General features: G+C 74.4%; 93 protein-coding genes, 1 tRNA gene and 2 pseudogenes (2 of these 96 running past the window's edge). 35 read left to right on the forward strand and 61 right to left on the reverse strand.

Annotated features, from left to right (window positions below):
* Positions 1-385, forward strand: the final stretch of a protein-coding gene (locus LQ327_RS03040) for a putative endonuclease domain-containing protein (RefSeq protein ID WP_230730048.1). Its footprint begins 596 nt before the window's first position; 385 of the gene's 981 nt are visible here — the last part of the coding sequence; its start codon lies beyond the left edge, outside the window; the stop codon is at positions 383-385.
* An 84-nt stretch (positions 386-469) separates the two neighbouring features.
* Here LQ327_RS03040 and LQ327_RS03045 read toward each other — a convergent pair whose 3' ends face one another.
* Genes LQ327_RS03045 through LQ327_RS03055 form a run of 3 tightly spaced genes read right to left on the reverse strand, consistent with a single transcriptional unit; the run spans position 470 to position 2,721 of the window.
* Positions 470-1,414, reverse strand: a complete 945-nt coding sequence (locus LQ327_RS03045; RefSeq protein WP_230730049.1) for a polysaccharide deacetylase family protein — start codon at positions 1,412-1,414, stop codon at positions 470-472.
* 24 nt (positions 1,415-1,438) lie between these two features.
* Positions 1,439-2,314 carry a hypothetical protein gene (locus tag LQ327_RS03050; RefSeq protein ID WP_230730050.1) on the reverse strand — a complete coding sequence of 292 codons (876 nt, stop codon included), beginning with the start codon at positions 2,312-2,314 and terminating at the stop codon, positions 1,439-1,441.
* A gap of 41 nt (positions 2,315-2,355) precedes the next feature.
* The gene (locus tag LQ327_RS03055; RefSeq protein ID WP_230730051.1) at positions 2,356-2,721 is read right to left on the reverse strand and encodes a hypothetical protein; all 366 of its coding nucleotides are present in this window, start codon (positions 2,719-2,721) and stop codon (positions 2,356-2,358) included.
* Between the two features lie 485 nt (positions 2,722-3,206).
* On the opposite strand from LQ327_RS03055, the gene LQ327_RS03060 reads away from it, so the two are divergent.
* Positions 3,207-4,547, forward strand: coding sequence for a glutamate-1-semialdehyde 2,1-aminomutase (locus tag LQ327_RS03060; protein ID WP_230730052.1), 1,341 nt, complete (start codon positions 3,207-3,209; stop codon positions 4,545-4,547).
* Between the two features lie 77 nt (positions 4,548-4,624).
* Here LQ327_RS03060 and LQ327_RS03065 read toward each other — a convergent pair whose 3' ends face one another.
* Positions 4,625-5,683 carry a glycosyltransferase family 4 protein gene (locus LQ327_RS03065; protein WP_230730055.1) on the reverse strand — a complete coding sequence of 353 codons (1,059 nt, stop codon included), beginning with the start codon at positions 5,681-5,683 and terminating at the stop codon, positions 4,625-4,627.
* A gap of 384 nt (positions 5,684-6,067) precedes the next feature.
* Between LQ327_RS03065 and LQ327_RS03070 the strand changes: the two genes are divergently transcribed.
* Genes LQ327_RS03070 through LQ327_RS03080 form a run of 3 tightly spaced genes read left to right on the forward strand, consistent with a single transcriptional unit; the run spans position 6,068 to position 9,146 of the window.
* Complete coding sequence (locus LQ327_RS03070; RefSeq protein ID WP_230730056.1) at positions 6,068-7,309, forward strand: glycosyltransferase family 4 protein; 1,242 nt, start codon at positions 6,068-6,070, stop codon at positions 7,307-7,309.
* A complete protein-coding gene (locus tag LQ327_RS03075; RefSeq protein ID WP_372460594.1) occupies positions 7,306-8,427 on the forward strand; it encodes a glycosyltransferase family 4 protein in 1,122 nt (373 codons plus the stop codon). The genes LQ327_RS03070 and LQ327_RS03075 overlap by 4 nt, the downstream gene beginning before the upstream one ends.
* 56 nt (positions 8,428-8,483) lie before the next feature.
* Complete coding sequence (locus LQ327_RS03080; RefSeq protein WP_230730058.1) at positions 8,484-9,146, forward strand: hypothetical protein; 663 nt, start codon at positions 8,484-8,486, stop codon at positions 9,144-9,146.
* A gap of 43 nt (positions 9,147-9,189) precedes the next feature.
* On the opposite strand, the gene galE is transcribed toward LQ327_RS03080, so the two are convergent.
* On the reverse strand, positions 9,190-10,140 hold the full coding sequence (gene galE / locus LQ327_RS03085; RefSeq protein WP_230730059.1) for a UDP-glucose 4-epimerase GalE: 951 nt from the start codon (positions 10,138-10,140) through the stop codon (positions 9,190-9,192).
* Positions 10,141-10,229: 89 nt separating this feature from the next.
* On the opposite strand from galE, the gene LQ327_RS03090 reads away from it, so the two are divergent.
* The 3 genes from LQ327_RS03090 to LQ327_RS03100 all read left to right on the forward strand — a co-directional run bounded on the left by LQ327_RS03090 (position 10,230) and on the right by LQ327_RS03100 (position 15,203).
* Complete coding sequence (locus LQ327_RS03090) at positions 10,230-12,011, forward strand: flippase (protein WP_230730060.1); 1,782 nt, start codon at positions 10,230-10,232, stop codon at positions 12,009-12,011.
* 121 nt (positions 12,012-12,132) lie between these two features.
* Positions 12,133-14,151, forward strand: coding sequence for a glycosyltransferase (locus LQ327_RS03095; protein WP_230730061.1), 2,019 nt, complete (start codon positions 12,133-12,135; stop codon positions 14,149-14,151).
* Entirely contained in the window at positions 14,148-15,203 is a 1,056-nt protein-coding gene (locus tag LQ327_RS03100; RefSeq protein WP_230730062.1) for a glycosyltransferase family 4 protein, read from the forward strand. The genes LQ327_RS03095 and LQ327_RS03100 overlap by 4 nt, the downstream gene beginning before the upstream one ends.
* 334 nt (positions 15,204-15,537) lie before the next feature.
* Here LQ327_RS03100 and LQ327_RS03105 read toward each other — a convergent pair whose 3' ends face one another.
* The 3 genes from LQ327_RS03105 to LQ327_RS03115 form a co-directional block, all read right to left on the reverse strand.
* A complete protein-coding gene (locus tag LQ327_RS03105; RefSeq protein WP_230730063.1) occupies positions 15,538-17,682 on the reverse strand; it encodes a YveK family protein in 2,145 nt (714 codons plus the stop codon).
* An 8-nt stretch (positions 17,683-17,690) separates the two neighbouring features.
* Positions 17,691-19,991, reverse strand: a complete 2,301-nt coding sequence (locus LQ327_RS03110; protein WP_230730064.1) for an O-antigen ligase family protein — start codon at positions 19,989-19,991, stop codon at positions 17,691-17,693.
* Positions 19,992-20,233: 242 nt separating this feature from the next.
* The gene (locus LQ327_RS03115) at positions 20,234-21,397 is read right to left on the reverse strand and encodes a class I SAM-dependent methyltransferase (protein WP_230730065.1); all 1,164 of its coding nucleotides are present in this window, start codon (positions 21,395-21,397) and stop codon (positions 20,234-20,236) included.
* A 77-nt stretch (positions 21,398-21,474) separates the two neighbouring features.
* Here LQ327_RS03115 and LQ327_RS03120 point away from each other — a divergent pair, with 77 nt between their 5' ends.
* Positions 21,475-22,020, forward strand: a complete 546-nt coding sequence (locus LQ327_RS03120) for a dTDP-4-dehydrorhamnose 3,5-epimerase family protein (RefSeq protein WP_230730066.1) — start codon at positions 21,475-21,477, stop codon at positions 22,018-22,020.
* A gap of 117 nt (positions 22,021-22,137) precedes the next feature.
* Here the strand turns inward: LQ327_RS03120 and LQ327_RS03125 are convergent, their stop codons facing one another.
* The 5 genes from LQ327_RS03125 to LQ327_RS03145 are packed head-to-tail and all read right to left on the reverse strand — an operon-like array spanning position 22,138 to position 27,702.
* Positions 22,138-23,163: an NAD-dependent epimerase/dehydratase family protein gene (locus tag LQ327_RS03125; protein ID WP_230730067.1), complete on the reverse strand. Its 1,026-nt coding sequence runs from the start codon at positions 23,161-23,163 to the stop codon at positions 22,138-22,140.
* A gap of 41 nt (positions 23,164-23,204) precedes the next feature.
* On the reverse strand, positions 23,205-23,852 hold the full coding sequence (locus LQ327_RS03130) for a PIG-L deacetylase family protein (RefSeq protein WP_230730068.1): 648 nt from the start codon (positions 23,850-23,852) through the stop codon (positions 23,205-23,207).
* On the reverse strand, positions 23,852-24,676 hold the full coding sequence (locus tag LQ327_RS03135) for a sugar phosphate nucleotidyltransferase (RefSeq protein ID WP_230730069.1): 825 nt from the start codon (positions 24,674-24,676) through the stop codon (positions 23,852-23,854). Before LQ327_RS03135 ends, LQ327_RS03130 begins: the two co-directional genes overlap by 1 nt.
* A 51-nt stretch (positions 24,677-24,727) precedes the next feature.
* Positions 24,728-26,020, reverse strand: coding sequence for a class I SAM-dependent methyltransferase (locus tag LQ327_RS03140; RefSeq protein WP_230730070.1), 1,293 nt, complete (start codon positions 26,018-26,020; stop codon positions 24,728-24,730).
* An 11-nt stretch (positions 26,021-26,031) separates the two neighbouring features.
* Positions 26,032-27,702 (reverse strand): sugar transferase, encoded by a 1,671-nt coding sequence (locus tag LQ327_RS03145; RefSeq protein WP_230730071.1) that lies wholly within the window; start codon positions 27,700-27,702, stop codon positions 26,032-26,034.
* Between the two features lie 447 nt (positions 27,703-28,149).
* Here LQ327_RS03145 and LQ327_RS03150 point away from each other — a divergent pair.
* The 6 genes from LQ327_RS03150 (at position 28,150) to LQ327_RS03175 (ending at position 33,070) form a co-directional block, all read left to right on the forward strand.
* Positions 28,150-28,220, forward strand: a tRNA-Gln gene (locus LQ327_RS03150).
* Between the two features lie 271 nt (positions 28,221-28,491).
* A complete protein-coding gene (locus LQ327_RS03155; RefSeq protein ID WP_230730072.1) occupies positions 28,492-31,056 on the forward strand; it encodes a hypothetical protein in 2,565 nt (854 codons plus the stop codon).
* 4 nt (positions 31,057-31,060) lie between these two features.
* A complete protein-coding gene (locus tag LQ327_RS03160; protein WP_230730073.1) occupies positions 31,061-31,627 on the forward strand; it encodes an NUDIX domain-containing protein in 567 nt (188 codons plus the stop codon).
* 27 nt (positions 31,628-31,654) lie between these two features.
* Positions 31,655-32,134, forward strand: a complete 480-nt coding sequence (locus LQ327_RS03165) for a MarR family winged helix-turn-helix transcriptional regulator (protein ID WP_230730074.1) — start codon at positions 31,655-31,657, stop codon at positions 32,132-32,134.
* A gap of 135 nt (positions 32,135-32,269) precedes the next feature.
* On the forward strand, positions 32,270-32,521 hold the full coding sequence (locus LQ327_RS03170) for a hypothetical protein (RefSeq protein WP_230730075.1): 252 nt from the start codon (positions 32,270-32,272) through the stop codon (positions 32,519-32,521).
* An 81-nt stretch (positions 32,522-32,602) separates the two neighbouring features.
* Positions 32,603-33,070, forward strand: coding sequence for an ATP-binding protein (locus LQ327_RS03175; protein ID WP_230730076.1), 468 nt, complete (start codon positions 32,603-32,605; stop codon positions 33,068-33,070).
* Positions 33,071-33,094: 24 nt separating this feature from the next.
* Here the strand turns inward: LQ327_RS03175 and LQ327_RS34520 are convergent, their stop codons facing one another.
* Positions 33,095-33,817 (reverse strand): phosphatase PAP2 family protein, encoded by a 723-nt coding sequence (locus tag LQ327_RS34520; RefSeq protein WP_230730077.1) that lies wholly within the window; start codon positions 33,815-33,817, stop codon positions 33,095-33,097.
* A 164-nt stretch (positions 33,818-33,981) separates the two neighbouring features.
* On the opposite strand from LQ327_RS34520, the gene LQ327_RS34525 reads away from it, so the two are divergent.
* The 5 genes from LQ327_RS34525 (at position 33,982) to pth (ending at position 39,908) form a co-directional block, all read left to right on the forward strand.
* The gene (locus tag LQ327_RS34525; protein ID WP_230730078.1) at positions 33,982-35,814 is read left to right on the forward strand and encodes a GGDEF domain-containing protein; all 1,833 of its coding nucleotides are present in this window, start codon (positions 33,982-33,984) and stop codon (positions 35,812-35,814) included.
* 115 nt (positions 35,815-35,929) lie between these two features.
* A complete protein-coding gene (gene glmU / locus LQ327_RS03190; RefSeq protein ID WP_230730079.1) occupies positions 35,930-37,429 on the forward strand; it encodes a bifunctional UDP-N-acetylglucosamine diphosphorylase/glucosamine-1-phosphate N-acetyltransferase GlmU in 1,500 nt (499 codons plus the stop codon).
* A gap of 2 nt (positions 37,430-37,431) precedes the next feature.
* Complete coding sequence (locus tag LQ327_RS03195; protein ID WP_308286236.1) at positions 37,432-38,412, forward strand: ribose-phosphate diphosphokinase; 981 nt, start codon at positions 37,432-37,434, stop codon at positions 38,410-38,412.
* Between the two features lie 206 nt (positions 38,413-38,618).
* Complete coding sequence (locus LQ327_RS03200) at positions 38,619-39,311, forward strand: 50S ribosomal protein L25/general stress protein Ctc (RefSeq protein WP_230730080.1); 693 nt, start codon at positions 38,619-38,621, stop codon at positions 39,309-39,311.
* Between the two features lie 3 nt (positions 39,312-39,314).
* A complete protein-coding gene (gene pth / locus LQ327_RS03205) occupies positions 39,315-39,908 on the forward strand; it encodes an aminoacyl-tRNA hydrolase (protein ID WP_230730081.1) in 594 nt (197 codons plus the stop codon).
* Between the two features lie 40 nt (positions 39,909-39,948).
* Here the strand turns inward: pth and LQ327_RS03210 are convergent, their stop codons facing one another.
* From LQ327_RS03210 to LQ327_RS03220, 3 genes are read right to left on the reverse strand one after another with little or no spacing between them, the layout of a single operon-like run.
* Positions 39,949-40,761: a nucleotidyltransferase domain-containing protein gene (locus tag LQ327_RS03210; RefSeq protein WP_230730082.1), complete on the reverse strand. Its 813-nt coding sequence runs from the start codon at positions 40,759-40,761 to the stop codon at positions 39,949-39,951.
* Positions 40,751-42,541: an ABC-F family ATP-binding cassette domain-containing protein gene (locus tag LQ327_RS03215; protein ID WP_230730083.1), complete on the reverse strand. Its 1,791-nt coding sequence runs from the start codon at positions 42,539-42,541 to the stop codon at positions 40,751-40,753. The genes LQ327_RS03210 and LQ327_RS03215 overlap by 11 nt, the downstream gene beginning before the upstream one ends.
* Positions 42,542-42,562: 21 nt before the next feature.
* Positions 42,563-43,618, reverse strand: a complete 1,056-nt coding sequence (locus tag LQ327_RS03220; RefSeq protein ID WP_230730084.1) for a 4-(cytidine 5'-diphospho)-2-C-methyl-D-erythritol kinase — start codon at positions 43,616-43,618, stop codon at positions 42,563-42,565.
* 122 nt (positions 43,619-43,740) lie between these two features.
* Between LQ327_RS03220 and LQ327_RS03225 the strand changes: the two genes are divergently transcribed.
* Together LQ327_RS03225 and LQ327_RS03230 are read left to right on the forward strand one after the other, a co-directional pair.
* The gene (locus LQ327_RS03225) at positions 43,741-45,174 is read left to right on the forward strand and encodes a hemolysin family protein (protein ID WP_230730085.1); all 1,434 of its coding nucleotides are present in this window, start codon (positions 43,741-43,743) and stop codon (positions 45,172-45,174) included.
* Positions 45,171-46,154, forward strand: a complete 984-nt coding sequence (locus LQ327_RS03230; RefSeq protein ID WP_230730086.1) for a CNNM domain-containing protein — start codon at positions 45,171-45,173, stop codon at positions 46,152-46,154. Before LQ327_RS03225 ends, LQ327_RS03230 begins: the two co-directional genes overlap by 4 nt.
* A gap of 7 nt (positions 46,155-46,161) precedes the next feature.
* Here the strand turns inward: LQ327_RS03230 and rsmA are convergent, their stop codons facing one another.
* The 5 genes from rsmA to upp all read right to left on the reverse strand — a co-directional run bounded on the left by rsmA (position 46,162) and on the right by upp (position 52,426).
* Positions 46,162-47,079 (reverse strand): 16S rRNA (adenine(1518)-N(6)/adenine(1519)-N(6))-dimethyltransferase RsmA, encoded by a 918-nt coding sequence (gene rsmA, locus LQ327_RS03235; RefSeq protein ID WP_230730087.1) that lies wholly within the window; start codon positions 47,077-47,079, stop codon positions 46,162-46,164.
* Positions 47,080-47,114: 35 nt separating this feature from the next.
* Positions 47,115-48,680 carry a resuscitation-promoting factor gene (locus LQ327_RS34530; RefSeq protein ID WP_308286237.1) on the reverse strand — a complete coding sequence of 522 codons (1,566 nt, stop codon included), beginning with the start codon at positions 48,678-48,680 and terminating at the stop codon, positions 47,115-47,117.
* Between the two features lie 320 nt (positions 48,681-49,000).
* A complete protein-coding gene (locus tag LQ327_RS03250) occupies positions 49,001-49,861 on the reverse strand; it encodes a TatD family hydrolase (RefSeq protein ID WP_230730088.1) in 861 nt (286 codons plus the stop codon).
* Between the two features lie 13 nt (positions 49,862-49,874).
* Positions 49,875-51,671 carry a methionine--tRNA ligase gene (gene metG, locus LQ327_RS03255; RefSeq protein ID WP_230730089.1) on the reverse strand — a complete coding sequence of 599 codons (1,797 nt, stop codon included), beginning with the start codon at positions 51,669-51,671 and terminating at the stop codon, positions 49,875-49,877.
* Between the two features lie 134 nt (positions 51,672-51,805).
* Positions 51,806-52,426, reverse strand: a complete 621-nt coding sequence (gene upp / locus LQ327_RS03260; RefSeq protein ID WP_230730090.1) for a uracil phosphoribosyltransferase — start codon at positions 52,424-52,426, stop codon at positions 51,806-51,808.
* A gap of 74 nt (positions 52,427-52,500) precedes the next feature.
* Between upp and LQ327_RS03265 the strand changes: the two genes are divergently transcribed.
* Complete coding sequence (locus tag LQ327_RS03265; protein WP_230730091.1) at positions 52,501-53,208, forward strand: maleylpyruvate isomerase family mycothiol-dependent enzyme; 708 nt, start codon at positions 52,501-52,503, stop codon at positions 53,206-53,208.
* Between the two features lie 37 nt (positions 53,209-53,245).
* On the opposite strand, the gene LQ327_RS03270 is transcribed toward LQ327_RS03265, so the two are convergent.
* From LQ327_RS03270 to LQ327_RS03295, 6 genes are all read right to left on the reverse strand, one after another.
* Entirely contained in the window at positions 53,246-53,692 is a 447-nt protein-coding gene (locus LQ327_RS03270; RefSeq protein WP_230730092.1) for a hypothetical protein, read from the reverse strand.
* A 351-nt stretch (positions 53,693-54,043) separates the two neighbouring features.
* Positions 54,044-54,385, reverse strand: a complete 342-nt coding sequence (locus LQ327_RS03275) for a hypothetical protein (RefSeq protein ID WP_230730093.1) — start codon at positions 54,383-54,385, stop codon at positions 54,044-54,046.
* Between the two features lie 229 nt (positions 54,386-54,614).
* On the reverse strand, positions 54,615-54,944 hold the full coding sequence (locus tag LQ327_RS03280; RefSeq protein ID WP_230732952.1) for a hypothetical protein: 330 nt from the start codon (positions 54,942-54,944) through the stop codon (positions 54,615-54,617).
* 222 nt (positions 54,945-55,166) lie between these two features.
* Positions 55,167-55,520, reverse strand: coding sequence for a hypothetical protein (locus tag LQ327_RS03285; RefSeq protein WP_230730094.1), 354 nt, complete (start codon positions 55,518-55,520; stop codon positions 55,167-55,169).
* A 269-nt stretch (positions 55,521-55,789) separates the two neighbouring features.
* Positions 55,790-56,155: a hypothetical protein gene (locus LQ327_RS03290; protein WP_230730095.1), complete on the reverse strand. Its 366-nt coding sequence runs from the start codon at positions 56,153-56,155 to the stop codon at positions 55,790-55,792.
* A 170-nt stretch (positions 56,156-56,325) separates the two neighbouring features.
* Entirely contained in the window at positions 56,326-57,264 is a 939-nt protein-coding gene (locus tag LQ327_RS03295; RefSeq protein ID WP_230730096.1) for a haloalkane dehalogenase, read from the reverse strand.
* Between the two features lie 116 nt (positions 57,265-57,380).
* On the opposite strand from LQ327_RS03295, the gene LQ327_RS03300 reads away from it, so the two are divergent.
* The 3 genes from LQ327_RS03300 to LQ327_RS03310 all read left to right on the forward strand — a co-directional run bounded on the left by LQ327_RS03300 (position 57,381) and on the right by LQ327_RS03310 (position 61,543).
* Positions 57,381-58,778 (forward strand): SatS C-terminal domain-containing protein, encoded by a 1,398-nt coding sequence (locus LQ327_RS03300; protein WP_230730097.1) that lies wholly within the window; start codon positions 57,381-57,383, stop codon positions 58,776-58,778.
* A gap of 181 nt (positions 58,779-58,959) precedes the next feature.
* Entirely contained in the window at positions 58,960-60,162 is a 1,203-nt protein-coding gene (locus tag LQ327_RS03305) for a gp58-like family protein (protein ID WP_230730098.1), read from the forward strand.
* A 94-nt stretch (positions 60,163-60,256) separates the two neighbouring features.
* The gene (locus LQ327_RS03310) at positions 60,257-61,543 is read left to right on the forward strand and encodes a D-alanyl-D-alanine carboxypeptidase family protein (protein ID WP_230730099.1); all 1,287 of its coding nucleotides are present in this window, start codon (positions 60,257-60,259) and stop codon (positions 61,541-61,543) included.
* Between the two features lie 12 nt (positions 61,544-61,555).
* On the opposite strand, the gene yhjD is transcribed toward LQ327_RS03310, so the two are convergent.
* The 5 genes and pseudogenes from yhjD to LQ327_RS03340 all read right to left on the reverse strand — a co-directional run bounded on the left by yhjD (position 61,556) and on the right by LQ327_RS03340 (position 69,051).
* Complete coding sequence (yhjD, locus tag LQ327_RS03315) at positions 61,556-62,614, reverse strand: inner membrane protein YhjD (protein ID WP_230730100.1); 1,059 nt, start codon at positions 62,612-62,614, stop codon at positions 61,556-61,558.
* A 193-nt stretch (positions 62,615-62,807) separates the two neighbouring features.
* A complete protein-coding gene (locus LQ327_RS03320) occupies positions 62,808-64,283 on the reverse strand; it encodes a flavin-containing monooxygenase (protein WP_230730101.1) in 1,476 nt (491 codons plus the stop codon).
* Positions 64,284-65,146: 863 nt separating this feature from the next.
* A pseudogene (cofG, locus tag LQ327_RS03330) lies at positions 65,147-66,573 on the reverse strand (7,8-didemethyl-8-hydroxy-5-deazariboflavin synthase CofG); the annotation flags it as partial.
* A gap of 46 nt (positions 66,574-66,619) precedes the next feature.
* Positions 66,620-68,359: a GAF domain-containing sensor histidine kinase gene (locus LQ327_RS03335; protein ID WP_230730104.1), complete on the reverse strand. Its 1,740-nt coding sequence runs from the start codon at positions 68,357-68,359 to the stop codon at positions 66,620-66,622.
* Entirely contained in the window at positions 68,356-69,051 is a 696-nt protein-coding gene (locus LQ327_RS03340) for a response regulator (RefSeq protein WP_230730105.1), read from the reverse strand. Before LQ327_RS03340 ends, LQ327_RS03335 begins: the two co-directional genes overlap by 4 nt.
* Before the next feature lie 286 nt (positions 69,052-69,337).
* Between LQ327_RS03340 and LQ327_RS03345 the strand changes: the two genes are divergently transcribed.
* The 3 genes from LQ327_RS03345 (at position 69,338) to LQ327_RS03355 (ending at position 72,590) form a co-directional block, all read left to right on the forward strand.
* On the forward strand, positions 69,338-70,330 hold the full coding sequence (locus tag LQ327_RS03345; protein WP_230730106.1) for an LLM class flavin-dependent oxidoreductase: 993 nt from the start codon (positions 69,338-69,340) through the stop codon (positions 70,328-70,330).
* An 83-nt stretch (positions 70,331-70,413) separates the two neighbouring features.
* Positions 70,414-71,592 (forward strand): MFS transporter, encoded by a 1,179-nt coding sequence (locus LQ327_RS03350; RefSeq protein ID WP_230730107.1) that lies wholly within the window; start codon positions 70,414-70,416, stop codon positions 71,590-71,592.
* A 218-nt stretch (positions 71,593-71,810) separates the two neighbouring features.
* Entirely contained in the window at positions 71,811-72,590 is a 780-nt protein-coding gene (locus tag LQ327_RS03355; RefSeq protein WP_230730108.1) for an endonuclease domain-containing protein, read from the forward strand.
* 74 nt (positions 72,591-72,664) lie between these two features.
* Here the strand turns inward: LQ327_RS03355 and LQ327_RS03360 are convergent, their stop codons facing one another.
* From LQ327_RS03360 to LQ327_RS03380, 5 genes are all read right to left on the reverse strand, one after another.
* The gene (locus LQ327_RS03360; RefSeq protein ID WP_230730109.1) at positions 72,665-75,361 is read right to left on the reverse strand and encodes a molybdopterin-dependent oxidoreductase; all 2,697 of its coding nucleotides are present in this window, start codon (positions 75,359-75,361) and stop codon (positions 72,665-72,667) included.
* A complete protein-coding gene (locus tag LQ327_RS03365; protein ID WP_230730110.1) occupies positions 75,358-76,197 on the reverse strand; it encodes an FAD binding domain-containing protein in 840 nt (279 codons plus the stop codon). The genes LQ327_RS03360 and LQ327_RS03365 overlap by 4 nt, the downstream gene beginning before the upstream one ends.
* 10 nt (positions 76,198-76,207) lie before the next feature.
* Complete coding sequence (locus tag LQ327_RS03370; RefSeq protein WP_230730111.1) at positions 76,208-76,687, reverse strand: nucleoside deaminase; 480 nt, start codon at positions 76,685-76,687, stop codon at positions 76,208-76,210.
* Entirely contained in the window at positions 76,684-77,700 is a 1,017-nt protein-coding gene (locus tag LQ327_RS03375) for an isopenicillin N synthase family dioxygenase (protein ID WP_230730112.1), read from the reverse strand. The genes LQ327_RS03370 and LQ327_RS03375 overlap by 4 nt, the downstream gene beginning before the upstream one ends.
* Positions 77,701-77,807: 107 nt before the next feature.
* Positions 77,808-78,380 (reverse strand): TetR/AcrR family transcriptional regulator, encoded by a 573-nt coding sequence (locus tag LQ327_RS03380; RefSeq protein ID WP_230730113.1) that lies wholly within the window; start codon positions 78,378-78,380, stop codon positions 77,808-77,810.
* Between the two features lie 85 nt (positions 78,381-78,465).
* Between LQ327_RS03380 and LQ327_RS03385 the strand changes: the two genes are divergently transcribed.
* Positions 78,466-79,350: an SDR family oxidoreductase gene (locus LQ327_RS03385; RefSeq protein WP_230730114.1), complete on the forward strand. Its 885-nt coding sequence runs from the start codon at positions 78,466-78,468 to the stop codon at positions 79,348-79,350.
* Between the two features lie 51 nt (positions 79,351-79,401).
* On the opposite strand, the gene LQ327_RS34535 is transcribed toward LQ327_RS03385, so the two are convergent.
* The 8 genes from LQ327_RS34535 to LQ327_RS03430 all read right to left on the reverse strand — a co-directional run bounded on the left by LQ327_RS34535 (position 79,402) and on the right by LQ327_RS03430 (position 88,991).
* Positions 79,402-80,643, reverse strand: a complete 1,242-nt coding sequence (locus LQ327_RS34535) for a DUF6986 family protein (RefSeq protein ID WP_230730115.1) — start codon at positions 80,641-80,643, stop codon at positions 79,402-79,404.
* The gene (locus LQ327_RS03395; RefSeq protein WP_230730116.1) at positions 80,640-82,070 is read right to left on the reverse strand and encodes an 8-oxoguanine deaminase; all 1,431 of its coding nucleotides are present in this window, start codon (positions 82,068-82,070) and stop codon (positions 80,640-80,642) included. Before LQ327_RS03395 ends, LQ327_RS34535 begins: the two co-directional genes overlap by 4 nt.
* The gene (gene alc, locus LQ327_RS34540; RefSeq protein ID WP_308286238.1) at positions 82,058-83,527 is read right to left on the reverse strand and encodes an allantoicase; all 1,470 of its coding nucleotides are present in this window, start codon (positions 83,525-83,527) and stop codon (positions 82,058-82,060) included. The genes LQ327_RS03395 and alc overlap by 13 nt, the downstream gene beginning before the upstream one ends.
* A 35-nt stretch (positions 83,528-83,562) precedes the next feature.
* Positions 83,563-84,942, reverse strand: a complete 1,380-nt coding sequence (allB, locus tag LQ327_RS03410; protein ID WP_230730117.1) for an allantoinase AllB — start codon at positions 84,940-84,942, stop codon at positions 83,563-83,565.
* 40 nt (positions 84,943-84,982) lie between these two features.
* The gene (gene pucL, locus LQ327_RS03415) at positions 84,983-85,894 is read right to left on the reverse strand and encodes a factor-independent urate hydroxylase (protein WP_230730118.1); all 912 of its coding nucleotides are present in this window, start codon (positions 85,892-85,894) and stop codon (positions 84,983-84,985) included.
* Positions 85,895-85,900: 6 nt separating this feature from the next.
* Positions 85,901-86,248, reverse strand: a complete 348-nt coding sequence (gene uraH / locus LQ327_RS03420; RefSeq protein WP_230730119.1) for a hydroxyisourate hydrolase — start codon at positions 86,246-86,248, stop codon at positions 85,901-85,903.
* Positions 86,249-86,347: 99 nt separating this feature from the next.
* Positions 86,348-87,640 carry an AI-2E family transporter gene (locus LQ327_RS03425; protein WP_230730120.1) on the reverse strand — a complete coding sequence of 431 codons (1,293 nt, stop codon included), beginning with the start codon at positions 87,638-87,640 and terminating at the stop codon, positions 86,348-86,350.
* A gap of 133 nt (positions 87,641-87,773) precedes the next feature.
* Positions 87,774-88,991, reverse strand: coding sequence for an NADP-dependent isocitrate dehydrogenase (locus LQ327_RS03430; protein WP_230730121.1), 1,218 nt, complete (start codon positions 88,989-88,991; stop codon positions 87,774-87,776).
* Positions 88,992-89,249: 258 nt separating this feature from the next.
* On the opposite strand from LQ327_RS03430, the gene LQ327_RS03435 reads away from it, so the two are divergent.
* Positions 89,250-90,617, forward strand: a complete 1,368-nt coding sequence (locus LQ327_RS03435; RefSeq protein ID WP_230730122.1) for an ABC1 kinase family protein — start codon at positions 89,250-89,252, stop codon at positions 90,615-90,617.
* On the opposite strand, the gene LQ327_RS34545 is transcribed toward LQ327_RS03435, so the two are convergent.
* From LQ327_RS34545 to LQ327_RS03455, 4 genes are read right to left on the reverse strand one after another with little or no spacing between them, the layout of a single operon-like run.
* Positions 90,589-91,161 (reverse strand): DUF3017 domain-containing protein, encoded by a 573-nt coding sequence (locus tag LQ327_RS34545; protein ID WP_230730123.1) that lies wholly within the window; start codon positions 91,159-91,161, stop codon positions 90,589-90,591. The two genes, LQ327_RS03435 and LQ327_RS34545, sit on opposite strands and share 29 nt — an antisense overlap.
* Positions 91,162-91,165: 4 nt before the next feature.
* On the reverse strand, positions 91,166-92,026 hold the full coding sequence (locus tag LQ327_RS03445; RefSeq protein ID WP_230730124.1) for a bifunctional methylenetetrahydrofolate dehydrogenase/methenyltetrahydrofolate cyclohydrolase: 861 nt from the start codon (positions 92,024-92,026) through the stop codon (positions 91,166-91,168).
* 8 nt (positions 92,027-92,034) lie between these two features.
* Positions 92,035-93,960, reverse strand: coding sequence for an NAD-binding protein (locus tag LQ327_RS03450; RefSeq protein WP_230730125.1), 1,926 nt, complete (start codon positions 93,958-93,960; stop codon positions 92,035-92,037).
* Positions 93,950-94,345: a hypothetical protein gene (locus tag LQ327_RS03455; RefSeq protein WP_230730126.1), complete on the reverse strand. Its 396-nt coding sequence runs from the start codon at positions 94,343-94,345 to the stop codon at positions 93,950-93,952. The genes LQ327_RS03450 and LQ327_RS03455 overlap by 11 nt, the downstream gene beginning before the upstream one ends.
* A 354-nt stretch (positions 94,346-94,699) precedes the next feature.
* On the opposite strand from LQ327_RS03455, the gene LQ327_RS03460 reads away from it, so the two are divergent.
* Complete coding sequence (locus LQ327_RS03460; protein WP_230730127.1) at positions 94,700-95,368, forward strand: GPR1/FUN34/YaaH family transporter; 669 nt, start codon at positions 94,700-94,702, stop codon at positions 95,366-95,368.
* Positions 95,369-95,417: 49 nt separating this feature from the next.
* Here the strand turns inward: LQ327_RS03460 and LQ327_RS03465 are convergent, their stop codons facing one another.
* Complete coding sequence (locus LQ327_RS03465) at positions 95,418-98,867, reverse strand: error-prone DNA polymerase (RefSeq protein WP_230730128.1); 3,450 nt, start codon at positions 98,865-98,867, stop codon at positions 95,418-95,420.
* A gap of 125 nt (positions 98,868-98,992) precedes the next feature.
* Here LQ327_RS03465 and LQ327_RS03470 point away from each other — a divergent pair, with 125 nt between their 5' ends.
* Positions 98,993-99,430 (forward strand): VOC family protein, encoded by a 438-nt coding sequence (locus LQ327_RS03470; protein WP_230730131.1) that lies wholly within the window; start codon positions 98,993-98,995, stop codon positions 99,428-99,430.
* A gap of 116 nt (positions 99,431-99,546) precedes the next feature.
* On the opposite strand, the gene LQ327_RS03475 is transcribed toward LQ327_RS03470, so the two are convergent.
* The 3 genes from LQ327_RS03475 to LQ327_RS33625 all read right to left on the reverse strand — a co-directional run bounded on the left by LQ327_RS03475 (position 99,547) and on the right by LQ327_RS33625 (position 102,799).
* The gene (locus LQ327_RS03475; RefSeq protein ID WP_230730132.1) at positions 99,547-101,280 is read right to left on the reverse strand and encodes a DNA polymerase Y family protein; all 1,734 of its coding nucleotides are present in this window, start codon (positions 101,278-101,280) and stop codon (positions 99,547-99,549) included.
* Complete coding sequence (gene imuA' / locus LQ327_RS03480) at positions 101,277-102,086, reverse strand: DnaE2-dependent mutagenesis accessory factor ImuA' (RefSeq protein ID WP_230730133.1); 810 nt, start codon at positions 102,084-102,086, stop codon at positions 101,277-101,279. Before imuA' ends, LQ327_RS03475 begins: the two co-directional genes overlap by 4 nt.
* Before the next feature lie 101 nt (positions 102,087-102,187).
* Positions 102,188-102,799, reverse strand: coding sequence for a hypothetical protein (locus LQ327_RS33625; protein ID WP_269069126.1), 612 nt, complete (start codon positions 102,797-102,799; stop codon positions 102,188-102,190).
* A 92-nt stretch (positions 102,800-102,891) separates the two neighbouring features.
* Between LQ327_RS33625 and LQ327_RS03490 the strand changes: the two genes are divergently transcribed.
* Complete coding sequence (locus LQ327_RS03490) at positions 102,892-104,400, forward strand: sulfatase family protein (protein WP_230730135.1); 1,509 nt, start codon at positions 102,892-102,894, stop codon at positions 104,398-104,400.
* A 50-nt stretch (positions 104,401-104,450) separates the two neighbouring features.
* Here the strand turns inward: LQ327_RS03490 and purH are convergent, their stop codons facing one another.
* The 7 genes and pseudogenes from purH to LQ327_RS03525 all read right to left on the reverse strand — a co-directional run bounded on the left by purH (position 104,451) and on the right by LQ327_RS03525 (position 114,856).
* The gene (purH, locus tag LQ327_RS03495; RefSeq protein ID WP_230732956.1) at positions 104,451-106,049 is read right to left on the reverse strand and encodes a bifunctional phosphoribosylaminoimidazolecarboxamide formyltransferase/IMP cyclohydrolase; all 1,599 of its coding nucleotides are present in this window, start codon (positions 106,047-106,049) and stop codon (positions 104,451-104,453) included.
* 6 nt (positions 106,050-106,055) lie between these two features.
* Positions 106,056-106,676: pseudogene (gene purN / locus LQ327_RS03500) on the reverse strand (phosphoribosylglycinamide formyltransferase); the annotation flags it as partial.
* A 272-nt stretch (positions 106,677-106,948) separates the two neighbouring features.
* Positions 106,949-108,358: a cell division protein PerM gene (locus LQ327_RS03505; protein ID WP_308286239.1), complete on the reverse strand. Its 1,410-nt coding sequence runs from the start codon at positions 108,356-108,358 to the stop codon at positions 106,949-106,951.
* Between the two features lie 323 nt (positions 108,359-108,681).
* Entirely contained in the window at positions 108,682-110,499 is a 1,818-nt protein-coding gene (locus LQ327_RS03510) for a DUF5336 domain-containing protein (RefSeq protein ID WP_230730137.1), read from the reverse strand.
* 98 nt (positions 110,500-110,597) lie between these two features.
* Positions 110,598-111,479: a succinate--CoA ligase subunit alpha gene (sucD, locus tag LQ327_RS03515; protein WP_230730138.1), complete on the reverse strand. Its 882-nt coding sequence runs from the start codon at positions 111,477-111,479 to the stop codon at positions 110,598-110,600.
* 1 nt (position 111,480) lies between these two features.
* Entirely contained in the window at positions 111,481-112,656 is a 1,176-nt protein-coding gene (sucC, locus tag LQ327_RS03520) for an ADP-forming succinate--CoA ligase subunit beta (protein ID WP_230730140.1), read from the reverse strand.
* Between the two features lie 214 nt (positions 112,657-112,870).
* Positions 112,871-114,856 (reverse strand): hypothetical protein, encoded by a 1,986-nt coding sequence (locus LQ327_RS03525; protein ID WP_230730142.1) that lies wholly within the window; start codon positions 114,854-114,856, stop codon positions 112,871-112,873.
* A 151-nt stretch (positions 114,857-115,007) separates the two neighbouring features.
* Between LQ327_RS03525 and LQ327_RS03530 the strand changes: the two genes are divergently transcribed.
* On the forward strand, positions 115,008-115,343 hold the 5' end (the start) of the coding sequence (locus tag LQ327_RS03530) for an esterase/lipase family protein (protein ID WP_230730143.1). Its footprint extends 639 nt past the window's final position; only the first 336 of its 975 coding nucleotides appear in the window; its start codon is at positions 115,008-115,010; its stop codon lies beyond the right edge, outside the window.

The following is a 115,343-nucleotide window of genomic DNA, read 5'->3' on the forward strand; positions in this document are numbered from 1 at the left end:
CGGCGTCCGGTCGGCCGCCGAGTTCGACGTCCATCGGTGGTGGTCGGCCCAGCCGGAGCTGCCGCGCGCGGTGCTGTTCAACTACCGGATCACCGCCGGCCGGCGCCTGCTCGGTATCGCCGACATCCTCGTCCCCGAGGTCGGCCTGGTGGTCCCGATCGACTCCGTGGAGCAGCACTTCGCCACCCCCGAGCAGGTCGCGGAGACCGAGCGTCAGCACCGTTCGTACCGCTCGGCGGGCCTGCACGTGATGGGGCTGCGCCCGAGTCGTGTCCGGCACGACCCCGCCGGACTCCTCCAAGACATCGTCGACGCGATCGAGGTGGCGCGCAGGCTTCCAACGCCCGCCGTCGAATGGGCACCCGACCTGCCGCTCAGTGGCTGAACTCGGGCGCGGGCTCATGTCAGGAAAGGTTCATCGTGACGTCTGACGTCAGCAACGGACCATCGCTGACAAGACGACGACCGATCAGCCCCGCGCCAACGACGACAACCGACCCCCGACGACCTTCTTCGCCTTCCGCCATCCCTTCGACGCCACGCTCGACAGGTCGGTCGTCGGCGTCAGGATCACCCGCCGCATCTCGTACGGCGAGTCCGACCGGCCGGCCAGCCCCGCCCGCGTCGTCACGGCGCACTTGTAGCCCAGCTCGGACACCAGCCGGGTCGTCGTCGCCGAGTAGTCCGACGCCGCGCCGTTCGGGAACGCGAGGGTGTCGACCGAGATTCCCAGCCCCGACTCCAGCTCGGAGCGCGACTCCTTGAGCTCCCCGAGCTGGCCCGCCTCGGTCTCCCGTTCCAGGATCGCGTGCGACACCGTGTGCGATCCGATCTCGTGGCCCGCCGCGAGCAGCGACTTCGCGCCCGACCAGTCCATGAACAGTCCCTCGCCCACCGAGGTCGGCGCCGGGTTGAGCTCCTCCGACACCCGCGCGACCTCCGCCACCCGGGTCGCGTGGTCGAGCGTCTTCACCGAGGCGCGCACCGCGTCGTGGGCGGCCTGGCGCGCCGGGGCGTTGGTCAGGTCGTGCGTCACGCCGCCGAAGGTCAGGCGCGGGGCCCGGGCGCGCTCGAACGCCGCGGAGAGGTCCTCCCACCACGCGCCGACGGTCCCGGACAGGAACCCCGGCACGAGGAAGAACGTGGCCGGGAAGCCGTGCTCGGACAGCATCGGCACGCCGAGGTCGAGGTTGTCGCGGTACCCGTCGTCGAAGGTCAGCACGACCGCGCGGGGCGGCAGCGGTTCCCCGGCCGCCATCAGGGCCAGCGCCCGCTGCAGCGACAGCACCGTCGCGAAGCGCTCGAGCGTCCGCAACTGCTTCGCGAAGCCCAGCCGGCCGACGCCGGGCGGGTCGGGGAACCCCGGCGTCGGGTCGATGTTGTGCCAGCCGAGCACGAGGAGCCGGTTGCTCATGTCGCCGATGGTAGGGACCCGCCGTCAGGTCCCCGTGGTCACGTCCCCGTCCCGCGTCCGGGACGCGACGACGGCGTCGGCGACCACCCGCGCGACGGCCTCCCGGCGGGCCGGATCGCGGCGCAGCGAGCGCGAGAGCTCCAGGTGCACGAACGGTGTGCCCAGGCGTGCGGCCAGGCGCCCCTGGACGTTGCGGATGCCCGAGAGCCGCTCGCAGCCGGGGTCCCCGCCCCCGCGCACCCGCTCCCCGGCGGCGCGCAGACCGCTCGTCACGTCGTCGAGCAGCGCCGAGGGTGCCGCGGCCCCGGACGACGCGACGACGTCGAAGCCCTCCCGGTCGGCGCACCCGTGCACCTGCACCTGGGGCGTCCCGCGGGCCGCCACGATCCCCGCCGCGAGCCGGGCGAACACCGAGTCGGGACGGTGGGACACGTCGGCGGGGAAGTCCACCCGACGCCGGGCCCACGCGGGCGCGGCCGCGTGCCGGTGCGCGCCGGCCTGCAGCAGGAGCGCCCCGTCGATCCGGTCGAGGATGCCGACCCCGACCGCCTCGGTCCGCAGGTCGAAGTGCGGGTGCGGGATCTCGACGACGACGTCGGGGTTCCGGGTCCCGACGACGGCGGGCAGCACGACCAGGCCCCACGCGCGCGGCTCACGCGGGTCGGTCGTGAGCAGCATGCGCGCGCCGTGACGGGACGTGGCGAACCCGACGGCGGCGCCCGCCGCGGCGAGTGCCGGGGTCGGCCCCGTCGTGCACGCGGTCACGACGGCGGCGACGAACTCCTCGACGACGGCGTCCTCGTCGGCGCCCGGCGGACGGTAGGGGCCGTCGAGGAGGAGGGCCGTGGTGAGCCGGTGGACGACGGCGGCGAGCGTCTCGTCCCCGCCGCGGCCCGCCACGGGAGCGAGCCTGTCACGCGGGGCGGGGTGTCACCCGCTAGTCAGGCGCCCGCGGAGTAGGCCGGACCCCAGTCCGGACGCCCGGCGTGACCCGCGCCGTCGCCGGGCTCGGGACCGAGCGGGCCGCCGTAGACCGAGCGGGCCCCGCCGGAGGGCGGGTTGCCGAACGGCGGGGTCCCGAACGGCGCGACGTAGAACCCGAGCGGGCGTCGCGGCGCGTTCAGGAAGGCCGCTGCCTCGGCGTCGGGCTCGAAGGGCAGGTCGGCGTCGGGCGGGAACACGGACTCCGCGAGCGCCGATGCCGAGGCGCCACGTTGGGACTCCGGGTGCCACCCGGTCCCCTCGCCGTGACCTCCGGCCCACGCGGGCGCGGCCGGTTGCGGCCGGGACGTGGTCCGCAGAGCCACGACCCGACGGGGACCGCTGCTGTCACTAGCCGTGTCGCAGGAACGACGCTCCGCCATGCGCACCATTCTGAAAGGGGACGTTTGCGCGCCCCGGTCGGGGGACGACCTCTCGGCCGACCGGGTCCGCCCGACGACGGCGCGACCCGACGACGGTGGCCACACCCCCTGCTCCAGCGCGGCCGATCGAGGCAACGACCGCCCGGGAGACCCTCCGACGGCGGCCGTGGGCGCTCGCGCCCGGTCACGGATCGTGCCCGGCCTGCCACGCCATCGTGATCCGCGCCTCGGACATCGCGGCACGGACAACCACGAGGTCCCCCGTACGTCCTCCGGTCGGATTTCGTCCCCGCTCGGACGATCCGGTCGCGCCCCCGCCCGCCGGTCCCCGTCGGCGATCGAGGACGATGGACCACGAGGGAAGTGCCAGCGTCGGCCACTCCGCGTCATCGCCCGGACCCGCACCGTCCCCACGGAGGTACCGCCAGATGGATCACGAGGCTCCCAGCTTCGCGCGCTCCACCGAACTCCAGAACCGGCTCCACGCGATGGTGCCGAGCGGGGCCCACACCTACGCCCGCGGGGACGACCAGTACCCCGAGGGCATGGCCCCGGTCATCGAGCGCGGACTCGGCGCCCGGGTCTGGGACGCGGACGGCAACGAGTTCGTCGAGTACGGCATGGGCCTGCGCGCCGTGACGCTCGGCCACGCCTACGCCCCGGTCGTCGACGCGGTGCGCGACGTCCTCTCCCGGGGCGTGAGCTTCACCCGGCCCTCCACGCTCGAGGTCGCCGCCGCCGAGGACTTCCTCTCCGTGGTCCCCGGCGCCGACATGGTCAAGTTCGCCAAGAACGGCTCCGACGCGACGACCGCCGCGCTCAAGCTCGCGCGTGCCGCCACCGGCCGGGACATGGTCGCCGTCGCCGGCCAGCCGTTCTTCTCCACCGACGACTGGTTCATCGGCTCGACGACGATGAACGCCGGCATCCCCGCCGACGTCCGCGCGGGCACCGTCCGGTTCGGCTACAACGACCTCGACTCGCTGCGGGCGGTGTTCGCGCAGTACCCCGGCCGGATCGCCGCGGTGTTCACCGAGGCCGCGACCGGGATGGTCGCCCCCGAGCCCGGTTTCCTCGAGGGACTGCGCGAGCTGTGCACGGCCGAGGGCGCGGTGCTCGTGTTCGACGAGATGATCACCGGGTTCCGCTGGGCGACCGGCGGCGCGCAGGAGGTCTACGGGGTCGTCCCGGACCTGTCGACCTGGGGCAAGGCCATGGGCAACGGCTTCGCCCTGGCCGCGCTCGCGGGCAAGCGGGAGATCATGGAGCTCGGCGGGCTCAACACCGACGCCGACCGCGTCTTCCTGCTGTCGACCACGAACGGCCCGGAGACCGTCGGGCTCACCGCGTTCCGCGCCGTCGTCGAGGCCTACCGCACGACGGACCCGGTCGGCGCCATGCGCCGCGCCGGCGAGCGACTCGCGGCCGGCGCCAACCAGGTGATCGACGACGCCGGGATGCGCGACTACGTCGAGGTCGCCGGGCACCCGAACTGTCTGGTCTTCCTCACCCGCGACGCCACCGGCGCGCCCTCGCAGGAGTACCGGACGCTGTTCCTCGGCGAGCTGCTCAAGAGCGGCGTGCTCGGGCAGTCGTTCGTGATCTCGGCGGCACACACCGACGCGGACGTCGACCAGACGATCCAGGCGGTGGCCGACGCGCTCCCGGTCTACGGCAAGGCGATCGAGCTCGGGAGCACGTCCGGTCTGCTCGAAGGTCGGCCGGTCGCGCCGGCGCTGCGCCCGCACGCCGCCCCGCGCCGCCGCTGACGCCCCGCCCCTGACGCCTCGTGCTGAGGCGTCACTCCGGGGCCGAGGGACGCACGTTCCTCCGGGCCCGGAGGGAACTACGCGACGACGCCGCGGAGGATGTCGCGCAGGTCGGCGGCCATGTGCGCCGAGGTGAACCGGGCCTCGACCTCCTTGCGGCCCGCGCGGCCCATCTCGGCGGCGCGTTCCGGGTCGGCCAGCAGGTCGCCGATCGCGGAGGCCATCGCCTCGGGGTCGCCGGGCGGCACGAGCAGGCCGGTCCGGCCGTGGTCGACGTACTCGTCCATCCCCGGATTGTCGGTCGCCACCACCGGGCGCCCGCTCGCGAGCGCCTCGAGCGCCACCGTGAGCCCCGAGCCCTGCGGGTTGGGCCGCAGCGCGATCGCGACGACCGAGGAGCGCTCGTAGAGCCCCCGCATCGCGGCGTTCATCCGGCGCGCATGCAGCACGCCCGCGTCGGGCGGCAGGTCGACGTGCAGCGTGGTCGCGAGCTCGAGCCAGGCGGGCAGGCCCTGGTCGCGCACCCGCCGCACCGCGGCGACGAGGGTCGCGTGGTCGCGGCCGCGGTCGTCGCCGACGCTGGTGACGGTCATCCCGTTCGGGTCGCGGCCCTCCCAGGGCTGCTCGGGGTAGAACTCGGGATCGATGCCCAGGCGCACGCCGTGGACGCGCTCGGGGTCGACGTCCCAGTGCTCCCGCAGGATGGGCACCATCGCGGGGCTCTGCGTGAAGATGCCGGCCGCGCGGCTCAGGCCGCCCTCGGCGCTGCGGCGGTGCGTCCGGGCCAGCAGCTCGGGCCGTTCGAGCCAGGCGACGCCGGTGACGACCGGCCGGTGGGTCGTGTACGCGGCAGGCAGCCCGGTGCGCTCGTCCATGCAGAAGATCGCGTCGGCGCCGCGCCGCTGCCGGGCGCTCGACAGCGCCGTCACGGCCTCGTAGCCGTCCAGCTGGTTGCGGACCTTGCGCGCCGCCCAGTCGGTGACCCCGCGGGCCGGCCTGCGGAAGGTGACGACGTCGCCTTCGTCGCCGAGGTGGTGGAGCCCGTACGGTGTGTGGTCGGGGATCTCCCCACGCGCGTTGCGCAGGCGGTACTCCTCCACGTCGAGCTCCTCGGGTAGCTCCACGTGCACGTGCATGCTGGCGGTACCCCCCTCGGTGGCCCGTTCGGGCGATTCCGACGCTACCCGTGCCCGGTCCCGGCCACGATGTCGCGTTCGTCCCTCGCCTCACCGGAAAACGTGTCGTCGACGCGTCCCCGACTCACACCATGGTCGCATTCCCCTCCGATCGACCCGCCCGCCCCGCCACGCCGGGTCGCTCCCGGGGCCCTCGGCGGGTCGCCCGGCCGGCCGAGGCAACCCGGGGCGCCGCCGGACGTCTGACGGAGGACGCCCGATCGCCTGCGCGCCCCCCTGCGCCGGGCACCCCGACGCACCCCGGACCGGCATCGCTACCGTGGTCCGAACCCGACCGGTCACCGATCGGATCGTCCCTGGCCCCGACAGGACGGACTCAGGATCTTGCCCGGCAGAGCGCTCATCCTCGTCGAGAACCTCTCGGTGCCGTTCGACCGCCGTGTCTGGCAGGAGGCCACGACGCTGCGCGATCACGGGTGGGACGTCGAGGTGATCTGCCCGCAGGGCACCGACCGGGACACCGAGCGCGAGGCCGTCGTCGACGGGGTGGCGATCCACCGCTACCCGCTGGAGGCCGCCTCCGGCGGGCCGCAGGGCTATCTCAAGGAGTACGCGACCGCGCTGTTCCACTCGATCCGGCTGGCGCGCGCGATCACGCGCCGCGCCCCGGTCGACGTCGTGCACCTGTGCAACCCGCCGGACCTGCTCTTCCTCGTGGCGCTCGTGCTGCGGGTCATCGGGCGGCGCCACGGGGTGCGCACGCGCGTGGTGTTCGACCAGCACGACCTGGTGCCCGAGCTCTACCTCTCCCGCTTCCGGCCCAAGCGCGACGCCCTCTACTGGGGTCTGCGCCTGGTCGAGTTCCTGACCTACCGCACCGCCGACGTCGTCATCTCGACCAACGAGAGCTACCGGGCGAAGGCGGTCGGCCGCGGCCGGGTGCCCGGCCACCGGGCGTTCACGGTGCGCAGTGCGCCCGCCCTGGACCGCTTCAAGCAGGTGCCGCCGGAGCCGGAGCTGGCGCGGGGCCGCGAGCACCTGCTCGTCTACCTCGGTGTGATGGGCCCACAGGACGGCGTCGACTACGCGGTCCGCGCGCTCTCGCAGCTCGCGGAGCGCCGGGACGACTGGCACGCGGCCTTCCTCGGGGGCGGCGACGCGTTCGACGACGTCGTCGACCTGGCCCACCGGCTCGGTCTCGACGACCGCGTGACCTTCACCGGCATGGCCGACACCCCGGACGTGCGCCGCTACCTCTCGACGGCGAGCCTGGGCATCGCCCCCGACCCGCTGAACCCGCTCAACGACGTGTCCACCATGAACAAGATCATGGAGTACATGGCGATGGGCCTGCCGATGGTCTCGTTCGACCTCACCGAGAGCCGGGTGTCGGCGGGTGACGCCGCGCTGTTCGCGCGCCCCAACGACGTCGACGAGTACGCGTCGCTGATCTCGGAGCTGCTCGACGACCCGGTGCGCCGCAAGCAGATGGGCGAGGTCGGGCGGGAGCGCGTCGCCGGGGCCCTCTCCTGGACGCATTCGCAGTCGTCGCTGCTCGCCGCCTACGGGAGCGTCGACCCGGCACCGCCCCGACGGTCGAGTCCCGTCGAGGTCACCGACCGGTGAGTGACGCGGCGCCGAGGGGCACGGCGCGACAGGGGGCCAGGAGCACCGTGCTGCGGGTGCTCGTCGTCGGGCAGGCATCGACCACGCCCGGCGGTATGTCGTCGGTGCAGCGGCTGCACGAGCGGTTCCTCGCGGGACGGGACGACGTCGAGCTGCACGTCGCCACCACCTACGACGAGGCCGGGGCGCTGCGACGGCTCCGGCTCATGGTCGGCGGCATCGCCCGGGCGCTCGCACTGGTCCTGACGGGGCGGGTCGACGTCGTCCACCTGCACGTGGCGAAGGGCCTCTCCGCCGTACGGAAGGGCATCGTCGTCGCCGCCGCCCGGGCGCGCGGCGTCCCGACGGTGCTGCACACCCACGCCGGCGCGTTCGCGGACTGGTTCGACGGGCTGCCCGCGCCGCTGCGCCCCGTGGTGGCGTGGCTGCTGCGGGCCGACCGCGTCGTCGTGCTCGCCCCCGGGGCCCGCGAGGTCTACACCGGGCGCCTCGGCCTGGGTGACGACCGCGTCGTCGTGCTCGCCAACCCCGTCGAGTGGCCCGAGACGGCGCCCGAGCGCGACCCGCACGCCGAGAAGGTCGGCGCGGTCTTCCTCGGCCGGCTGATCGACCGCAAGGGCGTGTTCGACATCGTCGACGCCCTCGGCGCCCTCCACGCCGCCCACCGCGCCCGGCTGCACGTGACGGTCGCCGGCCACGGGGACGCGGACGCCGTCCGCCGGGCGGTCGGCGCGGCCGGGCTCGACGGCACCGTCGACGTCCGCTCCTGGATCGGCCCCGACGAGCGCGACGAACTGCTCGGCTCCGCCCAGATCCTCCTGCTGCCGAGCTGGTGGGAGGGCCTCCCGATGTCCGTGCTCGAGGGCATGGCCTGGGGGCTGTGCCCCGTGGTCACCCCGGTCGGCGGGCTGGCCACCCTCGTACGCGACGGTGACAACGGCGTCGTCGTCCCCGTCGGTGATCCCCCGGCGCTCACCGCGGCGCTGGACAAGCTGCTCTCGGACGACGAGGTCCGAGTGCACACCGGGGCTCGTGCTCGCGAGAGCGTGCGGGCCTTCGGTGCCGAGGCATGGGCCGACCGGCTCGTGACGCTCTACCGGGAGCTCCTCGGCTCCTGATCCGCAAGCCCTTCAACCGGAGCACGACTCCCCGCCGGACGAGAAGGAAAGAATCCATGGCTGAGCGCAGTGAGCACGGCACCGTGCTGACCTACGACCCGATCGAGTTCCCGTTCTCGAACGTGGTCGCGAAGATTCTCGACACCCCGGATCTCGAGAAGATCCACGAGCTCGGCCGCCGGTCCGACGTCGACAACCACGACCAGGACTCCGACGACCACACGATCTTCTACCGCGAGTACGACCAGGTGCGGGACCTCTACGACCGCTTCCTCGTCGAGTGGATCCTGCCGCAGTACGGCGAGGACCTCGCCGTGCAGCGGGTCCCCACCTTCCGCGTGCACCGTCCGGGCAGCGTGGCCGTGTCCGAGTTCCACAAGGACTCCGACTACAACCACCAGCCGGCCACGCTGAACTACTGGCTGCCGCTGACCCGCGCCTACGGCAACAACTCGATGTGGATCGAGGACACGCCGGGGGCCGACACGTACTCGCCCGTCGTCGTGGACCCGGGCGAGGTGTGGCGTTTCGACGCGGTGAACAACCGCCACGGCAACTACCCGAACGACACCTCGACGTCGCGGGTGAGCTTCGACTTCCGCGCGATCCCGCTGCGGCTGTTCGTCGACGAGGGCAAGTCGACGGTGAACGCCAACCGCCGCATGGACCTCGAGGGCTACTACCGCCGGCTCGACACGGACGGGCAGTTCAAGAGCTGACGCTCATGTGAGTGGATTTGGTCGCCCGGGCGACCAAATCCACTCACATGACCATCCGGTCGACCCCGCGGCTCGCGCGCCAGCCGAGGACCTTCGCGATCCGTGAGGCGTCGGCCACCACGCGCGCCGGGTCGCCCGGGCGTCGCGGCGCGATCCGGTAGGGCACCGGGCGACCCTGCACCCGCTGGACCGCCTCGATCACCTCGAGCACGCTGGTCGGCTCGTTGCGGCCCACGTTGAGCGCGCCGGGCGAGGAGACGGTGTCGTCGAGCAGCGCCTCGACCGCGGCCACGTGGGCCTCGGCGAGGTCCTCGACGTGCACGTAGTCGCGCAGGCAGGTCCCGTCCGGGGTCGGCCAGTCGTCGCCGAACACTCCCACCGGGTCCCCGTCGCCGGACGCCGCGCGCATCACCAGCGGCAGCAGGTTCGTCGCGCCCCGGTCCGCCAGCTGCGCCGACGCGGTCCCGGCGACGTTGAAGTACCGCAGCGCGGCCCAGCGCAGCCCGTCCGCCTCCGCGTGGCGGCGCACCGCCCACTCCCCCGCGAGCTTGGTCTCGCCGTACGGGCTCGTCGGCAGCGTCGGGAACTCCTCGGCCACCGGCTCCGAGCCGGTCTCGCCGTAGACCGCCGCGCTCGACGAGTACAGGACCCGCCCGATCCCCGCGGCCGAGGCCGCCCGCAGCACGGCGACGGTGCCGCCGACGTTGTGCTCGTAGTAGTACAGCGGCTTCGCGACCGACTCGGGCACCGACTTCTTCGCCGCCAGGTGCACGACGCCGTCCAGCGGGCGCCGCGCGGTGAGCCCGGTCAGGACCGCGGGCAGGTCCGGGTCGAGCAGGCCGGTGCGCACCAGCTCGACGTCGTCGGGGAGCCGCTCGGTCAGCCCGGTGGAGAGATCGTCGAGCACGACGGCGTCGTGGCCGGCCTCCCGCAGGGCGCGCAGCACGTGCGCGCCGATGTAGCCGGCGCCGCCGGTCAGCAGCCAGGTGCTCACCCGACCGACCCTAGCCAGGCGCTGTGACCCGTCCGCGTGGCGCCCGCCGCCGCAGGTCGGGCCTTTCCGCACGAGTAGCATCTGATGCGATGAGCACCCGGTCCACGGCGATCGCGCGCGGCGTCGTCATCCAGGTGCTGGCGAAGTTCTCGGCCCTCCCCCTCTCGATGGTGACGATCGCCATCGCGACCCGCTACCTCGGTTCGAACGGCTACGGGATCATGGCCACCGCGGTCGTGTTCGCGCAGACGTTCGAGGCGTTCACCGAGCTCGGCGTGGGGACGATCGTGGTCCGGCGGGTCACCGGGCACGGCGGGAACCTCGAGCGCCTCGTCGGGATGAACGTCTCGTTCTCGACGCTCTACGCCCTGCCGCTGGCGCTCGTCGCCGGCGTCGCCGGGATCGGGGTCTACTGGGGCGACTGGACGCAGCAGGCCGCGGTGCTCGTGCTCGCGATCGGCCTGATCTTCACGACGATCTCGAGCTGCTACGAGCCGGTCTTCGACATCAAGGTCCGGTACTCGTCGGCGGCGTCCGCGGAGTTCTTCTCGCGGGTGCTGACGCTCTCGTCGGCGGCAGCCGTGGCGTACTTCGACCTCGGCCTGCTCCCGATGTGCGCGGTGCAGATCCTCCCGCAGGCGCTGCGGCTGGTCATCCAGTGGTGGGGCGCCCGACGGCTCGCCGAGATCCGCTGGGTGGTCGACTGGAAGCGGATGTGGGGGCTGCTCAAGGAGGCCTTCCCGCTCACCGTCATCGCCATCATCGCGGTGCTCTACTGGCGCGCGGACGGCCTGATCCTGTCCGTGCTCGCCGCGCCCGACCAGGTCTCCGGGTACTACACCGCGCTGCAGATCGCCTTCACGCTGACGCTGATATCGCAGGTCTTCGAGAGATCCGTGCTCTCGACGATCAACGAGACCTTCAACGCCGACCGACCACGCTTCGCCCGCGCCGTCGACCAGGGCTACCGGTTCCTGCTGCTGGTCGGCTTCCCGATCGCCGTGATCGGCTGGCCGCTCGCACACCGGATGGCGGACATCGTCGGCGGCAAGGGCGGGGTCGGCGAGTTCGCCGGGCCGCCGCTGCAGTTCTTCTTCATCGCGGTCGCCATGACGTTCCTGTCGGCGATCGTCTCGGACGGCCTCATCGCGGCGCACGAGCAGCGCTATCTGACGACGATGTCGACGATCAACCTCGTCGTGAACTGCGTCGGCAACGTCATCCTGATCCCGCACCTCGGCGCGGTGGCCTGCGGCGTCATGCTGCTCGTGACCGAGACGATCGGCGTGACGATGTCGCAGTGGCGCCTGCGCCGCTACGGGGTCCATCCGCTGCCGTTCGGCTACATCCTGCGCCTGGTGCCCGCGGGCCTGCTCGCGCTGGGCGCCATCTGGCTCACCTACGACCTGCCGCTGATCGTGCCCATGGCCGCGGGCGGCATCGCGTACTTCGGCGGCGCCCTCGCCGTCGGCGCGATCCCGGCCAGCATGCGCTCGGCTCTGCTCGGGGCACTGCGCCCCCGCAGCCTGGACCGCATGGAGGCCGAGGCGGCCGCCGTCGGGGAGCAGGAGGGCCTCGGGGTGGCGCCCTCGGGCCCGACCGTCGGGCCGTTCCCCGACCCGGCGTCGAACGCGCTCGACGCCGAGACGACGGTGCTGGACGCACGGGTCCCCGGCACCCGGGTGCCCGCGGACGCCCTCGACGCCGAGACCACCCAGATGCGCCCGGTGGCCGCCGGTCGCGGCCGACGCGATCCGTCCTCCGACATCACCGACGTCCCGACGATGGAGCTCGACCTCGCCGCGCTGCAGACCATCCGCATGCGCCAGCAGGGGAAGTACGTCGACCTCCGGGTCATCCGCCGGGGTTGAGGTCCTCGAGGGGACGCAACCCCCTCGAAGGGTATGAATCCGGTCACTCCGACCGCCGTGCCACGATGCGCCCGCGCCCGGGTCGTTCGCCGGGAGCGTGATCGGGAGGGAGTCGCACGACGTGTCGGGTCGTGAACTGGCGGTACTGATCGTTTCCTACCGGCGGGCCGACCTGCTCGATCGCGCGCTGCGCAGCGTCGAGAAGCACCTCCCGGACGCGCGCGTGCACGTCTGGGACAACGCCTCGTCCGGCTCGGCCGAGGTCCGTGAGCTCGCCACCGGGTGGCCGGAGATCACCTGGACCTTCTCCGGCACGAACGTCGGCTACATCGCCGCGATGAACCGGCTCGCGGCGCAGGTCCCGGACGCCGACATGCTCCACCTCAACCCCGACGCCGAGCTGATCGGCCCGCTGACGGCCGCCCGGGACGCGCTCGCCGGTCCGCGGGTCGCCGCCGTGTCCCCGACGGTGCTCGACCCGGACGGGCGTGAGGAGCCCTGGGACGTCGCGCACCGCGAGCAGTCCGTCGTCCGGTCCCTGCTCAACGCCGCGGGCTACGCCCGGCGGTTGCGCGACCACCCGCGCCTCGGCGGCCTGTCCGACCTCTATCCCGCCGCGCCGCGCGAGGTCGACGGCTACATGGCGGGCTGCTGTCTGCTGGTCTCCCGCGACGCGTGGAACGCGATGGGCCCGTTCGACGAGCGCTTCTTCGTCTACGGCGAGGACGCCACGTGGCAGCCCGCGGCCCGCCGCGCCGGCTGGCGGCTGCTGCTGGTCGACGACGACGGGCCGCAGGTCACCCACACCGCCGCGGGCACGCAGACCGACGACCCGATGGCCTCGCTGCGCGGCGCCGACCTGCTCCGCGCCTCCCAGGTGATGTCGCTGGGCAACGCGGGCAACCGCGGCGCCGGCACGATGTTCTCGCTGGGCACGGCGACCCTGGAGCGGGTGCAGCGCTCGAAGCGCACCGTCCGCCGTCGTCGGCTCGAGGCGGTGCGCGACCGCGCCGCGGGGCGCCCCGGCGTGCTGGTCACCACCAACGACCTCGACCTCGGGGGCGCCGAGCGCCAGCGGGTGCTGCTGGCCAACGCCCTCGTCGCCCGCGGCCACCCGGTGACGATGGTGTGCCTGCAGGGGCTGGGCCTGTACACCGCCGAGCTCGACCCCCGGGTGCGCCTCGCGCTGCAGCCGTGGTGGCAGCCGGTGGTCGACGTCGCCGGCGACGAGGCCGTCGTCGTCGGCGGGGTGACGAACACCGAGGTCGGGTTCGCCCGCACCTGGCGGGCGCTGGGCCGGGCCGGACGGGTCCTGCGTGGCGGCGAGCAGCGGCGCTGGTGGATGCCCGCGACGCACGACCCCGCCGAGCTCGACCGGCCGACCTACTCCGAGGCGCTCGCGTCGAGCTTGCGCAGCGCCGACGGGCTGCTCGTGCTCTCCGCACAGCACCACACCGACCTGACCGCCCACCAGCGCCTCACCGACCTGGTCATGGCCGCGCCGAACGGCATCCCCGCCGCGGAACCGCTCCCGTTCCGGGCGGCGGACCCGACGACGCCGGTGCGGTTCGCGATGCTGACCCGCCTCGTCGAGTACAAGAACCCGCTGCTGCTCATCGAGGCCCTGGACACGCTGGGCCGCGACGACTGGACGCTCGACATCTTCGGCGACGGTCCCGACCGCGAGCGGCTCGAGGCCGCCACCCCGGTCCGGCTCCGCGACCAGGTGCGCTGGCGCGGGCAGGTGGCCGGCCCGGACGCCGCGTTCGCCGAGACCGACGTGCTGTGCGTGCCGAGCGGCTTCGAGGCGTTCCCGCTCGTCATGGTCGAGGCGATGACGCGGGCCGTGCCCGTGATGGCGTCCGCGAGCGGGACGGTCCCGGAAATGCTCGACGACGGGTCCGCGGGCGTCGTGGTCAGCCCCACCTCGCGCGAGGCCTGGAGCGAGGCGCTGCGCGGCGTGCTCGACGACCGCGCAGGGCTCGCGGCGCTCGGCGAGGCCGGCCGGGTCCGCGCCCTGGGTCACTACACCGACGCCGCGATGGCCGACGCCTACCAGCAGGCGTTCACCCGGCTGGTGGGCCACACCTTCCCCGGCGCCCCCGACGAGCCCGTCCGCGAGATCGGCGGTGTGCGATGAGGGTCCTCTGGCTCTCGCCCTGGCTGCGCACGCTGACCCGGGTGCAGGTCGACGCGCTGCGCGACGCCGGGCACTCCGCGCTCGTCGTCACCACCGACCAGCACTACGAGAAGGTCACCGCGCGCCCGGACGAGCGCGTCCTGGACCCCGCGATCAAGGACCCGCGCACGCTGCCCGCCCTCGCACGGGTGATCGCCGAGGCCCGCCGTTTCGCGCCCGACGTCGTCGTCTCCGAGATGATGCACGACCCACGCTGGCTGCCGATGACGCGTCTCGCCCCGCTCGTGCAGGTCGTGCACGACGACCGCCCGCACGACCACCACGAGGAGCGTCCCTGGCACCAGCGCGCGGTGCTCGACCACCAGACGCGCTCCGCCGCCGGGGTCGTCGCCCCGAGCGCGCACGTCGCGGCGGTGCTGTCGGCGCGGTTCGGGCGCCGGGTCGACGTCGTGCCGCTCACCTCGGACGTGCCCGAGGCGGACCTGCCCCCGGTGCCCGTGGCGGCGGACGAGCGCCGCGACATGGTGCTGCTGGGGCGGATGTCGCCGTACAAGAACGTCGAGGTGGCGCTGCAGGCGTGGGCCGCGCACACCGCCTCGTCGTCGTATGCCGGTGATCGTCTCCTGCTGCTCGGCAACGGGCCGCTCGAGTCCTTGACGCTCCCGGAGCACGTCGAGTGGCGGCGCGAGCACTTCTCCTACGCCGACGTGCTGCCGCGGTTGGCGCGCGCGAAGGCCTCGCTGGCGCACTACCGGCTGGCCACGCAGAGCGGTGTGCAGGTGCTCTCGATGCAACTCGGGGTGCCGACGATCGTGTCCGACTCCGGCGGGCTGCCCGAGTTCGCGGCGCCGGAGGTGCCGCCGCTCGGGGTGGACGACGTCAGCGGGCTGGCCGAGACGTTCGGACGGCTCGCGGACCCGGCGACGGCCGCTCGGCTCGGGGCCGGGGCGCGGGAGCACTACGAGCGGCGGTTCTCGGCCGATCGTGCTGCCGCGGCGTGGGTCGAGGTGTTCGCGCGGGTGACGGGTCGCCCGGCGCTGCGCGGGGTCTGAGCGCCGCGGCCCGCCCGCGGGCGTGGCGATCGGCTCGCTACCCGAGCATGATCGCAACCGGTGTGGCGGACCGTTCGGTCTGCGCACTGCTTCGCCACACACTTCGCGATCATGTGCTGCGCGGGCTGCTCATGATCACCGCCTCGCTGGCGGCGACGGCCGGAGCGCCCGCACGAGGAGCACACCAGGCAGGGCGACTCGCTCGCGGAGGTGGCTCACGTACCCCTGATCACCCGGGGAGGGGGGTGAGAGCTTCCCTGAGCGCCGACCCCTTACACACGTCCGCCCGGTCACCGGGTCCCGGAGCAGGACCTGGTGACCGGGCGGTCGTGGTTCAGCTGTCGCGCGAGCCGCGGTCGGTGTCGGTCGCGGCCGACGACCCCACGCGGTTCGGCGCACCGTTCGTGCGCGGGCGCGGCGTCGGGCTCGGGCCGCTCTTGCGGCGCATGTCGACCGCGACGGTGTCGGCGTCGAGTCCGGCCTGGCGCGCCGGAGGCGTCGGGCTCGGGCTCTTGGTGTCCTCGCTCTTCGCCGCGGCGGCGGAGGACCCGGCGGCCGTCCCCTTCGGCTTGATCGACACCGGCTTGCCGGGCGCGGGCCACTTCGGGGTGGGAGTCGAGGGGGCGGCGCCCGCGGCTCCGACGGTCGTCGTGGGCGCATCGGACGACGCCGACGACGAGCCACCGCGGCCGTTCTGCCCCTGACCGTTCTGCGTCGAACCGTTCTGGCCCTGGCCGTTCTGGCCCTGAGCGCCCTGGCCCTTCGCGGGCGAGGGCGACGGCGTCCCGTTCTGACCCGACTTCGGCGCACCATTGCTCGGCGCACCGTTCGTGCCGCCCGAGGTGGAACCCGAGCCCCGCGAGGCAGCTGCGCCCGCGGCTCCGGCCGCACCGGCCGCCGCGGCGGCACCCGCCGCGCCCGCGGCCTTGACCCCGGGTGAGGGCTGCGCCTTGGGGGCACCGGACCCGGGGGAGGGCTGGCCCTTGGGAGCACCGGTGCCCGGCGAGGGCTGACCCTTCGGACCGCCGGTGCCCGGCGACGGCTGGCCCTTCGGCGCACCCGAACCCGGCGAGGGCTGGCTCTGCGGACCGGAGGAACCCGGCGAGGGCTGGCCGCCCTTCGACGGCGTACCCGGCTTGGCGCCGCCCGCCGGCCCACCGGGCCCGGGCGACGGCCGGCCGTTCTGGCCCACGGGCGAGGCGGCGGGCTTCGCGGGACCGGTGCCGGACGGCTTCGGGGCCGCCGGGCCGGAGCCGCCGGACGACGAGGATCCGCCCGTCTGCGGACCGCCGGTGGACGAGGCCCCGGACGACTGCTGCGAGGGCTTCGGCCCGCCCGGTCCGCTCTGGTTCTGCTGCTGCGGCCCCTTCGCCGACGGCGCGGCGTTCGCCTTCGCGGCCGCACCACCGGCCGCCGCGCCCGCTGCGGCACCGGCCGCCGCCGCACCGGCGGCACCCGCGGCACTGCTCGCCGCGGCCGGCTTCTGCGCGGGCGAGGGCTTCGCCGACGGAGCCGGAGCCCCGGCGGGCTTCTGTCCGGCGCCGGAGGAGCCCGCACCGGAAGTTCCCGCGGACGCGGCCGCCCCGGACGAGGAGCCCTCGCCGTCGCGGGCGACCTGCTGGGTGGCGTCGGCGGACCCGGCGCCGGCGCCCGCGGCCTTGAGCATCCCGGCGGGGACCGGCGTGGTCGGCGTGGGGTCGATCGCCGGGCCGGGCATCGGCGGCGCGGCCGGCCGGGGCGGCGGGGGCAGCGGGCGCCCCGGCGGCGGGAAGTAGCCCGGCGGCGGCGCCATCATGGGGTTCGAGCCCGTGGGCGGGCCGACCGGGCGCGGCGGGGCACCCGGGCCCGGGTCGCTCCGGACCCAGGACATGACCCGTCCCCCGAGGCGGCGCAGCGTCCGCGAGAAGATCAGCGACACCGCGATCATCACCAGCAGGAAGCCCGCGACCGCACCGGCGACCACGAACGCCACGCCCGGCGGCAGCGACCGCTCGGCCGGCTGCGAGGGCTGTGAGATCACCTGGGTCGTGACGCGCGGCGGCTGGCCGACCGGCGTCTCGAGGGCGCCGAGGGCCTGGGTGAACGACTGCGTCACGGCCTGCCCGGAACGGACCGCGTCGTCCGGGCTGGCGCCCCGCACGTTGATCGTCAGCACCGTGGTGTCACCGGCGATGGCCGACGACACCCGCGAGGTGAGATCGGCGCTGTCGATGCCCAGCTGCCGGCTGGCGGGGACGAGGACCTGGTCGCTCGTCGCCAGCTGCGCGTAGGTCGACATGCGCTGGTTGATGTACTCGTTCGAGTTGTAGGCCGCGTCCGAGGAGTCCGAGGACCCACCGCCGGAGACCAGGACCTGCGAACTCGACGTGTAATCGGCCCCGGCGAGGCGGAGATCGACGACGAGCCCGACGACGGCACCGAGCACGGCACCGAGCACGAGCACCCACCACACCTTGCGCAGTGCGGACGACACGGTCATCGGTGAGCTCACTCCTCCATGGTGCCCGCGCGGGCCGCGGGCCGTATCGGGGGGCTCGGGAGGGGGCCCGAACCGGGCCGCCGGTCCGGCCGGGGACCACCCGCGGCGACGCCGGGGCGCCGGGGTGCGGGGGCCGTCGGGGCAGGCCACGGCGTCCAGGTCGCGAAGGCCGACGCGGCAGCCATCAGCGTGACGGTGGTGATGACCGCCGGCCGGTCGACGAGCATCGTCTGCAGGCTGGACTGTGCCGCGAGGCAGGCCAGCCCCATGCCGATGACGACGACCATCGGCGCACCCGGCGTTCGTCGTCGCCAGGACGTGAGGACGAGGCTGAGGATCCGCACCCCGGCGAACGCGTACGCGAACAGGCCGAACACGCCCATGTAGAGCCAGATGCGCAGATACTGGTTGTGGATGTAGGGCCGCGGATCGACGACGGTCCGGCTGTGCTCGTCGTCGTAGGTGATGAGCTCACCGCCGTAGTACTGCCCGACGCCGACCCCGAACCACGGTTGTTGCTCGAGGGTCGCGTACGCGGCGGCGTTCTCCCGGAGACGGTCGGGGAGGCTGTCCTCGCCGTAGGCCTGGCCGGTGACGACGCTCGAGGCGCGCAGTGCGATCTGTTTCGCCTGCCCGCCGGCCAGCCCGGTGAGGGCGAGGCTGAAGCCGATCGCGCCGACCACGAGCAGGGCACCGGCGCGGCGCACCAGCCCCTTCGGCCCGTGGGTGACGGCGGCGACGGCGACGATGAGCAGGATCAGCGGCGCCCACGTCGAGCGGTTGAAGCTGCCGGCCTCGTGCAGGACGCCGATGAGGAGCAGCCCGAGCCAGAGCCAGCGCGGCTTGCGCGGCATCAGCGCCGAGAGCAGCAGCACGAGCAGCGGCGCCCAGAGGTTCAGCGTCGGCCCGGAGAGCCGGGCGACGTCGGAGGTCGACGACCCGGTGATCACCGAGCTCCGCTCGTCGACGAGCAGCCGGCTCCACCCCATGACCGAGGCCGCCAGCACGACGGCGCTGCAGACGCCCGCGATGTAGAGCAGCACCGAGATCAACTGGTGCGGGCGCCGGGCGAACGCGAAGTACACCGGGACGAACACCGCCACCTGCAGGATGGCCCGGTAGTTGTCGATCATCAGGCTGAACTCGCCGCCGAGGGCGAGCGCGGCCACCGCGCCCACGGTCGCCGCCAGCATGATCGCGGCGATCGGGGCGGCGAACGCCGAGCGCGGCGCGATGGTCGCGTTGCGCCCGCGCAGCGTCATCACGAGGGCGACGACGAGGGCCACCTCGAGCACCGTCGGGGTGACCGGCCCGAGCTTGACGACGTCGACCTTCTCCGGGAACACGCCGACCCCGGTGAAGAGCAGGGCGGCCGCGGACCATCGCGAGTCGCCGGTGCGCCAGGACCACACGCCGGCGGCGACGATCGGCAGCAGCGGGAACAGCATCGAGCCGGTCAGGCCGTAGCCCCCGATCGCCACGGCGGCCAGGCCGACCGTGATCTTCCCCTGGGGTCTGCGGAGGCCTTCCAACAGCCCGCGCAGCTCGTCGCCCATCACCGTCGCGTTGAGCTCGACCATCCGGCGGCGGGAGCGCACGGTGTGCGGCGCGAGGTCGCGTGCCCAGCGCCCCGGCCGGAGCAGCGAGCAGGCCAGCAGCGACACGATGAACCCGCCGACCGCGCCGAGGACGCCCCACCAGCGCGCCTCCTGCACGCCGTGGTCGACGACCGGCCCGCCGGGGCTGACCACCGTTCCGGCGATCTTGGACTGCGGGGTGCCGGGATAGCGCTCGCTGGCGACGACCACGTCGATGGTGGCCTGCGCCGCGCTCGTGGCGTTCGCGGCCACCGTCGCCGAGTCGTTCGACGTCGCGGTGACCTGCAGGATCTCGGTCCCGGAGAGGTGCTTCCCGGTGATCGTCACCGAGCTCGGGTCGTACGGCGTGCCGCCCCGGGAAGCGGCGATCTGCTGGGCGCGCCCGGCGACGGCCTCGCTGCCCGCGACGCCCTCCCAGCTCCCGATCCGGTCCTGGACGTAGCGGGAGCCCTTGGCGATGTTGTCGTCGCCGGACATCGTGTTCGTGAACACGATCTCCGAGGTGCTCTGGTAGTGCCCGACCGTGGCCAGGAACGCCGCGAACGTCGCCAGCCCGGCGAGCAGGGTGGTGAACACGACCACCAGGACGGCCACCCGCATGTGGGCGGAGCGGCGACGCGTCCCCGAGGGCGGTTCCGCCGGACCACCGGGCCCCGGGCCGCCCGGTCCGGGGCCGACGCCCGGTGCCCGGGGGGCCTCGACTGCCGTCATGCTCCCCATCCCATCAATCGCCAGCGCCCGTCCTCGGTCGTCGTTCGCGCGTCGGGTGGTGCCGTGCCGGGCGCCCGAACAGGGGCGGACGGACGGCACCGGTGGCGACGAGTCTAGGACCGTGCTCCGACAGCGGGACCACCCGCCGTCCGGGCGGTCCCCGCCTCGGCCGTCCACCGCAAGACGCCGCGCCGCGCGACGGGGTGCCCCGCGCGTGACGTGTGTCTCAGCTCACGCTCATTTCAGGTACCGGGCTCGGCGACCCGGAGCGCGGGGTCCACGACGACCCAGCGGCCGCCGCCCGACTCCACCTCCGGCAGGCGCGTGCGCATCTCGCCGAGCAGGTCGGTGACGAACAGGACCACCTCGTCCGGGCGGCGCCGGACGACCTCGTCGGGCGCGACGATCGGCACGCCGACCCCGGGAAAGCGCCTGCCCTGCTTGCCGGGTGAGCCGTCCGCGACCGCCGGGAGCAGCTCCGGCCCGATGAGCGCCCGGTTGAGCAGCGGCACCGCGCGCGAGGCGGCCGCGTAGCCCAGCACCGACCGGCCGGCGCCCGCACCTGCCGTCAGGTGCTCGCGCAGCGCGTCCGCGCTCGCCGAGGTGGCCGACTCCAGCCCGGCGACGACGGCCGGGTCCAGCACCCCCGCCGCGATCTCCCCCTCGACGAGGCTCTGCACCGACGGCGGGTCCGCCGCGCCGGCGACGCCGACCCGCCGGGCGGCGAGCAGCACGGTGCCGCCGTAGAGGTCGAACCAGAAGGCGTGGGTCGCCTCGAACCCGACCGCGGCGAGCATCCGGACCAGCACCGGCGTCGAGTAGTAGGCGAAGTGGCCGTGGCGCAGGGCGTTCCACCCGCCGTCGGCGACGATCGCGGCGAGGGTGTGGAACTGCAGCAGCAGCGTCCCGCCCGGGGCGGTCGCCGCGGCCCGCTCGGCGAGCCCGGCGGCCTGGTCGTCGGCGTGCATCAGGCCGAAGCAGTCGACGACGAGGTCGGCCGGCTCTCCGGGCGGTGCCTCGGTGAGCCCGACGGTGCCGAGCAGGTCGAGCCAGGAGCCGCCGTGCGGGCTGCCGAACTCGGTGACCGTGCGCCGCGGTGCGCCGTCCGGGCCGGCGAGCAGGCCCGCGGCCTGGACGCGTGCGACGGCGTCGCGGGCCTGGTCGATCATCGCCTGCGGCTCGGCGCCGCGCGGTTCCTCCGGCGTCGTCGGGTCCTCGGCGAGGTTCGCGAGCCCGCACTGCGCACAGAGCCACATCCGCAGCGGGTGCACCGGGTCGGGGCCCGGGTCGTCGGCGGCCGGGAAGTGGTCGGCGGCCGGCTGGTCGCCGAGGTCGAGCACGACGGTGCCCGCGGTGCTCGCACACCAGCGGCAGGTCACCGGGCCCAGGTCACGGGCGGTCGGCACGGTGGGGTCCCTTCGGGGGTCGGACGGGCGGGTGGGTGGCAGGGGCGGGCCGGGCCTCCGGTGGGAGGCTGGCGCGCATGGAGGTTCGCACGAGCGCGATCGATGGTGTCCTGCTGTTCGTCCCGACCCCGCACCGGGACGACCGGGGACTGTTCACCCGCACGTTCGACGCGGCGATCGGGGCCGAGCACGGCGTCGACCTCGGCGCGCTGGCCCAGGACAGCCAGTCGCGCTCGCGGGCCGGGACGATCCGCGGGATGCACACCCGGCGCGGCGCGGGCGAGGCGAAGCTGGTGCGGGTGGCGCACGGGGCGGTGCACGACGTCCTCGTCGACGCGCGCCCGGCGTCGCCCACGTTCGGGACGGTGGCCTCGTTCCGGCTCGACGACGTGGACTTCCACCACCTCTACGTCCCGGCCGGCCTGCTGCACGGGTTCCAGGCGATCTCCGACGCGGACGTCTGCTACCGGATCGACCGCCCGCACGCACCGGGCGAGGATCTCGGGGTGGCCTACGACGACCCGGACCTCGCGATCACGTGGCCGGTCGAGGTCACCGCGGTCTCGGAGCGCGACCGGACCGCGGGTTCGTGGAAGCAGCTGCTCGCCGATCTGGGCGCCTGACCCCGTTCCACCGGTTCTGGGCGAGGGGCACCTTCGGTCGATCTATCCGACTGAAGGTGCCCTTCGCTCGGAAGGACGACGGCGGGCAGGCCGGGCGCTCGGAACGGCGGAACCGGATCAGGCCGGGCGCAGCGTGGCGTCCAGCGTCCCGGCCTTCTGCCGCGCGGCCAGCACGGCGAGCCGGGTGAAGCGCTGGTCGAACGCCTCCTGGGTCAGGCCCCGCGCGGTGTACTCGCGCAGCAGCTCGGCGGCGCCGTCGGCCACCGACCACGCGGCGTGGAACTCCGGCAGCTCCTTCTCGATCTTGGAGAAGTCGACGCGGTAGGAGCGCGGGTCGCCGCCGGTCTCGCCGGTCACCAGGAGCTCCGCGGCCGGCACGGCCTCCTTCACCGACTCGGCGATGTCCCGTACCTGCACGTTGTTGTCGGTGCGCCCGACGTTGAACGCCTGCCCGCGCACGACCTCGGCCGGCGCCTCCATCGCGGCGATCGCCGCCGAGACGATGTCGCGGCCGTGGCAGAGCGGCCGCCACGGGGTGCCGTCGCTCATCACCTTGATCACGCCGGAGAGCACCGCGTGCCCGACGAGGTTGTTGAGCACGATGTCGGCGCGCAGCCGGGGCGAGAACCCGAACGCGGTGGCGTTGCGCATCGAGACCGGCACGAAGTCGGCGTCGGCCAGGTCGACCAGGTCCGACTCGACGCGCACCTTCGACTCGGCGTACGGGGTGACCGGCTTCATCGGCGCGTTCTCGTCGAGCACGTCCGCGGTGCCCGAGGCGCCGTACACCGAGCACGTCGAGGCGTACACGAACCGCCCGACACCGGCCTCCTTGGCCAGCCGCGCGAGGCGCGAGGAGGCGTGGTGGTTGATGTCGTAGGTGTGCTCCGGGGCGAGCGAGCCGAGCGGGTCGTTCGAGAGCGCCGCGAGGTGGACGACGGCGTCGAACCCGGCGAGCTGGTCGACGGTCACGTCGCGCAGGTCGACAGCGAGCGCCGTCGGGTCCGGCGCCTCGAGCGAGCCGAGGATGCAGTCGGCGTAGAGCCCGGAGTCCAGGCCGGTGACCTCGTGGCCGGCCGCGGCGAGCATCGGGGCCGCGAGGGTGCCCAGGTAGCCCTGGTGGCCGGTGAGCAGGACGCGCATGGCGCGGTCTCCCTTCGGACGGGGTGTCCTTCTCGAGTGTTCTAGGCGGGTGCGCCGACGAGCAGGCGGGTGGGGTGGAACCCCTCGGCGTAGCGCCGACCAGCCTGCACGCCGCGGATGCGCGCGAGGCCGCGGAAGGCCTCGTCGTCGAACCAGTTCCTGGCGACCTGGGATGGGTAGTGCTCGTGCAGCAGCCGGATCTTCTCGTCGACGACGTCGGGGTCCAGCGGCCAGAGCACGGGCGGCTGGGTGAGGTCCGGCTCGGCCTTGAGGATCTCGTAGCCGAGCGCGAGGTGGTCCCGGAAGACCGTGGGCACGAGCTTCGCGAGCTCGCGGTGGTCCTGGTGGTCGTCGCCCCGGTGCCCGGCGAGCACCAGGTCCGGCTCGCACGTCCGCCGGAACTCCTCGAGCCGCTCCTTGGCCCACTCCCAGTGCGTGGGGAGCCGGCCGTCGGGCATGTCCAGGACGGTGACGGCGAGGTCGGCGCCGGGGCAGAACGCGGCCAGCGCGGCACGCTCCTCGGCCTCGCGCGCCGTCCCGGCCCCGGAGAGCACCAGCGCGCGCACCCGGAGTCCCGGGCGGGCGCGGCACAGCGAGAGCACGGTCCCGCCCGCGCCGATCGGGATGTCGTCGCAGTGGGCACCGAGCAGGACGAGCTCGTCGAGCCCGTCCGGGACGAGCGCCCGCATCAGCTCTGCAGCTGCTGCGTCACGAGGCTCTCCAGCGGCGTGAGGTCCGGTTCCTGCTTCTCCCACAGCATCCAGGGGCGGCTGCCGGAGCGGTAGGAGGCCTCGAGCTGGTTGCGCTCCTTGAGCGTGTCGGCCGGGAGCCAGAAGCCCTCGTAGGGGTAGCCCATGAGCTTGCCCTCCGCGGCGAGCGCGGTGCAGGCGTCACCGACGAGGTCGCCGTTCTCCGGGATACGGTCGATCACCGACGGCCGCAGCACGAAGTAGCCGCCGTTCTCCCGCACGCCCATGTCGGTGACCGGGTGGATCGAGGTGATCCGGTCGTCGTCGTCGGACTCGACGATGTGGAAGACCGCCTGGGGCAGGACCGCCAGGAGGGCGGCCTCGGCATCGGAGTCCGAGAACCGCTTGACCATCTGGTCGAGCGGGGCGTCGGTGAGGACGTCGGCGTAGTTCGCGAGGAACATCTCGTCGTCGTCGACGAGGTGGCGCACGCGACGCAGCCGCTCCCCGATCGGCGACTCGAGCCCGGTGTGGACGAAGTGGATCGTCCAGTCCGCGATGTCGGAGCCGAGCAGCTCGACCTCGCGGTCACGCAGGACGAAGTCGTTCGACTCGGTCTCGCGGTAGTTGAGGAAGTAGTCCTTGATGTGGTGCGCGCCGTACCCGAGGCACAGGATGAACTCCTTGTGCCCGAAGTGGGCGTAGTAGCGCATCACGTGCCAGATCAGCGGCCGCGGGCCGACCATCTGCATGGGCTTGGGGACGTCGGAGTCCCCCTCCCGCATGCGCATGCCGAATCCGCCGCAGAACAGGACGACCTTCACTGCACTTCCTTCGTTCCTTCGGGGGATGGCCCGAGATCGATCAGCCGAGCCTCACCGCGCGGGAGCCGCCGCCGACGGTGAGCCCTCGACCGCGCCCGTCGCCGGGTCGACGATCTCGAGGGTCGGGATCGGGAAGACGAGCTTCCCGCCCCAGGCCGCGACCGGCGCGAGCTGCGCGGTGATCTCGTCGCGCAGGTTCCAGGGCAGGACCAGCACGTAGTCCGGCCGGTCCGCGTCGATGCGCTCCGGCGGGTGGATCGGGATCCGCGTCCCGGGGGTGTAGCGACCGTGCTTGTACGGGTTGCGGTCCACCGTGTACGCCAGCAGATCGGGGCGGATGCCGCAGTAGTTCAGCAGCGTGTTGCCCTTGCCCGGCGCACCGTAGCCGACCACGGTCTCGCCGCGGTCGGCGGCGTCGATGAGGAAGCGCACCAGGTCGTTGCGGATGCGCGAGACGTCCCGGGCGAACCCGGCGTGGCCCTCGACGGTGCCCAGCCCCGCGGCCGCCTCCTGGGCGAGCACGTCGGCGACGGCGGGCGAGGCCGGCTCGTGCAGCTCGCTCGGCCGGGCCCAGAGCCGGATCGACCCGCCGTGGGTGGGCACCAGCTCGACGTCGACCAGGTCCAGCCCGCCGGACGCGAGCGCCCGGATCGCGGTGCCGACCGTGTAGTACTGGAAGTGCTCGTGGTAGATCGTGTCGAACTGGTTGAAGCGCACCAGCGTGAGCAGGTGCTGCACCTCGATCGACACCCAGCCGTCGTCCGCGACCATCGCGCGCAGGCCCCGGGTGAAGCCCACGACGTCGGGGATGTGCGCGTAGACGTTGTTCGCGACGACGAGATCGGCCGGCCCGTGCTCGGTGCGCACCGCGGTCCCGGACTCCTGGGAGAGGAACGCGGTGACCGTCGGGACGCCCTTGGCCCGGGCGGCGTCGCCCACGTTGACGCTGGGCTCCACCCCGACGGCGCGCATGCCGTCGGCGACGACGTGCTGCAGCAGGTAGCCGTCGTTGCTCGCGGCCTCGACGACCAGCGAGTCCGACGTCAGGCCCGCCCGCTTGGTCGCGGCGGTGACGAACCGCCGGGCGTGCTCGACCCACGACGTCGAGAACGACGAGAAGTACGCGTACTCGGTGAACGTCTCGTCGGGGTCGATCAGCGGGGGCAGCTGGACGAGCAGGCAGTTCCGGCACACCCGCGGGTGCAGCGGGAACGTCGGCTCCGGCGCCTCGACGGCCTCGGCGGTCAGGAAGAGCTCGCAGGGCGGGGTGGCGCCCAGGTCGACGAAGCTCTCCAGGTCGAGCGAGCCGCAGAGACGACAGGCCAGGGGTGGTGCGGCAGTCATCGGATCCTGACTCAGTAGGCCCCGTCACCCCGGAAGACGGCCGAGACCGTCTTCCACAGGATGACCAGGTCCATGGCGGGCGACCAGTTCTCCACGTAGCGCAGGTCCAACCGGACCGACTCCTCCCACGACAGATCGGATCGGCCGCTGACCTGCCACAGTCCCGTCATGCCCGGCCGCACCAGGAACTTGCGCTTGGCGGCGTCGGAGTAGGCGTCGACCTCTCCGGGCAGCGGCGGTCGGGGACCGACCAGCGACATCGAGCCCCCGACGACGTTGAACAGCTGCGGGAGCTCGTCCAGAGAGTAGCGGCGCAGCAGCGAGCCGATCCGGGTCACCCGGGGGTCGCGGCGGAGCTTGAACAGTGGTCCGGACCCGTCGTTACCGTCCGCGACGAGGTCGTCACGCAGCCGGTCCGCGTTCGGCACCATCGACCGGAACTTGACCATCCGGAACGTCTTGCCGCGCTGGCCGACCCGGGTCTGCCGGTAGAACACCGGGCCGCCGTCGAGCTTGACGAACAGCGCGACGAGCAGGAACACCGGCGCGAGGGCGAGCACGAGGGCCGACGACGCGATCCGGTCGAACGCGAGCTTGCCGATGCGCGGCACGCCGGAGAGGCGGGGCTCGGTGAGGCGCAGCAGCGGCAGCCCGTCGACCGGCGCCACGTGCAGGCGCGGGCCGGCGACCTCCATGAGGCCGGGGTCGACGACGAGCTCGGAGCCGGTGCCCTCGAGGTCCCACGCCAGGCGGTGCAGGCGCTTCGGGCTCCAGCCCGGGGTCGGCGCGACCGCGACGACGCCGAACCGGCCGCTGCGCACGCTGGAGGGCAGCGAGTCCAGGTCGCCGAGCACCGGGACGCCCGCGACGTGGCCCTGGCCGTCCTCACCGAGGCCGGTCGGGGTGCAGGCGCCGGTGACGACCCAGCCGATGTGGGAGACGCGGCGGGTGCGCTCGATGAGGTCGCGCACCGACTCCTCGGTGCCGATCGCCAGCACCGGGAGCAGGCCGCGGCCGAGCTTGCGGGCCTGGTGCAGCCAGCGACGCAGGGTGTAGCGGCCGGCCATCGAGAGGAGGCCCGCGACGGGCAGGATGCCGAACACCCAGGGCCGCACCCCGGTGCGCTCGAAGACCAGCCCGGCGAGCGCCAGGATGATCGCCGCGCTGACGTAGCCGCGCATCAGGCGGCTCCACTCCTCGGAGCCCTGCCCGAGCACACGCGGGTCCCAGGCGCGGGCGGCCGCGATGGCGATCGGGACCAGCAGCATCGAGACCAGCGCGAGGCCCCACGGGTTGGTGCCGGCGTCCCCGGAGCCCGCCCCGAAGCCGATGAGGGCACCGAGCAGCGAGCACGCCGCGAGGACGAGCAGGTCCGACCCGGCGACGGCGAGCGCGAACTTCGACTGCCAGCTGGTGGCCACGGCGACGCTGCCCGGCTGGCCCGGGCCCTCGTCGTCCCAGATCCGGATGAAGCCCGGCGCCGTCGGGTCGGGGTCCACGAACGGGGCCGCGCCGGCCTCCGGCTCGCGGTCCGGCGGCGGGGTGCTCCTCGTCGGCGCGGACGACGTGGACACCGAGGCGCCCGGCTGCGGCCGCCGGTCGCCGGTCGACGATGACGACGCCGGGATCTCACCGGTGTCGTTGCCGTCGGTCCTGCCCTCGTCGAGCTCGGTGCCGCTCACGCGTTCGCCCCTGTTCTGAGCGTCCGGCGACCCTGGGGTCGCGTGCCGGACGCCCGACGTCGCTCGTCGCCCGTGCGGGGCAGTGGTCCTGGGTCGACGGCGCCCCGCTGAACTCGGTCCACGGGTCGGGTCGCGCCTGGGTCGCCCACTGCCACCTCCCTCCGCACGGCGTCCGCCCTGACGGCGGATCGGGTTCTCCACCACGTTGGACGTGTGCGCCCGGGCCAGGTTGCGTGCCGATCACGAGTGACACGAAGCACGGCCCCGGAACACCTGTCCGGCGTACTTCTCGATCGGGTCCAACGAGTCCGCCGCGTGGCGGTCACGGCCCGTACGGGGTCATGCGTGCCACGACCCCCACCCGGACGGCCCGCCGACGACGGTTCGTGCAGGTGGGAAGGGCCGACCGGGGGCGTGACACCATGGTCCGAGCGGGACTGCCCGCAGTCCGCCGTGGTGTAAGGGCAACACCTCGGATTTTGGTTCCGATGATCCAGGTTCGAATCCTGGCGGCGGAGCACGTCCACCCGGCCCCGGGTCGCCCTCCGCATGCCTGCCGGCCCGACTGGGCCGATGTACAGCTCACTTCGGACTCACAGAGTCGTAATCTCCCCGTGACCTCAAGCGCGCCACGCCGTTCATCAGCGTGACCCCCGACACGGCCGGACGGCGTAAGTCGTTGCTCCCCAGCTGCGGCCGTGGCTCCCGGGGCGCGGACGGCGACACCCCCTCGCGCAGCAGCGGGTTCGTCCGCGATCAGCGCGAGGAGGCGCCCGAGGTGATCGTTCGATGAGCCGGCACAGCCCACCGGGAGCCCCGACCACCCGGAGACGATGGGAACGCCGCACCTGGGCGCTGCTCACGGTCGCCGCGCTGCTCCTCGGCGGCGGGATCGTCGCCGGGACCGCGCTGGCACGGCCGGCACCCGCGGACACCGCCGGACCGGACCTGCTCCGGGCCCCCGCGGTGGACGCACCCCAGCTGCAGAACACCGGCATCTGGAAGGCCGACCCGATCGGCGTCTGCATGGCGAGCGCCTACCGGGACGGTGAGTACGTCCACCAGGGCTGCCCGTACGACGACGAGGGCGGCGGCAACCAGTACCGCTGGCCCAACGACACCGTGCTGCGGAACTACACCTACCCGGACGACCCGGCCTACCGGCGCAACGCCGCGGACATCGTCGAGGTCCGGATGAAGCCCGAGGGCGACGAGACCGCCTTCCGGGTCACGATGAACACGATGACCGATCCCGACCTGCTCGGGCTGACCCTCGCCCTCGGTGACTCGGCCACCCCGCGCCCCGCTCCCCACGGCGCGAACACCGTGATGCCGGCCCAGCGCTTCGTCACCGTGCACGGCATCCACGGCGACGTCACCGACGCGGCCACCGGCGCCGCGCTGCCGGACAAGCCGCGGGTGAAGGTCGACCTCGAGCGTCGTCAGGTCGAGATCCGGGTCCCGAACAGTGCCTGGGCGCCGGGCGGCAAGCAGCGCGTCGCGCTCGCCGCCGGGCTCTGGGACCAGGCCCACGACGACTACCTCGTCCCGCGGGCGACGGCCGACCGCACGCACCCGGGCGGGGCGATCGCCGGGGACCCGCATCCGTCGGCCTTCTTCGACTCGGCCTTCCGGTTCCACGAGCCGTTCGAGGCGCCCTACCGCGACAACGACCAGCGCGCGGCCATCGCGAAGGGCGACCTGAGCCCGTTCTCCGCCACCGTCGACTTCGACGAGCTCGCCGCCGGGACCGACGACGACAGCGCGATCCCGACCACGGGCTACATCACCCGGGTCTACGCCTCGAAGTTCGAGAAGGCGCAGGGCCGCCGGCTGCCGACCGACCCGGGCGGCCCGCCCGGCGCGAGCGGCACCCAGCAGGAGGGCATCGTCACCGGGTCCGGGAAGGGCAGCGGGAACCAGCGGCCGAGCCTGGCGTTCGGCTGGCCCTGCCGCGACGACTGCGTGCCCGACCTGCCCGGGCGGCTGCAGCGCTATCAGGTCTACGTGCCCGAGGCACCGGAGCCGTCGGCCGGCTACTCGTCGATGGTCTGGACGAACGGCTACGCGCTGCGTCCCGGCGACGACGTGGCCGGGGACAAGGACCTCTACCGCCAGTTCGCGAACCGGCCCGGCAACCCGACGATGGTGGTCGACGTCGACGCCCGCGGCACCGACGAGTGGGGCTACGGCGAGTCCGGCGCCTCGGTGTTCGAAGCCCTCGCGGACGCCCGGCGGAACTACCACCTCAACGACGAGAAGACGACCATGGGCGGCTTCTCGTCGGGCGCTTACATGGCCAACAAGCTCTCGCTGCAGTTCCCGGACGTCTTCAACAAGGCGTTCATCTGCGACGGGCTGAACGTCGCGCCGTCGTTCCCCGGGCTCAACGCGGCGGGCGACCTGCTCCCCGTCGACACCCTGACCCACCACGAGGCCGGATCGAAGATCTCCGACATGCTGCCCAGCCGGCGCAACCAGCCGGTGATGGAGTGGTCCGGGATCAACGACGACTTCATCCCCTACCCGATCACCCGGGAACGCGGGAACGACTACGCCAAGGGCGACTACGACTACGAGTTCGTCAGCTGGGCGGGGGTCGGCTCCGAGCACCTCGCGATGTGCAAGAACGGCATGTGGCAGGTCGCGACGAAGTGGCTGGGCGACCAGGCCCGGGTGAACGACCCGGCGCACGTCACCTACGTCCGCAACCCGCTCATGGACGACCCGCGGTCCGGCCTCGTCGGCGACAAGGCCTACTGGCTCTCCGACATCCAGAGCCGCTCGCGCCAGGAACTCGGCGCGGTCGACGTGATCAGCCAGGGCCTCGGTGAGGCCGACGCCCCCGTCCCGGACGTGAAGCGACAGGTCGGGCTGACCTCGGGCACGTTCTCGCCGGTCAACCCGTACACCCGCGAGTACCGCCACCTCGACCCGCCGGTGCCCGCCCCGAAGGCGGACGCCCTCTCGGTGCGCTCGGCGGGGGTCGGTGAGGTCACCGTCGACCCGAAGCGGGCCGGGGTGGACTGCGACGCGCAGCTGAAGGTGGCCACCGACGGACCGCTGAAGGTCACCCTCGCCGGCTGCGACCGGGCCGAGACCTTCACCGGCACCGACTCCGGCGGGCTGGCGAAGCCGGGCACCTACGCACCGGCCGACCCGCTGAAGCCGCTCGGCAACCCGCTGTCCGGGACCCCGGTGCCCCCGGAGGTCGGCAACGCGCCGCAGCCGCCGCTGCAGGGGGTCCCGCCGCTGCGGTTCCCGCCGAACCAGGTCGGGCAGAACCCGCGGCCCGGTGACGGGGCCCAGGAGGACCCGGCCCCGGCCGTCGGCGAGAAGCCGATCAACGACTGAGGGCGTGACGGGCCGGTCGTTCCTCGCCGAGGGGCGACCGGCCCTCGTCGTCGGGCCCGGAGGTGATCGGCGGGGGACGATGCCCCGGCGGCACGGGTGGGCCGCGCCCTCGGAGGTGGGGATGGCGACCAGGGTGCTCGCGGCGGGGGCGGTCGTCCGCGACGCGGCAGGGCGGTTCCTGCTCGTGCAGCGGGCCAACGACCCGGAGGCCGGGCGGTGGACGCTGCCGGGCGGGCGGGTCGAGCCCGGGGAGTCACCGGCCGCGGCGGCGGCGCGGGAGGTGGCCGAGGAGACCGGCCTGGAGGTGGCGGTCGGGCGGGAGTGGCTCGTTCTCGAACGCCCGGCCGGGCCGGGGGTGGTGTTCGAGATCCACGACTTCCTCGCCGAGCCCGTCGGCGGGACGCTGCGCGCGGGGGACGACGCGGCGGACGCGGGCTGGTTCACCCCGGCCGAACTGGGCCGGATGGCCCTGACGACGGGGCTGCTCGGCCACCTGGAGACGGCCGGTCTGGTGAATCGTCCAGACACCGCCCGTGGCCGTCCGAGTCCGGATGGTGAGCGCGCCCCATGACCGCCTCATCACGTTTAGGCTGAGGGGATGACCACGGCTGAGGCGACCCCGAGCAGCCAGCCCTTCACCATCGACGGGCAGCTGTGCTTCGCACTGCACTCGGCGTCGCGCGCGATGACCGCCTGCTACCGGCAGGGACTGGACGACCTGGGCCTGACCTACAGCCAGTATGCGGTCATGCTGGTCCTCTGGCAGCACGAGGCCGTGTCGATGGGCTCGCTCTGCGAGCAGCTGCACCTGGACTCCGGGACCCTCTCGCCGCTGCTCAAGCGCCTCGAGAAGCAGGGCCGCGTGACGCGCCGCCGCCGCCCCGAGGACGAGCGGACGCTGGAGATCGCCTGCACCGAGCAGGGCCGCGAGCTCCGGGAGAGGGCCAGGGAGGTCCAGCGCGGGGTGGAGCGGGCCACCGGGATGAGCGGCGGCGAGCTGGCCGCCCTGCGCGAACAGCTCAACGAGCTCGCCGGGCGGCTGCGCGACGCGACCGCGATCCAGGAGGGCCACGTCTGAACGGCCCGGGCGCACCCGCCGTGATCCGCGGGGGGTTGCCCGGACAGTCCGGTCGGAGGCAATCTGATCGGACACGATCGGTCAGGCGGTCCGGAGACCCGTCGTGCCCTCTCCTCGCGCCGGGAGCCGACGCCGATGACCACTCCGAGCGGGGCGCGCCCCGCTCCCGTGCCGCCCCCGGCCCCGTGCGCGGTCTGCTCCCATCCGGTCACCCCCGACGAGGACGGGACGGTGCGTATCGTCGGGCTCGCGCCGCGGGAAGCACCGCGGCTCTGGGTGTGGGGACCGGCCGTGGTGCACGACGAGTGCCGCTACGACGTCCGTACCCCGCTCGACGACCACACCGGCTACCTTCCGGTGGAGCAACGGGTACGTACAGCTGGTTAGGGGGCGGCCGGGTTTGCGGGCCGTGAGACGGGGGAACATGCCGGGGTCGACCCGTCGTCGTGCCCGGGACCCGGAGGATCCGTGACTCCGCACGTCCCGCTCCAGCTCTCCGCCGACGCCGGACCGCCTCGCGTCGGGGCCTTCCGTCGTGCCCTGCGGCGTTGGCTCGGGGACGCCCTGGAGGCCCGTCAGGCGGAAGTGGGTGCGTCGCCGGACCTGTCGGACGACCTCGCCGACCTCGCCGACGACCTCGTGCTGGCCACCAGCGAGGCCCTCGAGAACGTCGTCGACCACGCCTTCGCGGGCGTGGCGGAGCCCGGCCGGATGTCGCTGCAGGCCTACCTCGCCGACGACGTCGTGACGATCGTGGTCGCCGACGACGGGCACTGGCGCGCCCCCACCAGCGGGCCGACGAGCCGCGGGCGCGGCATCACGCTGATGCAGAACCTCACCGACGCCGAGGTCGACCACGGGCCCGGCGGCACCACGGTGACGATGCGCAAGCCGCTCCCCCAGCCGGCGCACGACCGGCCGATCGCGCAGGCCTGAGAACCGGGCGCGGGGGGCCGGGGCTCAGCCCACGGCGGGCATGCGGGCGGTCGGTTCGTCCGCCCCGACGATCCGGCGGCGGTCGCCGTCGTCGCCGAGATCGGCGAACGCGTCCACCGCGAGCGCGGCCGGCGGCACCACGGCCGCGACCACGCCGAGCGCGCCGAGCACGTCGGTCGGGTAGTGGTAGCCGCGTCCCACCAGGCAGACGCCGACCACGACGACCAACAGGGCCAGCGCCGCCGCCACGAGCCGGCGCGTGCGGGCCGCGAGCGCCGGCGTGGAGAGCACCAGGATCGCGGCGGTGACGGCGATCGAGGCCACGGCCGTGGTGTGGCCGCTCGGGAACGCGAGCGAGCCGTCGCGGGTGCGCTGGACCATCGGCTTGAGCACCAGCGAGGTGGTCACCATCGCCGCGCCCGGGGCCAGCAGCACGAAGGCAAGCCCCCGGCCGCCACGCCACCACCAGGCCGCCGCGGCGAGCGCCACCAGGAGCACCGCGACCGGGATCGGGTCGCCGAGGTCCGAGAAGGCCTCCCCGACGAACGCCAGGGCCCCGTGGTGCATCGGGACGAGCGCGGCCAGGGCGCGGTCGATGCGCCCCGCCTCGCCGTCACCCGCGTACCGGACCGAGAGCACGCCGACGAGGAGCACGCCGAGCAGGACGACCGGCACCACCAGGGGGCGTCGCCGCCGCGGGACCACCGGGGCCGTCCGTCCCGAGAGCACGTCCTGGCCTGCTTCCACCCGGCGCTCCTTCCCGACACGCGGTCGACCCTGCAGTGGTCGACCGCATCCGCATGTGCAGAATCCCGCGTGACGCCCTGCGACGACGTCTGCGCCGCCCGTGACCGACAGTGTGCACACGGGCCCCGGACGACGCCCGGCCGGGGCGCGAAGGGGGGTGACGGGTGGGACGTCCGGACGAGAGCAGTGATGACGGCGGGGTGCGCGACCCCGGCGGGGACGCGTCCCGCCGGATGACCGGCGCGGCGCTCACCCGCCCGGAGCAGGCTCCCCGCGAGACCCTCCTCGCCCTGGCGCGCGCCGCGTCCGCGCGCGCCTCGCGCGTACCGCACCCCGGCACCGGCACGCCCGCCGCCGACCTCACCGCCCTGACCGACCTCGTCGCCCGGACGAGGTACACCGCCGACCCCGGCACCCGCGCGGTGCTGCTGCGCGAGGCCGCCGGCGCCCACCTGGCGGTCCGGGGTGCGGGCCCGTCCGCCGACGACGGCTCGGACGGCGCCGAGCGGCTCCTCGACGAGCTCGTGGCACTGGTCGCCGAGAACGGGCTCACCCTCTTCGCGGTCGACGCCGAGGCCCTGCTCGCCCGCCGCGCGCTGCTCGCCGACGACGAGGAGTCCGCGCTCGCCGCCGCGACCCGGGCGCTCACCCAGCTCGACGAGCAGTCCGTCGTCGACCACGCGCCGACGCAGCACGAGCACCGCGGCAACCTGCAGGACACCTACCGGCTCGTCGCGGCCACCCTCACCTCGCTGGGCCTCAACGAGGTCGCCCAGCCGCTGCTCACCCGGGCCCGGGTGATCGCCGAGGACGACGGCGACGTCCTCGCCGCCGCCCGCTGCGACCACGAGCACGTCCGGGTGCTCATCTCGTGGGGGCTGCGCCTGCAGCGGGCCCGCCGCGACGGTCTGCCCCACCTCGACGACGCCGCCCGGCGCGCCGCCGAGCTGCACGCCGAGCCCGCCCTGCTCCCCGCGGACCACCGCCTGCTCCTGCGGGCCGCCCTGACACTGGCCCGGCGCCCGGCCGGCGAGCCGGACATGTACGGCCGCGTCCGCAGCCCCGAGGAGGTCGCCGCCACCGCGCGGGGCGACGCCGCGGCCCTGGGCTCCGACGAGCGCGTCTGTCCCGCGCTGGCCGACCACCTGCTCTGCCGGCTGGCCACGGCCCGGGCGCTCACGCTCGCCGACCGGCGCGACGAGGCCGCCGCCCTGCTCGAGCGGGTCCGGTCCCGGCAGCCGCGCGGCGAGCCGAACCTGCTGCTCGCCGTCAGCCGGGAGCTCACCCACGTCACCGCCGAGGGGCCCGGGGCGGGCAGCGTCCCGGGACGGCGGGCGTTGCGCGACTACACCGCCGACCTCGAGCACGAGCTGTGGACGCTGCAGCGCGCCCGGGTCCTCTCGCTGACCACGCGGCTGGCCCACGAGCAGCTGCGCCGCGAGCACGGCGAGGCCACCGCCCAGGCCCGCACCGACCCGTTGACCGGCCTGCCCAACCGGCGCGCCCTCGACGACGTGCTCGCCGACCACCTCACCACCGTGGCCACGCGCAGCGGTGCGGCGCTCTCGATCGCGATGGTCGACGTCGACCGGTTCAAGACGATCAACGACCGGATGTCCCACGCTCGCGGCGACCACGTGCTGCGCCTCGTCGCGGAGACGCTGCGGCGCTGCCTGCGCGCCGACGACGTCGTAGCCCGCTACGGCGGCGACGAGTTCGTCGTCGTACTGCCCGGGAGCACCGAGATCTCGGCGTGTGCCGCGCTCGAGCGGGCCGCGCTCGCCGTCGCGGGGGTGCCGGTCGGGGACGGCTCGTGGGTGTCGCTCTCGGTGGGGGTCGCGGGCACCGCGCACTCCGGGGTCACCCCCGGGACGCTGCTCGCCCGGGCCGACCGGGCGATGTACGAGGCGAAGCGTGCCGGAGGCGGCGCGGTGGTCCTCGACGCCGGCGACGACGCGGCCGACACCCCGTCCGAGGGCCTCGCCGTCGGCGGGTGAGAGGATCGATCCCGACGGGCCCGTGGGCCGGTGGAGCCCGCCTGTTCTGCCCGTGCGCGCCGGTCGTCACCGTGCCGCCACCACCGCCGACGAGTTCCAGGAGCGAGAAGAGCCGATGCCGTCGACCCCCGCCGCGGTCGTCGTCCTGGCCGCGGGAGAGGGCACCCGCATGCGCTCGGCCACGCCCAAGGTGCTCCACCCGGTCGGCGGGCGCAGCCTGCTCGGCCACGCGCTGCACGCCGCCGCGGGGACCACGCCGGACAACCTCGTCGTCGTGGTCGGCCACGGGCGCGAGGAGGTCGGCACCCACTGCCACCTCATCGGCACCGAGCTCGGCCGCCAGGTCCGGACCGCCGTCCAGGACCGCAGGCGCGGCACCGGGCACGCGGTCGCGTGCGGGGTCACCGCGCTGCCCGCCGACGCGACGGGCACCGTCCTGGTCTCCTACGGCGACGTCCCGCTGCTCGACGCCGCGACCCTGCGCGCACTGGTCGCCGAGCACGACGACGCCGGGAACGCCGTCACGCTGCTGACCGCCGAGATGGACGACCCGACCGGCTACGGGCGCGTGGTGCGCGACGACAAGGGCGCCGTGACGGCCATCGTCGAGCAGGCCGACGCGACGCTGACGCAGCTGGCGATCACCGAGGTCAACTCCGGGGTCTACGCCTTCGACCTCACCGTCCTGCGCGCCGCGCTCGCCCGGCTGGGCACCGACAACGCGCAGGGCGAGCTCTACCTGACCGACGTCGTCGCCTCGGCGCACCGCGACGGGCTGGCGGTCGGGGCCGTGGAGCTCGAGGACCCCTGGCTGGTGGCGGGCGTCAACGACCGGGTCCAGCTGGCCGCGATGGGCGCCGAGATCAACCACCGGGTGCTCGAGCGGTGGATGCGTGCGGGCGTCACGGTCGTCGACCCCCGCTCGACCTGGGTGGACGTCGGCGTCCGCCTCGAGCGCGACGTGACACTGCTGCCCGGCACCCAGCTGCACGGCACGACGACCGTCGGGGAGGCCGCCACGGTCGGCCCCGACTCCACGCTCACCGACGTCGCCGTCGGGGCCCGGGCGACCGTGGTGCGCACCCACGGCAGCAACTCGACCGTCGGCGCGGAGACCTCCGTCGGCCCGTTCGCCTACCTGCGCCCCGGCGTCGAGCTGGCCGAGCGCGGCAAGATCGGGACGTTCGTCGAGGTCAAGAACTCGCGGATCGGGACCGGCAGCAAGGTGCCGCACCTGACCTACGTCGGGGACGCCACCATCGGCGAGCAGAGCAACATCGGGGCGTCCAGCGTGTTCGTCAACTACGACGGGGTGTCCAAGCACCGCAGCGTCGTCGGCGACCATGTCCGGACGGGTAGTGACAACACGTTCGTGGCACCCGTCACCATCGGGGACGGTGCCTACACCGGTGCGGGCACCGTGATCCGCGAGGACGTCCCCCCGGGTGCCCTCGCCGTGTCCTCGGGTCCGCAGCGGACGATCGAGGGCTGGGTGGAGCGGAAACGCCCGGGGACGGCGGCGGCAGACGCCGCGGCCCGAGCGGCCGGACCACCCGACGGGGGACCGGACGACGGACCACGATCGTCCGACCGGCGCGACCAGGAGGAGCAGTGACCGTGAGCGCAGTGTCGTCGACCCCCAAGAAGAGCCTGATGCTCTTCTCCGGCCGGGCCCACCCCGAGCTGGCCGAGCAGGTCGCCAAGGAGCTCGACGTCACGATCACCCCGCAGGCGGCGTACGACTTCGCCAACGGCGAGATCTTCGTGCGCTTCGAGGAGTCCGTCCGCGGCTGCGACGCCTTCGTGATCCAGAGCCACACCGCGCCGATCAACCAGTGGCTCATGGAGCAGCTGATCATGATCGACGCGCTCAAGCGGGCGTCGGCGAAGCGCATCACCGCGGTCGTGCCGTTCTACGGCTACGCCCGGCAGGACAAGAAGCACCGCGGCCGCGAGCCCATCTCGGCGCGCCTGGTGGCCGACCTGCTCAAGACCGCGGGCGCCCACCGGATCATGACGATCGACCTGCACACCGACCAGATCCAGGGCTTCTTCGACGGCCCGGTCGACCACCTGCTCGCGAACAAGGTCCTCGCCGAGCACCTGCGCGACGCCTACGCCGACGAGCACCTCGCCGTCGTCGCCCCGGACTCCGGCCGCGTGCGCGTCGCCGAGAAGTGGGCCGACACGATGGGCGGCGTCCCGCTGGCGTTCATCCACAAGAGCCGGGACAAGACGAAGCCCAACGAGGTCGTCGCGAACCGCGTCGTCGGTGACGTCGAGGGCCGCGTCTGCATCCTCGTCGACGACATGATCGACACCGGCGGGACGATCGCGAAGGCCACCGAGGCGCTGCTCGCCGACGGGGCCCGCGACGTCGTCATCGCCGCCACGCACGGGGTGCTCTCCGGCCCGGCGGTGGAGCGGCTCTCGACCTGCGGCGCGCGCGAGGTCATCATCACCAACACGCTGCCGATCCCGGACGAGAAGCGGTTCCCGCAGCTCACCGTGCTCTCCATCGCCCCGGTGATCGCGCGGGCCGTCCGCGAGGTGTTCGAGGACGGCTCGGTCACCAACCTGTTCGACGGGAACGCCTGACGGTTTCTCGGCCCGGCGCCCCTCCCTGACGGAAGCCGCCGCCGCCGCCTCGGTAGACTCGGCGGCGATCCACTTCGGCGAGGGCGGCCCACATCCGGGCGCCGTGATCGACGCGGTGGGCATCGCGGTGCGGGAGGAGTTCCCGGGCGCCGGGGTGCCGGCCCGCTCCCGCCGGCCCGCACCATCGCAGGAGAACCAGCACCGTCATGGCTGACGTCAAGATCACCGCGCAGACCCGCACCGAGTTCGGCAAGGGCGCCGCGCGCCGCACCCGCCGCGCGGGCCGCGTCCCCGCCGTCCTCTACGGGCACAGCACCGACCCGGTGCACCTGTCCTTCGACACCGTCGAGTTCGCCGCCGTCATGCGCGAGAACGGCCGCAACGCCGTCCTCACCGTCACCGGCGCGGGCTCCCCGCAGCTGGCGCTGACCAAGAGCGTCGTGCGCGACCCGATCAAGGGCTTCATCGAGCACGTCGACCTCGTGGTGGTGCGCCGCGGCGAGAAGGTCACCGTCGACGTCCCCGTCGTGACCGTCGGCGACGCCGCGAACGGGACCCTCGTCTTCCAGAACGAGGACACCCTGACCATCGAGGCCGACGCGATGGACATCCCCGAGGAGATCAGCGTCGTCATCGACGAGGCCGAGATCGGCACGCAGTTCCTGGCCGGGGAGATCCGCCTGCCCGACGGCTCGACGCTGGTCTCCGACCCGGAGCTCCTCGTCGTCAACGTCACCGAGGCGCCGACCGAGGACGCCATGGAGGAGGAGATCGACGCCGAGGGTGCCGGTGTCGAGGAGGACGCGTCCGAGGACGAGGCCGAGGCCTCCGAGTCCGGCGAGTCCTCGGACTCCGACGACTCCGAGGGCGAGTCCTCGGACTCCTCCGACGAGAGCTGAGTCGTGGCCGCTCCCGGATCCCCCCGGCCCGACGGCCCGACGGTCGTCGCGGGCCTGGGGAATCCTGGAGCGGACTACGACGGGACCCGGCACAACGTCGGGTTCGCGGTCGCCGACGTGCTCGCCGGGCGGGTCGGTGGCCGCTTCTCCGCGCACCGCAAGTCCGGCGCCGACGTCGCGGAGGGCCGGCTGGCCGGGCGCAAGGCGATCCTGGTCAAGCCGCGCGGCTACATGAATCTCTCGGGCGGTCCGGTCGCGAACGCGCTGCGCTTCTTCTCGGTGCCCGCGGACGACCTCGTCGTCGTCCACGACGACCTCGACCTCGACTTCGGCGTCGTCCGCCTCAAGCGCGGCGGCGGCGAGGGCGGGCACAACGGGCTGCGGTCGATCTCGAAGTCGCTCGGCACCAAGGACTACCTACGGGTGCGGTTCGGGATCGGGCGCCCGCCCGGACGTCAGGACCCCGCGGACTACGTGCTCAAGCGGTGGTCCTCCGCCGAGCGTCGCGAGCTCGACGTGTCGCTGGAGCTCGCCGCGGACGCCGTCGAGGCGCTGCTCGCGGAGGGCCTGGAGGCGGCGCAGAACCGGCTCCACTAGGTGCGCTCCGCGCTCGTGAGCACTCATTGATGCCCTGGCATCAATGAGTGCTCACAGGCGCGAAGCGCACCTCCAGCGCCGCCACCCCCGCCCCCTCGGCGTCCCCCCGCGCCTCGAGCCACGCCCGGTGGGCGGCGGCCCACTCGAGGTGCAGGACGCCCAGGTGCTCGGCCAGCAGCGCCCCGGCGTCCGGGCCGACCCCGTGCTCCCGCCACGAGGCGGCCGCGGTGACCAGCGGCGACGCCGGCCCGCGGTGCGTCGTCACGTACCAGTCGACCGCCTCGGCGTTGGCCCCGGCGCGACCGGTCTGCAGCGTCGCGAGGAATCGCACCGGGAAGAGCACGGCCTTGGTGACGGTCCTCGCGTCCTTCCCCGCCAGCCGGCCGGGGTCGCGCACGGTCGCCACGCGGGCCTCGTCGAACCACCGCAGGGCGAAGCGGACGCCGTCGAGCACGAGGTCGGCGTGGGTCGGCGGGACCGCCCCGGCGCGGCGGTCGGCCCCCGCGAGCAGGCGGCCGTGCTCGAGGAGGTCGAGCCGGTCGACGGCGGGCAGCCGGACCCGGCCCGCGGCGCCGTGCTGGACGTCGCGCCACCGGCCCCAGAACACCGAGAGCCGGTCCGCGGGACCCGGCCCGCAACCGCGCCGGGTGAGGATGCGGACCGCGCGCATCCGGGCCCGCGAGAGTGGCCCCGCCGAGCGCACGACCAGCGCGAGGTCGACGTCGCTGACCTCCGGCGCGTACCCGCCGTGCGCGAGGCTCCCGATCGCGTAGGCCGCCTCGAAGCCCGATCCGAAGAGCCGACGTGCCCACCGGACGGCCTCGGTGAGCACGGCCTCGGCGTCAGTCGACACTGGCCTCGAGCCACGACTCCTCGAGCTGCTCCCGCTCGGAGAGCAGCGCCTTGAGCTCGGCGTCGAGCTCCTGCAGGCGTCCCGGGTCGGTGGCGGCGTCGGCGAGCGCGGTGTGCAGCTGCTTCTCCCGGGTGTCCAGCTTCTCGATGCGCCGCTCGATCCGCTGGATCTCCTTGCGGGCCGCGCGCCGGTCGCCCTCGGAGCCACCGGGAACACCGCCGGGTGTCGCCGACGAGGACGCCGCCGCCACCGACCGGACGTTCTCCCGCTCGGCCTGCTGGTCGCGGCGGCGCAGGTACTCCTCGATCCCGCCGGGCAGATCGGTGATCCGCCCGTCGCCGAAGAGCGCCACGACGCGGTCGCAGATGCGCTCGGTGAGGTAGCGGTCGTGGCTCACGACGACGAGCGTGCCCGCCCAGTTGTCGAGCAGGTCCTCGAGCTGCTGGAGGGTGTCGACGTCGAGGTCGTTGGTGGGCTCGTCGAGCAGCAGCACGTTCGGCTCGGTCATGAGCAGGCGCACCAGCTGCAGCCGGCGCCGCTCCCCGCCGGAGAGCTCGGCCACCGGGGTCCACTGCCGCGACGCCGGGAACCCGAAGCGCTCCGCCAGCGCCGACGCGGTGTGCTCGCGCCCGCCGATCCAGACCCGCTCCGCGATGTCCTCCACCGCCTGCAGCACCCGTCGGTGGAGCGGCAGGTCGGACAGGTCCTGGGAGAGGTGGGCCATCCGCACCGTCGTCCCCTGGGTGCGCTTCCCGCCGTCGAGCTCGCGCTCCCCGGCGACCGTCCGGAGCAGCGTCGTCTTGCCCGACCCGTTGATCCCGACGATGCCGACCCGGTCACCCGGGCCGATCCGCCAGGTCTGCCGGTCCACGATCGTGCGGGGCGGCTCCGACGGCACCGTCAGGGTCGCGTCCTCGAGCTCGACGACGGTGCGCCCGAGCCGGTGCCGGGCCATCGTCACCAGCTCGACGGTGTCGCGCGGCTCCGGCACGTCGGCGATGAGGGCCTCGGCGGCCTCCACCCGGTAGCGCGGCTTCGAGGTCCGGGCCTGGGGCCCGCGGCGCAGCCACGCCAGCTCCTTGCGGGCCAGGTTGCGACGACGCTGCTCGGCCGCGTCGGCGAGGCGGGCCCGCTCCGCGCGCGCGAAGATCCAGTCGTTGTAGCCGCCCTCGTACTGCTCCACGTGCCCGTCGACGACCTCCCAGGTGCGCGAGGCGACGGTGTCGAGGAACCAGCGGTCGTGGGTCACGACGACGAGGGCGGTGCGGCGGGCGAGCAGGTGCTCGGCGAGCCAGCGCACGCCCTCGACGTCGAGGTGGTTGGTGGGCTCGTCGAGCACGAGCAGGTCGAGGTCCTGCACGAGCGCCGCGGCGAGCGCGATCCGCTGCCGCTCGCCGCCGGAGAGCCCCTCGATCGACGCGTCCAGCCCTCGGCCCCCGCCCGGGCGCAGGCCCTCGATGACGGCGCGGCTGCGCGGCTCGGCGGCCCACTCGTGATCGGGGATCTCACCGCCCAGGACCGAGGACCGCACCGTCGCGCCGGTCGGCTGCGACTGCTGGGTCACCGACGCCATCCGCAGTCCCCGCACCGGGCTGACCCGGCCGGAGTCGGGATCGAGGCGGCCGGCCAGGATCGAGATCAGCGTCGACTTGCCGCCGCCGTTGCGCCCGACGACGCCGACGCGGTCACCGCTGTCGACGCCGAGCGAGACCCCGTCGAGCACGGGTTTCGGGCCGCCGAAGGCGATGGCGACGTTCTCCAGGTTGACCAGGTTGGGCACGGGGTCCTCAGGGGTGACGGGTCAGGCGTACATGTTGGGGCCCGGATCCCCGGCCGGGGGGCCGCCGGGTCCGCGCGGGGGCCGCGTCGGATCACCGTCGATCACCCGGGCGCCGGGCACCGGGCCGTGGGCGACGCGGACGGTGCGGCACACCCCGGCTCCGGCGAGCTCGGCGGCCACCCGCACCGCGGACGGTCCGTCGGTGCACAGGAAGACGCAGGTCGGGCCGGAGCCGGACACCACGCCGGCGAGTGCCCCGGCGGAGACCCCCGCCCGCAGGGTACGGCGTAGGCCGGGGTCGAGGCTCACGGCGGCCGCCTGCAGGTCGTTGCCGAGGAGCAGGGCGAGCGAGCGCGCCTCGCCGGACGCGATGGCCTCGAGGACGGGTTCGACGCTGCCGATGCGGCGCAGCGGTCCCTCGGCGTCGGCGCCCTGGCGGAGCCGGTCGAGCTCGCCGAACACGGTCGGCGTCGAGAGGCCGTGGTCCTGCAGCGCCACCACCCAGTGGAAGGTGTGGCGGGAGAGCACCGGCACCAGGGACTCGCCGCGCCCGGTCCCGAGCGCGGTGCCGCCGTGCAGGGCGAACGCCACGTCGCTGCCCACGGTCGCGGCGATCTCCATGAGCGCCTCGCGGCCCAGGTCGAGCCGCCAGAGCGAGGCCAGCGCGAGCAGCGCGCCCGCCGCGTCGGCGCTGCCCCCGGCCATGCCGCCCGCGACGGGGATGGCCTTGCGCAGGCCGATGCGCACGTCCGGCTCGCGCCCGACGGCCTCGGCGAGCGCGACGGCGGCCTGCCAGGCGAGGTTGGAGGAGTCGACGGGGACCGCGTCCCGCTCCTCGTCGGTGAGGTCCCCGAGCAGCTCCACCCCCGGTGCGCCCTGCCCGATCGTCGCGAGCCGCTCCCCCGTGGGCCGCCCGGCGTGCGCGGTGACGACCGAGACCTCATCGAACAGATTGAGCGCCTGGAACACGGTCACGAGGTCGTGGTAGCCGTCCGGACGCGTGTCCCCGACCGCGAGGTGGAGATTGATCTTGGCCGGGACGCGCACGGTCACGGGGGGCCCGACGGCGGAGAGCACCCGTCCAGGGTAATGACCGTCGTCGACCGGGCGGCCGGGGTGCGGTGCCCCGGCCCCGGGAACCTCCCGGCGGCGCGGACCGTTGAGCGGACACCCCGACAAACCGGACCGCACCAGGAGTCATGGACCCCACCGACCGTCCCCGCCCCGTCCCCTGCCGGCCCGCGCGGGCGGTGGGGCCCGTGATCGTCACGATCCTCGGCGTCCTGCTCGGCGTGGTCGTGGTCGTGGCCATCACCGCGGCGACCGGCTACTTCGTCGCGCAGGAGTTCGGCTACATGGCCGTCGACCGGGCGCGGCTGCGGGCCCGCGCGGCCGACGGCGACGCCGCGGCGACCCGGGCGCTCGACATCACCCGCCGCACCTCCTTCATGCTCTCCGGCGCCCAGCTCGGCATCACCGTGACCGGCCTGCTCGTCGGGTACGTCGCCGAGCCGCTGATCGGCGACGGGATCGGCATGCTGCTCGGCGGGGTGGGCGTCCCGACGGCCGTCGGGGTGGCGGTCGGGACCGTGTTCGCGCTGCTGCTCTCCACCGTCGTCCAGATGATCTTCGGGGAGCTGTTCCCCAAGAACCTCGCGATCGCCCGGCCGGAGCCGGTGGCGCGGCGTCTGGCCGGCTCGACGCGGGTGTACCTGGCGCTGTTCGGGTGGCTGATCCGAATCTTCGACGCCGCCTCGAACGCGCTGCTCGGGCTGTTGCGCATCGAGCCGGTACACGACGTCGAGCACTCCGCCACCCCGCGCGACCTCGCGGCGATCATCGACGACTCCCGGGTCTCCGGGGACCTGCGGCCCGACCTCGCGCGGCTGCTCGACCGCGCCGTCTCCTTCGACGAGCGGACGGCGCGGGCCGCGATGGTGCCCCGCCCGCGGGTCGCGTGGGCGGCGTCCGAGGCGACGGCGGCGAGCCTCGTCCCCCGGATGGCCGCGGCGCACTCCCGCTACCCGGTGCTCGCCCGACCGGAGGGCGAGGGCGAGCGGGAGCTGGTCGGGATCGTCGGGCTGCGCGACGTCCTGGCCGCGGCCGACGACGGACGCGACCTGGACCGGCTGACCGTCTCCGACCTCGCCCGCGACGCCGTCCTGGTCCCGACCACGCTCCCGCTGCCCGAGGTGCTGGCCCGCCTGCGCGGCGCGGGAGAGCAGCTCGCCTGTGTGCTCGACGAGTACGGCGGGCTGGCCGGCGTCGTCGCCCTGGAGGACCTGGCCGAGGAGCTCGTCGGGGAGATCACCGACGAGCACGACCGGGCGGGCACCGACCGCGTCCGGACCGCCCCGGACGGCGGGGGCTGGCTCGTCCCGGCCGACCACCACGTCGACGAGGTCGGCCGGCTGCTCGCGGCGGAGCTGCCCACCGGGGACTACGAGACGATCGGCGGGCTGGTCACCGCGCGGCTGCGGCGGCTGCCCGCGGTCGGGGACGCGGTGGTCGTCCCCCTCGAGGCCCCCGACCCCGACGAGACGCCCCGCGAGCTCGTCGTCACCGTCTCCGCGACCGACCGGCGGGTGCCCTCGACGGTGCACGTCGCCTGGGCCCTCGGAGCCGGATCATGACCGTCGTCGAGATCGTCGTGTCGGTGGCGCTGATCGCGCTCAGCGCCTTCTTCGTGGCCGTCGAGTTCGCCCTGGTGGCCGCCCGGACCCACCGCCTCGAGGAGGCCGCGCGGACCAGCGCGTCGGCGCGGGCGGCGCTGCGCAGCGCGAAGGACCTCTCGCTGCTGCTCGCCGGGTCGCAGCTCGGGATCACGCTGTGCGTCCTCGGCCTCGGCGCGGTCACCAAGCCCGCCGTCGACGACGCCCTCGGCCCGCTGCTGGAGGGCTGGGGCGTGCCGGCGGCGGTGGCCGGCGTCGTGTCGTTCGTGCTGTCCCTCGTCGTCGTGACGTTCCTGCACCTCGTCGTCGGGGAGATGGCCCCGAAGTCCTGGGCGATCGCGCACCCGGAGCGCTCGGCCGTGCTGCTCGCGCTGCCGATGCGGGCCTTCATGACCGTCACCCGCCCGCTCCTGCTCCTGCTCGACGGGGCCGCGAACCGCTGCCTGCGCCTGCTCGGGGTCGAGCCGGTCGACGAGATGGCCGGCGGGCGCACCCCGGACGACCTGCGCGAGCTCGTCGAGCACTCGGCCTCGGTCGGGGCGCTCGACGGCGGCCGTCGCGACCGGGTCCTCGCCGTCCTGGACCTCGATGCCACCCCCGTGCGCGACCTCGCCCACGAACCCGTGGAGGTCGAGGCCGACGACGACGCCGAGGCGGTGCGCGCCGTGTCCCGCACGAGCGGGCACCTGCGCCTGGTCGTGCGCGAGGCCGGGCGGCCCGTCGGGTACGTCCACGTCCGCGACACCCTCGCCCGGGACCCCCGGACGCCCGCGCGGTCGATGACGCGGGCGCTGCTGTCGCTCGACGCCGGCACGACGCTCCACACGGCCGCCACCCGGATGCGGGAGGAGCGCACGCACCTGGCGGTCGTGGAGGCCGACGGGGACGTCCTCGGGGTCGTCGCCCTCGCCGACGTCGTGGGCCGCCTGCTGCCCGCCTGAGCGCGGCTCAGGGGGCCGCGGGGTCGGCCGTCCCGGCGATGGCGACGAACGCCTCGACGCCCAGCTGCTCGCCCCGGACCGTGGGGTCCACGCCCGCGGCCCGCAGCCGCTCCTCGGCCCGCGCCGGCGAGCCCGCCCACCCCGCGAGGGCGGCGCGCAGCGACTTGCGGCGCTGGGCGAACGCGGCGTCCACGACGGCGAAGGTGGCCCGTCGGGTCTCCTCGTCGCCGAGCTCGCCGTCCGGGTGCCGGGTGAAGGCGACGAGCGCGGAGTCGACGCCCGGCACGGGCCAGAAGACGCCGCGCGGTACCGGCCCGGCGCGGCGCGCGTCCGCGTACCAGGCGAGCTTGGCACTCGGTCCCCCGTATGCGGGTTCGCCGGGGCGCGCGGCCAGCCGATCGGCGACCTCGGACTGCACCATCACCAGGCCGCGCCGGAGCCCGGGCAGCTCGGCGAGCAGGTGCAGCACCACCGGCACGGCCACGTTGTAGGGCAGGTTGGCGACGAGGGCGGTGGGTGCCGCCGTCAGGTCGGCCGCGCGGACCCGCAGCGCGTCGGCGGTGACGGTGTGCAGGACCCGCCCGGGGGCGCGGTCGGCGGCGGTGGCCGGCAGGCGCTCGGCGAGCACCGGGTCGACCTCGACGGCCACGACGGCGCCCTCGGGTCCGGCCGCGTCGAGCAGCGCGAGGGTCAGCGAGCCGAGCCCGGGCCCGACCTCGAGCACCGCCTCGCCCGGCTCGACCGCGGCGAGGCGGACGATGCGGCGCACCGTGTTGGCGTCGTGGACGAAGTTCTGGCCGAGCTTCTTCGTCGGCCGCAGCCCGAGCTCGGCCGCGAGCGCCCGCAGGTCCGAGGCACCGAAGAGACGGACAGCTTCCCCGTCGCTGCGCTCGCCCTGGTCGGGCCCCGGGATCACGTCGTTCATGATCCCAGGGCCCGTGCGTGGGTGTTGCGGGGTGGTCAGCCCTTCGAGCCGCAGACCGGCCAGGCGCCGTAGCCGCCGCGCGAGTCGCGCACCTTCTCGGCCACCGCGATCTGCTCCTGCTTCGACGCGAGGTCGGGACGCGGGGCGAACTGCGACCCGCCGAAGGCGTTCCAGGTCGTCTTGTCGAACTGGATGCCGCCGTAGTAGCCGTTGCCGCTGTTGATCGACCAGTCGCCGCCGGACTCGCACTTGGCGATGGCGTCCCACTTGCTGGTGTCGCCGATCGCGGGCTCGGCCTTCTTGGTGCCCTTGCGGATGACGCCGCCCACGGCCTGCTTGGTGATCGTCGGGGCGCCGATGGCGTCCCGGCCGGTCTCCTTGCCGTTGGTCGTCCGCACCGTGAAGTTCTGGGTCTGCTCGCCGGCCTCGCCGGGCTTGTCGACCTTGGTCTGACCCGCGTTCATCGTCGGGTCGTTCACGGTCTGCATCGGCGGCGCGATCGGCTGGGTCTCGGTGACCTGGGTGACCGCGTTGCGGGTGATCGCGATCGTCGCGCCGTTGGCCAGCCCGTCCGGGCCGCCGGGCGTGATCGTGTCGGCCGGGCCCATCGGGACGCCGCGCTGGCCGAGGAACTCCTGGATGTTCGACGCCGTCGTGGTCAGCGTCTGCGGGGCGCCGCCGCCGTCGATGAAGGTGACCGTCTTCGGCATCTGCACCGAGAGGTTCATGCCGCCGGCCGGGATGAGCGAGCCCATCGGCACCGACGAGGCCATCGCCGAGGCCGGCATCCCGATCGCCGAGAGCGCCTGGGAGACGGTGCTCGCCGTCGTCGTGATCGTCTGCGGCTTGCCGTCGACCACCAGGTTGAGCTGGCGGGAGTGGTTGACGACGAGGTGGTCGCCGTCGTGGATCGCGGCGGTCGGCGACGGGGACATCTGGTCGGCCGGGCCGACGGTGATGTCCCCGGAGTCGAGCGCGCCCTCGACGGTGCCGGAGAAGGTGTGGACGGTCTGGTCGACGCCGTCGACGGTGACCGTCACCTCCTTGTCCATCGCGACCGCGGTGCTGCCGCCGGCGGCGACGGCGATGAGCGCCGCCGCGACGCCGCCCTTGACCGCCAGCGAGTAGCGGCCGGTGTCGGTGAGGTCGCGCTCGCGGTAGGTCCCGGGGTCGAGACCGGCCGGGGCGGAGGCCGCCTCCGGGGCGACGGCGGTGGCCGTCTCGGCGCCGGAGAGCCCCGTGCGCTGCTCGAGGTCGTTCCACTCGTCGAGGTCCGGGAGCGAGTAGTCGCCCTGGGTCTCGACGGTGCCGCCCGCGGAGCCGGGCCCTGCCCAGCCCGGCCCCGCGACCGGCAGCGGGCCGGTGATGTCATCGGCCCAGGTGGGGAGCGGACCAGTCTGGTGGTGGAGATCCTGGACGGTCGTGCCGTGACGGCGCGCCTGCCACTCGGCGGTGCTGGCGTCGAGGCCGTTCCAGTCCTCGGCGTCCCAGGACGAGGAGCCCCAGCCGTCGTCGGTCCAGCGGTCCTCGAGGTCGTCGAACCAGCCGGCGTCGGCCGTGGTCGTCGCGGTCTCGCGACCCCGCGCGGTGTCGGCGCTCATCGGGCGACCGCCACGAGCACGCGGGCGGTCAGATCGCGACCGAGCGGGGAGCGGGTCGCGGGGGAGCAGAGCAGAGCCACAGAGGAATCCACATCGTCCGTACCTCCGGGCAGGGACCGCGACCGGGGATTTCCGACCCGGAACCCCTGGGGGAGGTTCCGTCTCGATCCCGGTCGCCGGGGGTGGTCCCATCCCGGCGAGTCACGACACGGTAACGAGCCGGGTGTCAGCACCATCAAGGCGACACGAACGTGGTGCGCCGAACGGCAGGTCGGCCACGATGAACGCGGTCACCGCGTGCTGTTTCGTGCCACGGACGGTCACGGTTGAGGCTGCTGGGCCAGTCGGAACACCCGCTGGGCGTTCCGGGTGGCCGCCGCCGCGAGGGTTTCGGCCGGTTCGTCACGCAGCTCCGCGAGGTCTCGGGCCGTGTGGGGTACGCAGTACGGCTCGTTCGGCCGACCGCGGTACGGGTGCGGAGTCAGGAACGGCGCGTCGGTCTCGACGAGCAGGAGGTCCGCGGGGGCCTCGGCGGCCGCCTGGCGCAGGTCGACGGCGTTCGCGTTGCGGAAGGTGACGGTCCCGGAGAACGACATCAGCCAGCCGCTCTCGGCGCAGATCTTCGCGAGGTCCGGCCCGCCGGAGAAGCAGTGGAAGACGACCGCGTCCGGGCCGCCCTCGGCGCGCAGCACGTCGACGATGCCGTCGTGCGCGTCGCGGTCGTGGACGACCAGCGGCAGCCCGGTCCGCTTCGCGAGGTCGATGTGCCACGCGAACGCCTCGCGCTGCACGTCCAGCGGCGCGCAGTCCTCCCGGCGGGTCGTCCAGTAGTCGTCGAGGCCGGACTCCCCGACGGCGACCACGCGCGGCAGCGTCGTGAGGCGCTCGATCTCCGCGCGGGCCGCGTCGTCGAGGTCACGGCTGCGGGTGGGGTGCAGGCCGACGGCGGCGAACACCCGGGGGTCGGAGCCGGCCACCCCGGCCGCCCACTGCGCCGAGGCGAGGTCGTCGGCCGTCGTCACCATCGCCGTGACCCCGGCCGCGGTGGCGCGGTCGAGGACGGCGGCGAGGGTGTCGGGGTCGGTGGCCCCGCAGGCGTCGAGGTGGGTGTGGCTGTCGATCACGCCGCCCTCGATGGGCTCCGGGACCGGCGGCGGCACCCTGTCGGCGTGCTGTCCCATTCCCCGGTCGCTCTTACCCATCACGGTTGATGGGCGCCCACTCCGGCCCGGTCTCCCCCAGGCTCGGGTCGAGCTTGGCGAACAACGGCGTGGGACGGGACAGCGGCCGGCCGACCGGGATGGGCGTCGACCCCCAGCGGGCCTGCTCGTGGGCGTAGTCGCCCGTCAGGACGCTGTGGGTGGTCCCGAGACCCGTCGTGCCGGCGTCCTGGCGCTCCGGCTGCGCCGCCCACACGCCGGTGCCGCCGAGGGCCTCGTGGACCTTCTGCGCGGCGTGCGGCAGGAACGGCGTGAGCAGCGTGTTCGCGTCCTGCACGACCTGCAGGGCGGTGTGCAGGATCGTGTCCCGCCGCTCGGGGTCGTCCTTGCGCTTCCAGGGCTCCTCGTGGCTGAGGTAGGCGTTGGCCGCGCCGACGAGCCGCATCGCCTCCCCCGACGCCGCCTTGAACCGCGAGCGCTGCAGGTGCGCGCCCACCGTCGAGAACGCCGCCTTCGACTGCGCGAGCAGCTCGGCGTCGGCGGCCTCCGGCCGGGTGGGCTCGGGGACGGCGCCGACGTTCTTCGCGGCCATCGAGATGGACCGGTTGACCAGGTTGCCCCACTCGTTGGCCAGCTCGAAGTTGGTGCGCCGGACGAACTCGTCCCAGGTGAAGTCGGTGTCCTGGTTCTCCGGGCCGGCCACCGAGATGAAGTAGCGCAGCGCGTCCGGGCCGAACTCGCGCAGGAAGTCCCCGACGTAGATGACCGTGCCGCGGCTGGTCGAGAACTTGGAGCCGGACATCGTCAGGAACTCGCTCGACACGACCTCCGTCGGGAGGTTCAGCGTCCCGAGCTCGCCGGGGCTGCCGCCCTTGTCCCCCGCGCCGTTGTTGCCGAGCAGGATCGCCGGCCACATCACCGAGTGGAAGGTGATGTTGTCCTTGCCCATGAAGTAGTAGGACGACGCCTCCGGGTCGCACCACCACTGCTTCCAGGCGTCCTTGTCGCCGGAGCGCTCGGCCCACTCGACCGATGCCGACAGATAGCCGATCACCGCGTCGAACCAGACGTAGAACCGCTTCATCGGCGAGTCCCACCAGCCGTCGAGCGGGATCTTCACGCCCCAGTCGATGTCGCGGCTGATCGCCCGCGGCTTGAGGTCGTCGATGAGGTTGCGGCTGAAGTTCAGGACGTTGGGGCGCCACTGCGTCCGGGTGTCGAGCCAGCGGTGCAGCGACTGCGAGAACGCCGGGAGGTCGAGCATGAGCTGCTCGGTCTCGCGGAACTCCGGGGTCTCGCCGTTGATCCGGCTGCGGGGCTCACCGAGGTCGGCCGGGTCGAGCTGGTTGCCGCAGTTGTCGCACTGGTCGCCGCGGGCGTGGGGGTAGCCGCAGATCGGGCAGATGCCCTCGATGTAGCGGTCGGGCAGCGTGCGGCCGGTGGACGGGCTGATCGCGCCCAGGGTCTTCTCCGGCAGGACGTAGCCGTTGCGCCACAGCGCCCCGAAGAGCTCCTGGGTGACGCGGTGGTGGTTGTCGGTGCTCGTGCGCGTGAAGAGGTCGTAGGACAGGCCGAGGCCCACCAGGTCGTCCTGGATCACGCGGGAGTACCGGTCGACGAGCTCGCGCGGGGTGGTGCCCTCGGCGTCGGCCTGGACCTGGATCGGAGTGCCGTGCTCGTCGGTGCCCGAGACCATGAGGACCCGGTTGCCGACCATCCGCTGGTACCGGGAGAACACGTCGGAGGGCACACCGAAGCCGGACACGTGGCCGATGTGCCGCGGGCCGTTCGCGTAGGGCCACGCGACGGCGGTCAGCACGGACTCGCTCATGGTGACCATCATCCCGGTTCCGTCGACCCGCTTCCGCGCGGGAGTCCTCGGCCCGCCCCCATTCCGAGCGAGGGGCCCCTTCGGTCGATCTATCCGCTCGACGGTGCCCTTCGCCCAGAACGACGAGAGTGGATCTACATGGCGCCGAACTGGCGATCCCCCGCGTCCCCGAGGCCGGGCACGATGTAGCCGGACTCGTTGAGGCGCTCGTCGATCGTCGCGGTCACGATCCGGACGTCCGGGTGCTGCTCGCCCAGGCGCGCGATCCCCTCCGGCGCGGCGACGACGCACACGGCGGTGACGTCGTCGGCCCCGCGCGCGACGAGCAGGTCGATGGTGTGCGCCATGGACCCGCCGGTCGCGAGCATCGGGTCGAGCACGAACACCGGCCGGCCGGCGAGGTCGCCGGGCAGCGACTCCATGTAGGGCGTGGGCTGCAGGGTCTCCTCGTCCCGGGCGACCCCGACGAAGCCCATGAGCGCGCCGGGCACCTGGGCGTGGGCCGCGGTGGCCATCCCGAGACCGGCCCGCAGCACCGGGACGAGGACCGGCGGGGCGGTCAGCTCCGCGCCGACGGTGTCGGCCACCGGCGTCGTCACCGGGGTCTCGGTCACGGGCGCGTCGCGGAGGGCCTCGTAGACGAGCATCGTCGTGAGGTCACGGACGGCGTCGCGGAAGGTCGGCCGGTCGGTCCGGGCGTCGCGCACCGTGGTCAGGCGCGCGCGGGCGAGCGGGTGGTCGACGACGAGGGTCATGGCCCCGGAACCTAACGGGGACACAAGGCCGTCGGGGGGATGGAGTCGGCCCGCGAATCTGGCACGCTGCGGCCGTGCTCGATGACGCCTACCGCTCCGCTCACGGACGGGTCGCCGCCCTGGTCACGGGACTCGGAGAGCCCGAGCTGGCGTGGACGGTGCCCGCCTGCCCGGACTGGACGGTGCGTGATCTCGTCGCCCACCTCGTCGGCACCGCCGCGGACGTCACCGCCCGACGGACCGAGGGCATGCCCGGCCCGGCGTGGGCCGCGGCCCAGATCGCGCGGCTCGAGGGGCGTCCGGTCGCGGAGCTGCTGACCGAGTGGGAGGAGCACGCCCCGGGCACCGCCGAGGCGATCGAGGACCGGCGGGTTCCCGCCGGGGTGCTGCACGACCTGCTCGTCCACGAGGGCGACCTGGTCGAGGCCCTCGGGGCGTCGCAGCCGCCGTGGGACGGCTGGGCGAACGCGGCGCGGTTGGTGGTCCGGCAGGTGGTCCGCGGGATCCGGGGATCGCACAGCCTCGTCGTGCGGTCCGCGGGTACCGAGTGGCGCAGCCCCGACGATCCGGGGGAGCGGCGCGGGCCGTCGGCGGGGGCCGCCGCGGCGACCCGCAGCACCGTCACCGTCGACTTCTACGAGCTCTACCGCGGCCTGCACAGCCGGCGCAGCCGGGCGCAGATGCGCCGGTGGGAGTGGGACGGCAGCCCGGAGCCCTGGGTCGACGCGCTCCCGATGTTCGGGCCCCGCGACGACGAACAGCCGGTGCCCCTCCCCGGCTGACGGGGTGGGACACCGGCTGTCCGGTGCGATCAGGTCCTCAGAGGACGCCGCCCAGGTCGGGCAGACCCGGCGTGGCCGGGGTGGTCGGCGTCGTCGGGGTCGTGCCGCCGTCGGTCGGGGTGGTCGAGTTGTCGCTGCCGCCGTCGGTCGAGCCGCCGTCGGTCGAGTCGCCACCGGTCTTGGTGTCGCCGTTGGTGATGGCGCCGCCGATCGCGACGTTGTTGTCGTTCAGCAGGTTGTTGCCGTTGAGGATGTCGCAGGCGTTGATCGGCGCGAGGACCTGGTCGCCGCCGGCCACGTCCGCGAGGCCGCCGCCCTTGGTCACGTTCGCGGCCTTGACCTTGTTCGAGCAGGTGCCCTGCGACGAGTGCTTCTCGTGCGAGTCGCCGTGGTGGGAGTCGTTCGCGAAGGCGGCGCCCGACATCGCACCGAGGCCGGTACCGGCGATCGCGACGGTCAGGACGGTCTTCCGCAGCATGCTCATGTCTTCTCGTTCCCCCGAGGTTCGGTGACGTCGAAAGCCGGTTCACGGTGACTGCGCGCCGGCACAGAACGGTCAACGCGATCGCCGCATCGAAGGTCACGGCCTCATCACGACGATCCCCCGTTCGTGCACCAGGAAATCGCGACCGTCGCTCGACCGGACCTGTCATCGCAGGTCAGCGACTTATAGATATGTGTTGAAAATCGACTCGCCCGATCGGTGTCAACAGTTTCTCGCCACGCCACGGGGCTTTCTTCCACGAGTGGAAGCCCCCGGATACGACAACGGCCGGGCCGCTCCGCGTGGCATCGCCACGGGGCGGCCCGGCCTGTCGTGCCGGGATGCGTCCGGTCAGGACTGGATGACCGGGATGGTGACGGGCGAGTCCGGGATGCCGGACGTCGTCGTGGTGTCACCGTTGGTGATCGTGCCCGCGAGCGCCGCGACGTTGTTGCCGTTGAGCAGCTTGTTGTCGTCGAGGATGTGGCAGGCGTTGATCGGCGCGGCCACCTGGTCGCCGCCGGCCACGTCGAGCCCGCCGCCCTTGGTGAGGTTCTTGGCGTCGATCGTGTTCGAGCAGCCGTGGCCGTCGTCGTGGCCGTGGCCGTGGGACGTGGTCGCCATGGCAGCGCCGGTCGTCGAGGCGAGCCCCGCGCCCAGGATGGCGGTGGCGACGGCGGCCCTACGGAACATCGACATGTATCCCCCGATGCAGTGTCGAGAAAGCGATCCGGACAGAGCAGGTGCTCCGGGGTCCGGCTGATGACACCGCACCAACGCCGACGGTCGAGACCGGGTCACGGCTTCGTTACGACGTTCCCCCGTTCGTGGAACGCCCTGGAGACGACGACGGCCGGCCCCGGGACCTCTTCTGGGGGAGGTCGGGGCCGGCCGTGGCCGTGTACGACTGCGAGCCGAGGGCTCAGGTGAACTTCGGCGGCTGGGGCATCTCGTGCCCGGCGATGCTGAAGTGGTTGTCAGCCAGGATCTTGTTGTTGTCGAGGTTGTGACAGAGGTTCAGCCCCAGGGCGCCCTGGCTGCCGTCGAGGATCCCGACGAGGGTCTTCGCACCCTCGTTGTTGATCTCGCCGACCGCAGTGGTGCTGCAGCCCGAGGTCGACTTGTGCGACGCGTGCGAGCTGTGGTGGCTGCCGCTGTTGTCGGAGGGAGCGTCGCCGGCGAACGCCGCGCCCGCGGTCGAGGCCAGACCGGCGCCGACGATGGCGGTGGTCAGCACGGTCTTACGGATCATGGACACGCTGGACTCTTCTCCTGCTCGCGAATGCTGTGGGGGGCGCCCGCCGATCGGTCGGAGCGGGCGAATCGCCCGGCCGGCCGGACCTGGGAGAGGTCCGGCCGGCGCGGGTGTCGATCAGGCCCTGGGGCCCTCGGTCCTGCGGCTCGCGGCCGTCACGTCCCGGCATCCGGGGGTCGTCGGGGCGCGGACGGGCGAGCCGCTCGAGGACGAGGAGTCCTAGAGGTCGAAGCTGTTGCCGCTCAGGATCTTGTTGTTGTTCAGGTTGTCGCAGATGTTCGCGCCGATCGCGCCCTGGCTGCCGTCGAGGACGCCGATGAGGGTCTTCGAGTGGCTGTTGTCGATCTTGCCGAGGGCGGTGGTGCTGCAGCCCTTCGACGAGGCCGAGTGCGACTCCTTGTGGCCGCTGTCGTGGCTGCAGTCGGTCGCGAAGGCCGAACCGGCGGTCGTCGCGAGGCCGGCGCCGATGATGGCGGTGGTCAGAACGGTCTTGCGGAAGGTCGACACGCGCTTTCTCCCCTGGTCGTGGTGGGCGTGATCGGACGGATCACGCCGCGTCAGGTCGCGACCCACGTGTGGTGTCACGACTTGGTGACTTCAACGCCTCGATCGAGTGAAGGTCACGGCCGAGTTGCGGAGATCGCGTGATCAGCGGAGAAGATCGACGCTGAGCAGGGGGAACGCGGGGGAGAATCACCCGCTTGGAGCAGTAACTTCCGGCACGCACGACGACGGGCCGACACCCCGTCGGGACGTGATGTCCCGAGGAGTGCCGGCCCGTGGTCGGTCACCGAAGGCGCCGGAGCGTCAGCTCACGGCTGCGAGGCCCGAGGGCCCGCAAGTCAGAGCGGCAGGCCGCCCAGCGGGTCCGAGGAGCCGCTGCTGTCGCCGTTGTGGATCGAGCCGCCGAGCAGCGCGACGTTGTTGTGGTTCAGCAGCTTGTTGTCGTCCAGGATGTGGCAGACGTTGATCGGGGCGAGCACCTGGTCGCCGCCGATGACGTCGGCCAGGCCGCCGCTCTTGGTCAGGTTCTCGGCCTTGACGTCGTTGCTGCACGACGAGGACTTGCCGTGGTCCCACGAGCTGTGGTTGCCCTCGTGGCTGCTGTGGCCGCCGTCGCCCGGGTCGTCGCCCGCGAATGCCGCACCCGTCATGGTCCCGAGGCCGGCACCGATGATGGCGGTCGTCAGGACGGTCTTACGGAACATCGACACGATCGTTTCTCCAGGGGTCCCAGGTAATCCGGATCCGCAGGTACACGGATCCGACTGTCACGCCGGGCCCAACGGGCCTCCGGAGAGCGGGTCACGGCCGGAGCCGCTACTTCATTCGTTCGAGGGTTTTCCTGCTTTCGGCCTTGATTGCTAGCCCGTTCGCACTAACGAGCGACAAGACGAACAGTCCCGACGACGACAGAGGCCAGCTCGGCTCCCGCGTCCTCCTGGAGGAAGTGGCCGGCCCCGCGCAGCACGGCGTGACCCGGGCCGTCGCCACCGCCCGCACCGGCGCCGGGCACGTGGTCACGCAGGACCGGCCCCATCGGCCCGGTGATCGGGTCCGAGTCGGAGAAGGCCGTCACGAACGGACGCCGGTAGTCGGCCAGGGCCGCCCAGGCCGCCCGGTTGGCCGCCGTCTCCGGGTCGTCGGGGCGGGTGGGTACCAGCAGCGGCATCGCCCGCGGGCCCGACTTGTAGGACTCGTCGGGGAAGGGCGCGTCGTAGGCGGCGCGCGCCGCCGGTTCCAGCCCCCGGGCGCACCCGGAGGCGACGAGCCGCCCGACGTCGAGCGTCTCCGCCCGTTCCACGGCCCGGCGGAACTGCCACCACGGCTCGGGCATGTCCACGTCGCCGGTGGGCAGCCCGGTGTTCGCGGCGACCACCGCCCGGAAGCGCTCCGGGGCCGCGGCCACCAGGCGCAGACCGATCAGGCCGCCCCAGTCCTGCCCGAGGAGCACCAGGTCGTCGAGGCCGAGCGCCCCGAACACCGCCTCCTGCACCCACGCCACGTGCCGGGCGTAGGAGTGGTCGGTGATCTCCGCCGGCTTGTCCGAGCGCCCGAAGCCGACGAGGTCCACCGCGACGGCGGACACCCCGGCGCCGGCGAGCGCGTCGAGGACGTGCCGGTACAGGTAGGACCACGTGGGCTCGCCGTGCAGGAGCAGCACCGTCGGGCCGGCGTCCTGCGGCCCGACGGCGTAGGTCGCCACCCGGACCGGCGCCGGGCCGCCGTCGGGATCGGCCACCTCGACGAATCGGGGCGGGTGGGCGAAACCGTCCAGCCCGGTGAAGCGGTCGTCAGGGGTCCGCAGCAGTCGCACGGCTCGCAGCGTGCCATCCGCGGCGGCTCCCCGGAGTCCCCGAACGGCCTGGTCACCCGGTCACCCCTAGGGTGGCCGCGCACGTGATCACCCGCTGGAAGACCCGGAGGCCGACCGTGGCCCAGGACATCGTCCCGATCACCCTCGCGCTCACCGAGGGGGATCTGGTCACCCTGTGGGCTCCCCGCTGGCGTGAGGACGGCGAGGAGTGGGAGGCGTTCCTCGGCGACGACGACCACGTGTTCGCCTTCGCCGACGCCGCCGACCTGGCCGCCTGGATCCGCACCAGCGACGCCGACGGCACGCCGCACGACCTCCTCGACCACCCGGCCTGGTCGGTGGTCGGCGGCCTGTCGGTCGACGAGCTGACGCCCGAGGACATCCAGCGCTACGACGTGATCGGCGCGCCCGAGCTCGTCGCGGACGAGCCGGACACCTGGTCGGTCGACGACCTGGCGGAGATCACCGCGATGGTCCGGTCGCTGGCCGACGTCTGCGACCTCGGCACGGTCACCGAGATCCTCGACTCCACGCGGGCCTTCGCGGCCCTCGTCAACGGCGTGACGGCGTTCGGCGGTCGCGACGGCGCCGCGCTGTGGACCGAGCTCGCGGACGTCGTCGCGGAGCGCTGGGACGAGGTGCTCGACGCCCTCGACGCGCTCGTGCGGGTGCCCGAGGTCGACACCGAGCTGGCCGCCAAGCTGCGCGCCACCGCCACTCCCACCGGCGGGGACCTCGACGCGGCCGGCGACGACCTGGACGAGGACCCCGAGGACGAGTCCCGCTCCGGCAGCCAGGAGGACGCGGAGAACCTCCCGGCGGACAGCGACGCCGTCGCCGCCGACCCGCAGGACTCCGCCGTCTCGGGCCCGCTGGCCGACGCCCCCGACGACCTCCGCGCCGACACCGCGGGCGAGTCGCTGCACAGCGACCTGGTCGACGCCTCCGAGGAGCCCCCGCCCGGCTTCTGGGAGGAGGTCGGGATCGACCCCATCTCGATCCTCACCTCCGAGGGCGAGGTGATCACCCTGCGGTGCTTCCTCGACGACACCCCGGTCTTCCTGGGCAAGGGCGGACGCATCGACGTCTTCCCGAGCGCCCGCGCGCTGCGCACGTGGATCGCGGGTGACGGGTCGGAGGGCCACGACCTGGCCCAGGTCTCGACGTGGTCGGAGGTCATGACGGCGGCGGTGGGCGGCGACCTCGAGGTCGAGATCGCCCCGGAGAACCGCTACGTCTTCGCCGGGCTGGCCGAGGACCTGCTCGAGGGCCCGCAGGCGGTCGACCCGTCGCAGCTCGAGCTCGCCGTCGAACTGCTCCTCGACGCCGCCGACTGGGCGGACGACGAGGCCACGCGGGATGCGCTGGCGACCTCGGAATCCCTCGGATGGCTGGTCTCGTTCGTCCTGCGCCCGGACCCGAACCGGCTCACGCCGTCGCCCCCGTTCCAGCGTGAGGCCACCCGGTGGCGTGAGCTGGAGGACCGACTCCTGGGGCGTTTGCGTCATCCGTGACCGGTGTGACTGACGTGGCGCTGCGTCGCCGCGCGGAGCCAGGGGCGCGTCCGATCGGGTCATCGACCCTGGTTAGCCTGCCTCCGACGACGATCGGGGTCGGGCTCCGCTCGGCTTCGTCTCCCACTGCCCGTCATCCCCGCAGAGAGTGGGCCTCCGCGTGATCGACACCAATCAGACCATGTCCTTCGATCGAATGCGCAGCATGCTCGTCCGGGCTGCGGAGGTCAGGGACAGCGAGCAGCAGCAGATCTTCGACTCGCTCGACGAGATCCACGGCCGGCTCGCCGCGCTGGACGCCCTCGGCGCGATGCGCAAGCGGCTCGCCGAGGTCCCGGACCGCACCGAGATGAGCGTGCTGGCCGAGCGGCTCGACGAGACCGTCGCGAAGCTCGACGCCCAGGAGTCGGCCGTCTCCTCGCTGTCGCGCCTGGTCGAGGGCATCGTCGACCGTGTCGCGGACCGGCTCGCCACCCCCTTCGCCCAGCTCGACGGGCGCCTCGACGGTGTCGCCGGGCGCTTCGAGGGCGTGGCCGGGCGGATGGACGGCCTCGAGGACCGCATCGGGGGCCTGCACAAGCGCCTCGACGACCTCGACAACCGGCTCGACCGCCACGAGATGCGGCTCGACGGGCTCCCCGCCGCCGTCACCGGCCCGGTGCGCGAGCGCCTCGACTCCGTCGAGTCGACGCTGCGCGGCCAGGTCGAGGAGACCTCCCGCGCGCTCACCGAGACCTCCCGCTCACTCTCCGAGGAGATCTCCGGTTCGCGCGAGGCCGCCCGGAGCGACGCCGAGTCGACCCGCGAGCAGTCGAGCGAGCAGGTCCGCGACCTCACCGGCCGCCTCGAGGCGCTGACCGAGCGGCTCGACGGCATGGGCAACCGCGTCGAGGGCGTGGAGAACTCGCTCTCCGGGCGCGTGGAGAACGTCGAGAGCACCGTCAGCTCCGCGATCGAGGGCCTCGACACCGCGCTCTCGGGCAAGGTCGACGGCGTGGAGCGCAGCCTGTCCGGGCTGTCGGCCCGCGTCGACGGCGTCGAGTCGAGCCTGTCCGATCGGGTCTCGACGGTCGCGTCCGCGCTCGAGGCGTCGCTGGACAAGCTGGACGGCACGCTGGTGAACCGGCCCGACCACGAGGCCGTCGTCGCGCTGGTCAACCGCTCGAACGAGGAGTCCGAGCGCCGGCAGGCCGGCCAGCTCGACGAGGCGCTCTCGACCTTCGCCGAGATCATCCTGGGCTCCGGCGGCCAGCAGCAGCAGGCCCCGCCGCCCCGCCCGGCCGCCCGCCGCAGCTCGCGCAAGCCCGCGCTCGCCTCGGGACGCGAGAGCAGCCTCAACGGGCACGGCGACCACGCCTCCGACGAGGAGGGCGCGGACGCCTGAGGCCTCGGCTCCGACCGGCACGCGAGGGCCCGTCCACCCACCGGGTGGGCGGGCCCTCCGTCGTCGGAGCACTTCCGACTAGTGTCGGTGACCGATGCCATCGACGCCGCGGGCCGCGCGCCGGTCGCGATCCCTGATCGCGGCCGCGATCGTCGCGGGCCTGCTCCTGCTCGGGGCGGCGCCCGGGACGGCCGCCGCCGAGCCCGCTCCCGGCGTCGCCGAGTCCTCCCCCGGCGTCGCCGGGCCCGCCCCCGGGGCCGCCGACCAGGCGGCATGCCCCGCGGTCGACCAGCCCGCCAACCCCGTCGACGAGTCCGAGGCGCCGCGGCCCGGGCAGTCCGCGCCCGCCCCGCTGCCGGTCCCGGCCCAGCCGGTCGGCGGTCCGAACATGGGCACCTGCGGCACCGTCGTCCCGCCGGGGGCGAAGGCGCCGCCGGCGGTGGGGGTGCAGTCCTACGTCGTCGCCGACCTCGACTCCGGCGCCGTCCTCGCCGCCCGCGTCCCGCACGCCCGGCTGCGGCCCGCGTCCCTGCTCAAGACGCTGACCGGCCTGCTCGTCGCCCAGAAGCTCCCGATGGACAAGGTCGTCGTGGGTACCCAGGACGACGCGAACCAGGAGGGCACCCGGGTCGGCATCGGGCCGGGCGGGCAGTACACCGTCGACCAGCTCCTGCACGGCATGCTCATGGCGTCGGGCAACGACATCGCGCACGCGCTCGCGATCCAGCTGACCGGCTCGGTGCCCGGCACCGTCGACCTCATGAACCGCACCGCGGCGCAGATCGGTGCCCTCGACACCCGCGCCGCGACGCCGTCGGGACTCGACGGGCCCGGCCAGTCGTCGTCGGCCTACGACCTCGCCAGCATCTTCCGCCTGGGCATGCAGCACGAGCCGTTCGCGCAGGCCGTCGGGACCAAGCAGACAGTGATCCCGGGCTATCCGCCGCACCCCCCGGTCACGGTGAGCAACGACAACAAGATCCTCGGCCGGTATCCGGGCGCGCTCGGTGGCAAGACCGGGTTCACCGACGACGCCCGCCACACCTACATCGGTTCCGCACAGCGCGACGGCCGCCGCCTCGTCGTCGTGCTGATGCACGGCGAGCAGACGCCGGTGCCGATGTACGAGCAGGGGATCGCGCTGCTCGACTACGGCTTCTCGCTTCCCAAGGATGCGTCGGTCGGGCAGTTGACCCAGCCGCCCACCGGCCAGACCGTCGGCGACTTCGCCACCCCCACCCCGTCACCGGCGGCCGGGGCGAGCGCCGACACCGCCTCGCCGGCCACCGGCACGACGAACTGGGAGACCCCGGTCGCGATCGGCGCGGTGGTCGTCCTCGGGCTCATCGTGCTGGCGGCCCGGCTCCGCCGCCGCGGGTAGCGACCGGCCTGGTCAGCGCTTGCCGCGGCGCATCCCGTTGACGCCCACGATGCTGCCGACGACGCCGAGGACGGCCCCGACGCCGAGCAGCCCGGCGGTCGTCCGCGCCCCGGGGGTGCGGCCGACCGTCACCTCCGGCCGGACGATGACGGGTGCCGGCTCGGGGTAGTCGTCGCGCTCGTTCTCCTTGAGCGTGGCCGCCCAGGCGGTGACGAACAGGATGAAGCGGGAGACGAAGTTGGCGAACACCAGCAGCCCGATGATGGGTCCGAACGCGGCGCCGGCGGGCGAGTTCGTGACGCTCGCGATGTAGACCGTCATGACCTGCTGCAGGATCACGAACCCGACCGAGGCGAGGATCGCGGCCCGTCCGGCCGAGCGCAGCGTCACCGGCTCGCGGGGCAACCGGGCGATCACCCAGACGAAGACCAGCCAGTTCGCGCCGAGGGTGATGAGGATGCCCGCGATGGACAGCAGCACCTGCACCCAGACCTGACCGTCGAGACCGAGGGCCTCGGCGATGCCGTGCGAGGCGCCGGTGGCGACGGCGGTGACCGCGAACGACAGGGCGAGGGCCACGAAGAGGCCGATCATCGCGACGAGGTCCCCGCCGTAGCGCTTCAGGATCGCCGGCGGGTCGTCGCGCTGGTCCCACTGCTCGGAGAGCGCCTCACGGAGGTTGCCCATCCAGCCCAGGCCGGAGTAGAGCGCCCCGAGCAGGCCGATGATGCCGACCGCGTTGCGCTGCGCGATCGCCTGCTGGATCACCGAGTTCAGCAGCGCACCGAGCCCGGCGGGGGCGGCCTGCGTGATGCTGTTCTGGATCTGGGTGAGCAGATCCTGGTTGTTCGCCAGCACGAACGCCGCCGCGGCGAACGCGATCATGAGCAGCGGCACCAGCGCGAGGATGGAGAAGTACGTGATGGCCGCGGCGTAGTGGTCGCCGTGCTTCTCGGTGTACCGGGTGCCCGCCCGGAGCAGGTGGTCGAGCCAGTGGTGCCGTTCGCGGATCTGCTCGAGCCTGGTCGGCTCGGACGTCCCGTCGGCGGTGCCGGCGGTGGCTGTCGTCATGGCGCGCTCGCCCCTCTCGGTGCCCCCGGGACCTCCCGGCGGGCGCTCGTCCCCGACGCGCGCCCGACCGTCGCGGCCCGGGGCGACCCCGGCCCGGGCGAGCGCGCACGGGGAGTAGCTACCCGCCGGAGCGGGGGATCACGCCAGACGTGGGTCCACCGTGTGAGTGGAGTGTGCGGCGATCAGACGCTGATCACCACTCACGGGCGGTAGGCACGTAGGGCGCCGGGTCGAAGCGGGCGTTGCGCTCCCGGAACGAGCGCGCCGAGCCCGGCCAGAGCAGGGTCAGCCGACCGCTGACCTCGTCGACGTACCAGCTGCGGCACCCGCCGGTCAGCCAGACGGTGTCCCGGGCGGCCGCGTCGAGGTCGCGGACGTAGGCCCGCTCGGCGGCGGCCGAGACCTCGAGCGGCCCGCCGGCGCGCGCGAGGTGGTCCAGCGCGCCGAGCACGTACTCGATCTGCGTCTCGATCATGTAGATCGCGGAGTTGTGCCCGAGGCTCGCGTTCGGACCGTCGAGCACGAACATGTTGGGGAAGCCGTGCACCGTGGTCGACGCGTAGGCGGTCATCCCGTCCGCCCAGTGCTCGGCCAGGGTGCCGCGCCGGCCGTGCACCCGCGGCGCGTAGGGCTGGCGCGCGGCGTGGAACCCGGTGGCCAGGACCAGCGCGTCGAGGTCGTACCGCGCGCTGGACGCCGCGACCGCGGTCCGGCCGTCCAGGCGGGCCAGCGCCGAGTCCTCGAGCGTCACGTCGTCGCGGGCGAGCGCGGGGTAGAGCTCGTCGGAGAGCACGATGCGCTTGCAGCCGATCTCGTAGCCGGGCTCGAGCCGGGCGCGCAGGTCGGGGTCGTCGACCTGGTCGCGCAGGTGAGCGCGCGCCCGTTCGCGCAGCTCGTCGATCGCCGGCCGGACCCGGCGCCGCGCGTCGACGGCCCGCTCGGCGTCGTCGAAGATCTCTTCTCGGAGCGCGCGGGCCGCCTCCGGGTGCTCGGCCAGCCGACGGCGCTCGCCGTGGGTGTACGGGCGGTCCCCGCGCGGCACCACCCAGGCCGGGGTGCGCTGGAAGACCGTCAGCTGCCCGGCCCGGCCGGCCAGGCGCGGGACGACCTGCGCTGCGGACGCCCCGGTCCCGACGACCCCGACCCGGGCGCCGGCCAGCGCCACGTCGTCGTCCCAGCGGGATGTGTGCATCACCGGGCCGTCGAAGTCGTCGAGGCCCTCGATGTCGGGCACGTGCGGCTCGGCGAGCCGGCCCGCGGCGACGACCAGCACCCGGGCCCACCAGGTGCCCGCCGTCGTCGTCACCTCCCAGCGGCCGTCGCGCGCGGACCAGCGCGCCCGGCTCATCTCCGCGCCGTAGCGCACGTGCGGCTCGACGCCCTCCTCGACGGCGGCGCGCCGCAGGTAGTCGTGGATCTCCTCGCCGGGCGCGAACACCCGCGACCAGTCCGGCGCCGGACGGAACGAGTACGAGTACAGGTGCGAGGGGACGTCGCAGGCCACGCCGGGGTAGCGGTTGTCGCGCCAGGTCCCGCCCACGTCGTCGGCGCGCTCGAGCACGACGAAGTCGGCGTGCCCCCGGCGGGCGAGCCGGATCCCGAGCCCGAGCCCCGCGAAGCCCGCCCCGACGATCGCGACGTCGACCTCGGCGCCGGTCCGATCGCTCACGGCGACCGGCCCACGGTGACGCGCTCCGCCGGGACGTCGCCGTAGAGCGTGGTCCGCTGGCGCAGCGGCCGGTCGAGCTCCGCCGCGATCGCGGTCACGTCGTCGACGCCGAGCATCCGCCCCGCCTCCGCGCCGGCGGCCGGATCGAGCGTGCCGTCGAGCAGCAGCCCGCCAAGGTCGTCGGCGCCGCCGCGCAGGATGTCCAGCACCACGCCGCGGTCGAGCTTCGGCCAGGCCGCCTGGACGTGGTCGATCCGGCCGTGGAGCAGCAGGCGGGCGACGGCGTGCAGCGCGCGGGTCTCGCGCGGCGAGGCCCCGCGGACCCGGCCCACCAGCGACTCCGGCACGTCCACCAGCGGCATCGCGATCAGCTCGGTGAAGCCGCCGGTGCGGTCTTGGATCGCCGCGAGGGCCCGCAGGTGGGCGACCTGCTGGGCCGGGGTCTCGACGTGGCCGTAGACGATCGTCGCCGTCGAGCGCAGCCCCACCTCGTGCGCGGTGGTGACCAGCTCGATCCACCGGGCCGCCGGGATGTCGGCGCCGTCGGTGAGCAGCCGGCGGACGTCGTCGTCGAGGATCCGCGCCGCCGTGCCGGGCACCGAGCCGAGGCCCGCGTCCCGGGCGGCGGTGAGGAAGTCCTTCGGCGTCCGGCCGCTCCGTTCAGCCGCCTGCGCCACCTCGGCGGGCCGGAACGCGTGCAGGTGCAGCGGTTGCCGCGCGGTGATCCGGCGGACGAGTTCCAGCGCGGCGTCGGGTCCGGCGTCCACCGGCACCGGCCCCTGCACGCAGATCTCGGTCGCCCCGAGCTGCCAGGCCTCGTCGACGAGCGCGTCGAGGTGCTCCGGGTCGTGCACCAGGTCGGGCGAGAGGTTGCGGTTGACGACGACGGACAGCGCGTCGCCCACGGTGTCGCGACGCAGCCCGTCGGCCAGCGCGCACAACGCCTCGAGCTCGTCGCCGTCCGCGCCGAGCAGTTCGACGTAGCCGTCGTCGGGCAGGCCCGCCGGATCGCGCTCGGCCGCGGACAGCCGGGATCGCACGGCGGCGGGCGCGGTCACGCCGATCCCACCCGGTCGCGGCGGCGGGCCAGGCCGTCGTCGTCGGCGAGCGCGGCGACGGCGGGCGCGACGGCGGGGTCGATCCAGCCGCCACCGAGGTGGCCGTCGCCGAGGTAGCGCGGGTGCACCGTCAGGCGGGGCCGCAGCATGAAGCCTGCGTCGGCGGTGACGCGGGCGAGGTCGTCGAGGCCGGGCCAGGGCCGCTCCGGGTTGACGTGGTCGGGCGTCACCGGGGAGACGCCGCCCCAGTCGTCGATGCCGGCGCGCAGCAGCAGCTCCTGGTCGTGGTGGGCGCTGTGCTCCGTGGTCTCGTCACCCAGTTCGCCGGCCAGGTTCGGCGGTGCCTGGACGGTGACGCCGAGCGGCATGACCAGCCGCGCGACCGCCACGGCCGCGACGAACTCGTCGAACTCCGCGTCCGGCTCGCCGCGCATGGCGGTGTCCGGCTTCGCGCGGAAGTTCTGGACGATGATCTCCTGCAGGTGGCCGTGCTCGTGGGCCAGGCGGGCGAGCGCGAGCAGCGACTCGGCGCGGTCGCGCAGCGTCTCGCCGATGCCGACGAGAACACCGCTGGTGAACGGGATCCGGGCGCGTCCGGCGTCGGCCAGCACCTGCAGCCGCACCGCGGGGTCCTTGTCCGGCGACCCGAAGTGCGCCCCGCCGGGCTCGACGAGCAGCGTCGACGTCGACTCCAGCATCATCCCCATCGACGGCGCGACGGAGCGCAGGGAGGCCAGCTCCGCCGGGCTCATCACCCCGGGGTTGAGGTGCGGCAGCAGCCCCGTCTCGTCGAGCACCGCCTGCGCGCACGCCCGCACGTAGTCGATGGTGGAGGCGTAGCCGCGGGCGTCGAGCCACTCGTGGGCGGCGCGCCAGCGGTCCTCGGGGCGGTCGCCGAGGGTGAACAGCACCTCGGTGCAGCCCTGCGCCGCGCCGTCGCGGGCGATGTCGAGGACCTCGTCGATCTCCAGGTAGGCCGTGGGCACGCGTCCGGGCACGGTCGCGAAGGTGCAGTAGTGGCACCGGTCGCGGCACAGCCGGGTCAGCGGGACGAACACCTTGGGGCTGTAGGTGACGACGCCCGCGCGTCCCTGGCCGGCCAGGTGCGCGTCGCGACGCGCGCCCGCCCGTGCCAGCAGGTCGTCGAGCTCCGGGCCGCGGGCGGCGAGGAGGGCGACGACGGTGTCGACGTCGGCGCCGGAGAGGTCGTCCGTCGCGGGGTCGAAGGGCACGCCGCCGTCGGGTGAGGCGCCCCGGCGCGCCGCACCACCGAAGTGATCAGCCACGGCCCGAACGTACGCCCGGTGCGGCGGGGGCGGCCACGCCTGCGGGGCGCTCCGGCAGCCCCGCCGGCTCCGCGCGCGGCAGCAGCACCGTCGCCGTCGTCCCCTCGTCCGGCGCGCTGTCGATCGTCACCGTGCCCTCCATCGCCTCCACCAGCCCGCGGACCAGCGCCAGCCCGAGCCCGGTGCCGCCGCCGGAGTCGTCGCCCTCACCGCCGCCGAGCTGCGCGAACGGCTCGAACAGCCGGTCGGTCAGGCCGGCCGGGATGCCCGGCCCGCCGTCGCGGACCCGCACCGCGGCGCCGTCGTCCTGGTCCTCCCCGGTGACCTGCACCCAGCCGTCGACGTGGTTGTGCCGCACCCCGTTCGTGACGAGGTTGATCAGCACCTGGCGCACGCGCCGGGGGTCCGCGCAGGCGGTCGGTCCGCCGCTCGGCGCCAGGTCCGTGCCGAGCCGGATCCCGCGCTTGGCGGCGACCGGCTCGAGCAGGTCGAGCACCTCGTGGACCAGCTCCGCGAGGTCCACCGTCGCCGGCGCCAGCGGCAGCGCCCGCGCCTCGAGCCGGGCGAGGTCGAGCACGTCGCCGACCAGGTCGAGCACGTGGCGCGCGGCGGCGTCGATGTGCCCGAGCGCCGCCTCCTGGCGGGTGGGCGGCAGGTCGAGCGTGCCGAGCAGCTCGGAGAACCCGATGATCGCCTGGAGCGGGGTGCGCAGCTCGTGGCTCAGCGTGGAGAGCAGCTCCGACTTCGCGCGGCTCGCGTCCTCGGCGACGCGGGCCGCCAGCTCGGCCTCGCGGCGGGCGATCCGGTCGCGCTGCGCCGCCCGCCGTGCCGTGACGTCCACGACGTTGAGGCTCACGTAGCGACTGCTCCCGGCCCCGACGACCGACGCGGTGAGCGCCGCCTGCACCACCTGTCCGTCCCCGCCCAGGAGCTCGACCTCGAGCGGCCCGGCGGGCACCGTCCCGGCCGCGAGGCGCTGCAGCAGCAGGCGCGCCCCCACGCGGTCCTCGGGGCGCAGCAGGGTGTCGAGGTCCTGGACGAGCAGCTCGGTCGCCGGGTGGCCGACCATCGCCGCGAGCGCCTCGTTGACCTTGAGGAACCGTCCCCCGAGGTCGGTCAGGGCCATCCCGACGGCGTTGTCCTCGAACGCCCGGCGGAACCGCTCCTCGCTCTCGGCGAGGGCGCCGTAGAGCCGGTCGTGCTCGAGCGCCACGGCGGCGAGATCGGTGAACCGGGCGACGAGGCGGCGCTCGCGCTCGTCGGGGCAGTGCGGCTCGGCGTGGTAGACCGCGAACGTGCCGAGGACGCCGTCGTGGCCCCGGATCGGGCTGGACCAGCACGACCCGAGCCCATGGGGCAGCGCGAGGGTGCGGAACCGGTCCCAGCGCACGTCGCGCGCGATGTCGACGGCGATCACGGCCTCGTCCCGGTACGCCGCGGTGCCGCAGGACCCGGCGTCGGCGCCGATCGGCATCCCGTCGATCGCCGCGGAGTAGGCGGCGGGCAGTGAGGGGGCCGCCCCGTGGTGCAGGGTCCCGTGCGTCGGGTCCAGCACCAGCACCGAGCAGCGGCTGCCCGGGATCAGCTCCTCGAGGGCGAGCGTGACGGCGCCGAGCACCTCACCGCGCTCGGCGCCCCCGGCCAGCAGTTCGAGCACGCGGTGCTGGCGGTCGAGCAGGCCGGAGGTGTCCGCGAGCTCCAGGTGGCCGCGCGGCTGCGCGTGGGCGGTCACGGGTCGAGCTGGTAGCCGACGCCGCGCACGGTGCGGATGCGCGGGCGGGCGGCCGGGTCGAGGCCGAGCTTCTGGCGGAGGCGGTGGACGTGCTCGGTGACGGTGGCCTCCCCCTGCCAGCCCTCGCTGCGCCACACCTGGGCGAGCAGCTGGGCCCGGCTGAAGACCTGGCGCGGGTGGGCGACGAGGAAGGCCAGCAGGTCGAACTCCCGCGCGGTGAGCTCCACGGGCTCGCCGTCGACGGTGATCTCCCGCGCCACCGTGTCCAGGGCGAGGGGCCCGGAGTCCACCGGCGGCTCCGGGGACGCCGGCCGGGCCCGCCGCAGCACCGAGCGGACCCGCGCGGCCAGCTCGCCGGGAGAGAACGGCTTGACGAGGTAGTCGTCGGCGCCGAGATCGAGCCCGACGATGCGGTCGGTCTCGCCGCTGCGCCCGGAGAGCACGATCACCGGGAGCGTCTCGGTGGCGGCGGCGGTGCGCACCTTGCGCAGCACGTCGAGGCCCCCGACGCCGGGCATGGTCAGGTCGAGCACGACGAGGTCCGGCCGGTCGACGTCGATCGCGGTGAGGGCCTCGGCGCCGTCGCCGGCCTGGTCGACGGCGAACCCGTCGGACTCCAGCTGCCAGGACGCGAGGGTGCGCACGGCCTCGTCGTCGTCGACGACGAGCACCCGCGGTGCGCTCGGGTCCACTCCGACCCCCTCCCTCCGTCGGTGCCGATCGTGCCCACCCGGTGACGGGCCCCACAAGGCCGGGGTCGGCCGGCGACCGTGCGTTGTGACCCTGTTGAGAAAGCGTTGTCCGCGCTGTGAGGCGGGTCACCCAAGGTGGGCCCGTGCCCGCAGCGATGCTCGCCCGCCCCGCGGACGCGCGCGCGTCCGTGGCGGGTCGGCGCGCCGCGGCGTTGCCCGAGCGCCCGGACGGCCACACTCCCGGTCGTCCCGTCGCCACCCACGCACCCACAGGAGGCCCTCTCCCATGAAGCTCGCGCTGTACCTCCCGAACTTCCGGACCGAGGTGACGATCAAGGAACTCGAGGATCTCACCGACCTCGCCGAGGAGCTCGACTTCGACTCCGTCTGGACGCTCGACCGGATCGTCGTCCCGGAGGCGTCGGACCACGAGGGGCTCCAGCACTCGTTCGGCATGATGGACGGCCTGCCCAACGCCCTCCCGGTGGCGTCGCGGGGCGGCTGGTTCCAGGGCTTCCCGCTGATCCCGTGGCTCGCGGCGAAGACCTCGAAGGTCCGCATCGGCATGAGCATCATCGACACGCCGTTCCGTGCGCCCGGCGTGCTCGCCGCCGAGCTCGCCACGATCGACCACCTGTCGAACGGCCGGCTCAACGTCGGCGTCGGCTCCGGCTGGATGCCCGAGGAGTTCGCCGCCGCGAGCGCCGCGCACATCTTCCCCAAGCGGCACAAGCACGTGCGTGAGTCGATCGAGGTCATGCAGGGCGTCTGGGGTAACGACCTCTTCGAGTACCACGGCGAGTTCGCCGACTTCGACCTCTGCGGGTTCGGCGCGAAGCCGCTCCAGCAGCCGCGCCCGCCGATCTTCATGAGCGGGCTCAAGGACCCGCTGCGCTCGGCGAAGCGCATCACGAAGTACGACCTCGACGGCTGGATCGGCATCCAGGACTCGCCGGCCAAGCTCGGGAAGTGGCTCACGGCCATCGACGAGCAGTTCGAGGAGATCGGGAGCCCGAAGCGCTCGAAGGACCTCGAGATCTCCAGCATGATCTGGACGGTCATCACCGACGAGGAGACCGACCAGACCGACAACGGCGTCCCGTCCAACCTGCTGGTGGGCACCGAGAAGCAGGTCACCGACCGTCTCAAGGCCTACAAGGAGGCCGGGATGACGATGCCGATGATCTGGCCGCCGTTCACCGACGTGCCGGTGTCGAAGACGCTCGACGACCTCAAGCGGATCAAGAACGACATCATGCCGAAGGTCGAGGCCAGCTGACCTCCGCGCAGGCCTGACGCCCGTCCGACGACGCGCTCCCCCGTCGTCGGGCGGGCGTTGTCGTGTGCTGGCAGCCTCGCCGGGTGGCCCGGCTGCTTCCCGACGCGCGCGGGCGGGCCCTGGCCGCGCTGTGCGTCACCGAGATCTCGAGCTGGGGGACGCTCTACTACGCCTTCCCGGTGCTGCTCGGCCCGATCACCGCGGACACCGGGTGGTCGGCGACGGCGGCCGTGGGCGCGTTCTCGACGGGGGCGGTGGTCTCCGCCGGGACCGGCATCCTGGTGGGACGGCTGATCGACTCCTACGGCCCGCGACCGGTGATGACGACCGGGTCGGTGCTCGGCGTCCTCGCGCTGCTCGCGGTGTCGGCGGCCCCGTCGCTGCCGTGGTTCTACCTCGCGTGGGCGCTGGGTGGCGTGGCGCAGGCGGCGACGTTCTATCCGCCGGCGTTCGCGGCGATCACCCGCTGGTACGGCGAGGCGCGGCTGCGGGCGCTGACGACGGTGACGCTGGTGGCGGGGTTCGCGTCGACGGTGTTCGCGCCGCTGACGGCGTTCCTGGTGGGGCACCTGTCGTGGCGGGGCAGCTACGTCGTGCTCGCGGTGGTGTTCGGGGTCGTGACGATCCCGCTGCACCTGTTCCTGCTGACCCCGCCGTGGTCGCGGTCGTCGGGCGGTTCCGGTCCGTCGGCCGAGGAGGCCGAGCGCGCCCGGTCGGTGGTCCGCTCGGGGCGGTTCGTTGTGCTGGCCGTGGTCATGACGGTGGCCGGGTTCGGGCTCTATGCGGCGACGATCAACGTGGTGCCGCTGCTGGTCTCGCGTGGGGCCCCGCTGTCGACCGCGGCGCTCGGCCTCGGGCTGGTCGGGGTCGGTCAGGTGTCCGGGCGACTGGTGTTCGGGCCGCTGTGCCGGGCGACCACGCCGGGCGGGCGGGTGACGCTGGTGATCGTGGTGGGCGGGATGTGCGTCGTGCTGCTGGGGCTGCTGCCCGGACCGGTGGGGGTGTTGATCGCGGTCGGGATCGCGGCGGGGGCGGCGCGGGGGCTGCACACGCTGCTGCAGGCGTCGGCGGTGTCGGACCGGTGGGGGACCGCGTCGTTCGGGCGGATCAACGGGGTGTTCTCCGCGCCGTTGACGGTGGCCGTGGCGCCGGCTCCCGCGGGCGGAGTGGTCCTGGCCGGGCTGGTGGGCGGGTTCGGGACGGCGTTCGTGGTGCTGGGGGCGGTGGCGGTGGTGGCCGGGGTGGTGGCGCTGCGGTTGTAGCTGGGGCCCCTGGCGAGGGGACGCTCATGCACGCGTTCCGGGCGCATCCGCGTGCATGAGCGTCTCCTCGGCGAAAGATGGAGCCGTTCGGGTCCGGGGCGCGTCGAAGCCCCATGGCGAGCGACGAGTGGCCGACCGACCGCCCTTTCCGGGGCTCCGAGGCAGTGCGGGCCGGACGGGTGACCTGGCGGGTGCTCCAGGGCCCCGGATTCCGGCGCATGGCGCACGACACGTACGTCGCGTCCGCGGTACCCGACTCGACGTTCCTCGCGATCCGGACGGCCGCGGAATGGGGCGGGCCGTCCGCGGTCGTGACCGGCTGGTCCGCGTGTCGATGGTGGGGGTGCGAGGTACTCCCCCGCCCCGAGCCCCCGGTCGAGATCGCGGTGACCGACCGCAGGCAGAGCCCACCGCCGGGATGCCGGGTCCGGCGCGCTCCGGTGAGGGACGCCGACGTCGTCGAGCGCGACGGTCTTCGCGTGTCCACCCCGCTGCGCGCCGCCTACGACCTCGCTCGGCTGGCCGGCCGCGAGGACGCGGTGATCGCAGCGGATGCGCTCGCCCGGGTCGGGCGGTTCGACGGCGCCGAACTGGAGCGGTTCGCGGTCGCGCTGGGGACGGCGCGGGGCTGCCGCAACGTCCCGACGGTCGCGCGGCTGCTCGATCCCCGCTCGGAATCCCCCATGGAGACCCGGATCCGCCTCGTCGTCCTGCGGGCGGGCTTCCCGCCCCCGGTGTCCCAGCACGAGGTGTGGGACGGACCGTGGCTCGTGGCCCGCCTCGACCTCGCGTGGCCCGCGTGGAAGGTGGCGCTCGAGTACGACGGACAGGACCACGCCCTCGAGGACCGGCGAGGCCGCGACGTGGAACGGATCGACGAGCTCACAGCGCTGGGGTGGGTGGTCATCACCGTCACCGCGCGCCAGTACTTCCGGACGCCGCGGTGGATCGAGCGGCGGGTTCGCGAGGAGCTCACCGCCCGGGGTGCTCAGCTCTGATCACCGAGGAGATGCGCATGCACGCGTTCCGGGCGCATCCGCGTGCACGAGCGTCTCCTCGACGGGTCAATGGGTCAGACGTCCTGGCAGAGCGCCCACACCCGGTCCCGCGTCATCGGCAGGCGACGGGGCCGGGCGCCGACCGCGTCCCGGATGGCGTTGGCGATCGCCGGGGCGACCGGGTTGTACGGCGACTCGCTCATCGACTTCGCCCCGAACGGCCCGAGGGTGTCGACGGTGTCGGCGAAGAAGACCTGGGTCGCGGGCACGTCGGCGTACTGGGGCAGGTGGTAGTCGCGCAGCACCCGGGTGGTGACCCGCCCCGCGTCGTCGAGCCGGATCTCCTCGTACAGCGCGGTCCCGATCCCCTGGGCCACCCCGCCCTCGACCTGCCCCCGGCACTGCTGCGGGTTGACGACGACCCCCGCGTCGGCCGCGTGCACCGAGCGCAGGATGCGGACCTCGCCGGTCGCGGTGTCCACGGCCACCCGGACGGCGTGCACGTTGAACGCCACCGAGCGGGGGCTGCCCTCGTGCCGGCCCTCGCCCCGCGCCCCCGCGAGGTCGGCCAGCCCGACGAACGCCCCACCCGAGCCGTGCACCCCGTCCGGGCCGAGCACGCACTCCTCCGATCCCTGCCCCAGCCGCGCCGCCGCCTTGCCCCGTAGCTCGGAAGCCAGCGCTGACGCCGCCCGCGCCACAGCAGTCCCCGCCACCACGGTCCCCGTCGAGCCGAACGCGCCGGTGTCCACGCCCACGCCGTCGGTGTCCGCGCCGGTCACGACGACGCGGTCGAGCCGGGCCGACAGCGCGGTCGCCGCGATCTGGGCGTGCACCGTGGCGGTGCCGTTGCCGAACTCGGCGGTGCCGACCCGCACCCGGTAGGACCCGTCCGGCTCCACGGTCACGCTCGCCTCGGAGCGGTGTCCCCGTGGTGGGATCGTCGCGATCATCGCGGCGGCCATCCCCTCCCCGACCCGCCACGACGGACCGTCCGGCGCCGGATCACCGGACTGACGCAAAGCCTGCTGGGCCAGGTCGAGGCACTCCGGCAGGCCGTCGGAGCCGAACTGCAGGTCGTCGGGATGGTCGGCCGGGGCCGCGGAGGCGATGAAATCGTCGCCGGGCCGGACCGCGGTGCGCCGACGCAGGTCGAACGGATCGATGCCGAGCTCGCGGGCCAGGTCGTCGAGCGCCGACTCCACCGCGAACTGCACCTGGCCGAGCCCGTAGCCACGGAACGCGCCCGACGGCGGCGTCGTCGTGTACACCGCCTCGGCGTCGACGCGCTTGTTCGGGCAGCGGTAGAGCGCCATCGACTCGTGGCAGCCGTGGAACATCACGCCCGGCGAGTGGTTGCCGTACGCGCCGGCGTCCGACAGCACGTCGATCGCCAGCGCGGTGAGCGAGCCGTCGGGCCGCGCGCCGACCCGCACCGACACCCGCATCGGGTGCCGCGTCGGGGTCGCGGTGAGCGACTCGGTCCGGGTGAGCTCCCACTGCACCGGCCGGCCGGTCGCGAGGGCGGCCAGGGCGGTGAGGTCCTCGGTGAGCAGCTCCTGCTTCGACCCGAACCCACCGCCGACCCGCGCCGAGTACACCCGCACCCCGTCGCGCTCCCGGCCCAGGAGCCGGGCGAGCTCGTCGCGCACGAGGAACGGCACCTGCGTCGACGTCCGGACCACGACCCGGCCGTCGGTGTCCACCCACGCACGGCTCGCGTGCGTCTCCAGCGACGACGGCGACACCCGCCCGGTGCGCCAGGTCCCGCCGACGACCGCGCCGCCCGACGACCGCGCCTCGGCCAGCCCCGCCTCGACGTCGCCCACTCCTTCGTGGATGGCGGCGACGACGTTGCGCGCCGGGTCGGCGATGCGCGACGCCGGCCCCTTGTCGCCGTGGATCGCCACCGACCCCGACGCGGCCTCGACGTCGAGCACCGCCGGGAGCGGCTCGTAGGAGACGACGACGGCGCGGGCGCCTGCTTCGGCGGCTGCGGGATCGGTCCCGACGACCGCGGCGACGCGCTGGCCGTGGAACCGGACGACGTCGTCGAGGATGCGGGTGTCGTCGGGATCGTCGAGGCGGTTCTCGTGCCGGGCGGTGGAGAAGAGCGTGGTCGGGACGTTCTCGTGGGTGAGCACCGCCAGCACGCCGGGCATCGCGAGCGCCGCCGCGGTGTCGATCCCGGTGATCCGCGCGTGGGCGTGCGGACTGCGCACGACGACGAGGTGGGCCAGATCGTCCGGCGTCGGACCATCCAGGGTGTAGAGCTCCGCGCCGCGCACGATCCGGGCCGAGGCGGGCGCCGCGGCAGGGGTCCCGACGGCGGGCCCGGCCGCGTGCCGCGCCGTGTTCGCCCGGCCGTCGAGCGCGTCGGCGATCGCGCGGTAGCCGGTGCAGCGGCAGAGGTTGCCCTGCAGCGTGCGCGCTCGGGCGGCGGGGTCGGCGAGCCGGTCGGCGAACGCGCTCGCCGTCGTCACCATCCCCGGGGTGCAGAATCCGCACTGGAACCCGGCGGCCGCGACGAACCGTTCCCCGACCTCGTCGGGCACGCCGGCCGCCGTCGTCACGGCCGAGCCGAGAGCGCGCACCGCCGGGTACAGGCACGAGTGCACCGGCACGTCGTCGACGAGGACCGTGCAGGCGCCGCAGTCCCCCGCGTCGCAGCCCTTCTTCACCGCGTGGTGACCGTGATCGCGCAGGTAGGTCCGCAGGCACTGACCGGGCCGGGGCTCCGCGGGCAGCGGGACGCCGTCGACGCTGGTCACCGCAGCTCCGCCCGGATCTCCTCGGCGAGGTGGCGGGACATCGCGTGCCGCCACTCCGGGGTGCCGTGCGGGTCGTCGTACCAGCCGCCGTGGGTGGCGCCGAGGGCGTCGACGTCGGCCGCGAACCGGTCCGGGGTGGGCAGCGACTCGTAGCGCAGCACCGCCGGACGGGGCACCGCGGCGGTGACGGCGAGAGTGAAAGCTCCATCGGGGTCGCGACGGCCCGCGATCAGCACCGCGGAGCGCCCGAGCGGGGCGAGCGAGGCCTTGCGCAGCGCCGTCCGGCCCCGCAGCGCCGTGGCCGGCAGGTGGATCGACCGCAGCACCTCGCCCGCCACCAGCGTGGTCCGCCGGGTCCCGACGACGAGGTCCTCCACGAGTTCCCGACGCTGCCGGCCGGAGGCGTCCCAGATCGTCGCCACCCCGTCCAGCGCCGCCGCCAGCGTCGTCATCGGCCCGGCCGGCAGCGCGAGACAGACGTTGCCGCCGACCGTCGCGACGTGCCAGACCTTCCGGGACCCGACCAGCGCCTCGCAGCACCCGGCGAGCAGCGGCAGCGCGGGCCACTGCGGGTACGCGGCGGGATCGAGGTCGGCGAGCCGGGCGAGCGTGGCGGTGGCGGCGACCGTCAGGCCGTCGTCGGCGGCGGTGATCGGTGTCCACCCGGCGGCGGTGAGGTCGACGAGGCCGCGCAGGTGCGGCTGCGGCACCGAGAACAGGAACGTGCCGCCCCCGAGCAGCGCGCGGTCCGGGCCGAGCCCCGGCAGCGCGGCGCGGACCTCGTCGTCGTCCCGGGGTCGCTCGAGGGCCTCGACGGTGAGCAGATCCATCGTCATCCCCCCGCGGTCAGTAGTGGACCCGGTCGGTCTTGGCGAGCCAGGCGTCGAACGGCGCCCGCGGGTCCAGCTCGAGCGTCCCGCCGAGTGCCTCGACGCGCATCGGCCACGTGCCGGGATCGCGGGCGAAGAGCTCGTAGAAGTCGCGGTCATCGAACCCGCCACGGGCGGCGTCGTGGCGGTCGGCGGCGAACACCACCCGATCGAGCCGGGACCACAGCGACGCCGAGACGCACAGCGGGCAGGGCTCGCAGCTGGCGTAGAGCACGGCGCCGGCCAGCGAGAAGTCGCCGCGTTCGCGGCACGCGATCCGGATCGCGGTGACCTCGGCGTGCGCGGTCGGGTCCACGTCCCGGGTGACGCGGTTCTGCCCGCGGGCGATCACCACCCCGTCGGCCACGATCACCGCGCCGAACGGGCCGCCGCCGTCGGCGACGTTCTGCTGCGCGAGCGCGACGGCCTCGGCCAGCCAGGTCTCGTCGGCGGTCACCCGGCACCGCCGGCGGCGTGGACGCGGGCGGCCTCCCGCTCGGCGGCGGCGTTGAGCGTGCCGCCGCGGCTCCCGGCGAGCTTCGCGGCGAGGTGCTCGCGGATCGTGATCGGCGGGTACGGCTGCGCGAGGTCGAGCGGGAGGGTCCCGACGACGGCGTCCGGGTCGCCGTCGTGGAAGAAGGCGGCGGACCGGCGTCGCTTCACCCGGCCCTCCTCGACCGGCGGTTTCACCCGGTGCAGCGTGGAGCGCCAGCGGTCGCCGGTGAGCCGGGCGGTGAGGTCGCCGAGGTTGACCAGCAGCGCGCCGTCGTCGGGCAGGACGTCGTGCCAGCACCCGTCGTCGGGACCCAGCACCTGCAGGCCGGCGACCCGGTCGGCCCAGAGCACGGTGACGATGCCGTAGTCGGTGTGCTCGCCCATGCCGGTCAGGTCGGCGTTCTCGGGGAGGTCCTGCTCCTCGAGCGCGTAGTGGTTCATCCGCAGCACCTCGACCGGGTCGCGGGCGAGGCGGGTGAAGGTGTCGGGGGCGACGGCGAGCGCGTCGGCGAACGCCGTGGTCAAGGTGCGCGCGACCCGCTGGGCCTCGCTGAACCACTGCTGCACCCGGTCGCGGAAGCCCTCGACGTCGGGCCAGACGTTGCCGTCACCGCCGGCGGCCGGGCCGTCGGCGGCGGTGCCGACGTTGAAGGCCTCGAAGAAGTCGTTCATCCGTGCGGCCTGCTCGACGCCGAGGCTCCGGCTGACCGACTCGGAGCGGGGCGGGCTGTAGCCGCGGTTGGTGCCGTCGGTGACGATCAGGGCCTTCTTGGCCGCCATCGGGAGGGCGAAGACGTCGTCGAGGGCGGTCGCGAGTCCGTCGACGGTGTCCTCGGCGATGCCGTGGCCCACGACCTGCACGAACCCGACCGTGCGGCACGCCTCGTCGAGCGCTCTCGCGGTGCGATCGCGGGCCTCGGGGGCACCGTCGGGGTCGACGTAGGGCGCCAGGTCGACGGTGGGAACGGTGAACAAACGCGGACCTCCGTGGCGGCGGGTGGATCGGGGCGGCCACGGTGCCGGGGACCGTCCACTGTAGGTCGTGCGCGCGCTCCGTGGGGCGGGTCTATCGGAGGGCGGGTCTATCGCAGGGCGACGGCGGCGGCGTGCAGCGCGTCGAGCTCGGCGCGGGCGAGCGCGCCGAACGACTCCGTCCCCTCGCCGTCGCTCCATCGACCGAACCCGCGGTGGAAGGCCTCGACGCCGAGGTCCGCGGCCAGGCCGGCTTGCGGGTCCGCGACTCCGCGCTCGCGCAGCGCAGCGCCCAGGGCCGCCGCGAGGCCGGCGCGTTTGAAGGCGTCACGCTCGACGAGCTCGTCGTGCGAGGCCACAACCTGGCGGAGCCGGGCTCCGAACGTGCGCTGCTCGTCGACGAAGCTCGCGGTCACGGTGTCGAGCGCGGCGGCGACGAGCTCGAGCGGGGTGGCCCCGGCCGGCGCGGTCGCGACTCCCTCGGCGAGCAGCGTGCTGTGGTCGTCCTGCCCGGCGAAGAGCACCTCGCGCTTGTCGCGGAAGTGCCGGAAGAACGTGGCCTTGCTCAGCCCGGCCCGCGCGGCGATCTGCGCGACGGAGGTGTCGTCGTAGCCCTGCTCCGCGAACAGGTCGATCGCGGCGCGCACCAGCCGCATCCTCGGGTTCGGTTCCCAGCGCGCCACGGGACCCGACACTAGCGATGAGACATGGTCTCGTCACGGTGCTACGGTGATGAGACACGGTCTCATCGTTGCGGGAGGGTTCCCCATGCGCGTCTTCGTCACCGGCGGTACCGGCACGATCGGCTCCGCGGTCGTGGCCGAACTGCTCGCCCACGGCCACTCCGTGCTCGCGCTGGCTCGCTCGGACGAGTCCGCGCGGGCCGTCGAGAAGGCCGGCGCCGAGGCACTGCCCGGTCGCGTGGCCGACCTCGACGTCCTGCGGACCGGGGCCGCGCAGACCGACGGGGTGATCCACCTGGCGTTCGGATCCGACTACTCGAGCGCCGAGGCGCTGGAGCGGTCGATCGCCGAGGAGGGTGCGGCGCTCGGGGTGCTGGGTGAGGAACTGGTCGGCAGCGACCGCCCGATCGCGACCGTCTCGGGCACGCCCTGGGTCCCGGGCCGCCCCTCGACCGAGTCCGATCCGCTGCCGACCGACGGTCCGGTCGGGGGCCGGGGCCGGTCGGTGAACGGTTTGCTCGCGCTGGCCCCGCGGGGGGTGCGCGCCACGGCCGTCCGCATGCCGCGCACCGTCCACCGCGACGGGCAGGGCGGGTTCGCGGGTCTGCTGGCCGAGCACGCACGGCGCGCGGGTGTGGTGGGCTACCCCGGCGACGGGACGCAGCGCTGGCCGGCCGTGCACGCCCTCGACGCCGCGGTGCTGTTCCGACTGGCCCTGGAGTCGGCACCGGCGGGGACGTCCTGGCACGCGGTGGCTGATGAGGGCGATGCGGTCCTCGACATCGCGACGGCCCTCGGGCGCCGGTTGGAACTGCCCGTCGAGTCCCGGCCGGAGGAGGAGTTCGGCCCGTTCGGCCCGATCTTCGCGATGGACCAGCCGGCCTCCGGGTCCCACACGCGCGAGGCGCTCGGGTGGACGCCGACCCACCCGAGTCTGTTGGAGGACCTGAGGTGCGCTCCGCGCTCGTGAGCACTCATTGACGCTATAGCGTCATTGAGTGCTCACGGGCCCGGAGGGCACCTACTCGTCGATCGCCCCGCACGCCTGACCGCGACGCAGGAACCCGACCAGCGCGCGTTCCGTCGCGGGCTCGTCGAGGACCGCACCCGACGCGCCTGCCCGGTACGCGCGTAGGCGGTCCTTGACGGCGTCGAGGCCCTCGCGATGGAAGGCGATCACGACGGCGAGGCGGGCCGGGATCATCGCCGGGTGCATGTCCCAGCCCTGGGTGATGCCGAGGTCGAGGGCGCGGCGGACGATGCGGGCCTGGACGCGCCAGGCCGCGAACACCTGGTCCCGGTCGCCGACAGCGAGGATCGCCGACGACCCGTCGCACACCGGAACGCCCGCCGCGGCGCCGGCTCGCTGCATCGCGAACTTGGCGTCCTCGGCGGCCGGGTGGTCGGCGCGCTGCTGGTCGGGGGCGATGCCGAGGGCGGCGGAGTAGTCGTAGGTGCCGTAGTGCAGGCCGGCGGCGCGCGCCCCGGCGGCGGCCACCAGCTCGTCGACCCGCTGCGCGCCGCGGGCGGTCTCGATCTGGAGCTCGATCGGCAGCGGCCCGATCCCGTGGTGGGCCTCGAGCGCGGCGCACGCCTCGACGAACGATGCCACCTGCTCGGGTGCGGAGATCTTGGGCAGGGTGACGCGCAGCCGGGCCGGGTCGCCGCCCGCCGTCAGGAACGCGTCGGTGAACCGGGCGAGGGAGCGCAGCCCCCGACGGCGGGTCGCGCGCTCCATGGACTTCACCCGCGGTCCGGCGCGTCTCGGGGCTCGGGGGCCGTCGAGCATCGCGGCCACGGCGCGGCCGGAGGCGTCGGCGTCGGCGTCCTCCTCGGCATCCGTCCGGTGGCCGTAGCCGTCCTCGAGGTCGGCGCGGAGGTCGGCGACGGGCTGGGCGGTCAGGGTGCGCGCGACGCGCGGCAGGGCCTCGCGCAGTTCCGCCGGGGTGAGGCCCAGGACGGCGGGCAGGTCGGGGTCGCCGGCGTAGCGCTCGAGGACCGCCGCCGCCTCGTCGCCCCAGTCGGCGGCGGTGGTGGCGGTTACCTGGTCGGCCGGGAGGTAGCAGACGTGGACGGGCTCGGGGTCGCGGTCGGCCAGGCGGGCGCGGGCAGCCTCGTCGGCGTCGAGGGCGGCGTCGGTGACGGCGAGTCGGGCGTCGAGCGCGTCGAGAAACCCGTCGGCAAGACCGGGCGAGGATGTGGAGTTGCTGACGTCGAACGTCAGCGGCGCCGCATCGCTGGCTCTTTCGGCGGGGTCACTCACCGGACGAGCCCCTGCAGACGGGTGGCCGCGAGCCGGTGGCGGGCCAGCACGTCGTCGATCCCCGGCGCCGTCACCACGCCGTCCCGCACCACCGGCCGCCCGGCCACCACGGTGTGCCGCGCGACCGTCGGGCCGCAGCGCAACCACGCGGCCACGGGGTCGGTCAGCGCCCCGGCGAACGCGGGCCCGGTCTGCGGCCACACCGCGAGGTCGGCCACCGCGCCCGGCGTCAGCTGCCCGATCTCACCGTCCCGGCCGAGGCAGCGGGCCCCGTCGCGGGTGGCCATCGTCAGCACCTGCCGCGCCGACATCCCGGTCGGCCCGCCCCGCACGCGGCCGAGCATCATCGCGTGCCGCGCCTCGACCCACAACGAGGCGATGTCGTTCGACGACGACCCGTCGCACCCGAGCCCCACCGGCGCCCCGGCCGGGCGGAGGTCGCTCACCGGGCAGATCCGCTCGTTGCCGAGGACCGAGTTCGACGACGGGCAGTGCGCCACCCCGACGCCCGCCGCGCCGAGCCGGGCGATCTCGCCGTCGTCCGGGAAGAGGCAGTGCGCCACCCACGAGCGGTCGGTGAGCCACCCGACCTCGTCGAACTGGTCCACCGGCCGCCGCCCGAACGTCTCGAGGCAGTAGGTGTCCTCGTCGGCGTCCTCGGCGAGGTGGGTGTGCAGGCGGACGTCGAGGCGCTCGGCGAGCTCGGCGGTCCGGGCCATCAACGACGGCGACACGCTGAACGGGGAGCAGGGCGCCAACGCGACTCGGACCATCGCGCCCGGCGAGGGGTCGTGGAAGGCGGCGACCAGCCGCTCGGAGTCGGCGAGCACCTCGTCGTCGTCCTGCACGACGGAGTCCGGCGGCAGCCCGCCGTCCTTCACCGAACGCGTCATCGAGCCGCGCGCGGGGTGGAAGCGCATCCCGACCTCGCCGGCCGCCCGGATCTCCGCGCCCCACAGGTCGCCGGCGCCGCGGGGGGCGACGTAGAGATGGTCGGTCGACGTCGTCGTGCCGGACAGCGCCAGCTCCGCGAGCCCGACCCACGCCGACAGGTAGGCCGCCTCCTCGTCGATCCCCGCCCACACCGGGTAGAGGCCGGTCAGCCACTCGAAGAGCGTCCCGTCGGTGACCAGGCAGCGGGTGAGGTTCTGATAGAGGTGGTGATGGGTGTTGACCAGCCCCGGTGTGACGAGGCAGCCGGTCGCGTCGAGCACCTCGGTCGCCTCGGGCTCGGGGCCGGTGCCGATCGCCGCGATCACGCCGTCCCGGATCGCCACCCAGCCGCCCGCGAGCTCGGTGCCCGCGTCGTCGCAGGTGGCCAACAGCGTCGCGCCGCGCACCAGCAGGTCGGCCGGTGAGGATGTGGAGTCGCTGACGTCCGGTGTCAGCGACGCCGCATCGCTGACATCACCCCCTACGGCGTCCACAACGACTCGATCCGCAACGCCGTGATCTCCGCGAGCTGCGCGCGCACGACCTCCGCCTCGGTCTCCGGGTCGTGCCGCAGGCGCTCGTGCAGCAGGGCCAGCATCTCCTCGCCCGACCGGCCCGCGGCGCGCACCAGGTACACGTGGCCGAAGCGCTCCTCGTAGGCGCGGTTGCCCTCGGCCAGCTCCCGGCGGCCGGCCTCGTCGAGACCCGCCACCCCGACCTGCTCGCGCGCCCCGGCCCCGTCGCTCGGCGCCCCGATCCGCGCGTGGCCCGCCAGTGCGGTCGCGAGGCCCTTCTCGTCCAGCGCGAGCACGCCCTCCGAGGCCGCGGACACCAGCGCCTCGAGGTCGGCGTACGGCCGGCCCGCGACGACGGCCGCCGCCCAGTCCGGGGCCGAGCAGCAGCCGAGCAGCACCTGCTCGGCCACCGCGGCGGGCATCGCCCCGAAGCGACGCATCCCCGCCGCCGCAGCGGCCTCCGGGGTCGGGCGACCGAACAGCCGCAGCCGCGCGAACCCGCCGTCGGGACGGACCTCGACGCGGACCCGGTCGACGACGAGGCCGTCGTCGAGCCCGTCGGGGACCCCGAACCAGTGCTCGGCGTCGGGCTGCACGGCGGTCTCCGGGAGCAACTCGAGCTCAGGAGTCCCGGGAGCGACCAACCGGACCGTCCCGGGCGCGTTGCCGACGAAGTGCGTGGTGTCCACGACCACCTGGTGCACCCGCCCGGCCACCCCGAGGGCGACGTCGACCCAGTCGAACCCGCCCTCCCGACGGCGACGGGTCTCCCAGCCCTCGCCCATGTCCGCGGCGGTGCCCGGGAGCAGCAGGTTCTCCGGCGGCGAGTAGTGCCGGTTCGAGGCGTCCAGCACGCGGCCGCCGGCGGCCAGCGACGCGAGGTCGACGCCGATCCCGCGCCAGCGCCGGACGTCGGGCAGGACCTCACCCAGCACCCGTAGCCGCGCGACGCCGCCGTCGGGATGGATGCGCAGCCGGACGTGGGTCGCCGCGCGCGGGTGCTCGACGGCCACGATGTGCGCGGTGTTCCCCTGCAGCTCGGTCCCGCACAGCCGCTCCCAGGGCCCGTCGACGACCTCGTCGGGCGACGGATGCCCCTCGATCCACCGGACGTCGATCTCGGCCGAGGACGGGTGGTTGCCGTCGAAGAACGCGGTGTCGACGACGACGCGGTGCACGATCCCGGGCAGCCCGAGCCGGATCACCGCCCAGTCGTCGCCCGCCGGGTCCGTCGGCCCGGGACCGTCGCCGACCTGGCGACGACGGCGGGTCTCCCAGCCGTCGTAGATCTGGCCCTTGTGCCCGAAGGTGTGCGCGGTGTGGGTCGGGGCGGCGGTCGAGACGAGGTTCTCCTTCTCGGCGAAGGTCTCGTCGCTGGCGGCGACCACCCCGCCGCCGGCGGCGCGCACCGCCAGGTCCACCCACGCGCCCGACACAGCTGCCCTCCCCGTCGCTCCGCTCGCCCCAGCGGTCACGTGTTCCCCTTCCGCTCCGGGGCGAGCAGGCGCCCGCTCCCCGCGCCGGGCGACTCCGACCCGCGCAACCACACCCGCCGGACCGCACCCTGCAGCGCCAGCCCCGCGTACGGCGTCACCGGGTGGCGGTGGTGCAGGACGGCGGGGTCCACCTCGGCCACCTCGTCGGGGGCGAACACGACGAGGTCGGCGTCGCGGCCGACGGCGATCGCCCCCTTCGACGACGGCCCCCGGTCCAGTCCGGCCAGGGCCGCGGGGCCGGCCGACATCCAGGCGACGAGGTCGTCGAGGGTGTGACCCCGCGCCTGCGCGCCCGACCACACCACGCGCAGCGCGAGCTCCAGCGACGACACCCCACCCCAGGCCTCGCCGAACCCGCCGTCCTTGAGCTCGGGCGGGCAGGGCGAGTGGTCGGAGACGACGGCCTGCAACCGGCCCGCGGCCAGCGCGCCCCAGAGCAGCTCACGGTTGGACTCCGAGCGCACCGGCGGGCAGCACTTCCCGGCGGTGCTGGTCATCTCCTCGGACGCCAGCGCCAGGTAGTGCGGGCAGGTCTCCCCGGTGATCGGCACCCCGGACGCCCGGGCCGCGCCGATCTCCTCGGCGGCCTCGAACGCGGAGACGTGCAGGACGTGCACGCGTGCACCGGTGCGCGCCGCGATCGACGCGAGCCGCAGTACCGCCGTCGTCTCGGCACCGGGCGGACGCGAGGCCAGGAAGGAGCGGTAGTCCGGGCCGGCGGGCGGGGCCTCGCCGAGCACCCCGTCGTCCTCGGCGTGCACCACGAGCGGCACGTCGAGCTCCGCGCAGGTGCGGGCGGCCAGCTCGAGATCGTCGTGCGAGACCGGCGGGAACTCGGGCACCCCGGAGTCGGTGAGGAAGCACTTGAACCCGCACACCCCGGCGTCGACGAGCGCGGCCATCCGGTCCGGGTCGACGGCGCCGTCCGGGTCGGGCACGCCGTCGCGCAGCGGCACGGCGCCGCCCCAGAACGCGACGTCGACGGCGACCTGGTCACGGGCCGCGTCGCGCTTGGTGACCAGCGCGTCGACGTCGACGGTCGGCGGGATCGAGTTCAGCGGCATGTCGACGAGCGTGGTGATCCCGCCCGCGGCGGCCGCGGCCGTCGCCGTCGCGAACCCCTCCCAGTCGGTGCGGCCGGGCTCGTCGACGTGGACGTGGCTGTCGACGAGGCCGGGCAGCAGCGCCTCGTCGTCGGCCAGGTCGACGACGGCGGCACCGTCCGGGGCCGGAGCGTCGATCCCGACGACGTCGGCGATCCGGCCGTCGGCGACGACGACGGCGGCGGGTGCGGTCCCGGTGGGCAGCACCGCGCGGCGGGCACGGACGACGAGGGTATGGCGATCGGGCTCCATCGCCTGGCGAGACTAACGGCTCCCCGTCCGGGACCGACGCTCAGCAGAACCCGGCGATCCCGGCCCACGCGGCCTCGTCGGCCGGCAGGTCGTCGCGGGTGACCGCCGCCTCGATGAGGCCGTAGGGCCGGTCGGCGGCGTGCCAGACCTCGTTCGGGTTCTCGAGGCCCCAGGGCGAGAGGTCGACGAGGAAGTGGTGCTTGTTCGGCATCGAGAACCGGATCTCGACGATCTCCGGATGGGTCTCGAGCACGCCCCGGCCCATCGCGTAGAGCGTCTGCTGGAGCGAGTAGCTGTGGGTGCCGGCGAACCGGTCGAGCAGCACCTGGCGCACCGAGGCGAAGGCCTTGTCCCAGTCGCGCTGGTCGTGGTCGGTGGAGGTGCCGCCGTACCGCCAGCGGGCCGACACGGCCGTCGCGAGGATGCGGTCGGTGGTCTCGACCAGCGAGGTGTACTCGACCTCCGGGAACCCCCAGAACTCGCTGCCGGTGCTCTTGAGGACGGTGAGGTCGGTCAGCCCGGAGATCACCGTCTCGGCGTCCCCGCGCTTGGTGACGACGACGGTGCGGGTCTCGGTGGCCGCGCGGACGAACGCGTGATCGTGCTCGCCGGGCTCGGACGTCTCGATCCGGCCCCAGCCGTACTGCTCGATCTCCTGGCGCGACCCGGTGACCTGGTCATACTTGTCGACGAAGTTCCGCGCCATCCGCAGCGCGAACTCCTCGATCGTCGTGATGCCCCCGGTGCGGGCGAGCGCGTAGACGGTGTTCTTCTGCGTGTCGGTCGCGATCACGGCGGCGTTCGAGCCGGTCAGGTGCGTCTCGCTGAAGTCGCCGAACAGCTGGCTGGTGACGTTGACGTCGGTGATGACGTGCCGCGGCGTCGAGCGGTCCACGTGGACCAGCCGCACCTCGGCCTTCCCGTACTGGTTGGTGCCCAGGACGATGCCCACGCGCGATCAGCTCCCCAGGTAGGTCGTGTGGGAGAACGGTCCGGCGAGCACCGGCAGGTGGTAGTGCCGCCGGGCGCCGTCGAGCCGGACGTGCAGCGTGATCCTCGGGTGGAACACGGTGCCGTGCGTCCGGGAGACGTAGCCCTCGACGTCGAAGGTCAGCGTCACGTCCCCGGGCGCGAACGGCTCGTCGTTGAGCCGGCCGACCCGGCCGTCGGCGTCCGTGGTGCCGCGCCCGAGCACGGCCTGGTCGGCGTCACGGACGAGCACGACCGGGATGCCCTCGGCGGGGCGCCCCGCCGCCACGTCGAGCACGTGGGTCGACAGCCGCTCGATCGGCTCGCTCTCGGGCAACGGGACCGGTGCTCCTTGTCTCCGACTGGCTCGGGGTCGCGATCGAGTGAAGGCCAGCGATGTTGCCCCGCGGTGAACACCTCCACCGCGGGGCGAGGTTCACTCGTTCGCCGCAGTCCGCGGGCCGGTGCCGTCGGACGACCCGGACGGGTCGGTGCCGGCCTCGCCGTCGTCGGGATCCTGGCCGCGGACCCGGCGCAGCAGCGACCAGGTCGGGCGCGTCGGCTCGGTGGGCGTCTTCGGGTTCGCGCCGCCCGGCACGTCCGACGGGTGCTCCTCGTCCGAGCGCGCCCGGGCGTCGATCTGCACGTTGATGTAGCGGGCGATCTCCGCCGCGACCGCGACCACGGGCACGGCGAGGAAGGCGCCGACGATCCCGGCGACGCTGGCCCCGCCGGTCACGGCGAGGATGACGACCGCGGCGTGCAGCCCCAGCCCGCGGCCCTGGACCAGCGGCTGGAGCAGGTTCCCCTCGATCTGCTGCACCGCGAGGATGAGGATCAGGACGACCAGGGCCTTCGTGAAGCCGCTGGAGACCAGGGCGATCAGTACCGAGAGCGCGCCCGCGGTGAGCGCCCCGACGATCGGGATGAACGCGCCGAAGAAGGTCAGCACCGCCAGCGGCAGCGCCAGCGGGACGCCGATGATCACCAGCCCGATGCCGATGCAGGCGGCGTCGATGAAGCCGACGATGGCCTGCGACCGGATGAAGCCGCCGAGGCGGTCCCAGGACCGGGAACCGACCTCCGCGAGGTGGGTGCCGGCCGACGCACCGACCTGGCGGCGCATCCACGGCAGGAAGCGGTAGCCGTCCTTGACGAACAGGAACGCCAGGACCAGGGCGAGCACGGCGTCGACGAGGCCGTTGGCGATCGTCGTGAGCCCGGTCAGCACGGTGCCGGCGATCGAGGTCGCGGAGCTCTGCAGCTGGTTGATCGCGCCCTGCACGACCTGGCCGATCTGGGTCTGACCGAGCCCGAACGTCGACGAGAGCCAGCGCTCGACGTCGTTCAGACCCGCCGTCGCGCCCCCGACGAGCTGCGGCACCTGCGCGACGACCTGCGGGGCGATCAGCGCGATCACCCCGCCGACGACCGCGAGCGCACCGATGACCACGATCAGCGCGGCGAGCAGCGGCGGGACGCGGTGCATCCGCATCCAGGTGGCCGGCGGCTCGAGGACCGTCGCGATGATCAGTCCGAGCAGCACCGGTAGCACGATCGACCACAGCTGGCCGATGACGACGCCGATCAGCGAGGCCCCGAGCGCGGTGAGGACCAGGCGCAGGCTCCAGCGGGCGGTCCACGCGAGGCCGTCGCCGATCAACTTGCCCCGGGTCTCGCGCCGCGCCGGCGGGTTGCCGCCGGGGACGGCGGGGTTCGGCTGCGTCACGTTCTCGTCCTTTTCGAGGAGCGCCCCGGGGCCGGTCAGCTGCGAGGTGGTCGAGTCGTACCCACCAGCGATCGAAGGGCACCCCCGAATTCTTACCGGGGATGCCCTTCGTCGCGTATCGGCCGCCGCTTCCTCAGCCGGCCATCGCCTTCTGCAGGCCCGCGTCGAGCGCGTCGAGGAACTCCTGGGTGCTCAGGTACGGCGCGTCCTTGGACACCAGCAGCGCCAGGTCCTTGGTCATCTGACCGCTCTCGACGGTGTTGATGCAGACGTCCTCGAGCTTCTGGGCGAAGTCGATGAGCGCGTCGTTGCCGTCCAGCCGGCCGCGCTGGGCGAGCCCGCGGGTCCAGGCGAAGATCGACGCGATCGGGTTCGTCGAGGTCTCCTTGCCCTGCTGGTGCTGACGGAAGTGCCGCGTGACCGTGCCGTGGGCGGCCTCGGCCTCGACGGTGCCGTCGGGGGTCATGAGCACCGAGGTCATGAGGCCCAGCGAGCCGAAGCCCTGCGCGACGATGTCGGACTCGACGTCGCCGTCGTAGTTCTTGCAGGCCCAGACGTAGCCGCCCTCCCACTTGATGGCGGCGGCGACCATGTCGTCGATGAGGCGGTGCTCGTAGGTGAGCCCGGCCTTCTCGAAGTCGGCCTTGAACTCCGACTCGAAGATCTCCTCGAAGGTGTCGCGGAACATGCCGTCGTACGCCTTGAGGATGGTGTTCTTCGTCGACATGTAGACCGGGAAGCCGCGGTCGAGGCCGTAGCGCAGCGAGGCGCGGGCGAAGTCGACGATGGACTTCTTGTAGTTGTACATCCCCAGCGCGACGCCGCCGTCCTCCGGGAAGTCGGCGACCTTGAACTCCCACGGCTCGGAGCCGTCCGCGGGGGTGTAGGTGATCGTGACCGTGCCCGGGCCGGGGACCTTGAAGTCCTGGGCGAGGTACTGGTCGGCGTGCGCGTGACGACCGACGACGATCGGCTTCGTCCAGTGCGGGACGTAGCGCGGGATGTTGGAACAGACGATCGGCTCGCGGAAGATCGTGCCGCCGAGGATGTTGCGGATCGTCCCGTTGGGCGAGCGGTACATCCGCTTGAGGCCGAACTCCTCGACCCGGGCCTCGTCGGGAGTGATCGTCGCGCACTTGACGCCGACCCCGTGGCGCTTGATCGCGTTCGCCGCGTCGACCGTGATCTGGTCGTCGGTCTCGTCGCGCTTCTCGATCCCGAGGTCGTAGTACTCGAGATCGATGTCCAGGTACGGGTGGATCAGCTTGTCCTTGATGAACTGCCAGATGATCCGGGTCATCTCGTCGCCGTCGAGCTCGACGACGGTGCCCTCTACCTTGATCTTCGCCACGTCTGCGGGCTCTCCTCTCGCGCCGGGTCACGGCGCCGCACGGACACGGGGGCGCTCACCGGGGCCGGTTGCGGCGCCCGTGCGCTCCCACTTCGGTCACGCTATCAACGCCTCACCGGGGACGACGGGTCCGCGGGAGTCAGCCGGATCACCGGTCCAGGGCACCCGGTATCGGCATCCTTCCGGGTGCAGTGACTCTGGCATTCTTCGCATCCGCTGCGGCCACCCGCCCGGCGCGACGCGGAGGTGAGCGAGCCGATGAGCGACGACCGGACGGACACGGGCGCGACCCGGGGCACCGCGCGACGCACCGGACGGCTGGCGATGCTCCCGCTGGGAGCGGCGGGTCGCTCGGTCGCGGGGTGGGGCCGCCGGGCCCTGGGCGGCGATCCCGAGGCGCTGAGCCGGGAGGCGCTGGCCCGCAACTCCGACCAGCTCTTCGCCGTGCTCGGCCAGCTCAAGGGCGGGGCGATGAAGCTCGGCCAGACCCTCGCGGTGTTCGAGACGATGATGCCGGCGGAGGTCGCGGAGCCGTACCGCGAGGCGCTCACCCGGCTGCAGACCACCGGCGAACCGATGCCCGCCGCGACCGTGCACCGGGTCCTCGCCGAGCAGCTCGGGCGGGGGTGGCGCTCGCGCTTCGCCGCGTTCGACGACGAGCCCGCCGGCGTCGCGAGCCTCGGCCAGGTCCACCGGGCGACGTGGGCCGACGGCCGCGACGTCGCCGTGAAGATCCAGTACCCGGGCGCGGAGGCGGCGCTGCGCTCGGACCTCTCCGTGCTGCGGCGCACGTCCTGGCTGCTGACGCGGCTCCTGCCCGGACTCGACGCCCGGGCCCTGCTCGACGAGATCTCCGACCGGACGGCCGCGGAGCTCGACTACCGCCGGGAGGCCGACCACCAGCGCGCGCACGCCGCCGCGCTCGCCGGCGATCCCGAGGTGTGCGTCCCGGCCGTCGTGGCGTCCTCGCCCGCGGTCCTCGTCTCGGAGTGGCTCGACGGCGTCCCGCTCTCGCGCTGGAGCCTGCGGCCGGCGACCGACGCCGACGACCAGGCCGAGCGGGACCGGGTGGCCGGCGCACTGGTGGAGCTGCTGTTCTCCAGCCCGGCCCGGGTCGGGCTGCTGCACGCCGACCCCCACCCCGGCAACGTGCTGGTGCTCCGCGACGGCCGGGTCGGGCTCGTCGACTTCGGCGCGGTGGCCGAACTGCCGGACGGCGTGCCGGCCGTCCTCGGACGGCTGATGCGCATGCTCGCCGACGACGACCCCGGCGTCACGACGGCGGCCCGCGAGGCCGGCTTCCTGACCGGTGAGACCGGGGACGAGGACATCGCCGCCTGGGTCGGCGGCCTGGCGGATCCGTTGAAGGGCGAGACGTTCCACTTCACCGAGGCGTGGATGCGCCGCCAGGGCCACCGGATCGTGTCGCCGTTCGGCGCGGCCCATCGCGGCACCGGTCGCTCGCTGGACCTGCCCGCGCACTGGATGTCGCTGCTGCGGGTGACCGGCGGGTGGATGAGCGTGCTGTCCCGGCTCGACGTGACGGTCCCGGCGCGCGGCTGCGCCGAGGAGTGGGTGGCCGGGTTCGCGGACCCGGTCAGCGACTCGCCAGCGGCCCGCCGGTGATCGTCAGCGACACGAGGATGACGATCAGGCCGAACAGGGTGTAGGTCAGGACGTCGACCCGGCGGGGACGCACCGCCAGCAGTCCGGCGACGCGGTCGGTCAGCGAGGCCCGCAGCGCCGCGGCGAGCAGCAGCGCGACCCCCAGCTCCGTCGTGCCCTCGCGCCAGTGCTGCAGCCCGATCCGGACGAACGCGATCGCGACGACCACCAGGACCGCGGTGAGCGGCGCCTGGGCCCGCACGCGGCGCCCGAGGGCCCGCGCATAGTACGCGGCGGTGCGGGGTTCGCGGGCGTGGCGGCCCGCTCCGGGGCGCCCGCCGTCGGTCTCCGGGAGCACCGTCGTCGGGAGCGCGCCGGTGGTCGGGCCGGGCTCGGTCGCGGCCGGGCCGGTCGTGGCCGGGCCGCTCGTGGCCAGGCCGCTCGTGGCCGGGCCGGTCGTGGCCGGGCCGGTCGTGGCCGGGACCGGGTCGGTCGTCGTCGGGCCGGGGTCGGCCGTCGTCGGGCCGGGGTCGGCCGTCGTCGCGGGGTCGTCCGGGGCCGTCACACGATCACTGTCCGCTCCCGAGCAGCGCCTCCGCCCGCTCGACCACGTTGGTCAGCAGCATTGCCCGGGTCATCGGGCCGACGCCGCCGGGGTTCGGGGCCACGAAGCCGGCGACCTCGCGGACGTCCTCGGCGACGTCACCGAGGATGCCGTCCGGGCCGCGGGAGACGCCGACGTCGAGCACCGCGGCACCCGGCTTGACCATGTCCGCCGTGACCATCCCGGGCACCCCGGCGGCGGCGACCACGATGTCCGCGGCCCGGATCTCGTCGGCCACGTCGCGGGTGCCGGTGTGGCAGAGGGTCGGGGTCGCGTTCTCGCTGCGCCGGGTCAGCAGCAGGCCGAGCGGGCGCCCGACCGTGATGCCACGGCCGAGCACCGCCACCTTCGCGCCGTCGAGGGGCACGTCGTAGCGGCGCAGCAGCTCGACGATGCCGCGCGGGGTGCACGGCAGCGGCGCGGGCTCGTTGAGGACCAGCCGGCCGAGGTTGGTCGGGTGCAGCCCGTCGGCGTCCTTGTCGGGGTCGACCCGCTCGAGCACCGCGTTGGCGTCCAGGCCCTTCGGGAGCGGCAGCTGCACGATGTAGCCGGTGCAGGCCGGGTCGGCGTTGAGCTCGTCGACGGCCCGCTCGACGTCGGCCTGGGTGGCGTCGGCGGGCAGGTCACGGCGGATCGACGTGATGCCCACCTTGGCGCAGTCGCGGTGCTTGGCCCGCACGTACGACTGCGAGCCGGGGTCCTCCCCGACGAGCACCGTCCCCAGGCCCGGGGCACGGCCCGACGCCGCGAGCTTCGCGACCCGCTCCGTGAGCTCGGCGATGATGGTCGCGAGGGTGGCCTTGCCGTCCAGGATCGTCGCGGTCACGTCGCCCATCATCGCGCGCCGGGTCCGCTCGTGTCCCGGGTGCTTCCCACCGGGGCCGCGCGCGAGCGCGCCAGCACCTCCAGGAGCTCCTCGTCCGGGCCCACGAGGAAGGCCTCGTCGCCGGCCGCGAAGCGCGTGTCGCGGCGTGGCGGGTGCTCCAGCGGTGCGGTGGGGTGGACGGCCCCGTCGTCGGGCCGGGGCGCGCGGCGCAGCCCGACGACCCGGGTGCGCAGCGACAGGTCGCGCATCGCCAGCCCGTCGAGCGCGCTGCCCCGCTCGACCCGCAGCCGGCCGAGCAGGAACGCCTGGCCATGGACCGGGAACGTCCCCAGCACGTCGAGCCCGAGCGCGGCGCCCACGAACCACGGCGCGGCCAGCTCGACGATCGATCGCACCGACCCGAACCCGAACCGGCGCGCCACGGTGCGGGCGAGCTCGCGGTCGAACAGCCGCAGCACGACCGGGACGTCCTCGCGGCCCTCGCCGAGCAGGTCGCGCACCGCCAGCCCGGTCTCGATGTTCGCCATGTCGTCGCTGGTGGTCACGGCGACCGCGGCCGCCTGCCCGACCCGGGCGTCGCGCAGCGGGGTCGCCGTCGTCGCGTCGCCGAACACCACGGGGATCCCGAGCGCGCGGGCCCGGGGCAGGTGGCGGTTCGCCGGGTCGGACTCCACGACGACGACGTCGCGGCCCCGGCTCCGCAGGGCCTCGGCCACCGACACCCCGACCGCGCCCAGCCCGATGATCACCACGTGGCCCACCGACGCCGACGCCGCGCGCCGCCCGGCGGTGCTCGCGAGGCGACGGCTGATGAGCATGTCGGTGAAGTACGCGATGGGGATCGCGGTCGTCACGATCCCGGCGAGCATCAGGAACACCGCCCACAGGCGCAGCCACACCGCCTGCTCGGCGAAGCTGTAGTCGCCGAAGCCCACGGTGGCGACCGACTCCACCGTGAAGTACAGCGCATCGACCGGGCCGAGTCCGTGGCCGTCGGGGTAGCGGTACCCGAGCGAGATCACGACGGTGGAGACCACGAGCAGGCCCACCAGCGCGGCGAGCGCCCAGCGCAGCCCGCGGTCGGACTCCCGGCCGAGGGCGACGGCCGCCGCGACGGTGCGCTGGAGGGTTCCCGCGCGGCCGTGCGTGGCCTCGGGGTCGTAGCCCCCGCCGCGCCGGGTCCTGGCGCGCCGACGGGGCGCCGCGACGGTGGTCGCCACGCCGGCCTCGGCCAGCTCGTCGTCGGTCCCGAGCACCGTCACCCGATCCCCGTCGTCGACCCGCTGGTCGCGGCTCGGGCACAGGTGGGTCGTCCCCTCGGCCGTCCCGCTGACCGCGAGCGGGGCGAGGTCGCCGTAGAGGGCCCGCAGGGTCGCGGGGGCGCGCGCGGTGGTGGCGGCCGCGACGAACCGGGTCCCCGCGACGTCGAGCGCGTGGACGGGGCTGCGCAGGCAGGCCTCGACGAGGGCCGGGGTGACGAGCGCGGCGACGTCGAGCACCGCGCCGGGTCCCGGGTCGTCGGCGACCGCACGCCCGATCGCGGCGTTGCCGAGCGAGGTGACGACCCGGACGTCCGGGTGCCGCTCCCGGACGTGCAGGGCCACGTGGAGGTTGCGCAGCTCGCCCTGGGCCCCGCCCATGACGCAGACCACCGCCCGGGCGCCCTCCAGCCCGGCCTCGTCGAGGCTGCCGGGCAGCGCGGGGTCGGCCTCGATGAGCGGCACACCCCAGGTCGCCAGGAGCCGCACGCCGCGACCGTGCTCGCGGGCGTCGTCGACGACCACGACGGGCTCGCCGCGGTGGTGCAGCTGCTCGACGATCCGCAGCCCGAGGCCGCCGAGCCCGCAGACGATCACGTGGGTGCGGCGCGCCGGGTCGAGGTTCGTGTCGTCCGGTGTCCTGTCCGTCCGGCGGACGGGACGGTCAGTGGTCATCGTGGGCGAGCCCGGCGTCGACGCCGGCGACCGTGGCGGCGTAGACGGCGTGCTGGGCGACGCTGACCGTGAGCAGACGCGGCCCCCACCGCCAGGGCGCGGGGGTCTCGCCGAGGAGCGGGAACAGGCTCAGGGCCATCGTCTGGCACCCGACGAAGAACACCAGACCGGCGGCGGGCTCGCCCCCGAGTCGGTGTCGCAGCTCCGCGTGGGCGGCGCCCACGGCCGAGCCGTACCCCCAGTGGACCAGCCAGAACAGGGCCCGGCGGCCGCGCGGACCCCGTGGCGCCCAGCCGGACAGGCGGCGCAGGACGGCGGACGCGGCCACCACGACGTGGTCGGAGTCGTCGTAGTCCAGGATCTCGGTGATATCCCTGGAGGACAAACCGCGGCGCCTGGCGTGCACCTCGCGATAAGCCCGACCGGAGATCGTCATCGCGGCGGTGCCGGCCGCGCCCGCGAGCACCCCTCCAAGTAGGCGGCGACTCACCCGAACGGCCCTGCCCGATCGGGCGGTGATTCGGGGGACGAACAGGACCGGGGCGGAGCGCTCCATGGCTGTTGAGCATGCCTGAACCGGTTCACGATCCGTACTGACGGGAGTCGTACCCCTACGGTCGGTCGGTTCCCTGTACCTCGTGCGAGAGATCACACTCACAGGAGTCAGCGGACGCCCCACCTGCCCAGCCACGACGACGTCGTGCTGGGAGTCCGCCCGAAACGGCACGAAGGAGTGGCGATGACCACAATTGACGAGAGTACCGGGGCTCACGCCGCCGAGGCCAAGGCCGCGGATCAGGCAGCCGCGGATGCCGCCGCGGCGGCCGCGAACCCCGCGCTGGTCGGCGTCCCGACGTTCGTCATCGGGTCGGTCGCTCTCGGTCTCTACCTGATCGGGTTCACCGGCTCGTCGACCAACGCGGCGATCGGCATGGTCCCGATCCTGATCCTGTGCACCGGCGTCGGCCAGGTCATCGCGACGGTCTGGGCGATCCGCACCGGGGCCGGCCCGGTGGCGGCGATCTTCGGGATCTTCGCCGGGTTCTGGCTGAGCTTCTCCGCGCTGGTGCTCGGGCTCGGCCACAACTGGTTCGGGGACGCCACCGCGACCGGGGCGGCCACCGCGGCCCAGGAGACGTTCCTGCTCACCTGGCTGATCGGCATCGTCATCCTCACGCTGGCGTCGCTGCGCCTGCCGTCGGTGTTCACGCTGCTGTTCGTGCTGGTCGACCTCGCACTGCTGCTCGTGCTGCTCGGCACGGCCGCGGGCTCGACGGGTCTGCTCTTCGGCGGCGGCATCGCGGTCTTCGCGTTCACGCTCGTCGGCGTCTACCTGTTCTTCGACGCGCTGAGCCAGGCGAGCGGCGGCGGCGCACTGCCGCTGGGGAAGCCGCTGATCGGCGGCTGATCTCCGCGTGAGGCACCCCTCTCAGTGTTCCAAACGCCTGTCCGGTTCCTCACTGGAAGTCCCGGGAACGCGACGGGACCCTCAGATCGAGCCGTTCCACCCGGTCGGCCACGAGGTTGACCACGCTCGGGGCGTCGTGCGCGCGCTCCACCCTCCCGCGGATCACCAGCGCCGCACTCGTGCGCGCGACCACCCGGTGGCGCGCCCAGAGCCCCTCCGAGCACACCACGTTGAGCATCCCGGTCTCGTCCTCGAGGTTGAGGAACGTCGTCCCGCCCGCGGTCGCCGGACGCTGCCGGTGGGTGACCACCCCGCCGACCTCGATGCGCTCCCCCTCCCCGACCGCCGCGACCCCGGCCACGCTGAAGGCGCCCCGCTCCTCGAGCGCCGACCGCAGGTGCGTCACGGGGTGGCCGTCCGGGGTCAGGCCCGTCGCCCACACGTCGGCGATGGTCAGCTCCACCGCCGACATCCCCGGCAGCGCGGGGGCGTCGAGCCCCACCGCGGTCTCCGGCAGCCGGTCGTGGCGCACGCCCGCCCGCACCTCGGCCGTGCCCGCCGCGGCCGCGCCCGCGGCCCACAGCGCCTCCCGCCGTTCGAGCCCGAAGCAGCCGAGCGCGCCCCCGGTCGCCAGGGCCTCCAGGTGCGCGGTGGTGAGGTCGGCCCGGCGGGCGAGGTCGGCGGCCCCGGTGAGGGCCCCCTCGTCGCGGGCCGCCACGATCCGCTCCGCGACCTCGTCACCGAGGCCGCGCACCGACGCCAGCCCGAGCCGGACCGCGACCTTGCCCTCGCTGTCCGGGTGCGACTCCAGATCGGGCTCGGCGCGGCTGCGGGTGACGTCCGGGCCGAGGACCACCACCCCGTGGCGGCGGGCGTCGGCGACCAGGCTCTGCGGCGAGTAGAAGCCCATCGGCTGGGCGCGCAGCAGGGCCGCACAGAACGCCGCCGGGAAGTAGTACTTGAACCACGCCGAGACGTAGACCAGCGACGCGAAGCTGATCGAGTGGCTCTCCGGGAAGCCGAAGTTCGCGAACGCCTTGGTCTTGGCGAAGATCCGGTCGGCCAGCTCACCGGTGATCTGGTTCGCCGCCATCCCGGCGTAGAACCGCTCCCGCAGACGCTCGAGCCGCTCCTCCGACCGCTTCGCCGAGAGCGCCCGGCGCAGCTCGTCGGCCTCCGCGGCGCTGAACCCGGCGACGTCGGTGGCCAGCTGCATGAGCTGCTCCTGGAACAGCGGCACCCCGAGGGTCTTGCGCAGCGCCGGCTCGCAGAGCGGATGGTCGTAGACGACCCGCTCCTGTCTGTTCTTCCGCCGGATGTAGGGATGCACCGACCCGCCCTGGATCGGGCCGGGCCGGATGAGCGCGACCTCGACCACCAGGTCGTAGAACTCCCGCGGCTTGAGGCGCGGCAACGTGGCCATCTGCGCCCGGGACTCGACCTGGAACACGCCCACCGAGTCGCCCCGCGCGAGCATGGCGAAGACCGCGGGATCGGTCGGTTGCAGCTGGTGCAGCTCGATGCGGCGGCCGTGGTGGGCGGCCACGTAGTCGCTCGCGTAGTGCAGCACCGAGAGCATGCCCAGCCCGAGCAGGTCGAACTTGACCAGGCCGACCGCCGCCGCGTCGTCCTTGTCCCACTGGATGACGCTGCGGTCCTTCATCCGCGCCCACTCCACCGGCACCACCTGGTCCACCGGCCGGTCGCAGATGACCATGCCCCCGGAGTGGATGCCGAGGTGGCGGGGGAAGCTCGCGATCTCCTCCGCCAGCGAGGCGACCGACCGCGGCATCCCCGGGACCTGGTCACCCAGCTCCGCCCCGGGCCCCCAGCGGTCGATGAGCTTGCTCCACGCGTCCTGCTGGCCCTGCGCGAAGCCGAGCGCCCGGGCGGCGTCGCGGACCGCCGAGCGCGGCCGGTAGGTGATGACGTTGGCGACCTGCGCGGCCCGGTCCCGGCCGTAGCGGTCGTAGACGTACTGGATGGCCTCCTCCCGACGGTCGGACTCGATGTCGAGGTCGATGTCGGGGTAGCCGTCGCGCTCCGGGGAGAGGAACCGTTCGAAGAGCAGGTCCATCTCGACGGCGTCGACGTGGGTGATCTTCAGGGCGAAGCAGACCGCGGAGTTCGCGGCCGAGCCCCGGCCCTGGCAGTAGATGTTCTCGCGACGACAGAACTCCACGATGTCGGCGACGATCAGGAAGTAACCGGGGAAGCCCTGCCCCTCGATGATCGCCATCTCGTGGTCGATCACCTCCCACGCCCGCGGGTTGTCCGCGCGGCCGCCGTAGCGTTCGCGGGCCCCCTGATCGGTGAGGTGGCGCAGCCAGCTCGCCTCGGTCTCCCCCGCCGGGACGTCGAACGGCGGCAGCTCGGGGGCCAGCAGGGAGAGCTCGAACGCGCACTCCCGCCCGAGCACCGCCGCGTGCGTGACCGCCTCGGGGTGCCGCGCGAACCGGGTGGCCATCTCCGCCCCGGAGCGCAGGTGCACCGTGCCCGGAGGGAGCCAGCCCTCGGCCTCGTCGAGACTGCGTCGCGCCCGGACCGCCCCCAGCGCGGCGGCCACCCGCGCCCGGTCCGGCGTGGCGTAGTGCGCGGCCGTGCTCGCGACGGTGGCCAGACCGGCCCGCGCGGCGAGCCCGGCGAGCACGTCGTTGCGCTCGACGTCGACGGGCAGCCCGTGGTCGGTCAGCTCGACCGCCACCGACTCCGCCCCGAACAGGCCCACCAGACGGTCCAGGGCCCGTGCCGCCGCGTCCGGCCCGCCCGCGTCCAGGGCCCGCCGCACGTGCCCCTTGCGGCAGCCGGTGAGCACGACGACCTGGTCCCGCAGCGTCGCCGCGGTGCGCTCGAGATCGTGGATCGGGCGGCCCTTCTCGGCGGCGGGGTCCATCGCGGCCTCGGTGATCGCGTGCGAGATCGCCCGGTAGCCGGCGGGATCCCGGGCCAGGACCAGCAGGTGCTCGCCCTCCGGATCGGCCACCCCGTTCTGCGGAGCGGACAGGCCCAGCGAGAGCTCGGACCCGAAGACCGTGCGGACGTCGAGCTCGCGCGCCGCCTCGGCGAAGCGAACCACGCCGTACATGCCGTCGTGGTCGGTGAGCGCGACGGCCTCCAGCCCCAGCCGGTGCGCCTCCTCGACGAGCTCCTCGGGCTGGCTCGCGCCGTCGAGGAAGCTGTAGGTGGAGTGCGTGTGCAGCTCGGCGAAGGGAACCTTCGGGGGCGCGGCCGTGGCGGCCGTGCCGGCGGGCGGGCGGTACGGCGCGCGGGTGCGGCTCCAGGCCGGCGAGTCTCCCCCGTCGCCGGGGTGCTCGACGTCGCGCGACGGACGGCGGCGGGCGGGCTCGCGGACCGGGGCGGCGCCCACGTCCGCCGGGTGGACCGTGCCGGGCCCGTCGACCTCCGGGGCGTCCTTCTCCCGCTGCCCCTTCCGGGGCGGCCTCCCCGCGAGGATCCGCTCCATCTCCGACCAGCTCACCGCCGGATTGCCCCAGCCCATCGGACCTCCGCTCTCCCCATGCATCGAACAGGTGTTCGATGAGACGAGAGTAGCGTCGAGGTCCGACACCGTGGCGCGGATCCGGGGAATCCGCCCGGGCGGGCGACCCGTTCGCACTCCCGGCGATGGACTCCTTGGTCCTGATCTGCTACCACTGCGACATGCCGACCGTGGTCCTCGCCCTCCCCACCGACGACCGCGTGCGGGCGCACGCCTTCTACCGGGACGGGCTCGGTCTCACCGCGGTCGGCCCGCCGGGCGACGACGGTGTGCCCGAGCCGTTGCAGGTCGTGGTCTCGGACGGGTTGCATCTCATGTTCATCCCCCGGGGCGGGTTCGGGTGGGTGACCGGGGACAACGCGGTCGCCGCCCCCGGCACCAGCGAGTGCCTGCTGAGCCTCCCCGCGGACGACGACGCCGGGGTCGACGCGGCGCTCGCCCGGGCCGAGGCGGCGGGCGCCACCGTCGTGACCCGCCCGGCGACGATGCCGTGGGGACACCTCGCGACGTTCGCCGACCCGGACGGCCACCTCTGGCAGGTGATCCACGCGCCCGGCTGGTGACCGAGCTGGCTGACCCCTCGCGAGAGGCACACCAAGCAGGCGGGAGCGCCCCAGGACATGCCCCCAGTGCCCCTGATCATGCAGGAGCGGCGGCGGCGACGAGACCCGCGCCGGCCTCAGTCGTAGATCCCCTCCACCGTCCAGCGGTCGTCCCGGAGCACCAGCAGCAGGGCCAGGCCCACCGCGTCGGCCGAGGAGGCGGCCGGGTCGGGCGCCAGGTCGGCCGCCGGGTCGGGGTCGTCGCCGCCGTCGGCCCGGGGACCGTCGTCCGCACCGGTCGTCCCCGCCGCGGGCCAGGAGACCGGGGGGACGCACACGACCTGGACGCGCAGGCACCCGGCCGGTGCGTGCGGGTCCCACCACCGGCCCTCCTCCGGCCACGGCCCTCCCCAGGCCCGCACCGGCGCCGTCGGGCCGTCGTCGAGGGCCACCTGCGCCGGGGCCGCCGAGAGCCCGCCGCGCCGGGCCGCACGGACCGGCCTGCCGGCCGCGTCGAGGACCCGGGCAGCCAGGGGCGAGGGCGGGACCGTCGACGGCGAGGGAGCCGGCAGGGCCCCCGGCCAGGGCGCCTCCGGGTCGAGCGCCGGGGTGCGTTCGTCCCCCCAGGGCACGGTGTGGATCCGCTCGCCCGGCCCGCGCCCGCCGCCGGGCACCCCGGTGAGCACCTCCTCGGGACCGAGCAGCCCCTGCACCCGCACCAGGGCACGCCCGGCGCGCTCGTCGGCGACCCCGGTCTCCCCCCACAGCCCGAGCTGCAGCCGCCCGGCGTCGACCACCTCCTCCGGCACCAGCCGCAGCACGGCCAGCCCCTCACCGGAACGGCCCGTCCCCCGCCGCGAGAGCCACCCCTCGAGCTGCCACCGGACACGGTCCGCCGTGGCCGCCGGGGTGAGCGGCTCGGCGCAGCGCCAGGTGCGGGCGAGCTCGTCGCCGGCCGTCGTCCTGGCCTGCACCCCGAGCCGGGTGCACGCGAGACCGGCGTCGCCCAGAACGGTGTGCAGCCGTTCGGCGAGCGCCCGGGAGGCGAAGGCGGCGGCGTCGACGCGGTCGACCGGGGGATCGAGCGGTACCTCGACGGTGAGCTCGTCGGGCACGCGGCGCCGCGACGGCGGGCGCTCGTCCAGGCCCTGCGCGAGCCGGTGGGCGCGGACCGCGGCGGCGTCGAACCGGGAGGCGACATCGGCCGCGGGCAGGCGGGCGAAGTCCCCCAGGGTGGTCAGCCCCAGGCGCCGGAGCAGCCCGACGAGCTCGGCCCGGGCGGTGGTCCCCGGGACGTCCGCCCCGGCGGTGTCCGGCTCGACCCCCGGCTCCATCTCGAGCTCGCCGACCGGGCGCGGAGCGAGGAACTCCGCCGACCCACCGACCGGCACGACCACGCTGCGCCGAGCGGCGAGAGCGGCCGCGAACACCCCGTCGGCCACCCCGACCTGGCACTCCACGCGGGCCCGGGCGGCGACGTGGTCGACGAGGCGCTCGGCGACGGCCTCCTCGCTCCCGAAGTAGCGGGCGGGCCCGCGCGCCGCGAGCACCACGAGGCCGGGGCGGATCACCTCGACGCCCGGGGTGATCTCCTCCACCGCGGCGGCGACGACCTCGAAGGCCCGCGCGTCACGGTCGGCGTCACGACCGAGCACCGCGAGGTCGGGGCAGCGGGCCTGGGCCTCCCGCCGTCGCAACCCCCGTCGGATCCCCTGCGCGCGGGCGGTGGCCGAGCAGGCGACCACCCGGTGAGCCACGAGCACGGCGGCGGGACGGTCGGCCGGGATGCCGGACTCGGCGCAGGCGGCGACGACCGGCCAGTCCGGGCACCACAGCGCCACCACCCGGATCGGTGGGGCGGACTCGTTCACCCCGTCCTCGCCGACAGGTCGAGCGGGGCCTCCGGAACCACCCCCACGGCGCCCGGGACCTCCACCACACGCCCCTCGGGACCGGGGAGCAGCACGTCCTCACGCCGGTCGCGCGCCCGCCCGCGCGCGGCGCAGCGAAGGTGCACCCGACGCGAGCGCAGCCGGCCCGCCCCGTCACCCAGCAGCCCCGACCAGGTGCCGCCGGTGGCGTGCAGCTCGACGTCCGCGCCCGGCCAGGCCCCGACCGGGACCAGCACCGCGCCCTTCTGGCGCACCCGCGCGGCGAGGCGCTGGCGATCCCCCGCCCGCCAGGCCGAGGCACCACCGAGCACCACCACGTCCACCCCGTCGACCAGCGCCGCGACGACGCTCGCCGGACGGGGACCGGGGCGCGGGACCACCGCGGTGCGCGCCAGGTCCATCCCGGCCTCGTCGGCGGCGGCCAGACCCACCCCCGGCAGCCCGACCAGCGCACACCACGACCCCGCCCGCGAGGCTTCCGCCAGCAGGGCCGGCAGCAGCGCCGTCGACCCGTGCACCGACACCGTCGACCCGCGCCGCAACCCGCCCCACGGCAGCAGACCGGTGAGCGGCCCGGCCACCGGCAGCAGGCTCCGCTCGGTGTCCCGCACCGGCCCCGGATCGGGTTCCGGGGCCGGCGACTCCTCCTGCGACGACGGGCCGGCGTGCGATGCTGCGGCCCGGACCGCCCGCCCCGGCCCGGAGCGCCCCGGGAGCTCGGAGGCCCGGACGAGCCCCAGCTCGGAGACGCGCCGGGAGAGCACCTCGTGCGGGGATGCGGCCATCGGGACCTCCTCGATCGTCGAACACGTGTTCGAACGAGGAGAACGCTAACCCACCCCACCGACAGTGCGCCACGACGAGGTCGGGGCCGGCGGAGTGACGATCAGAACGACGGGACGGCCGCTGCTCCCGGCGCCTGCCCCGTGCCCGAGCCCGGTGCCTGACCCGCCCCCGGGGCCGGCGCCTGGCCCGTGCCCTGCCCGGTCCCGGTGCCCTGCTGCTGACGGCGCTGCTGGGCGGCCAGGCGGCGCTTCCGGGCGGCCTGCCCCTTCGCCCCCGCCTTGGCTCCCGCCGCCGTGGTCGCGTGGGCCGCCGCGGCGGGCGGGGTGGAGGCGTCCGCCACGGCGAGGCCCGCCCCGAAACCGCCCCCGAGCAGCACCAGGCCGGCCAGCGTCGTCGCGGCCCCCACGCGCACCCGCCGCGAGCGCCACCAGCCGTGCCGGGGCGCCCCTGCGGGGGTCGCCGGGGCCATCACCGTGGCGGGCTGCGTCGGCGGGTCCGTCGGGCCGCCGGACGACGGGTCCGGGGCGACACCCGACGTCGTCGGCTCGTCGTCGTACCCACCCCCGTGGGACGCGGCGGCCTCGTCGTCGTACCCGTGCGACCCGTCGTACCCGTGCGACCCGTCGTACCCGTGCGACCCGTCGTACCCGGTCCCGTACCAGGGCCCCTCCTCGGCCCCGTGGTGGTCCTCGGGGTCGTGCGGTCCGGTCACGGTGGTTCTCCTCCTCGGGCGAGCTGATGCCGACCTGAAGACTCCGCCCGCCGCGGGGCGCACGGCCACCGTCCGGCACCACCCTTCAGCGGGTGATCAGGGAACCGGCCCGGACCGCCCTCGCCGTCGTCACCCTCGCCGTCGCGCTCGTCGCGACCGGGTGCAGCGCCGGACCCGCCCAGGACCCGGACCCGCCCGAGCTGGCCGGGCCGGCGGGGGTGGCCCCGGCGTCGCAGGCAGGGCACCCGAACGTCCTCTTCGTCCTCACCGACGATCTGGACACGAGCCTGCTGCGTTACATGCCCCACGTGCAGCAGCTCGCCGCGCGGGGCGCGAGCTTCGCCGCCGACGACGACGCCGACACGCTCTGCTGCCCGTCGCGATCGTCGATCTTCACGGGGGCGTTCCCGCACGACACCGGGGTCTTCACCAACTCGGCGCCCGACGGCGGGTACGACGTCTTCCACTCCCGGGGCGACGAGGCCGACACCGACGCCGTGGCGCTGCAGAAGGCGGGCTACACGACGGCGATGATGGGCAAGTACCTCAACGGCTACCAGCCCACCGACGGGCCGGCACCGGGCTGGAACGAGTGGGACGTCGCCGGGAACGGCTACCCCGAGTTCGACTACGACCTGAACGTCAACGGCACGATCGCCCACCACGGGCACGCGGACTCCGACTACATGCCCGACGTGCTCGGGCAGCGCGGTTCGGACTTCATCACCGCGCAGTCGGCGGCGCACCGGCCGTTCTTCCTCGAGGTCGCGACGTTCGCCCCGCACGCGCCGTACACGCCGGCCCCCCGCCACTCCCAGGACTTCCCCGGCCTGCAGGCGCCCCGCGACCCCTCGTTCAACCAACCTGACGCCCCCACCGCGCCCGCCTGGTTGCGTGACCGCACCCCGTTGCGGCCGAAGCAGGTCACCCGTCTGGACAACGGGTACCGCAAGCGCGCGCAGGCCTCGGCGTCGGTCGACGACATGCTCGCCGGGCTGGAGGCGGCCCTCGACCGCACGGGACAGACGGCGAACACCCAGATCGTCTTCAGCTCCGACAACGGCTACCACATGGGCCAGCACGAGCTCTCCGCCGGAAAGCAGACGACGTTCGCGACGGATCTCGTGGTCCCGCTGATCGTGGCGGGCCCGGGTGTGGTGCACCGGACGATCCCGGAGCGGGTGCAGAACATCGACGTCGCGCCGACGGTCACCGACCTCGCCCACGCGCCACCGCTGCCGATCGCCGACGGGCGCAGCCTCGTCCCGCTGCTCGCCGGAGCCGATCCCCCCGACTGGCGCAACGCCGCCCTCGTCGAGCACCACGGCCCGAACCTCGCTCCCGACGACCCGGACCGCACGCCCGGGAAGTCGGCGGCGAACCCGCCCAGCTACGGGGCGGTCGCGACGGGCAGCGTGACCTACACCGAGTACGCCACCGGCGAGAAGGAGTACCACGACACGGCGACCGACCCGTACCAACGCGACAACACGGTCGCGACGGTGCCGCCGGAGCGGTTGGCGGCCCTGCACGCGACCCTGACGGCGTTGGAGAACTGCCACGGGACGGCCGCCTGCTGGGCGGCCGGGCACGTTCGCTGACGCGTGTGCGTGCGTTTCCGTGCTGGGACACGGAAACGCACGCACATGCGCTAGTGCGCGAAGTGCCGCGTCCCCGTCAGGTACATCGCGACGCCGGCCTTCTCGGCGGCCTCGATCGTCTGGTTGTCGCGCACCGACCCGCCGGGCTGCACGACGGCGGCGATCCCGGCCTCGGCGAGCACCTCGAAGCCGTCCGGGAAGGGGAAGAACGCGTCCGACGCCGCCACCGACCCGCGCACCCGGTCCCCGGCCCGCGCGACCGCCAGCTTGGCCGAGTCGACCCGGTTGACCTGGCCCATCCCGACCCCGACCGTCGCGCCCTCGTGCGCCAGCAGGATCGCGTTCGACTTCACCGCCCGGCACGCCCGCCACGCGAACGCCAGGTCGGCCAGCACCTCGTCGGACACGGCGGTGCCGGTGGCGAGCGTCCACGACGACGGGTCGTCGCCGGGGGCGTCGACGGCGTCGCGCTCCTGGACGAGCACCCCGCCGGAGATCGCCCGCTGCTCGTACGGCGCGGGCGAGAACTGCGCCGTCAGGACCCGGATGTTCTTCTTGCGCGCCAGCACGTCGAGCGCCCCGTCGGCGTAGGACGGCGCCACGAGCACCTCGGTGAAGATCTCGCCGATCTGCTCCGCCGCGGCCACCGTCACCTCGCGGTTCACCGCGATGACGCCGCCGAACGCCGACGTCGGGTCGCAGGCGTGGGCCCGGGCGTGGGTGTCGGCGACGTCGTCCCCGACCGCGATCCCACACGGGTTCGCGTGCTTGATGATCGCGACACAGGCCTGCTCGGAGCCGTGGTCGTGCGCGGCGCGCCAGGCGGCGTCGGCGTCGACGTAGTTGTTGTAGGACATCTCCTTGCCGTGCAGCTGCACCGAGCCGGCGAGCCCGGACGCGTCCCCGGGGGTGCCGTAGAGCGCGGCGGCCTGGTGCGGGTTCTCGCCGTAGCGCAGCGACTGGCGCAGCCGGCCCGTCAACCCGGTCCAGTCGGGGAACTCGCCCTCGGGCGGAGGCGTCAGCACCGTGCCCATCCAGGACGCCACGGCCACGTCGTACGAGGCGGTGTGCCGGAACGCCTCGGCCGCCAGCCCCTGGCGGTCGGTCCGCGTCACGCCGCCGGCCTGGGCCTCGCTGAGCACCCACGCGTAGCGGGTCGGGTCGGTGACGACGGCGACCGACTCGTGGTTCTTCGCCGCCGCCCGGATCATCGCCGGGCCGCCGATGTCGATCTGCTCGACGCAGTCGTCGGGCGAGGCCCCGGACGCCACGGTCTGGGTGAACGGGTAGAGGTTGACCACGAGCAGGTCGAACGCCTCGATCCCGAGCGTGGCGAGCTGCTCGACGTGGGTGGGCAGCCGGGAGTCGGCGAGCAGCCCGGCGTGCACCCGGGGGTGGAGGGTCTTGACGCGGCCGTCGAGGCACTCGGGGAACCCGGTGAGCTCCTCCACGCGGGTGACCGGCACCCCGGCGTCCGCGATCCGTGAGGCGGTCGAGCCGGTGGAGACGACCTCGACGCCCGCGGCGTGCAGGCCGGTCGCGAGGTCGAGCAGGCCGGCCTTGTCGAAGACGCTGACCAGCGCGCGTCGGATCGGGCGGCGACCGTCGGTCCCCTGAGCGGCGGGAGCTGTCTGCGGGGCAGCGGTCACTTCGATCCTCACAGTTCGTCCGGTGATGGTGGCTCCGTGGCGCACCAGGGCGGCCACGGTCTCGACGAGCATGCGGCGCTCCACGACCTTGATCCGTTCGTGCAGCGTCTCCTGGGTGTCGTCGGGCTCGACGACGACGGCCTGCTGGGCCAGGACCGGCCCGGTGTCGACGCCCGCGTCCACGAGGTGGACGGTCGCGCCGGTGACCTTGACCCCGTGGGCGAGCGCATCGGCCACCCCGTGCGCGCCCGGGAACGCGGGCAGCAGCGCGGGGTGGGTGTTGACGGTCCGGCCACCGAACCGGGCGAGGAAGGCCGGCCCGAGGACCTTCATGAAGCCGGCGGAGACGACGAGGTCGGGGTCGTACGCGGCGACGGCGTCCGCGAGCGCGGTGTCCCAGGCGGCGCGGTCGACGGTGCCGTCGGCGCCGCGGTGATCTCCCAGGCGGACGACGACGGGTTCGGCCTTCGCCTCGAGCGCGCGGTCGAGGGCGGCGACGTCCGGGCGGTCGGAGACGACGGCGACGACCTCGACGTCGATCGCCCCGGCCTCGTCGAGCAGGGCCTGCAGCAGGGTGCCGGAGCCGGAGGCGAGGACGACGACGCGCGCCGGTGCGCGGACCTCCAGCCGTGTCCCGGCCGGGGTGCGGTCGTGGTCACCCGGGCCCGCGTGCGTGGTCAGCGCGATCTCCTTGCCGCCGGTGCACAGACCTGGGCTCCCGGCGTCTCGACGATCCTCGCCGATCACACTAGCCCGCCGCCCGTGACCTGGCCGTGTCGGACTCGACACTCCCGTCGGCTGCGGTGATCAGGAGCACGTGGCGCAGGAATTCGCATCGGAATCCTGCGCCGAGTGCTCATGATCATGGAGCGGCCCGGCAAAGCGACCCAGGCGGGGCCTCAGTCGGAGCGTCCGGCCCCGTCACGCTCAGCGGCAGCGCCGTCCTCGTGCTCCGTCGCGTCGTCCTCGTCGTCGGTCCCGTCGGTCACGTCCTCGGCAGCCGCCTCCTCCTCGGCGCCCGCCGTGTCCTCCGCCCCCGCCGGGTCCCCGACGACGGCCGTCGCCTCGGCCGCCGTCGTCGGCTCCTCCGACGACGAGGCGGCACGCTCCCGCCGCGCCGGGGCGCCGGTGGGCGCCGCGAGCAGGGCGACGACGGCGCCGGGCAGCGCGATCCAGCCGAGGACCGCGAGCAGGACCCCACCGGCCGGGACGACGACCGGGTCGAACGGTCCCGAGCCGAGGCGCCCGCCGGCGAGGACGGCCGCGACCGCGAGGACGACACCGGCCGTCAGCGCCGCCATCAGGACCGGGCGCACCCGGACCAGCAGATCCCGACCCGCCCGACCGGAACCGACCGGACCGCGCGACCCCTCGGGCTCTCCCGTCGCCAGCACCCACCCGACCAGCGACCCGACCGCCAGGGGCACCGCGAACACCAGCCCCGCCCACGTCGGGGGCGGCCCGGTCGGCAGGAGGGCGGCGAGCGGGACCGGCGGGAGCAGGCCGGGGGTCGCCGAGGTGGGGGAGGCCGCCATCGCGCCGACCTCGTACCCGGGTCCGAGCAGCCAGGACACCGCGGCGGCGGCGGCGTTCGGCAGGTACGCGGCGTCGAGGAACCAGAGGCCCGCGCCGCTGCCCGCCTGCGGGGCGATCGCGGCGAACGACCGGGCGACGGCGTCCGCCCGAGCGAGCAGCACGACGAGCAGCAGCGCCGCCCCGCCGGCCACCAGTCCTGCAGCGGCGCCCAGCCCTGCGCGCACGCCGCGGAGCACCCATCCGGGCAGCGCACGCACCCCTTCCGGGAGGCCGCACCGCGCCGCGACACCGACCGCTGCGGACACCGCCGCCAGCAGACCCGCGACCAGGCCCGCCGTCCCCGGCGAGGCGTCCGCCGGGATCGTCGCGGTGTCGGGAGTGAGCAGCGCCGCCGCGAGCACCCCGGCCGCGGCGTGCACGGCCGCGGCCGCCGCGACGACCGGGACGCCCTGCGTGGGCCAGCGCTCGGACCGGGAGGTCGGCTCGTCCGCCAGCTCCCCGAGCCGGGTCACGCCGCGTCGGGCGAGCGCTCCCACGAGGAAGGCCACCCCGATCGCCGGAGCCAGCGGCAGCATCCCGAGGGGCGCACCGGAGACCGTCAGCGGAACGAGATGCACCGCCAGCCAGAGCGGCACCCCCGAGCCGAGCGCCTGCCCCAGACCGGGGTCACCACCGGGCGAGGTACCCGACGCCGAGGCGGTGATCAGGGCGGCCAGCACGACGACGGCCGCGTAGGTCACCAGCACCGGCACCACGGCGACCTGGACGAGCACCCCGAGACGGGGCGACAGGCCACCGGGCCGCCCGGGCCGTGACCGCGTCCGCGATCGGGTGGGGGAGGCCTCGGCCGGGGTCGGGCCCGCAGCACCGGATGCCGGGGTCCCGGAGGTCGGGGTTCCTGACGACGGGGCGCCTGAGGTCGGGGCCGCTGCGCTCACGCGGACCCACGATTCCACCCGGTGCCGGGCACACCCGGCTGCCACGCCGGGTCGGCCTCAGCCGACCGCTGCCTCCCAGGCCCGGCCCCGTCCCGCTCTCCTGAGGCCGGCCCCGGTCACCCCTGACGACAGGGCGACCGCCGGCGATCGCCGTGGACTCAGCCGGCCTCGTGGGCGCCGGGGCGGTCGCGGCCGGTGTCGTCGCCCGTCGCCTCGGTGGTGGCGTCCGAGCGGCGGGGCGGGACGCCCCAGTCGGCGCGCGGGATCCCCGACGGCGGGGTGTCCTCCCCCGAGCCGGACCCCGACTCGTCGGCGGTCCCCGGACGGACGGCGTGCTCCCCCGACGGCGGGGTGGGCGCCCCGGTGGCCTGCGGGCGCTCCGCCGCGACGGGATCACCGGCGAGCATGGCGGAGGCGGGCAGGCGGCCCTCCGCCGCCGATGCCCGCGACCCGGACTGCTCCGCGGACGTCGCCGCCGCCGAACCGCCCGCCGGGGTGTCCGTCGTCCGGCCCGCGGGCTCCCGACCGGCGGTCGGGGTCGTGCGGCCGTCGTTGACCGGGGTCACGGACGGCGAGGGAATCCCGCCCGACGTCCCCGGTGCGGGGATCGCACCCGACGACCCCGACGCGGGAGCCGATCCCGAGGCGGTCGGGGCCGGGATGGCACCCGAGGAGCCCGGGTCCGCGACGGCACCCGCCGCTCCGGAGGCGGACGAGCCCGCCGGGGTGGTGGTGGCTGACGAGGCCCCCTGCTCCGTCGTGGACGCGGTCGACCCCGAGGTGCGCACGACCTGGGTCCGCGCGGACGGGTCGTCCGCCGCCGACGTCCCGGACGGGCCCGCCGACGACGGCCACGGACGGCCGGGCGACGACCCCTGCGGACCCACGGCGTGCGTCGGGGCGGAGGCCGGCCCGGTCGGCCCCGACGACTGCCCGACGCGCTGCGTGGGCTGCTCGCTCGGCGCCGGGAACGGCCCGGAGGCGGCCCCGCCGTACGGCGCCCCGGCGAACGGCTGACCGGGCTGCCGCTGCTGCGGGCCGCCCGACGGCGGCGCGCCCCGGCCCGGAGCCGCCGGCGCCGACCGCGGCTGGTCCGCGAACGCGGGCGGGGTGTTCGCCGCCACCGATCCCCCGGCCGACGACGCCCGGCCGACTCCGGAGAGCAGCCCGACGGCGGAGAGCGCCGCGACCACCGCGGCGGCCGCAGCGAGGATCGCGAGCACCACGACGACGATGTCGAAGCCGTCGGTCACCGAGAGCGTCTGCAGGCTGACCAGCGCCGCGGTCACGGCGACGACCGCGCCGGGCAGCACGGTGCGCGGAGCGGCGGGCAGCACCGCGACCCCGACGGTCAGTCCGCCCGCGAGCACGAGCGCGGGCAGCAGACCGGCCGGGTCGAAGCTGGTGAGGAACGTCGCGAGGAAGGACAGGACGCCCAGACCCGCGGCGGCGAGGGCGGCGGTGCGGCCGAGGCCCGTCGGCACCCCGCTCGCGGCGGTCGCGGAGCCACCGGACGCCGACGACGCCGCTGACGACGACCCGGGCGTCGCCGCGGGAGCGGCGGGGACGGTGACCGCGGCGGCGGGATTCACGCCGGGGCTCTGGCGCTCGGCGGGCACGCCGCGCGAGGGGGTGGGCGGAGGCGCGGGACGGCCCCAGGACGGCCCGGCCTGGCCCGGCTGTCCGGCCTGGCCCGGCTGACCACCCTGGCCCGGCTGATGCTGCCCGCCCGACGGCGCGGGCCCGGACCCCGGCCCGCCCGCGCCGGCCCACGACGAGCCGCCGTAGGGGGAGACGCCGCCGAACGGCCTGCTGGGTGGTCCGACCGCTTGTCCGGGCTGCGAGGGCGGGCCCGCCGCGGCGGGTCCGGACGCGGCAGTGGGGTCGGCTTCGTGGGCACCCGGCGCCTGCGGATGGGGCTGGCCACCCCATCCCGGGGACCCCGACGGACCGGAGCTCGTGGGTCCTGCACTCATGGGATGTCCTCCCCGGGGGACGGCTTCGTCGGCGTTCGGACCGGCCGCGTCACGTCCGACGCGGCCGGTCCGGCGGCCCAGCCTGCTACATCCCGCCCCTAGGAGACGAGGGAACGGGCGAGGTCGGCGGTCTCGGTCGGCGTCTTGCCGACCTTCACGCCCGCCGCCTCGAGAGCCTCCTTCTTCGCCTGCGCGGTGCCGGCGGAGCCGGACACGATCGCGCCGGCGTGGCCCATGGTCTTGCCCTCGGGTGCGGTGAACCCGGCGACGTAGCCGACGACAGGCTTCGTCACGTTGGACTTGATGAAGTCCGCCGCGCGCTCCTCGGCGTCGCCACCGATCTCACCGATCATGACGATGGCCTCGGTCTCGGGGTCGGACTCGAAGGCCTCGAGAGCGTCGATGTGGGTCGTCCCGATGATCGGGTCGCCGCCGATGCCGATACCGGTCGAGAAGCCGACGTCCCGCAGTTCGTACATCATCTGGTAGGTCAGCGTGCCGGACTTCGACACCAGACCCATCTTCCCGGGGCCCGAGATGTTCGCCGGGATGATGCCGGCGAGCGAGCGCCCGGGCGAGATGATGCCGGGGCAGTTCGGGCCGATGATCCGGGTGCGGTTGCCGTTGGCGCAGGCGTGCGCCCAGAACCACGCCGAGTCGTGCACCGGGATGCCCTCGGTGATCACGACGGCGAGCCCGATGCCGGCGTCGATGGCCTCGACCGCGGCGTCCTTGGCGAACTTCGGGGGCACGAAGAGCACCGAGACGTCCGCCCCGGTCTCCTTCATGGCCTCCTCGACCCCGCCGAAGATCGGCACCGAAGTGCCGTCGACGTCGACCGAGGTCCCGGCCTTGCGCGCGTTGACGCCGCCGACGAGCTGCGTGCCCGACGCGAGCATCTTGCGGCCGTGCTTCATGCCCTCGGACCCGGTCAGGCCCTGGACGATGACCTTGCTGTTCTCGTTGAGGAAGATCGACATCTCACGCACCAGCCTTCGCGGCGAGCTCGGCGGCCTTGGCGGCCGCGTCGTCCATCGTGCCCACCACCGTGACCAGCGGGTGGTTCGCCTCGGCGAGGATCCGGCGGCCCTCGTCGACGTTGTTGCCGTCCAGGCGGACGACCAGCGGCTTCGTGGCGTCGTCGCCCAGGATCTTCAGGGCCTCGACGATGCCGTTCGCGACCGCGTCGCAGGCGGTGATCCCGCCGAACACGTTGACGAACACGCTGCGGACGTCGGAGTCACCGAGGATGACGTCCAGGCCCGCGGCCATGACCTCGGCCGATGCGCCGCCGCCGATGTCGAGGAAGTTGGCGGGCTTCATGCCGCCGTGCGACTCACCGGCGTAGGCGACGACGTCGAGGGTCGACATGACCAGACCCGCGCCGTTGCCGATGATGCCGACCTGGCCGTCGTCGAGCTTGACGTAGTTCAGGCCCTTGGCCTTGGCCTTCGCCTCGAGCGGGTTCTCGGTGCGCTCGTCGACCAGCGCCGCGTGCGCCTCGTGGCGGAAGTCCGCGTTCTCGTCGAGCGTGACCTTGCCGTCGAGGGCGATGATCTTGTCCTGCGGGTCACGGACCAGCGGGTTGACCTCGACCAGCGTGGCGTCCTCGCCGACGAAGGTGTCCCACAGCTTGACGATGACCTCGGCGGCCTCGTCCGCGACCGCGGCGGGCAGCTTGGCCTTCGTGACGATCTCGTCGGCCTTGGCCTTGTCGACCCCGGCGATCGCGTCGATCGGCACCCGGGCCAGGGCCTCGGGGCGCTCGACGGCGAGCTCCTCGATCTCCATGCCGCCCTCGGCGGACGCCATGGCGAGGAAGGTGCGGTTGGAGCGGTCGAGCAGGAAGGAGAAGTAGTACTCCTCCGCGATGTCGCTGGCCTCGGTCACCAGGACGCGGTGCACGACGTGGCCCTTGATGTCGAGGCCGAGGATCTTCTCGGCCTTCTCCTTGGCCTCGGGCGGGTTCTCGGCGAGCTTGACGCCGCCGGCCTTCCCGCGACCGCCCACCTTCACCTGGGCCTTGACGACGACCGCGCCGCCGATCTCACCCGCGGCGGCCTCGGCGTCCGAGGCCGTGTCGACGGTACGGCCCGGCAGGACCGGCACTCCGTGTGCGGCGAAGAGGTCCTTCGCCTGGTACTCGTACAGGTCCACTCGTGAACTCCTCCATCACTGACCGGCAGCATCCGTCGGTGGACTCCGGCGGCGGTCCCGCCCCGGCGTGGAGCCCCGGGCCGCCGCCTCCAGAGGGCGGCGGACGGCATGGGCCTCGATCGGCGGGACCGAGGGGGACCCTAGCGGCGTGTCGCAGGCCCGGGCGGGGCACCGGGGGCGACCCCCGCCACACCTGGCGTGACGAGGGCGGACATCACCCGTCGGCGCCACGTGAGTGCCCCGGCCGCTGACCGCCCGACGGTTCCCCTCGTGCGGACGGTGGAGCGACGGATGCTGCGGATGGAGCAGGCTCGGGGGACCGGGCGGCCTCGCGGATGCGCATGATCGCCACACCGGCGGCCGCGAGCGTGATGACGAGGCAGGCGACGGCGGCCCACGTCCCGATCCCGACGCTCTCGCCCGCCCGGGGCGGGGTCAGGACCAGTGCGGAGAGCCGGACGACGAGCAGCGCACCCGCCGCACCGAGCAGCGCGAGCGCCCGCGCGGGCCGGGCCCGCGGCGCGAGCAGCGCGGCGATCGCGACGCCGATCACACCGGCGAGCGACCCCCAGGCGGCGGCGCCGGGGTTCTGCCACGCGCCGCCGGCCGCGTTGGCGGCGAGGGCGTCGCGGGCGAGCGGGCCCCCGAAGCCGGGGACGGCGAGCACGGCGGCGATCGCGGCCATCGGCAGCATCGTCGGGTCGGGCTCGACGGTGTCGGTGCCGTCGGCGGGCCGCGCCCCGAGCGGAGCCCACCCGCCGGCGACGTCGCGCCGCTCCGAGAACCCGGCCCCGACGGCGAGCACCGCGGTCAGCGCCGCGAGCACCAGCGCCAGCACGACGGCCCAGCCCCCGGTCCCGACGCCGACCTGGGGCACCGTCGCGCCGGCCGTGCCCAGGCCCGGGTCGAGCGCGGCGGCGGGCGTGCCGCCCCCGTCGACCCCGGCGAGGACGACGTCGAGGGCCGGTCCGGCGGCGAAGGGCACCGTCAGCCAGGCGACCGACAGCGTCGGCCGGGCCCGGACCACCACCCGCGGGGTCCCCACGACGACGAGCAGAGCGGGCACGGCGAGCACCGCGGCCGCGGGCAGCAGCAGGATCCCGGTGCCGGTCACGAACGGGCTCCCCGCGGCGTCCGAGGTGCCGGACAGCGTCGGCAGGAGCGCGCCGAACAGGGCGGCGACCGCAGTGAGCAGCGCCATCACTCCCGCCGCGCGCGAGCGGATCACCGCGGTCCGCGCGGGCAGACCGATGACGAGCAGGCCGCCGACGACGGCGAGGACGGCACCCGGCGAGACCGCCAGCCCGTCCCGCGCGAACGAGGCCGCCAGCACCGGGGCGAAGCCGGCGACCAGGCCGGCGCCGAGCGCGGTGTGGACCGCCCGGCGAACCCGCATCCCCGTCTCGTCCGCAGCCGTCGACGTCCGTTGCGCCGGGACGTCGTCGCCGGTACCGAACGCGCGGACGCCCGGCAGCAGCGCGACGACCACCACGGTCGCGGCGAGCAGGGCGACGCCCACCCCGGCGGGCGCGGGGGTGTCCAGGACGGCGTGCGGCGCGAACCCGGTGCCCGGGCCGGCGACCGAGAAGGGCGACGCGACCAGCCCGCCGGCCGCCACGAGGGCTCCCGTGACCGGCAGCAGCAGCGAGGCGCCGCGCTGGGTGCCGAACACCGAGCGGCCCGTCACCCGGGTCAGCGCGACGAGGCCGACCGTCGCGACGACCGTCGCGGCGACGAGGGCCACGTCCGCGGCCACGAGGGCCACGGCGAGCACCGGGGGCAGCGTCGAGGTGCCGGTGGGCAGGACGTCGGGGCGTGCCGCCGACTCCGGGTCGAGGAGCAGTGTCAGGTCGATGAGCAGCCCGCCCGCGCCGAGCGCCCCGAGCGCCGCCGGGGCGGCCAGCGACGCGGCTCCCGGGGTCCGCCGTGCCCGTCGGGTGGCGAGTCCGGGGGCCACCGCGGCGACCAGCCCGACCAGCGGCGCGAGCACCCCGGCCGCGCGGACCGGCGCACCGAGCGGCCCCGGGGCGATCACGGCGACCGCCACGCGCAGGCCCACCGCGAGGACGACGAGCGCGACGGCGGCCCACCACGCCCGGGCGGAGTGCCCCGGTGCCGGGCCGCCGGGCCCGGGCCTGGTCGGGCCGGTCGGAGCGGGACCGGGGGGCCGCGCCCCGGCGTCGGCCGGAGTAGCCGTCATCGGGGGCAGACTAAAGAGGCGCCCGGAGGGTTCGCGCACACACCCGTACCTGCGGCCATCGCCCCTCCGTCGCTGGGGAGAACACCAGCTTGATCGATCAGTCGACGGGGTCGACGCGACACGCCGGTGAACGTGTCCTAACGTCACTCTCATGGACGTGACCGGGGTCATGTCGCCGACGGAGGCGACGGCCGACGAGCTGGACGTGCCGGCGCCCGCGCCGAGCTCGCTCGGGTCGCTGGCCTCGACCGCGTGGAACGGGATCTCCTACGTCGCCCGCACCATGGGCGTCCCGCGGGGCCTGCGCGGCGTCGCCGTCGAACTCGCCTACACGGCCGTGCACCTGTCGGTCTACCCGTGGGGACTGCTCGACGAGGCGTTGCGTCCCGGCGGCGTCCACGCGCACCACCGAACCGACACCCTGCCCCCCGGCGAGCGCTCCCGGCTGGTGTCCGACCTCGACGGCTCGGCGACGCCGGTGCTGCTG

The sequence above is a fragment of the Actinomycetospora endophytica genome (genome assembly GCF_021026375.1).
GTDB classification, from domain to species: domain Bacteria; phylum Actinomycetota; class Actinomycetes; order Mycobacteriales; family Pseudonocardiaceae; genus Actinomycetospora; species Actinomycetospora endophytica.

Bases quoted from the DNA above. Each gene is read 5' to 3' on its own strand.
- LQ327_RS03465 (WP_230730128.1), bottom strand. From the start codon at position 98,867: ATGGGCTGGGGCAATCCGGCGGTGAGCTGGTCGGAGATGGAGCGGATC.
- LQ327_RS03450 (WP_230730125.1), bottom strand. From the start codon at position 93,960: ATGACCACTGACCGTCCCGTCCGCCGGACGGACAGGACACCGGACGAC.
- LQ327_RS03060 (WP_230730052.1), top strand. From the start codon at position 3,207: ATGGATCACGAGGCTCCCAGCTTCGCGCGCTCCACCGAACTCCAGAAC.
- allB (WP_230730117.1), bottom strand. From the start codon at position 84,942: ATGGAGCCCGATCGCCATACCCTCGTCGTCCGTGCCCGCCGCGCGGTG.
- yhjD (WP_230730100.1), bottom strand. From the start codon at position 62,614: ATGACGACAGCCACCGCCGGCACCGCCGACGGGACGTCCGAGCCGACC.
- LQ327_RS03230 (WP_230730086.1), top strand. From the start codon at position 45,171: ATGACCGTCGTCGAGATCGTCGTGTCGGTGGCGCTGATCGCGCTCAGC.
- LQ327_RS03345 (WP_230730106.1), top strand. From the start codon at position 69,338: ATGAAGCTCGCGCTGTACCTCCCGAACTTCCGGACCGAGGTGACGATC.
- LQ327_RS03280 (WP_230732952.1), bottom strand. From the start codon at position 54,944: ATGATCCGTAAGACCGTGCTGACCACCGCCATCGTCGGCGCCGGTCTG.
- imuA' (WP_230730133.1), bottom strand. From the start codon at position 102,086: ATGGCCGCATCCCCGCACGAGGTGCTCTCCCGGCGCGTCTCCGAGCTG.
- LQ327_RS03110 (WP_230730064.1), bottom strand. From the start codon at position 19,991: ATGACGGCAGTCGAGGCCCCCCGGGCACCGGGCGTCGGCCCCGGACCG.
- LQ327_RS03100 (WP_230730062.1), top strand. From the start codon at position 14,148: ATGAGGGTCCTCTGGCTCTCGCCCTGGCTGCGCACGCTGACCCGGGTG.
- LQ327_RS03165 (WP_230730074.1), top strand. From the start codon at position 31,655: ATGACCACGGCTGAGGCGACCCCGAGCAGCCAGCCCTTCACCATCGAC.
- LQ327_RS03065 (WP_230730055.1), bottom strand. From the start codon at position 5,683: ATGCACGTGCACGTGGAGCTACCCGAGGAGCTCGACGTGGAGGAGTAC.
- LQ327_RS03510 (WP_230730137.1), bottom strand. From the start codon at position 110,499: ATGAGTGCAGGACCCACGAGCTCCGGTCCGTCGGGGTCCCCGGGATGG.
- LQ327_RS03290 (WP_230730095.1), bottom strand. From the start codon at position 56,155: ATGTTCCGTAAGACCGTCCTGACGACCGCCATCATCGGTGCCGGCCTC.
- LQ327_RS03525 (WP_230730142.1), bottom strand. From the start codon at position 114,856: ATGACGGCTACTCCGGCCGACGCCGGGGCGCGGCCCCCCGGTCCCGCT.
- LQ327_RS03200 (WP_230730080.1), top strand. From the start codon at position 38,619: ATGGCTGACGTCAAGATCACCGCGCAGACCCGCACCGAGTTCGGCAAG.
- LQ327_RS03305 (WP_230730098.1), top strand. From the start codon at position 58,960: ATGTCCTTCGATCGAATGCGCAGCATGCTCGTCCGGGCTGCGGAGGTC.
- LQ327_RS03275 (WP_230730093.1), bottom strand. From the start codon at position 54,385: ATGTTCCGTAGGGCCGCCGTCGCCACCGCCATCCTGGGCGCGGGGCTC.
- metG (WP_230730089.1), bottom strand. From the start codon at position 51,671: ATGAGCGAGTCCGTGCTGACCGCCGTCGCGTGGCCCTACGCGAACGGC.
- LQ327_RS03225 (WP_230730085.1), top strand. From the start codon at position 43,741: ATGGACCCCACCGACCGTCCCCGCCCCGTCCCCTGCCGGCCCGCGCGG.
- LQ327_RS03435 (WP_230730122.1), top strand. From the start codon at position 89,250: ATGAGCGACGACCGGACGGACACGGGCGCGACCCGGGGCACCGCGCGA.
- LQ327_RS03460 (WP_230730127.1), top strand. From the start codon at position 94,700: ATGACCACAATTGACGAGAGTACCGGGGCTCACGCCGCCGAGGCCAAG.
- LQ327_RS03120 (WP_230730066.1), top strand. From the start codon at position 21,475: ATGGAGGTTCGCACGAGCGCGATCGATGGTGTCCTGCTGTTCGTCCCG.
- LQ327_RS03125 (WP_230730067.1), bottom strand. From the start codon at position 23,163: ATGCGCGTCCTGCTCACCGGCCACCAGGGCTACCTGGGCACCCTCGCG.
- LQ327_RS03140 (WP_230730070.1), bottom strand. From the start codon at position 26,020: ATGACTGCCGCACCACCCCTGGCCTGTCGTCTCTGCGGCTCGCTCGAC.
- LQ327_RS03090 (WP_230730060.1), top strand. From the start codon at position 10,230: ATGAGCACCCGGTCCACGGCGATCGCGCGCGGCGTCGTCATCCAGGTG.
- LQ327_RS03355 (WP_230730108.1), top strand. From the start codon at position 71,811: ATGGCGCACGACACGTACGTCGCGTCCGCGGTACCCGACTCGACGTTC.
- LQ327_RS03270 (WP_230730092.1), bottom strand. From the start codon at position 53,692: ATGAGCATGCTGCGGAAGACCGTCCTGACCGTCGCGATCGCCGGTACC.
- LQ327_RS34530 (WP_308286237.1), bottom strand. From the start codon at position 48,680: ATGAGCGCCGACACCGCGCGGGGTCGCGAGACCGCGACGACCACGGCC.
- LQ327_RS03105 (WP_230730063.1), bottom strand. From the start codon at position 17,682: ATGACCGTGTCGTCCGCACTGCGCAAGGTGTGGTGGGTGCTCGTGCTC.
- rsmA (WP_230730087.1), bottom strand. From the start codon at position 47,079: ATGAACGACGTGATCCCGGGGCCCGACCAGGGCGAGCGCAGCGACGGG.
- LQ327_RS03385 (WP_230730114.1), top strand. From the start codon at position 78,466: ATGCGCGTCTTCGTCACCGGCGGTACCGGCACGATCGGCTCCGCGGTC.
- LQ327_RS03045 (WP_230730049.1), bottom strand. From the start codon at position 1,414: ATGAGCAACCGGCTCCTCGTGCTCGGCTGGCACAACATCGACCCGACG.
- LQ327_RS03310 (WP_230730099.1), top strand. From the start codon at position 60,257: ATGCCATCGACGCCGCGGGCCGCGCGCCGGTCGCGATCCCTGATCGCG.
- LQ327_RS03470 (WP_230730131.1), top strand. From the start codon at position 98,993: ATGGACTCCTTGGTCCTGATCTGCTACCACTGCGACATGCCGACCGTG.
- LQ327_RS03250 (WP_230730088.1), bottom strand. From the start codon at position 49,861: ATGGGACAGCACGCCGACAGGGTGCCGCCGCCGGTCCCGGAGCCCATC.
- upp (WP_230730090.1), bottom strand. From the start codon at position 52,426: ATGACCCTCGTCGTCGACCACCCGCTCGCCCGCGCGCGCCTGACCACG.
- sucD (WP_230730138.1), bottom strand. From the start codon at position 111,479: ATGTCGATCTTCCTCAACGAGAACAGCAAGGTCATCGTCCAGGGCCTG.
- LQ327_RS03365 (WP_230730110.1), bottom strand. From the start codon at position 76,197: ATGACGATGGATCTGCTCACCGTCGAGGCCCTCGAGCGACCCCGGGAC.
- LQ327_RS03130 (WP_230730068.1), bottom strand. From the start codon at position 23,852: ATGCGGGCGCTCGTCCCGGACGGGCTCGACGAGCTCGTCCTGCTCGGT.
- glmU (WP_230730079.1), top strand. From the start codon at position 35,930: ATGCCGTCGACCCCCGCCGCGGTCGTCGTCCTGGCCGCGGGAGAGGGC.
- LQ327_RS03080 (WP_230730058.1), top strand. From the start codon at position 8,484: ATGGCTGAGCGCAGTGAGCACGGCACCGTGCTGACCTACGACCCGATC.
- LQ327_RS03170 (WP_230730075.1), top strand. From the start codon at position 32,270: ATGACCACTCCGAGCGGGGCGCGCCCCGCTCCCGTGCCGCCCCCGGCC.
- LQ327_RS03155 (WP_230730072.1), top strand. From the start codon at position 28,492: ATGAGCCGGCACAGCCCACCGGGAGCCCCGACCACCCGGAGACGATGG.